This is a genomic window from Collinsella sp. AM40-7AC, assembly GCF_003468125.1.
Taxonomy (GTDB): Bacteria; Actinomycetota; Coriobacteriia; order Coriobacteriales; family Coriobacteriaceae; genus Collinsella; species Collinsella aerofaciens_O.
Map to the genome: position 1 here is coordinate 1 of NZ_QSGK01000002.1, position 113749 is coordinate 113749.

The 113749-nt window shown below is 61.8% G+C and carries 119 protein-coding genes, 1 tRNA gene, 1 other RNA gene and 2 pseudogenes (1 of these 123 cut by a window edge); 78 read left to right on the forward strand and 45 right to left on the reverse strand.

The genetic code is table 11. The features are described from left to right. Positions 1–68: 68 nt before the first annotated feature. On the reverse strand, positions 69–833 hold the full coding sequence (locus DW892_RS01675) for a carboxymuconolactone decarboxylase family protein (RefSeq protein WP_117635862.1): 765 nt from the start codon (positions 831–833) through the stop codon (positions 69–71). A 152-nt stretch (positions 834–985) separates the two neighbouring features. On the opposite strand from DW892_RS01675, the gene DW892_RS01680 reads away from it, so the two are divergent. After that, on the forward strand, positions 986–1426 hold the full coding sequence (locus DW892_RS01680) for a MerR family transcriptional regulator (protein WP_117765231.1): 441 nt from the start codon (positions 986–988) through the stop codon (positions 1424–1426). A 137-nt stretch (positions 1427–1563) separates the two neighbouring features. Here DW892_RS01680 and DW892_RS01685 read toward each other — a convergent pair whose 3' ends face one another. Further along, positions 1564–2202 carry an NAD(P)-dependent oxidoreductase gene (locus DW892_RS01685; protein ID WP_117635864.1) on the reverse strand — a complete coding sequence of 213 codons (639 nt, stop codon included), beginning with the start codon at positions 2200–2202 and terminating at the stop codon, positions 1564–1566. A 134-nt stretch (positions 2203–2336) separates the two neighbouring features. Between DW892_RS01685 and DW892_RS01690 the strand changes: the two genes are divergently transcribed. Beyond that, positions 2337–2714: a winged helix-turn-helix transcriptional regulator gene (locus tag DW892_RS01690; protein ID WP_369831937.1), complete on the forward strand. Its 378-nt coding sequence runs from the start codon at positions 2337–2339 to the stop codon at positions 2712–2714. A 271-nt stretch (positions 2715–2985) separates the two neighbouring features. On the opposite strand, the gene DW892_RS01695 is transcribed toward DW892_RS01690, so the two are convergent. After that, positions 2986–3609 carry a TetR/AcrR family transcriptional regulator gene (locus tag DW892_RS01695; RefSeq protein ID WP_117765233.1) on the reverse strand — a complete coding sequence of 208 codons (624 nt, stop codon included), beginning with the start codon at positions 3607–3609 and terminating at the stop codon, positions 2986–2988. 29 nt (positions 3610–3638) lie between these two features. Beyond that, positions 3639–3992: a dihydropteridine reductase gene (locus DW892_RS01700; RefSeq protein ID WP_117765235.1), complete on the reverse strand. Its 354-nt coding sequence runs from the start codon at positions 3990–3992 to the stop codon at positions 3639–3641. A gap of 62 nt (positions 3993–4054) precedes the next feature. Here DW892_RS01700 and DW892_RS10270 point away from each other — a divergent pair, with 62 nt between their 5' ends. The 4 genes from DW892_RS10270 (at position 4055) to DW892_RS01720 (ending at position 6861) form a co-directional block, all read left to right on the forward strand. Continuing rightward, positions 4055–4276, forward strand: a complete 222-nt coding sequence (locus tag DW892_RS10270; protein WP_147346295.1) for a DUF6019 family protein — start codon at positions 4055–4057, stop codon at positions 4274–4276. Between the two features lie 639 nt (positions 4277–4915). Beyond that, a complete protein-coding gene (locus tag DW892_RS01710) occupies positions 4916–5389 on the forward strand; it encodes a LytTR family DNA-binding domain-containing protein (protein WP_117765239.1) in 474 nt (157 codons plus the stop codon). Continuing rightward, positions 5382–5861, forward strand: a complete 480-nt coding sequence (locus DW892_RS01715) for a DUF3021 family protein (RefSeq protein ID WP_117765241.1) — start codon at positions 5382–5384, stop codon at positions 5859–5861. Before DW892_RS01710 ends, DW892_RS01715 begins: the two co-directional genes overlap by 8 nt. A gap of 580 nt (positions 5862–6441) precedes the next feature. Further along, positions 6442–6861, forward strand: a complete 420-nt coding sequence (locus DW892_RS01720) for a YjdF family protein (RefSeq protein WP_117765243.1) — start codon at positions 6442–6444, stop codon at positions 6859–6861. A gap of 358 nt (positions 6862–7219) precedes the next feature. On the opposite strand, the pseudogene tnpA reads toward DW892_RS01720, so the two are convergent. The 3 genes and pseudogenes from tnpA to DW892_RS10360 all read right to left on the reverse strand — a co-directional run bounded on the left by tnpA (position 7220) and on the right by DW892_RS10360 (position 8337). After that, positions 7220–7691, reverse strand: a pseudogene (tnpA, locus tag DW892_RS01725) (IS200/IS605 family transposase). A 220-nt stretch (positions 7692–7911) separates the two neighbouring features. Then, complete coding sequence (locus DW892_RS01730; protein WP_117765245.1) at positions 7912–8142, reverse strand: hypothetical protein; 231 nt, start codon at positions 8140–8142, stop codon at positions 7912–7914. Between the two features lie 24 nt (positions 8143–8166). Next, entirely contained in the window at positions 8167–8337 is a 171-nt protein-coding gene (locus DW892_RS10360; RefSeq protein WP_158566994.1) for a hypothetical protein, read from the reverse strand. A 122-nt stretch (positions 8338–8459) separates the two neighbouring features. Here DW892_RS10360 and DW892_RS01735 point away from each other — a divergent pair, with 122 nt between their 5' ends. Further along, positions 8460–9659 (forward strand): WYL domain-containing protein, encoded by a 1200-nt coding sequence (locus DW892_RS01735; RefSeq protein WP_158566996.1) that lies wholly within the window; start codon positions 8460–8462, stop codon positions 9657–9659. On the opposite strand, the gene DW892_RS01740 is transcribed toward DW892_RS01735, so the two are convergent. The 4 genes from DW892_RS01740 to DW892_RS01755 all read right to left on the reverse strand — a co-directional run bounded on the left by DW892_RS01740 (position 9625) and on the right by DW892_RS01755 (position 13420). After that, positions 9625–11304, reverse strand: coding sequence for a hypothetical protein (locus DW892_RS01740; protein WP_117765249.1), 1680 nt, complete (start codon positions 11302–11304; stop codon positions 9625–9627). The two genes, DW892_RS01735 and DW892_RS01740, sit on opposite strands and share 35 nt — an antisense overlap. Positions 11305–11386: 82 nt before the next feature. Then, positions 11387–11587, reverse strand: coding sequence for a hypothetical protein (locus DW892_RS10275; RefSeq protein ID WP_147349829.1), 201 nt, complete (start codon positions 11585–11587; stop codon positions 11387–11389). A gap of 236 nt (positions 11588–11823) precedes the next feature. After that, positions 11824–12819, reverse strand: a complete 996-nt coding sequence (locus DW892_RS01750) for a nucleotidyl transferase AbiEii/AbiGii toxin family protein (RefSeq protein ID WP_117765253.1) — start codon at positions 12817–12819, stop codon at positions 11824–11826. Further along, entirely contained in the window at positions 12803–13420 is a 618-nt protein-coding gene (locus tag DW892_RS01755; RefSeq protein WP_117765255.1) for a DUF6088 family protein, read from the reverse strand. Before DW892_RS01755 ends, DW892_RS01750 begins: the two co-directional genes overlap by 17 nt. 596 nt (positions 13421–14016) lie before the next feature. On the opposite strand from DW892_RS01755, the gene DW892_RS01760 reads away from it, so the two are divergent. The 4 genes from DW892_RS01760 to DW892_RS01780 all read left to right on the forward strand — a co-directional run bounded on the left by DW892_RS01760 (position 14017) and on the right by DW892_RS01780 (position 18500). Then, entirely contained in the window at positions 14017–14322 is a 306-nt protein-coding gene (locus DW892_RS01760) for a DUF2992 family protein (protein WP_117765257.1), read from the forward strand. A gap of 269 nt (positions 14323–14591) precedes the next feature. Next, entirely contained in the window at positions 14592–14783 is a 192-nt protein-coding gene (locus DW892_RS01765; protein ID WP_117765259.1) for a DUF6019 family protein, read from the forward strand. A 372-nt stretch (positions 14784–15155) separates the two neighbouring features. Continuing rightward, the gene (locus DW892_RS01775) at positions 15156–15380 is read left to right on the forward strand and encodes a type II toxin-antitoxin system RelB/DinJ family antitoxin (RefSeq protein ID WP_117765263.1); all 225 of its coding nucleotides are present in this window, start codon (positions 15156–15158) and stop codon (positions 15378–15380) included. After that, complete coding sequence (locus DW892_RS01780; RefSeq protein WP_117765265.1) at positions 15381–18500, forward strand: N-6 DNA methylase; 3120 nt, start codon at positions 15381–15383, stop codon at positions 18498–18500. A 1123-nt stretch (positions 18501–19623) separates the two neighbouring features. Here the strand turns inward: DW892_RS01780 and guaA are convergent. Next, positions 19624–21222 (reverse strand): glutamine-hydrolyzing GMP synthase, encoded by a 1599-nt coding sequence (gene guaA, locus DW892_RS01790; protein WP_035136929.1) that lies wholly within the window; start codon positions 21220–21222, stop codon positions 19624–19626. Between the two features lie 268 nt (positions 21223–21490). On the opposite strand from guaA, the gene DW892_RS01795 reads away from it, so the two are divergent. After that, a complete protein-coding gene (locus DW892_RS01795) occupies positions 21491–22504 on the forward strand; it encodes an asparaginase (RefSeq protein ID WP_117765269.1) in 1014 nt (337 codons plus the stop codon). 318 nt (positions 22505–22822) lie between these two features. On the opposite strand, the gene DW892_RS01800 is transcribed toward DW892_RS01795, so the two are convergent. Further along, the gene (locus DW892_RS01800; protein WP_035136926.1) at positions 22823–23041 is read right to left on the reverse strand and encodes a helix-turn-helix domain-containing protein; all 219 of its coding nucleotides are present in this window, start codon (positions 23039–23041) and stop codon (positions 22823–22825) included. Between the two features lie 76 nt (positions 23042–23117). Between DW892_RS01800 and DW892_RS01805 the strand changes: the two genes are divergently transcribed. After that, a complete protein-coding gene (locus DW892_RS01805; protein ID WP_117765271.1) occupies positions 23118–23507 on the forward strand; it encodes a hypothetical protein in 390 nt (129 codons plus the stop codon). 9 nt (positions 23508–23516) lie between these two features. Here DW892_RS01805 and DW892_RS01810 read toward each other — a convergent pair whose 3' ends face one another. The 6 genes from DW892_RS01810 to DW892_RS01835 form a co-directional block, all read right to left on the reverse strand. Continuing rightward, a complete protein-coding gene (locus DW892_RS01810; RefSeq protein ID WP_117765273.1) occupies positions 23517–23900 on the reverse strand; it encodes a DUF1648 domain-containing protein in 384 nt (127 codons plus the stop codon). Positions 23901–23911: 11 nt separating this feature from the next. Further along, complete coding sequence (gene ychF / locus DW892_RS01815) at positions 23912–24988, reverse strand: redox-regulated ATPase YchF (protein ID WP_055309950.1); 1077 nt, start codon at positions 24986–24988, stop codon at positions 23912–23914. Positions 24989–25102: 114 nt separating this feature from the next. Continuing rightward, positions 25103–26356: a 4Fe-4S binding protein gene (locus tag DW892_RS01820; RefSeq protein ID WP_117765275.1), complete on the reverse strand. Its 1254-nt coding sequence runs from the start codon at positions 26354–26356 to the stop codon at positions 25103–25105. 151 nt (positions 26357–26507) lie between these two features. Next, the gene (locus tag DW892_RS01825) at positions 26508–27575 is read right to left on the reverse strand and encodes a glycerol dehydrogenase (RefSeq protein WP_117765277.1); all 1068 of its coding nucleotides are present in this window, start codon (positions 27573–27575) and stop codon (positions 26508–26510) included. A 114-nt stretch (positions 27576–27689) separates the two neighbouring features. Further along, positions 27690–28790, reverse strand: a complete 1101-nt coding sequence (locus DW892_RS01830) for a glycerol dehydrogenase (protein WP_117636942.1) — start codon at positions 28788–28790, stop codon at positions 27690–27692. 83 nt (positions 28791–28873) lie between these two features. Beyond that, the gene (locus tag DW892_RS01835) at positions 28874–30097 is read right to left on the reverse strand and encodes an iron-containing alcohol dehydrogenase (protein ID WP_089572776.1); all 1224 of its coding nucleotides are present in this window, start codon (positions 30095–30097) and stop codon (positions 28874–28876) included. Between the two features lie 500 nt (positions 30098–30597). On the opposite strand from DW892_RS01835, the gene DW892_RS01840 reads away from it, so the two are divergent. From DW892_RS01840 to DW892_RS01860, 4 genes are all read left to right on the forward strand, one after another. Next, a complete protein-coding gene (locus DW892_RS01840; protein ID WP_117765279.1) occupies positions 30598–31674 on the forward strand; it encodes a hypothetical protein in 1077 nt (358 codons plus the stop codon). Beyond that, complete coding sequence (locus DW892_RS01845) at positions 31674–32717, forward strand: hypothetical protein (RefSeq protein ID WP_117765281.1); 1044 nt, start codon at positions 31674–31676, stop codon at positions 32715–32717. The genes DW892_RS01840 and DW892_RS01845 overlap by 1 nt, the downstream gene beginning before the upstream one ends. 45 nt (positions 32718–32762) lie before the next feature. Further along, positions 32763–34940: a MurT ligase domain-containing protein gene (locus tag DW892_RS10450; RefSeq protein ID WP_199577654.1), complete on the forward strand. Its 2178-nt coding sequence runs from the start codon at positions 32763–32765 to the stop codon at positions 34938–34940. Positions 34941–35040: 100 nt separating this feature from the next. Beyond that, a tRNA-Glu gene (locus DW892_RS01860) sits at positions 35041–35117 on the forward strand. Between the two features lie 195 nt (positions 35118–35312). Here DW892_RS01860 and DW892_RS01865 read toward each other — a convergent pair. Beyond that, on the reverse strand, positions 35313–37400 hold the full coding sequence (locus DW892_RS01865; protein WP_117563614.1) for a glutamine synthetase III: 2088 nt from the start codon (positions 37398–37400) through the stop codon (positions 35313–35315). Positions 37401–37826: 426 nt separating this feature from the next. Here DW892_RS01865 and DW892_RS01870 point away from each other — a divergent pair, with 426 nt between their 5' ends. The 6 genes from DW892_RS01870 to DW892_RS01895 all read left to right on the forward strand — a co-directional run bounded on the left by DW892_RS01870 (position 37827) and on the right by DW892_RS01895 (position 45190). Beyond that, positions 37827–38699, forward strand: coding sequence for a methylenetetrahydrofolate reductase (locus DW892_RS01870; protein ID WP_117765283.1), 873 nt, complete (start codon positions 37827–37829; stop codon positions 38697–38699). Then, the gene (locus tag DW892_RS01875) at positions 38699–39487 is read left to right on the forward strand and encodes a vitamin B12 dependent-methionine synthase activation domain-containing protein (RefSeq protein WP_117765285.1); all 789 of its coding nucleotides are present in this window, start codon (positions 38699–38701) and stop codon (positions 39485–39487) included. The genes DW892_RS01870 and DW892_RS01875 overlap by 1 nt, the downstream gene beginning before the upstream one ends. Positions 39488–39496: 9 nt before the next feature. Further along, positions 39497–42055, forward strand: coding sequence for a homocysteine S-methyltransferase family protein (locus tag DW892_RS01880; RefSeq protein WP_199577656.1), 2559 nt, complete (start codon positions 39497–39499; stop codon positions 42053–42055). A 108-nt stretch (positions 42056–42163) separates the two neighbouring features. Next, the gene (locus DW892_RS01885; RefSeq protein WP_117765287.1) at positions 42164–43528 is read left to right on the forward strand and encodes a PFL family protein; all 1365 of its coding nucleotides are present in this window, start codon (positions 42164–42166) and stop codon (positions 43526–43528) included. Between the two features lie 373 nt (positions 43529–43901). Beyond that, the gene (locus DW892_RS01890) at positions 43902–44732 is read left to right on the forward strand and encodes a methyltransferase domain-containing protein (protein WP_369831973.1); all 831 of its coding nucleotides are present in this window, start codon (positions 43902–43904) and stop codon (positions 44730–44732) included. Between the two features lie 158 nt (positions 44733–44890). Further along, a complete protein-coding gene (locus DW892_RS01895) occupies positions 44891–45190 on the forward strand; it encodes a YhbY family RNA-binding protein (protein ID WP_006234690.1) in 300 nt (99 codons plus the stop codon). A gap of 70 nt (positions 45191–45260) precedes the next feature. On the opposite strand, the gene DW892_RS01900 is transcribed toward DW892_RS01895, so the two are convergent. The 9 genes from DW892_RS01900 to DW892_RS01940 all read right to left on the reverse strand — a co-directional run bounded on the left by DW892_RS01900 (position 45261) and on the right by DW892_RS01940 (position 56381). Further along, positions 45261–48260 (reverse strand): BTAD domain-containing putative transcriptional regulator, encoded by a 3000-nt coding sequence (locus DW892_RS01900; protein ID WP_117765291.1) that lies wholly within the window; start codon positions 48258–48260, stop codon positions 45261–45263. Between the two features lie 448 nt (positions 48261–48708). Beyond that, the gene (nagB, locus tag DW892_RS01905) at positions 48709–49437 is read right to left on the reverse strand and encodes a glucosamine-6-phosphate deaminase (protein WP_055251013.1); all 729 of its coding nucleotides are present in this window, start codon (positions 49435–49437) and stop codon (positions 48709–48711) included. A gap of 272 nt (positions 49438–49709) precedes the next feature. Then, entirely contained in the window at positions 49710–50207 is a 498-nt protein-coding gene (locus DW892_RS01910) for a PTS glucose transporter subunit IIA (RefSeq protein ID WP_022094632.1), read from the reverse strand. A 71-nt stretch (positions 50208–50278) separates the two neighbouring features. After that, positions 50279–51616: a phosphoglucosamine mutase gene (glmM, locus tag DW892_RS01915; RefSeq protein ID WP_006234694.1), complete on the reverse strand. Its 1338-nt coding sequence runs from the start codon at positions 51614–51616 to the stop codon at positions 50279–50281. Between the two features lie 123 nt (positions 51617–51739). Beyond that, a complete protein-coding gene (rpsI, locus tag DW892_RS01920) occupies positions 51740–52135 on the reverse strand; it encodes a 30S ribosomal protein S9 (RefSeq protein ID WP_022094634.1) in 396 nt (131 codons plus the stop codon). Between the two features lie 2 nt (positions 52136–52137). Beyond that, positions 52138–52581: a 50S ribosomal protein L13 gene (gene rplM / locus DW892_RS01925; RefSeq protein WP_022094635.1), complete on the reverse strand. Its 444-nt coding sequence runs from the start codon at positions 52579–52581 to the stop codon at positions 52138–52140. A 194-nt stretch (positions 52582–52775) separates the two neighbouring features. Beyond that, positions 52776–53654 carry a patatin family protein gene (locus DW892_RS01930; RefSeq protein ID WP_117765293.1) on the reverse strand — a complete coding sequence of 293 codons (879 nt, stop codon included), beginning with the start codon at positions 53652–53654 and terminating at the stop codon, positions 52776–52778. A 568-nt stretch (positions 53655–54222) separates the two neighbouring features. Next, a complete protein-coding gene (locus DW892_RS01935; RefSeq protein WP_117765295.1) occupies positions 54223–55734 on the reverse strand; it encodes a recombinase family protein in 1512 nt (503 codons plus the stop codon). Between the two features lie 2 nt (positions 55735–55736). Continuing rightward, positions 55737–56381, reverse strand: a complete 645-nt coding sequence (locus tag DW892_RS01940) for a LexA family transcriptional regulator (RefSeq protein WP_117765297.1) — start codon at positions 56379–56381, stop codon at positions 55737–55739. A 115-nt stretch (positions 56382–56496) separates the two neighbouring features. On the opposite strand from DW892_RS01940, the gene DW892_RS01945 reads away from it, so the two are divergent. From DW892_RS01945 to DW892_RS02180, 53 genes and pseudogenes are all read left to right on the forward strand, one after another. Then, positions 56497–56691, forward strand: coding sequence for a helix-turn-helix transcriptional regulator (locus DW892_RS01945; protein ID WP_114513521.1), 195 nt, complete (start codon positions 56497–56499; stop codon positions 56689–56691). 22 nt (positions 56692–56713) lie between these two features. Continuing rightward, the gene (locus tag DW892_RS01950; protein WP_117765299.1) at positions 56714–57052 is read left to right on the forward strand and encodes a hypothetical protein; all 339 of its coding nucleotides are present in this window, start codon (positions 56714–56716) and stop codon (positions 57050–57052) included. A gap of 3 nt (positions 57053–57055) precedes the next feature. Beyond that, positions 57056–57301 (forward strand): hypothetical protein, encoded by a 246-nt coding sequence (locus DW892_RS01955; protein ID WP_117765301.1) that lies wholly within the window; start codon positions 57056–57058, stop codon positions 57299–57301. An 88-nt stretch (positions 57302–57389) separates the two neighbouring features. Further along, the gene (locus tag DW892_RS01960) at positions 57390–57590 is read left to right on the forward strand and encodes a hypothetical protein (RefSeq protein ID WP_117637854.1); all 201 of its coding nucleotides are present in this window, start codon (positions 57390–57392) and stop codon (positions 57588–57590) included. Continuing rightward, complete coding sequence (locus DW892_RS10365) at positions 57578–57976, forward strand: hypothetical protein (RefSeq protein WP_158551308.1); 399 nt, start codon at positions 57578–57580, stop codon at positions 57974–57976. The genes DW892_RS01960 and DW892_RS10365 overlap by 13 nt, the downstream gene beginning before the upstream one ends. 26 nt (positions 57977–58002) lie before the next feature. Then, entirely contained in the window at positions 58003–58338 is a 336-nt protein-coding gene (locus tag DW892_RS10370; protein WP_187364964.1) for a RusA family crossover junction endodeoxyribonuclease, read from the forward strand. After that, positions 58335–58892, forward strand: coding sequence for a hypothetical protein (locus tag DW892_RS01970; protein WP_117765305.1), 558 nt, complete (start codon positions 58335–58337; stop codon positions 58890–58892). The genes DW892_RS10370 and DW892_RS01970 overlap by 4 nt, the downstream gene beginning before the upstream one ends. 42 nt (positions 58893–58934) lie before the next feature. After that, positions 58935–59231, forward strand: coding sequence for a hypothetical protein (locus tag DW892_RS01975; protein ID WP_117765307.1), 297 nt, complete (start codon positions 58935–58937; stop codon positions 59229–59231). Next, complete coding sequence (locus tag DW892_RS01980) at positions 59219–60502, forward strand: ParB/Srx family N-terminal domain-containing protein (protein WP_117765309.1); 1284 nt, start codon at positions 59219–59221, stop codon at positions 60500–60502. Before DW892_RS01975 ends, DW892_RS01980 begins: the two co-directional genes overlap by 13 nt. Then, positions 60503–61513, forward strand: a complete 1011-nt coding sequence (locus DW892_RS01985) for a DUF1351 domain-containing protein (RefSeq protein ID WP_117637859.1) — start codon at positions 60503–60505, stop codon at positions 61511–61513. A gap of 1 nt (position 61514) precedes the next feature. Continuing rightward, a complete protein-coding gene (locus tag DW892_RS01990) occupies positions 61515–62087 on the forward strand; it encodes an ERF family protein (protein WP_199410671.1) in 573 nt (190 codons plus the stop codon). Next, entirely contained in the window at positions 62088–62441 is a 354-nt protein-coding gene (locus DW892_RS01995) for a hypothetical protein (protein ID WP_117637860.1), read from the forward strand. After that, positions 62438–63010, forward strand: a complete 573-nt coding sequence (locus DW892_RS02000) for a single-stranded DNA-binding protein (RefSeq protein WP_117765311.1) — start codon at positions 62438–62440, stop codon at positions 63008–63010. Before DW892_RS01995 ends, DW892_RS02000 begins: the two co-directional genes overlap by 4 nt. A 19-nt stretch (positions 63011–63029) precedes the next feature. Continuing rightward, positions 63030–63731, forward strand: coding sequence for a conserved phage C-terminal domain-containing protein (locus tag DW892_RS02005; RefSeq protein WP_117765313.1), 702 nt, complete (start codon positions 63030–63032; stop codon positions 63729–63731). Next, on the forward strand, positions 63715–64443 hold the full coding sequence (locus DW892_RS02010) for an ATP-binding protein (protein ID WP_117765315.1): 729 nt from the start codon (positions 63715–63717) through the stop codon (positions 64441–64443). The genes DW892_RS02005 and DW892_RS02010 overlap by 17 nt, the downstream gene beginning before the upstream one ends. After that, on the forward strand, positions 64430–64825 hold the full coding sequence (locus tag DW892_RS02015; RefSeq protein ID WP_117765317.1) for a hypothetical protein: 396 nt from the start codon (positions 64430–64432) through the stop codon (positions 64823–64825). The genes DW892_RS02010 and DW892_RS02015 overlap by 14 nt, the downstream gene beginning before the upstream one ends. Further along, positions 64822–65070 carry a hypothetical protein gene (locus DW892_RS10280; protein ID WP_147336072.1) on the forward strand — a complete coding sequence of 83 codons (249 nt, stop codon included), beginning with the start codon at positions 64822–64824 and terminating at the stop codon, positions 65068–65070. Before DW892_RS02015 ends, DW892_RS10280 begins: the two co-directional genes overlap by 4 nt. Positions 65071–65081: 11 nt before the next feature. Then, the gene (locus DW892_RS02020; RefSeq protein WP_117637865.1) at positions 65082–65291 is read left to right on the forward strand and encodes a hypothetical protein; all 210 of its coding nucleotides are present in this window, start codon (positions 65082–65084) and stop codon (positions 65289–65291) included. Next, entirely contained in the window at positions 65288–65479 is a 192-nt protein-coding gene (locus DW892_RS02025) for a hypothetical protein (protein WP_117637866.1), read from the forward strand. Before DW892_RS02020 ends, DW892_RS02025 begins: the two co-directional genes overlap by 4 nt. Before the next feature lie 2 nt (positions 65480–65481). After that, the gene (locus DW892_RS02030) at positions 65482–66006 is read left to right on the forward strand and encodes a hypothetical protein (protein WP_117765319.1); all 525 of its coding nucleotides are present in this window, start codon (positions 65482–65484) and stop codon (positions 66004–66006) included. Between the two features lie 2 nt (positions 66007–66008). Continuing rightward, on the forward strand, positions 66009–66194 hold the full coding sequence (locus DW892_RS02035) for a hypothetical protein (protein ID WP_117765321.1): 186 nt from the start codon (positions 66009–66011) through the stop codon (positions 66192–66194). Further along, positions 66191–66412: a hypothetical protein gene (locus tag DW892_RS02040; protein ID WP_117637869.1), complete on the forward strand. Its 222-nt coding sequence runs from the start codon at positions 66191–66193 to the stop codon at positions 66410–66412. Before DW892_RS02035 ends, DW892_RS02040 begins: the two co-directional genes overlap by 4 nt. Continuing rightward, the gene (locus DW892_RS10620) at positions 66409–66540 is read left to right on the forward strand and encodes a hypothetical protein (RefSeq protein WP_255413242.1); all 132 of its coding nucleotides are present in this window, start codon (positions 66409–66411) and stop codon (positions 66538–66540) included. The genes DW892_RS02040 and DW892_RS10620 overlap by 4 nt, the downstream gene beginning before the upstream one ends. A gap of 102 nt (positions 66541–66642) precedes the next feature. After that, a complete protein-coding gene (locus DW892_RS02045) occupies positions 66643–67380 on the forward strand; it encodes a hypothetical protein (protein WP_117765323.1) in 738 nt (245 codons plus the stop codon). A gap of 29 nt (positions 67381–67409) precedes the next feature. Beyond that, positions 67410–67841, forward strand: a complete 432-nt coding sequence (locus tag DW892_RS02050; RefSeq protein ID WP_117765325.1) for a hypothetical protein — start codon at positions 67410–67412, stop codon at positions 67839–67841. Further along, positions 67825–69108, forward strand: a complete 1284-nt coding sequence (locus tag DW892_RS02055) for a PBSX family phage terminase large subunit (protein WP_117765327.1) — start codon at positions 67825–67827, stop codon at positions 69106–69108. Before DW892_RS02050 ends, DW892_RS02055 begins: the two co-directional genes overlap by 17 nt. Beyond that, positions 69108–70622: a phage portal protein gene (locus DW892_RS02060; RefSeq protein ID WP_117765329.1), complete on the forward strand. Its 1515-nt coding sequence runs from the start codon at positions 69108–69110 to the stop codon at positions 70620–70622. The genes DW892_RS02055 and DW892_RS02060 overlap by 1 nt, the downstream gene beginning before the upstream one ends. A 50-nt stretch (positions 70623–70672) precedes the next feature. Beyond that, positions 70673–72298: a phage minor capsid protein gene (locus DW892_RS02065; protein ID WP_158566998.1), complete on the forward strand. Its 1626-nt coding sequence runs from the start codon at positions 70673–70675 to the stop codon at positions 72296–72298. Beyond that, positions 72295–72495, forward strand: coding sequence for a hypothetical protein (locus DW892_RS02070; protein ID WP_117765333.1), 201 nt, complete (start codon positions 72295–72297; stop codon positions 72493–72495). Before DW892_RS02065 ends, DW892_RS02070 begins: the two co-directional genes overlap by 4 nt. Before the next feature lie 198 nt (positions 72496–72693). Further along, complete coding sequence (locus tag DW892_RS02075; protein WP_117637876.1) at positions 72694–73251, forward strand: phage scaffolding protein; 558 nt, start codon at positions 72694–72696, stop codon at positions 73249–73251. Positions 73252–73254: 3 nt separating this feature from the next. Further along, complete coding sequence (locus DW892_RS02080) at positions 73255–74136, forward strand: hypothetical protein (protein WP_117765337.1); 882 nt, start codon at positions 73255–73257, stop codon at positions 74134–74136. A gap of 14 nt (positions 74137–74150) precedes the next feature. Beyond that, positions 74151–74306, forward strand: coding sequence for a hypothetical protein (locus tag DW892_RS10375; protein ID WP_158559642.1), 156 nt, complete (start codon positions 74151–74153; stop codon positions 74304–74306). After that, the gene (locus DW892_RS02085; protein ID WP_117637878.1) at positions 74296–74655 is read left to right on the forward strand and encodes a hypothetical protein; all 360 of its coding nucleotides are present in this window, start codon (positions 74296–74298) and stop codon (positions 74653–74655) included. The genes DW892_RS10375 and DW892_RS02085 overlap by 11 nt, the downstream gene beginning before the upstream one ends. Positions 74656–74687: 32 nt before the next feature. Then, positions 74688–74981 (forward strand): putative minor capsid protein, encoded by a 294-nt coding sequence (locus tag DW892_RS02090; RefSeq protein WP_147336073.1) that lies wholly within the window; start codon positions 74688–74690, stop codon positions 74979–74981. Positions 74982–74983: 2 nt separating this feature from the next. Further along, positions 74984–75334 carry a minor capsid protein gene (locus DW892_RS02095; RefSeq protein WP_117765341.1) on the forward strand — a complete coding sequence of 117 codons (351 nt, stop codon included), beginning with the start codon at positions 74984–74986 and terminating at the stop codon, positions 75332–75334. A gap of 1 nt (position 75335) precedes the next feature. Next, positions 75336–75734 carry a minor capsid protein gene (locus tag DW892_RS02100; RefSeq protein WP_117637881.1) on the forward strand — a complete coding sequence of 133 codons (399 nt, stop codon included), beginning with the start codon at positions 75336–75338 and terminating at the stop codon, positions 75732–75734. A gap of 2 nt (positions 75735–75736) precedes the next feature. Then, positions 75737–76453: a phage tail tube protein gene (locus DW892_RS02105; RefSeq protein ID WP_117765343.1), complete on the forward strand. Its 717-nt coding sequence runs from the start codon at positions 75737–75739 to the stop codon at positions 76451–76453. Between the two features lie 109 nt (positions 76454–76562). Next, positions 76563–77066, forward strand: coding sequence for a hypothetical protein (locus DW892_RS02110; RefSeq protein ID WP_117765345.1), 504 nt, complete (start codon positions 76563–76565; stop codon positions 77064–77066). Continuing rightward, positions 77066–77722 (forward strand): Gp15 family bacteriophage protein, encoded by a 657-nt coding sequence (locus DW892_RS02115; protein ID WP_117765347.1) that lies wholly within the window; start codon positions 77066–77068, stop codon positions 77720–77722. Before DW892_RS02110 ends, DW892_RS02115 begins: the two co-directional genes overlap by 1 nt. 2 nt (positions 77723–77724) lie before the next feature. Next, on the forward strand, positions 77725–80196 hold the full coding sequence (locus DW892_RS02120; RefSeq protein ID WP_117765349.1) for a phage tail tape measure protein: 2472 nt from the start codon (positions 77725–77727) through the stop codon (positions 80194–80196). Next, positions 80193–80906, forward strand: coding sequence for a distal tail protein Dit (locus tag DW892_RS02125; protein WP_117637885.1), 714 nt, complete (start codon positions 80193–80195; stop codon positions 80904–80906). Before DW892_RS02120 ends, DW892_RS02125 begins: the two co-directional genes overlap by 4 nt. Continuing rightward, positions 80906–83458 (forward strand): phage tail spike protein, encoded by a 2553-nt coding sequence (locus DW892_RS02130; RefSeq protein WP_117765351.1) that lies wholly within the window; start codon positions 80906–80908, stop codon positions 83456–83458. The genes DW892_RS02125 and DW892_RS02130 overlap by 1 nt, the downstream gene beginning before the upstream one ends. Positions 83459–83479: 21 nt before the next feature. Beyond that, on the forward strand, positions 83480–83800 hold the full coding sequence (locus DW892_RS02135) for a hypothetical protein (protein WP_117765353.1): 321 nt from the start codon (positions 83480–83482) through the stop codon (positions 83798–83800). A 3-nt stretch (positions 83801–83803) separates the two neighbouring features. Beyond that, a complete protein-coding gene (locus DW892_RS02140; protein ID WP_117765355.1) occupies positions 83804–84706 on the forward strand; it encodes a BppU family phage baseplate upper protein in 903 nt (300 codons plus the stop codon). A 12-nt stretch (positions 84707–84718) separates the two neighbouring features. Next, complete coding sequence (locus DW892_RS02145; RefSeq protein ID WP_117765357.1) at positions 84719–85627, forward strand: DUF6273 domain-containing protein; 909 nt, start codon at positions 84719–84721, stop codon at positions 85625–85627. A 105-nt stretch (positions 85628–85732) separates the two neighbouring features. After that, positions 85733–86203 carry a hypothetical protein gene (locus DW892_RS02150; RefSeq protein WP_229065309.1) on the forward strand — a complete coding sequence of 157 codons (471 nt, stop codon included), beginning with the start codon at positions 85733–85735 and terminating at the stop codon, positions 86201–86203. Positions 86204–86237: 34 nt separating this feature from the next. Next, positions 86238–86375 (forward strand): annotated as a pseudogene (locus DW892_RS10550) (DUF6273 domain-containing protein); the annotation flags it as partial. Positions 86376–86567: 192 nt separating this feature from the next. Continuing rightward, the gene (locus DW892_RS02155) at positions 86568–87770 is read left to right on the forward strand and encodes an RNA-directed DNA polymerase (RefSeq protein ID WP_233546764.1); all 1203 of its coding nucleotides are present in this window, start codon (positions 86568–86570) and stop codon (positions 87768–87770) included. Next, on the forward strand, positions 87767–88012 hold the full coding sequence (locus DW892_RS02160) for a hypothetical protein (protein ID WP_117765359.1): 246 nt from the start codon (positions 87767–87769) through the stop codon (positions 88010–88012). The genes DW892_RS02155 and DW892_RS02160 overlap by 4 nt, the downstream gene beginning before the upstream one ends. An 86-nt stretch (positions 88013–88098) precedes the next feature. Further along, positions 88099–88512, forward strand: coding sequence for a hypothetical protein (locus DW892_RS02165; RefSeq protein ID WP_117765361.1), 414 nt, complete (start codon positions 88099–88101; stop codon positions 88510–88512). Between the two features lie 13 nt (positions 88513–88525). Beyond that, positions 88526–88831 carry a hypothetical protein gene (locus tag DW892_RS02170; protein ID WP_117637892.1) on the forward strand — a complete coding sequence of 102 codons (306 nt, stop codon included), beginning with the start codon at positions 88526–88528 and terminating at the stop codon, positions 88829–88831. Between the two features lie 3 nt (positions 88832–88834). Continuing rightward, positions 88835–89647 carry an N-acetylmuramoyl-L-alanine amidase gene (locus DW892_RS02175; RefSeq protein ID WP_117765363.1) on the forward strand — a complete coding sequence of 271 codons (813 nt, stop codon included), beginning with the start codon at positions 88835–88837 and terminating at the stop codon, positions 89645–89647. A 3-nt stretch (positions 89648–89650) separates the two neighbouring features. Then, a complete protein-coding gene (locus DW892_RS02180; RefSeq protein WP_117637894.1) occupies positions 89651–89962 on the forward strand; it encodes a hypothetical protein in 312 nt (103 codons plus the stop codon). 105 nt (positions 89963–90067) lie between these two features. Here the strand turns inward: DW892_RS02180 and ssrA are convergent. Then, positions 90068–90431, reverse strand: a transfer-messenger RNA (tmRNA) gene (ssrA, locus tag DW892_RS02185). Between the two features lie 239 nt (positions 90432–90670). Between ssrA and DW892_RS02190 the strand changes: the two genes are divergently transcribed. Further along, on the forward strand, positions 90671–91105 hold the full coding sequence (locus DW892_RS02190; protein ID WP_117765365.1) for a hypothetical protein: 435 nt from the start codon (positions 90671–90673) through the stop codon (positions 91103–91105). Between the two features lie 58 nt (positions 91106–91163). Here DW892_RS02190 and DW892_RS02195 read toward each other — a convergent pair whose 3' ends face one another. From DW892_RS02195 to DW892_RS02220, 6 genes are all read right to left on the reverse strand, one after another. Beyond that, complete coding sequence (locus tag DW892_RS02195) at positions 91164–91679, reverse strand: PIN domain-containing protein (RefSeq protein ID WP_147349830.1); 516 nt, start codon at positions 91677–91679, stop codon at positions 91164–91166. Then, a complete protein-coding gene (locus tag DW892_RS02200) occupies positions 91676–92029 on the reverse strand; it encodes a hypothetical protein (protein WP_147349831.1) in 354 nt (117 codons plus the stop codon). The genes DW892_RS02195 and DW892_RS02200 overlap by 4 nt, the downstream gene beginning before the upstream one ends. A gap of 143 nt (positions 92030–92172) precedes the next feature. Beyond that, a complete protein-coding gene (locus DW892_RS02205) occupies positions 92173–94188 on the reverse strand; it encodes a heavy metal translocating P-type ATPase (protein ID WP_233546767.1) in 2016 nt (671 codons plus the stop codon). A 78-nt stretch (positions 94189–94266) separates the two neighbouring features. Beyond that, complete coding sequence (locus tag DW892_RS02210) at positions 94267–94512, reverse strand: DUF6110 family protein (RefSeq protein WP_055250999.1); 246 nt, start codon at positions 94510–94512, stop codon at positions 94267–94269. Between the two features lie 195 nt (positions 94513–94707). After that, positions 94708–96465, reverse strand: a complete 1758-nt coding sequence (locus DW892_RS02215) for an ABC transporter ATP-binding protein (RefSeq protein ID WP_117765372.1) — start codon at positions 96463–96465, stop codon at positions 94708–94710. After that, complete coding sequence (locus DW892_RS02220; protein WP_187364965.1) at positions 96466–98289, reverse strand: ABC transporter ATP-binding protein; 1824 nt, start codon at positions 98287–98289, stop codon at positions 96466–96468. 120 nt (positions 98290–98409) lie between these two features. Between DW892_RS02220 and DW892_RS02225 the strand changes: the two genes are divergently transcribed. Then, positions 98410–99408 carry an AraC family transcriptional regulator gene (locus tag DW892_RS02225; RefSeq protein WP_233546781.1) on the forward strand — a complete coding sequence of 333 codons (999 nt, stop codon included), beginning with the start codon at positions 98410–98412 and terminating at the stop codon, positions 99406–99408. 354 nt (positions 99409–99762) lie between these two features. Here the strand turns inward: DW892_RS02225 and gatB are convergent, their stop codons facing one another. From gatB to DW892_RS02270, 9 genes are all read right to left on the reverse strand, one after another. Beyond that, positions 99763–101439: an Asp-tRNA(Asn)/Glu-tRNA(Gln) amidotransferase subunit GatB gene (gene gatB, locus DW892_RS02230; RefSeq protein ID WP_117765376.1), complete on the reverse strand. Its 1677-nt coding sequence runs from the start codon at positions 101437–101439 to the stop codon at positions 99763–99765. After that, on the reverse strand, positions 101439–102953 hold the full coding sequence (gene gatA, locus DW892_RS02235) for an Asp-tRNA(Asn)/Glu-tRNA(Gln) amidotransferase subunit GatA (protein WP_117765378.1): 1515 nt from the start codon (positions 102951–102953) through the stop codon (positions 101439–101441). Before gatA ends, gatB begins: the two co-directional genes overlap by 1 nt. Then, positions 102953–103264 (reverse strand): Asp-tRNA(Asn)/Glu-tRNA(Gln) amidotransferase subunit GatC, encoded by a 312-nt coding sequence (gatC, locus tag DW892_RS02240; protein WP_055250987.1) that lies wholly within the window; start codon positions 103262–103264, stop codon positions 102953–102955. The genes gatA and gatC overlap by 1 nt, the downstream gene beginning before the upstream one ends. A gap of 324 nt (positions 103265–103588) precedes the next feature. Beyond that, on the reverse strand, positions 103589–104506 hold the full coding sequence (locus DW892_RS02245; protein WP_158567002.1) for a class C sortase: 918 nt from the start codon (positions 104504–104506) through the stop codon (positions 103589–103591). A 282-nt stretch (positions 104507–104788) separates the two neighbouring features. After that, the gene (locus tag DW892_RS10455; protein ID WP_187364966.1) at positions 104789–104941 is read right to left on the reverse strand and encodes a hypothetical protein; all 153 of its coding nucleotides are present in this window, start codon (positions 104939–104941) and stop codon (positions 104789–104791) included. 609 nt (positions 104942–105550) lie between these two features. After that, the gene (locus tag DW892_RS02255; RefSeq protein ID WP_158567004.1) at positions 105551–107326 is read right to left on the reverse strand and encodes a SpaA isopeptide-forming pilin-related protein; all 1776 of its coding nucleotides are present in this window, start codon (positions 107324–107326) and stop codon (positions 105551–105553) included. Between the two features lie 114 nt (positions 107327–107440). Continuing rightward, positions 107441–109111: a SpaA isopeptide-forming pilin-related protein gene (locus DW892_RS02260; RefSeq protein ID WP_158567006.1), complete on the reverse strand. Its 1671-nt coding sequence runs from the start codon at positions 109109–109111 to the stop codon at positions 107441–107443. Beyond that, positions 109104–112460 carry a Spy0128 family protein gene (locus tag DW892_RS02265; protein WP_117765388.1) on the reverse strand — a complete coding sequence of 1119 codons (3357 nt, stop codon included), beginning with the start codon at positions 112458–112460 and terminating at the stop codon, positions 109104–109106. The genes DW892_RS02260 and DW892_RS02265 overlap by 8 nt, the downstream gene beginning before the upstream one ends. 503 nt (positions 112461–112963) lie before the next feature. Further along, positions 112964–113749, reverse strand: the 3' portion of a protein-coding gene (locus DW892_RS02270) for an HAD family hydrolase (protein ID WP_117765390.1). The gene runs 36 nt beyond the window's last position; 786 of the gene's 822 nt are visible here — the last part of the coding sequence; the start codon falls outside the window, past its right edge; the stop codon is at positions 112964–112966.

Below are 113749 nucleotides of genomic sequence, written 5' to 3' on the forward strand. Positions count from 1 at the left end.
AAGCAAGGCAGGGGCGATCCAGGCCGATTTGGGCGCCCTGCTCTCGGCGGCGCGGACGGCGAAGGTATTTAAGCCTCCTTGTCAGTCGCTTTGAGATAATCCTCATCGTTCACAGGTTCCAACCACTCGTTGGAGGCTTCCTCGCCCGGAACCTCCAACGCGAGATGTGAGAACCAGCTGTCGGGTGCGGCTCCGTGCCAGTGCTTCACCCCTGGGGCAATGTTGACCACGTCGCCAGGGTGCAGTTTCTGCGCCGGCTTACCCCATTCCTGGTAAAACCCTCGACCAGCCACGCAGATGAGAATCTGTCCGCCGCCGTTTTTGGCGTGGTGCACGTGCCAGTTGTTGCGGCAGCCGGGCTCGAACGTCACGTTGTAGACGCCAACCTGCTCGGTTGATAGAGGCGCGAGGTAGCTTTGCCCGATAAAGTACTTCGCGAATGCGTCGTTGGGGGCACCGATGGGAAAGGCCATCTCGTTTTGGTGCTCGGCTTTTGCATCAGCGGCATCGTCATCCGCCCAGACCTCCTTTGCCATGCGGAAGGCCGCCCACGCCTTGGGCCATCCCGCATAAAACGCCGCGTGCGTAAGGATTTCCGCTATCTCCGCCCTGGTCACCCCGTTGTTCTTTGCGGACATCAGATGATATTTAAACGAAGAGTCCGTCAGTCCCTGCGCCATCAGGGCCACAACCGTCACCACGCTGCGGTCTCGAAGGGAAAGCCCGTCTTCTCGACTCCACACCTCGCCAAACAGCACATCGTCATTGAGCTGTGCGAACTTGGGGGCGAACTCCCCCAGGGCATCCCTGCCTGCCGTCTGTTTAATTGCCATGATCGATCTCCCCCTGTCGATGGTTTAGGTGCAAATCTGTTTCCTCATTACGGAACACCCTTTGCAATCCCTGTTCTAATGACGAGAATGAAGGTAATACCTAAACCTGACTTTAGGTCAAGGAATGAATTCGAGATTGATTCGGAGGAGCCATGTACACAATCGGACAGGTTTCGGAGATGTTCGGTTTGCCCGCCTCAACGCTGCGCTATTACGACAAGCAGGGATTGTTCCCGGCATTGGAGCGGACGTCCGGCATTCGGCAATTCGGCGATACGGAACTCGAGGCGCTTCGGGTCATCGAATGCTTCAAGAAAGCGGGGATGGAGATCAAGGACATCCGGCTGTTCATGGAATGGTGCGCGGAGGGTCCATCGACATACCCCAAACGCAAGGCCATGTTCGAGGAGCGGAAGGCCCACATGGAGCTAGAGATCGCGAACATGAACCGCGCGCTGGACATGCTGAAGTACAAATGCTGGTTCTACGGGCAGCTGAATCAGGGCGAGAATGAGACTGAGCTGAGGGCCATGATTCCCGACGGTTTGCCAGAAGATATCAAAGAGGCCTACGAGAACGCTCACGCTCGGTAGTACCAAAAACGCCCCTTCTGAAACTCAACCATTGTTTAAGATGTCACAACTTAGGCAACAAGACTGGTTGCCCCGGTACGCAACGGGAGGGTCGATGCGACTGGAATCGACCCTCCCGTTTCCCAAACGGCATGAAGCTACTTGCTCACAACCGAGATGCGCTGGGCGACGTGGTCACCGGACTCGATCTCATCGACCATGGCGATCGCATAGTCAGCGTACGAGAGCGTTGACTCGCCGCGGCTGTTGAGTGTGAACTCCTCGCCCGCCAAGATATACTCACCGGTGCGCTCGCCGTCGGCCTGGAAGTCAGCAGCAGGGGAAACGAAGGTCCATTTGAGGCCGTCCGTTTCGCGAAGGTGAGCAAGGACTTTGCCGGCCGCGGCGGACAGCGGCTTCCAGTCATCGGGGAAGTCCGGGCCCATATCGACGGTGACCGTATGCTCGGGGTTGACGAACAGCGAGCCCGCGCCACCCACTATGAGCAGGCGCACATCGGTGCCGACCAGCACATTAGCCAAGTGGATGCCCGCGTCGGTGATACCGGGGATGGTCTCGGGCGTCCAGCCGCCCACGGCGTCCACCACGGCGTCGAATCCTTCGAGGTCTTCCGTCGTGAGCTCGAGTGCGTCTTTGATGACGGAGTTCTGAGCGGCGGTCCTATTCTCGCCGCGTACGATGGCGGTCACGTCGAATCCGCGACGCACGGCCTCCTCAACGATGAGGCTGCCGGCCCTGCCGTTCGCTGCTACAACTGCGATTTTCTTGGTCATCATGCTTTCCTTTCGACCTGCGGCACTCGACGCCGCTTTCCTTGCAGCTCATACGATACGCGTCAAAGGTATATAATGGAAAGTAGGCACATAAAAGTGCTGTAAGCACCAAAAGGAAACTAATGTAAATGACGTGCATGATTGCAGACGGAGGTTTCGCGAACATGACAACACCGACTTTGGAGAACCTGCCTGCCTGCCCAGTGGAGACAACGCTTTTGCTCATCGGCAACAAGTGGCAGGTGCTCATCCTGCGCGAACTCTCGCTCAAAGGCACGATGCGCTTTAAGGAGCTGCAACGCTCGATCGGCAAGATTTCGCAGAAAGTTCTGACCAGCAACCTACGAACCATGGAGGAAACGGGGCTCGTTCATCGTGAAGCGTTCGCAGAGGTGCCCCCACGGGTGGAGTACTCGCTCACCGACCTGGGACAGACACTCAGACCCGTTCTTGACGCAATGAGAGCTTGGGGCGAGAACTACAAGGAGCAGCTCCGCGGCGGCGGGCTTCGATAAGTAGCTCCTACTGGTTACACGCCTACAGAAACCCCTCCGTCCTATCGCCATCACGGGAAACCCTCCTCCTTGGTTCTCGCCGCAAACGGCTTCGAGGCCGCGCTGGCGGTCCCGGCACGGCTGGAGTCGGCCCGCGCGAGCAGCGGAAAGGGATACACGCCCTTTACCAAGGTAGATTGCTGCTTTCATTTTCCGTTCCTTTCGCAGTATTCTCAATGCAGGTGCGCGGCCTGCGCGCATGGCGCCTAGGGGGCGTCGCCGTCACATCGTTTCATTCGCGCCTCTCTTTAGCGTTGGCAAGACATCGGTTCGTGCCGTTCGGATGCACGCAGGTTTTGATAATGCGCACCATCTCATCGATAGGCGTTTCGCAGCCGCTCCGAATCCAGTCCTGTACCACGGCGGAGAGCCCATGCACATAAAAACTGATGACGAAGGCCCGCTGCTCGCTGGGATAGCCAAAGCGCTCCAACACTGGGTCGATGATGTGCTTCGCTAGGGCCTCGAATCGCTCCTGAGCTTGCAGCGTATGCCCGTTTGCGAGCATCGCGCGATAGATGGAGCAGTTGTCTTGGACGAACTCGAGGTAGGGCCTCAGATACTCGTCGGTTACGAAAACGAGCTCATCGAGGGAAGCCGTACGGATAGCCCCGATCGTGTCTGCGGCGCTTTGTTCAAAGCGCTCGAAGAGCTTGGTGTTCACATGTTCCGAACACTCCTTCACGAGGTCAGGGACACCCTGGTAGTGAAGGTAGAACGTAGAGCGCCCCACCCCGGCCTTCTTGCAAATCTCCTTAACGGTTATGAACTCCGCGCCCTTGTTCTGCAGCAAGTCGAGCAAAGCCTCGTCCATAAGCTGCGCCGTCGTAAAGTATCTGCTCTGCTGCCTGTTCACCCAAGCCTGCCTCTCCCTGATGCCAAAAGCTATTCGCCGGCAATTCCCTTGGCAAGCTCCATTATCTCAAAGGCGTATTTCTTCTTAGAGGTTTCCAGAATCCAGCGATACAGAACAAGGTTCACGCTTGCGCCTGCGATACCCAAGATACCAAGGACGATTCCGAGCACAAACAACGTGCCCTCGCCAGGTCCCAGCACACCCATGGTCAGGCACATGCCCACACCCAACAACAGCGAGGAAGCGATGCCAAAGCTGTAGGCGAAGACGTTCGCGGGGCGCTTTGCTTTGGCATCGAGCTTCTTGAGCGCGGTGAGCTTGGAGGCGCTTTTGGGCGCGTATTGCTTGGCGATCGATTCCGCGCAGGTCTTGTCGGTGTCCATGTTTTCTTCCTTTTCTCTATGGCTTGTTCGACAACCCAAGAATAGGAAGAACGTGCAGGCGATTGAAGAACACAAACGGGACGTTGTGTCCATGTTATATCGGCGAATGTCGACACTCACCGCAACTGCTCGGAATGATGATTGCGCTGTATTTCGTTATCAAATGGGCAGTGAAAAACGGCATAAAAGAGGCCTACGGTGCTGTCACTGGCAAGAATACCGCCGAAGATATCCAAAACGAAAAAGAGTTGAAAGAACTTGGATTGGATCAAGAGGATCGATAAATCCAGTTTCACTGCCCCTAAAACGGCCTCGCTTTGTCCTCGGGGACAATGATGCTCACTCATTCATTTGAATTCGTCTTGAGGAGCGCCTTAACGTGCAGGTCGTAACGTGTGGCATAGAGAGGTCGTCCCCTGCGCTTTGTCCTTCGCGCGCCCGTGCTTACCCTGATAAGGTCGGCATCACGAAAGAGCATCGCTTCCTCGAGGTATCTATTACGGCGTTTCAGTCTATCGCCTTTCAAGAGCTGCTCCTAAAACTCGAATCTGATTACACTTTTGGGAGTTTCATAACTCTGCGCCACAAGATGAGCAAAGAACGCACCTCGAGATGAATCGACTAAAGGAATTACGCACCTGCCGGGAGGCAGGCAGCCTGCTCGATCATCGCGGACTGCCAATTGATAAACCCCAAAAGCCGGACCGCACGGCGGCGCTCGTTTCGCTAAATCGGCTTGATGGAATGGCGGATCACGGTCTTGAGCTTCAATAGCTGGATGCGTTCAGAAATAGACACGAAGGCCCTCGGGTGTCATTCAAATCCAGTCTGCATCTTGGTTCCTCGACTGCGCAGCTTGGTTAAACGCCGAAGGTTCAGCTATCTTCGTCAGCTAGCATGAGAGCAACCCGAAGGGAGGACGCATGAAGATCACAATCGAAGAGCGAGAAGCAGCTCAAGATATAGAAGTCACGATCGTCTGCGTAAGGGTCGATCGCCGCGTGCTTGATATAGCGGCTCGGCTGCGCATGCTTGACAGGAAGGTGACGGGCACGGCCGACGGCTGCACGCGTGTGCTGAGCGCAGAAGACGTCCTGTTCATCGAGTCGGTCGACAAGCACACGTTCATTTATACGGCCGACACGGTTCTCGAGACGGGCCTGCGCCTTTACGAGATGGAGGAGCGCCTGGCGGACTGCGACTTCCTGCGCATCGCGAAAGGTTGCATCGTCAACTTCCGCGCGATCACCGCCCTCAAGCCCGACGTCAACGGCAGGATCATCGCCACCTTGGAAAACGGTGAGCAGGTCGTTATCTCGCGCCAGTATGCGCCCGACGTCAAATCGAAGCTCGGTCTGAAGCAGTCGAAACGAAGGAAGGGAGACCGAAATGATTAACAGGGACATTATCGACACCGATAAAAAGACGCCCGTGGAAAACCTCAGGCAACTCGTGAAAAGCACCTGTATCGGCTTCACTGTTGCCATGATAGCCTTCTTGGCATTAGGGACTTGTTTCGCTGATGACACCGCCAAGCAGGGCATTAACTATTGCTGGTCGATTCTCGCCGCGTGCGTCACCGTCCCCGCGCTGCAGTTCGTGTTCTTCACGCCCGCGGTGATCAGACAGATGGCGTATCCCGCGCGCCTGGCGCTGTTCGACGTTTGCCTCTACGCAGCCCTCTGTGCATTGGCGTTTGTCTTTGCTTGGGTTCCCGTGAACAACCCCGGGGCGTGGGTTACCTTCACGGTTGTCTTTCTCGCCATCCTGGCGGTCCTCACTCTTGCTTTCAACGCCAAGCTGAGCCGCGAGACCCGCGAATTGAACGACAGGCTCGCGGAATACCGCAAGAGCAGGGAGACGGAATAAGGGTATAGCTGAGCATTATCGATGCTGGGCAAATCCTTACTCCCGATCCTCGGATTACCGCCCAGCGCGAGGACCTGATACCAAGGCCGGCGCAGGGCGATGCTCGGCCCCGTTCGCTACCTCAAGCGCTTCCTGCGCGGTCATGCCCTTGTAGCCCCCCGTTCGCGCGCATAAGCGGGTTCATGTGCAGGGGAATGTCGATCCAGGTGCTGATTGCTCGGTCAGCCTGATCGGATTGGAGGAAGACGACCTCATGTTCAGCATAGGCGATGGCGAAACTTCCTACGTATTGCGGTCTACCCAAGCCATCATTCGGTCCTCCTCGGTTTCGAAACTCGAATTTTTTTAAAGTTTCGAAACCGGGGGGGCAATATGCACAGGGATGCATCGAGGAGCAATTCCCAGTCGCGCCATGTCAGCAGCGATGCCGGGCGCATTCACGCGTGCTACAATGCGGACATCAGAGATGAAAACACAGTCCCCGTCGGGTAGTCGTGGGCGTGCGCTAGTCCGCATCAGTAACCTACCTCCTTGGTTGTCCCTTCTCTGCATGGTCATCTACATAAAGGAGGAACCAGCCATGCAGATCAGTGTGTCGTCCACCCTGACCGTATATCACGACGGGCAATTCTGGGTCGGGCTGGCGGAGCACGTCGAGGACGGAAGGTACGGCGTCGCCCGCATCGTCTTCGGCGCAGAACCGTCCGATGAGGAAATCCTGCGATTCGCTACAAGCAAATGGGCGGAGCTCGCGTTCTTCGGTGACGAGGCCACGGAAACAAGCAAGCCCGCGAAGAACCCCAAGCGGCGCGCTCGCGAGGCGGCGAAAGCCCTCAAGCAGCCAGCGATGAGCACCAAGGCACAACAGGCGCTCACAGCACAGCGGGAAGCGATGAAGCGGGAGTCGGCTCAAGTAAGAAGCCAGCGTCGCGCGGATGAGGCGGAGGCGCGCTTCGAGCAGCGAAAGCTGAAGCGCAAGCAGAAGCATCGTGGGCATTGATCGCCATTTGCAGCGAGCCTTAAACCCGTATACAGAAGCGGTGTCAGTTTCACTTGAAACCGACACCGCCGTCTATTGCGCCGCTCGTCAACAGCCAATCTCCGCCTTATTCGTATTCGATATATGCATCTCGAATTCGGTGCAGCGCTCGGTTAGCTTCGTAGTCAGTTCGCCCGAAGGTAGAAGCCGCGGATCTTCTTCAGATAGTTTTCACGAGGTAATCAAAACCACCCCTAAAAGGGGTGGTTTGCTCTTAGGGTATAACCCTTGGATTTCCGGCACGCGTCTAAAGGCGCCGGCCCTCACGGGGTTCGGGCCGCACTGCAGATTGACCCGTGGCGGGCCGGTCAAACCGGCGCTATTTACGCCCCGGCCCCCTATCGAAGGGGTCCTCGTACTCCTTGACGCTCAGCCGGTCGAGCGCGATGTCGGCCCTCTCCTGCTCCCGGATGTACTTCGCGATCGGCGCCTCGTTCAGGCCGACGGTGGACACGTAGTAGCCCTCGGCCCAGAACTTCCTGTTGCCGAACTTGTACTTCATGTTCGCGTGCCTGTCGAATACCATCAGCGAGCTCTTCCCCCTTCAGGTAGCCCATCACGCTCGACACGCTGTACTTCGGCGGTATCGCCAGCAGCATGTGGACGTGGTCGGGCATCAGGTGCCCCTCGATGATCTCTATCCCCTTGTACCGGCAGAGCTTCCTGAAGATCTCCCCAAGGTCGGACCTTATTTGGTTGTAGATGACTTTGCGCCTATACTTCGGCGTGAACACGACGTGGTACTTGCACATCCACTTCGTGTGCGACAGGCTGTAGGCCTTCTGGGCCATACGCCACCACCGCCCTCTCGACTCGGATTCCTTGCGGCCTGAACAATCGCAAGTGTCCGGCGAGGGGGCGGCTTTGTAAAGCCGTTTGGCCCCACCCGCATAGCGGGTGGTTTCTGATGCGGCGCGCTACGCGCCCCGCACAGGGTAAAGCCTGTAAACCACGAGAGAGGGCCGGGGCCTATGGCTCCGTCCCTCCTTCTGGGCGTTTCCCTCGCTCGCACTACCCGGCCGACGGCGCGGTGAACGACAGCTTGTCGTATGCGAAACTGTAGTTCTTCTTGATCGCATAGAAGGCGACCGACGCCATCAGCGCGGCGACCGCAATGGCGGCCTGCTCCTTCGTTGGGTTGACCTCGAGCGCGTACCCGATGGCTTCCCTGACGGTCTTCAGCGCACCCTCGGGCGAGTCGACGAGCTCGGTGGCGGCCTTTGCGATGTTCTTGCTGTCCATGGTCGTTCCTTTCGTGGGGTTAGTCTAGACGAGCAGCTTGAACGTGAGGGCGATGTGGCATGCCATTCCAGCGAGGAGCGCCACGGTCATGCACGTCACGGCGGCAGCCATCAACCTGAAGAACCACGTGTCCATGTCGCGGCCACTTCCCGCCTTTTCGAAGTGTTTATCTTCCAAACGGCTCTTGTCGGTCATCAGTTCCTCCTCCTCTACGGGTTTTACTGAGGACAGTTTCTCGAATAAGAGCCCTGCCGTTCGAATGCAGACGCTCTAATGACCTACAATATTTAATGTCATTCAATAGAAACGAGGAAACCATGTCGAGGAAGCTGACGGACATTGAGATAGCGGCTTTTCTCGAGAGATGCGGCGCGATTGAGAGCGGAACGCGACAGCGCTTGCTGGCAGTCGCGCGCCTGCTATGCGATTTCACCGACGAGAACGAGGGACTCACCTCGCAGGAAATAGCTCGGGTTCTCTCGCGACTGTCGGGGAGCAATGTGGCCGAAAACTCCGTCCGCGCCGATCTCGACGCTTTGGCATCATGCAGCCCCTTCGGAGCCGAAGTCATAAAGCCTGGGCGGGGCGAGAAAACCGGGTACCGCTGCGCGGCAAAGCCCTTTTCATCGCATGACTCTTCGCTCCTGATGGGCATGGTGAGAACGAGCAAGTTCGTCAATGAGGAGCAGCGCGCTCGCCTTTGCGCGAAGCTCGAGGAAATCATGTCCGACCGCGAGCTGGAAGAGATGGTCGAATCGATCTTTGTCGATGAGCGCGAAACCCATGAGGGCATGAACGCACTTGCGGCGATGGCCGCCGCCTCCTCCGCGATTCGCAACAACGAACAGCTCTGCTTCCGTTATCGCCGCCACTTGATGAACGGGGATGAGCTGATTGACCGCCAGATCTCGTCCGAAGACCCCGTTTGCCTCGTCTACAGCTTCGGACACTACTATCTTGAGACCTGCGTGACAACTGACGAGGTTCCCGAGGGCGAATCCTTTTTCCGCAGGCTGGACCATATGACGAACGCGATGGTATCGGGGAAGAAGCTCCGCAACCCCGGCAGGGTTGACGAGCTTAGGAGAAGGGTGGCCGCCGACGTCCGAGAGCGGATTGACATGTACGGCGACGGGACCAGCAGGACGCTTTTCCTCAAAGTCGAGGGGCGTTGCGCCCAATATGCCTACGACAGGTTCGGTCACGACTTGGTTTTTTCGCACGTCTCCGAGGACGATGCCGGCAATCCCCATGGCTACGCCTGCGTGAGGACGCAGCTGTCTCCAACCCTCTACCGTTGGCTTTTCGGTATGGGAGGAGGCGTTTTCCTTGCAAAGCCGAAAGGCCTCACCTGGGCCAGGACCTTTCGGGGCCTTTCGTCATGCAGCGCCGATACGCTTCGGCAGTTCGTCGAAGATTACGAGGCGGCGCACGAGGGCTATATCTCCATGCTTGAAAGCGCTCTGGGAGCCGAGCGAGATGCTATTGCAAGGGGACATGAAACGGCTCGGATTTAACGCTAAAGACGACGTACTCGGTCAGAACCTCTGCAAGGGCATCAGAGGCGCACCTTTCCGAGCGGTACCTTCTGAATAGGCGATCAATGTTTTCCAGCTCTTCATCCTGCGACAGCCCGCGCAGCGGAGAGTAGTAGTAGGAGTTATGGCTGTCGATCCCGTCACCCATTATCGACAGAGCGATGGACCAGAGGTGGGTGTCGTCATGATGCTCTATAGCGATGAGATGCGCGCTCTCGATTGAGCTGACGGTTAAACCATCGAGTCCCTCATTGAGGGCCTTTGCCATCTCCGCGAGGTCGTCGGGACTCGATTCGCCCTGGGCTCTCATGCCGTCAAGATACTTGAGCTGTTCTTCGTCAAGCCGTAGGCCGCCGAGCAGCATGAACATGATGTCAAGAACCTCGTCCCTGATTTCCCTAACCTTGCCTAGGTCGTAGAAGTTGGACTTATGGAGCTTCCCGTTGCGGGTGTTGTCCATGAACGACCGCAGCCGCCCGAACAGGAGCTCGCGAAAGGACTTGTAATCAATCTCAGGATCGTAGATGCGCGCGTTGAAATATTCGTGCTGGTAGCTTGCAAATAGATAGGCAAGCGGGCCCAACGTTGCCTCTTTGTCCTTCTCCGCCAGGAGGGCTGGGGTGAGCGGGACGGCAGGGTTCCGGGCCTTTACGGCGCCAAACGCCACCTTGTAGTCCCTGTTCGCCCAAAGCGGAAGAAGGTCGAACATCATCTGCTCTATCGCCTTGATGTAGCCAGCGACCGTTCCGGTCTGCTCGACATTCTCGGAGAGGGTGTTGAGCCTGTAGCGCCACTCTGACGACAGAAAGCTGACGGCGAAGCTGGCTTGCCCGAAGAGTATTTCGAACAGATCTTTGCGCTGAATGTTGCGCGACAAGATATCGATGTCGCGCTCCGACATCCCTCTTCCCATCAGACGGTACCTGATAAGAGGAAGCTCGATCGCCTCGTAGTCGCGAAGGCGCTCTTGTCTGAAGGAGCCGAGCTCATGCTCGGTGGGCAGGGCAACAACCGTGAACCCCTGGACAAGTCGGCCCTCCGTTCTCACCCTGCCAGCCACGTCGGTCAAACGGTCGGCCTCTTCCTTTCCGAAAGTCCTCTCGAACCAATCTGTTGCAGAGACGTGCTTGACGCCGCGCGGAGAGGAAGACTCGTACCAGCAGCCAAGCCTCTCGCGAAGCTTGACGTTGGCCTTATCCGCAAGCCATACAAGGTAGACGTCGTCAACCTCCCCGTTCTCCACCAACTCGAACGCCCAGAACATGGAGTTGCTCTTAGTGTGGTTAAGCGGGCTATGGTCGATGCTTGGCCATAGCATGACGCATGCATGCTTCCCCCCGTCCGCAATGTAACCGAAGCCGGCGTTCTTCCATCTTGACGTGGATGGCAGGTCGAAGGTTTCGATGGAATGCCCAGATGCCAGCTTCCTTGCAAAGTCAGCGAATAGGCCAGGCGCCGCGTCAGCCCAGTTTCGCTGCATCTGCTTCATGCTTGCGCAATTGCAATCATCGGTTCCAAAAAGGAATCCGCTGTTGAACTCATTGGCGCCTGCGAACTTCTTCGATAGCTTGATGTCCGCCAACGCCTTGTCCGCGAACTCGTCGTACAGAGACTGGTAATCCATTTCCCACCCACTTTCTCGATAGTGCCATTATCCCAGAAAGACTATGGAGTCCCGGCACATCCAAAAAGTCGAAAAACTCGCGTTACTCCCAGTGGCCGCCGGTGACGACGGTCTCCCAGTGGCCAACCTCGTCGTGGGTCACGGTCCTTGTGCCCACCTGCACCTGCTGCACCTCGCTGTGGTAACCAGATCCCTCGCCAGCGAGTATGTGCTGCTTGCTGTGTGGGAAGGTAGCGCCCGTGATGTCGGCACCGCAGATGCTGCAGATGGACCGCTCGCGCATCTCGTAGACGGGCAGCTGTTCGCTCCACGCCTCCTGGTCGACTATCCAGACGCGCCGCGTCTCCTCGACCCAGCGCCTCGCGGGTTCCGCCTCCGCCTCGTTAGTCGTGCCGGCCGTCTCGGTCGTTACGGGCGTAGCGTTCGAGCCGGCTTCCGCTGCTCTCGGCGGGAAAGCCATCGCGTTGCCCGCTCCGCCTCTTCGATTCTGGCAGGCGCCCGGAATTGGGACAGCCTTGATCAGCTTAGCCCGTTGATGGTCTCCTCGAGCTCCACCATGTAGGCGACTATCTCATCGATGCTCGGGTAGCCGCCGAACAGCATCGGCCTCATCGAGGCGTAATCGGCCGCCAACTCGTCGAGCCTGTCCTTTGGAGGGGCGAGCCTGAGTGTGCCGGGCCTCGCATCGGCCAGCTTGGCCCACGGCGTGCGGTAGAACTTCTCCTTGAACCTGACGACCTGTTCGAGGAGGCCGGGCTGCGCTACGGCGCGGCCGAGCACGAACGAGTGGCCAAGGCGGTACATGTCGTAGTAATGGCGGGAGTAGCGCCTGGGCATAGCCTTGCCCTCGGGCCTGTTGGCCTCCTGGTGCAGGATGGTGGCCTTCTCCCAAAACGTGCGCTCGGGACTCGCGGTGCGCACCGTGGTCGACAGCTCGGGCCCGAACGGAACCACGTCCGCCGCGTACGGGGTTATCGCCGCCTCCTCGGAAGGCGACCATGCCGCCATGGGTCCTATCTCCAGCTTGATGGTGTCGAGCGTGCCCGCCGACTCGTAGGAGCGCGGGTAGTCGAAGTACACGGTCTCCTCCTCGGCCCCGCACCTAACGGACGCTTCGGTGCCGAGGGACTCGGAGAGCGTAGCCCAGAGCTTCGGGGCAAAGGCGTCGGCCAGGAAGGCGTTCGTGCGCTCGATGCTGTCGGCCTTGAACCGCTCCTGCGCCGAGTTGCTGCGCGGCTCCCACGGTTCGTCCTCGCCGTAGCCCAGGAGTCGCCAATCGAGTATGAGGTCGATGTCCTCCGAGAAGCGCTCGATGAGCCCGAAAGCCTTCGACAGGCTCGTGCCGCCCTTGAACACCATGGACTCGGCGAAGCCGCTTCTGTGGAAAAGGTGGTCCAAGGTGTAGCACACCCAGAAGTCCTTCTCGACGATGGCCGGCGCAAGCGCCATCCTCTGCGCGGCGGCCTCGAAGACCAGTCTGCGCTCGCCGGTCGAGGCCCTAGCGATCCTGTCCATGCTTCGCCTCCCATATCTTCTTCGCGGCGTCGGCAACCCAGGATGTGAGCCCCGCCGACTCTTCCAGGAACGCGCTGGCCTGCTCCTCCGTGAGGTTGCGCGCGAGCGTTCTGATTTCCTCGTCGCCCATGTTCTCGCGTCCGAGCGCCTTGAGGGCCTGCACGATGGTGCAGGTGATTTGCGAGCAGTCGAGCAGGTCGCGGTTGGCGCGGTGCCGGAGCTCGATATCGTACGGCCCGTACTCGTAGCGCTTGTACGGGCCGCTGCTGACGTAGACGAGCTTCGCGGGCACCTGCGTGTCGAGGCCCAGCGCGTTGAGCGCCGCGTCGCCGGACGGCGCAACGATCCACTTGTTGGCACGGGCGACGGCGCGCACGACCTCGTCGGCGCTGGCCGGCACCTCGGTGCCCATGAGCGCGCTGCGCTCCGGCACATAGTAGACGCCGCGGACGGCGCGGGCGATCTCCCCCTTTGCATGCAAGCGCCCGAGCGCGTTGGCAGCGTTGCGTCGGCCTGCGACGTCGGAGAAGTCGGCGGCCGTGAAGGCCCTACCGGAGCCGAAGCTCTCTATGCGCTTAGCGATGGCCTCTGCTTCTGTCATGGCGTTCCTCCTTTTTGATGAAAATAGTATATACTTTTTTCATCAAATTGCCTCTGATTGCCTTGGCCGCCCACGCATCGCGCCTGCGGTCCCTCGCCGCGCCGGCACGCGCGCGTGCGCCCGGGAGCGGTTGCGTCTCCCAATCGCGGCCTGGGGTTAGCATCGAGACATCCCGAAGAGATCGTCGCTGGGCCCTTTCTCGCGCTTTGCGCGCCTTCCGACCGACGGGGCCTCGCCGAGCCCGTTGAAGAACTCCATGACCAGGGCGAGCTGCTTCTGGAGGTCCGCATCGAGCTCGTCGGCTTCTCACACGGCGAGGAGCCGCTCCGCCAGACTCCTCACGGAGTCGCGCGGCGCTCGCTGGACCCGCGACGACGGCCTCACCGCTATCTCGGTGCCGACAAGCTGCGCCATGATGTAGTCCTGCCTGCTCATGATGCGCTCGCGGCGCTGTTCTCGCGCGGTCAGCTCGCAACAGGCTAAAGAACCCCTTTTTTTTGGTTTATGGCGTCAGGCGTTGTGATGAAGATCATTGTCGTGGAAATCGCGAGGGTTTTGCGCTGTAAGCCCGAGCTTTTCAATCATGCTCGACCCGCATCGTCTTCGGTGCGGAACTGTCCGATGAGGAGATTCTGCAATTCGCTACAAGCAAATGGGCGCAGCTCGCGTTCTTCGGCGACGAACCCGCAGAGACGAGAAATCTTGCGAAATCCCCCAAGTGCCCCGCCCGCGAGGCATCGAAGGCCCTTAAGCACCCGGCGATGGGCGCCAAGGCGCAGCAGGCGCTCGCGCGTCAGCGGGAGACAATGAAACGGGAGTCGGCCCACACAAGAAGCCAACGCCGCGCTGACGAGGCGGAGGTACGCTTCGAGCAGCGGAAGCTGAAGCATCGCGGGCATTAATCGCCATTTGCGGCAAGCCTTATGCAGAAGCGGCACCGGTTCCACTCGAAACCGACGCGGCTATCCATTCATAACTCGTCGACAGTCGTTCTCCATCCAACTCGCATTCGATATATGCATCTTGAATACGAGGCTGCCAAATCATAACGGCGAATGCCGGTTTTCAGTGCAGCTGCTCAGGGCCAATGACTGCGATTGTCCCAGGCAGGGTTCAAGTTATAATCGAAGACTACAAATAAGCAGCAAATTGAAATTAGGAGAATTGAATCATGTGGAATGAACTGGGCATAAGCGGAGGAACGGCTATCATTATTTTGATTGCGCTGTATTTCGTTATCAAATGGGCAGTGAAAAACGGCATAAAAGAAGCCTACGGTGCTATCACTGGCAAGAAAACCACTGAAGATATCCAAAACGAAAAAGACTTGAAAGAACTTGGATTGGATCAAGAGGATCAATAAATCCAGTTTCACTGCCCATGAAACGGTCTCACATCGTCCTCAGGGATAATGACGCTCACTCATTGATTTGGATTCGTCTTGAGGAGCGCCTTGCCGTGCAGGTCGTAATGTGTGGCATAGAGAGAGATCGGCCACTGCGCTTCGACCTTCGCGCGCCCGCGATTAAATTGGAGAAGCCGGCGTTACGAAAGAGCGTCGCCTCCTCGAGACATCTATTGTGGCGCTTCGACCTATCGCCTTTCAAGAAATACTCCTAAAACTCGAATCTAATTACACTTTTGGGAGTGTCAAAACTCCACGCCGCAGAGACCCAAGAGCTAATCTCATTAACTCGGCCAGGCTACTCAACATATCTACCGCTCTGGCAGCATCATGTACAATGTAATTCACATATCAATCGAAAGACGATCCATAGCTAAATGTTCGACTGCAGCGATTAGGATTGGCCCAGAAGTAAAAGATTGGTCCAGTGAAATCTTCGACGAACTCGGGTTGTCTCTATCCACAGCGGCTAACATCTTCCTTCGAGCCGTGGCAAGGCGCGACGGTTTGCCGCTTGACGTAGCAATCATGGATAACGAGGAAGACGGGATGTAGATGACCCACGCCACAGAAATAACCTCCATACCGCCCATTGCCGAACTTGCACCATATGCTTCGAAAATTCTCCGTACAGCTCAGGCAGCGCAGAACGAGGAACAACTTAAGATTGAAGTCGAAGACATCCTAAGGACGATTTGCAGCTCCTGCGGTATCTTCTGGAATCCATATACGTATGAACATTCATTTCGCTCTGGAAGCTTCCGCCTAGATGCGGTACATGGATCAACGATCATAGAGTATGAGCCCCCTAGGTCTTTCAATCATATGGCAGGCGCTCAGCTTCGGCATGCGCGGCAGCAGTCAGAAGATTATTGCAATCTCCTGGCAGAGGAAGAAGGCAGGCGCAACGGCGCTTATTCCCTTGTTGTCTGGGATGGAGAGACCATATCATTTGGCGACGTGCGTGATGGCGACTTCTTTTGGAACGACCCCGAGTCATTCGATGCGGTTTGCCTCCACAGGCTGCTCACCCTCATCGACCGCGGAGGCAAACCACTCGTTAGCCCTATGGCACTCAAACAGTTTATTGGACCGGAAACAGAGGTCGGCAAGAACGTCATTCCTTCGCTATACCAAGCAATTGTCGGTGCGATAAACAATTCGAGAACGACGCGAACAAAATTGATATTCACGGAGTGGGCTCGCCTCTTTGGCCAGGTGGATGGTACTGGCTCGGAGCGATTGCAGACCTATCTCTCGAGTGCCTCAGCGATGCACGGGGTCAACTACCAAGAGTACCCCCAGGCATATGTCTTTGCTCTCAACACCTACATCGCAATCGTCGCTAAAGTGTGTGCAGTTCACGCCTTAATTGACATGGACGATAAATCCGCCCAGCCAAATACCACGTCACTCGAATTCCTCAAGAATGTCGAGAACGGCATGTACTTCAAGCTAAAGGGTATCCAGAATATGCTAACCACGGATTTCTTCTCGTGGTACTTAGGAGCAGACGTCTTCAAGCCGTTGGCAGGCGGACTACAAATCCTACTGGATAGCCTAAGCTCAATGGACTTTGACGTAGCTAGGAAAAGCTCCGAGTCCGTCATAGACTTGTTCAAGGGGCTCTATATGGAGTTCACGCCCACTCCCATGCGCCATGCCTTGGGAGAGTACTACACACCAGACTGGCTAGCGGCACATGTGATCGACCTCGCGGGGTGGAATTTATACGACTCTCTTCTCGATCCGACATGCGGTAGTGGAACGTTCCTACTTGAAGCGGTAAAGAGACGACTTGAAGATGCACACCCGCGGAATACGGCCAGTGAAATCCTCGAGGGTTTATACGGTTTTGACCTCAATCCGCTTGCCGTTCTAACAGCACGAGCATCTCTCGTCGTGTTCCTAGCAGGCCATTTCTCTGAATCCAGAAAAACTCTCTTGCCCGTATTTCTGGCAGACGCCATAAATACGGCTGACCCTGAAGACGGCGTCTTCACACATAGCATCTTGACAGAGAAGGGCGAGAAGACTTTTGCTATTCCCTACGAAATGGCAGTCTCTCCAGACTTCTACGATGTCATGGACCATCTCCGCATTTGCGTGGACTCGGACCTTGATGCCGGCGACATAGCCGTAACACTCGAACAGATATCGCCAACCGTAAAGTACCTGGACATCAACATGAAAGATGTCCTTGCAAAGACAATAACGGACCTCGTTGAGCTTCATAGAAACCACTGGAACGGCATATTGTGCTTCATTCTTTTCGACAGAATTAAAGCAGGCTGCGTGCATGACGTTGACTACGTCGTGGGCAACCCTCCTTGGGTCAAATGGAGCGACCTTCCTCGTCCGTATGCTGAATTCATCAAACCTCTCTGCGAACGAATGGATATTTTTAGCGAGGATAACTGGGTTGGCGGCATTCAGTCAGACATCTCCACCGTTGTCACATACCACGCCTTGGATAGGTTTGTCCGTCCAGGGGGATTGCTTGCATTCCTCATTACAGGAACGGTTTTCAAAAATGAATCGAGCCAGGGTTTCAGACGCTGGACTCTTCACCATGAAAATGGAACTTCAGAGAATATGAGCGTCGAACTCGTTGAAGACTACAAAGCGATTCGCCCGTTCGAAGGCGTAGCAAATTGGCCCTCACTTCTCATAATTAAACGTAATGGCGAAAATACAGCTTATCCAGTCACATATCGCGAATATCGCAAGCCTCAAGGGAAGCCAGTGGATGGCGAGCTTCTATCTATGCCCATACAGAAACAAGCCATTCCCATCCCCGGAACCATCGATGGCCCGTGGCTCGTCGGGTCGAACGGCCAACTCTCTGCTTGGTCGCAGATAATGGACGCCACCTCATCCGACAAGAGCTATTCCGCACGAAAAGGTGTCACAACAGATGCAAATGGCATCTACTTCGTAAGCACACATGCGACCAATGTGCCTGATGTTGTGAGGATATCGAACGATCCGAGAAACGGGAGGCGCAGCCTGCCCCGCATAACCGCCGATGTTGAGAGTTCCTATATCTATCCACTCCTTCGGGGTCGTGAAATATCGCGTTTTAACGCAACACCATCCCCTGGAAGCTGCGTCATCGTACCTCAGACGGGCATGTTTGGTGACGATAAGCTTCCCGCAACGTCACCTCAGCTTTTTCAATATCTCGCCCGCTTCAAAAATGTTCTTGAAACCAGATCCAGCTACCGCCGCTTCCAAAAAGGCAAGCCGTTCTGGTCCATATGGACCGTTGGTAAGTACACATTTGCTCCGTACAAGGTGGTTTGGAAGGAGATGTCAGGCTCCAGCTTCGTTGCGGCTTATATTGGCTCCGAGACGATGCCCGGTGGAACGATGAAGACGGTTGTTCCGGATCACAAGGTTTATTTCATCCCTGTGCAAACCGAACCAGAGGCTGCTTATCTCACAGCATTCCTTAACTCCTCTTTGGTATCGGGAGCAATCGGGGCGTATGCATCGGCGTTAAGTCTCGGAACGAGCGTAGTCGATTATCTCACTGTTCCAAAATTCGACGCCAACGATAAACAAATGGCTGAACTCAGCGAGATGGGAAAACGCTTTAACAGCGGCATCGAGCCAACAGCTGCCGATGAACAACGACTCGATGAACTGGTCACCCTCATCGTGTGCGGATAGAGACGACGAAAGCAAAAGCAGTGTAGGGACTTGAGTGAAGATATGCCGAAAGGAGCGGTCAATAAGGCACTATGGGATTTGCGCGGGTGCGCGCCCGTCGAAAGCACCCGCCTAGCAGCAGCGGCACGCCTCCGCATCACCATCTTCCGACTAAGAAAATGAGCGCGCGAAGGACGCGCTTCCATAAGAAACAGTCTATTCAAAAAGGTGCCCAAACTCGAGCGCACCGTCATCGAGAACAGTGTGATCGAGGGCGATTTCATAATTGTCCCAATGAGGCGCAGGAGGGCTATCCCGCGGTGCACGACGTGCAGGCGACGCCGCCTGAAACTACCGACAGGCTCACGCCCAGACGCTGGAGGGCACCCGCCCTCGACAACGCCCGCCAGCTACTAGTCAGGTGCTCGTATGGGCGTCTTTCTCCACTTCCCTCTTGTATTCAGCGCCAGCGCAGGCTATAAGGTTATTGGTGGCACATTAAGCTACCTCCAAGTGCCGGGGGAGTCCCCCGGCTTTTTTATTCCTTTAGGCGTCTCCATTGGCCAAGGAGCTCAGCATCTTTGTCGATGAGAGCAGTGACCGCGGCGGCAAGGCTCGTTACTATCTGCTCGCACTCGTCTACCGCCGTAGCCAGCTCAACGACCTGGTAAGGCTAATAGAACGCATGGGCGCGATATCTCCCCCGCCATCGAACTCGCCCTGGTCAAGTTCGATGGCGGGGAGGGCGGCGAGACGTACGGCAAGTTCTTCGGCGGTGTCGGCCCTTTCAAAAGGAACTGGCTCAAGCAAGCCCGCAGTAAGCAACTTTAGCTGGTTTCGAGACTCCAAAAGAACGGCCACCCCTCCTCCAGCGAGAAGACAGATTGCCGGCGAGGAACCCCTTGCGATGCATTTCGAGCGGCGAGGGCCGAAGCGCAGGCAAGAATATTGCAGGCACCGATCACAAGCACCACCACATATACAGCAGCGGCACAGATTCTATTGAAACCGTGCCCGCTATCTTGCATTATCAAATCTATATCGAACGTCTGCCCTACTATTTGAGGCAGCAGATCAATTCATTTATTAATGGGAGCATATCCTATAGGAAATCAAAATTCTACCCCCATAACTTAGGAATTTACTATTCCCACTCAATCGTCGCGGGCGGCTTGGACGTAATGTCGTAGCAGACGCGGTTGGCGCCAGGGACCTCGGCAACGATGCGGCCGGAGATGCGGGCCAGGACGTCGTAGGGCAGCTTGGCCCAGTCGGCGGTCATGGCGTCGCTGGACTCCACGGCGCGCAAGATGATCGGGCGCTGATAGGTGCGCTCGTCGCCCATAACGCCAACGGACTTGATGTCGGGCAGGACCGCAAAATACTGCCAGCAGCTGTGCTCGGAGTTGCGCTCGCCGGTCTGCTCAAACAGGCGCTGGTTGTAGGCGTCGAGCTCCTCGCGCACGATAGCGTCGGCGTTCTTGAGGATCTCGAGCTTCTCCTTGTCGACCGCACCGATGATGCGGATGGCAAGACCCGGGCCCGGGAAAGGCTGACGGAACACGATGTGACCCGGCAGACCCAGCGCCAGACCAAGCGCGCGGACCTCGTCCTTAAAGAAGTGGTCGAGCGGCTCAATGAGGTCGAAGTGCACGCCCTCGGGGAACGGGATCAGGTTGTGATGGCTCTTGATGGTGGCCGTCTTGCCGCCCGTCTTGCGAGCGCCGGACTCGATGATGTCGGGGTAGATGGTGCCCTGAGCCAGGTACTTCACGGGTTTACCATCGGTCTCAAGCTGCTGAGCAACCGCGAAGAACTCTTTCCAGAACTGCGTACCGATGATGCGGCGCTTCTCCTCGGGCTCGGTCACGCCGGCCAGAAGCTCGGCATAACGGTCCTCGGCGTGGACGTGGATAAAGTCGACGTCAAACTGCTTGGTGAAGACCTCCTCCACCTGCTCGGGCTCGCCCTTACGCAGCAGACCGTGGTTGATGAACACGCAGGTCATCTGCTTGCCCACGGCGCGAGCGCCCAGCGCAGCCACGACGGAGGAGTCGACGCCACCGGACAGGGCCAGAATCACGCGGTCGTCGCCGACCTTCTCGCGGAACTCGGCCGTCATGGTCTCGACCAGGTTGTCCATGCTCCAGTTGGGCTCCAGGCCGCAGATCTCAAACAGGAAGTTGCTCAGCAGCTGCTGACCGTACTCGGAGTGCTTGACCTCGGGGTGGAACTGCGTGGTGAAAATCTTGCGCTCGACGCACTCCATGGCGGCAACCGGGCACACGTCGGTGCTGGCGGTAACGGTAAAGCCCTCGGGCACCTCGGAAACAGCGTCGCGATGGCTCATCCACACGGTCTGCTCCATGGGCGTGGAGTTAAAGAGCTTGGCGCCGGCAGTGCGCGTGATAGTGGCGCGGCCGTACTCGCCCACCTCAGAGTGACCGACCTTGCCGCCGAGCGTCACGGCCGTAATCTGATGGCCGTAGCAAAAGCCCAAGACGGGAAGGCCCAGGTCAAAGATGGCGGGGTCGATGGACGGAGCGTCCTCGGCGTACACGGAGGCCGGGCCGCCAGAAAGGATGAGCGCAGAGGCGTTCATCTCGCGAATCTCATCGGCCGAGATGTCGCAGGGAACGATCTCGGAATACACGTTGAGGTCGCGGACGCGACGGGCAATGAGCTGACCGTACTGCGCACCAAAGTCGAGTACGAGGACCTTTGCGGAAGCCTTTTGATCCATGGTTTCCCCCTCTTGTTGGCGGGGAGCCGGTGCCCACCCGCGTGAATGAACGAAAATAACTTCCATAGTGTACACGTTATATGGGGTTTCTCGTCCCTCGCAGCCATCAGCGCACGGCAAACGCACGACCAGGGCCCCTATTTGACGGCAATTGAAGTGTTACCAAACGTTACAGATGATGTAATACGTTTGAACATTGGACGCCCTGTGCCACAATACTGCCGAACGACTCCGCCTCTGCGGCGGCAAATACGATAGGAATACCAGCATGAAGCGCATCCTTCTCATCGCCACGGGCGGCACCATCGCATCGACCGAGGACGGCAACGGCCTCTCCCCCGCCCTGACCGGTGAGGAGCTCGCCCAGAGCGTCCCCGAGATCTCGGGCCTCTGCGAGCTCGACGTCGTGCAGCCCATGAACATCGACAGCACCAATATGCGCCCGAGCGACTGGATGCGTATCCGCGACGTCATCGTCGAGGGTTATGCCGACCACGACGGCTTCGTGATTCTGCACGGCACCGACACCATGAGCTACACCGCGGCAGCGCTTTCCTACCTGATTCAGGACAGCCCCAAGCCCATCGTGCTCACCGGCTCGCAAAAGCCCATGGGCAATCCATTTACCGACGCCAAGCTCAACCTGTACCAGAGCCTGCTCTATGCGCTCGACGAGCACTCGCACGACGTCTCAATCGTGTTTGGCGGCGTAGCCATTGCCGGCACGCGTGCCCGCAAGCAGCGCACCATGAGCTTTAACGCGTTCATTAGTGTCAACTATCCGCCCATTGCCTACATCCGCAACGACCGCATTGTGCGCAACGGGCTTCACGGCACTCACCAGAATGAGAATCCGGTTCGTTTCTACGACAGTATCGACCCGCGCGTGTTTGTCCTTAAGCTGACACCCGGCGTGAACCCGGGTATCCTGGACGCCCTTGCCGATAGCTACGACGCCATGATTCTGGAGACCTTTGGCATTGGCGGTATCCCCGAGTTTGGTGAGTCGGGCGAGTCATTCCAGGAGGCGATTTTCCGCTGGGTCGATTCGGGCCGTACTGTCGTTATGACCACGCAGGTCCCCGAAGAGGGCCTCGATTTGGGCGTTTATGAGGTCGGCCGTGCTTACGCGGATCATCCGGGCATTCTGCGCGGCGACGACATGACCACCGAGACGCTCGTGGCCAAGACCATGTGGGCACTCGGCCAGTCACGTGATGCGGCCGAGATTCAGCGCCTGTTCTACAGCCAAGTCAACCACGACCGCATCCCGATGGCGTAGCTAAAACAAAATCCGCCTCTTTGGGCCTTGTAGGGCACGTGATACCCCTCGGAACGTGCAAAAAGCGGAGTTTTCAGCATCCGCCCCTTCCGGGAACGTTAAAACCGCTGGCTGTAAATTGCCTTTCGACTCGAAAGACTCGTTCCGCGCGCTTGTTATTCCTCATATTATTGAATTTTGTGGATAATCCAAAACATTACGCGTCGTATTTGTGGCCCCGGCTGCCGTCAAATTATTGAGGGATGCTGAATACTCGCGTTTTTGCACGCCGCCGTCGGGGGGACCCGTTCAGCAAACGGCAAATCTAGCAAAAAAAGGCTACTCGATACCCTCGAGAAGCTCTGACACCGTCATGCCGAGTGCGGGCGCGATCTTAAATAGAACCTTGAGCGTGAAATTTGCCGTCCCATCTTCGATTCGGTCGAGGTAGGGTCGGCTGATTCCTGTCGCCACACAAAAATCAACCTTGGAGATACCAAGGTCTCTGCGTGTCTCTTCGACCCGCCTGCCAAGAATCTGTTTCGCACGTTCGTCCATGCAGCCGAGTTTGAAATGGAGCCGAACATAAACGTAAACTATAGTTTACGTTTTGCCGAATACACAGGAGTTTTCTATGTCGGGTTCTTCGGTCCGCACGTACCGAGCCACGCTTCGCACAAACAGCGCACCGCCCAAGCTCGTCGTCGTTGAAGCAGAATATCTTTCGCCCGATGAGCGCACAGCATTTGCATTGCTATCAAGTCGCGTCGCCGCCGTTCTGGTCCCTTGTCCGGCGCAAGGTGCGCTTGCCATCCAATGCCAAGCGCACAGCCGCTCGCTCAATCAGGCTGCCGTAATCGTAACCAGCCAGCGTGGCCTGCCCCTTCTCCTGGAAGCCGGCGTCGCGCTCGCCCTTCGCGGTGCCGGATACGAAAACGAGGCCGCCGCCGACATGGTCTTTCAACCACGATCGAGCGGCGGCCTCGCAGCAGCCATCGAATATGCTTGCAGGCTCGTTGCCTAAAGGCGCAAGCTAAAAGCCCAGGCCAAAGCCCATACCGGTAATCGCCGAATACATAAAGTAGACGTTGATTACGTTGAGAAATACACCCGTGATGCAACCGTTGCGCAGGTAGCGCTCGCACACGATGCGTGCCATGGCGGCGGAGTCATCGTTGTTTTTTGCCTGGCGTCCCGCCGTAAAGTACGTCGCCACGCTCAGCAGCAGATTGAGCACCGGCAACGCCAGCAGCTCGTAGCTCTTGCCCCAGCGCGTCGCCTCGCCGGCAGCATTAAACTTTGTTGCCACCTCGGGACCAATGTTGGGGATAACACACGCTGCGACCACCAGCGGAATCACCGCAAGTACGAGCAGCGCAATACCCATGTAGCCAGCTTTTTTGCCATATTTAAACATATGCGTCGTCCTTACACGTTAAAGCGGAAGTGCACGACGTCGCCATCGGCCATAACATAGTCCTTGCCCTCAATACGCAGCTTGCCGGCAGCCTTGGCGCCCTGCTCGCCACCGAGCTCGATGTAATCGTCGTAGCCAATGACCTCGGCCTTAATAAAGCCGCGCTCAAAGTCGGTGTGGATGACGCCGGCGGCCTGCGGGGCGGTCGCGCCCTGACGCACCGTCCAGGCCTTGACCTCCATCTCGCCGGCCGTAAAGAACGACTGCAGGCCGAGCAGCTTGTAGGCTGCCTGCGCGAGCACGTCCAGGCCGGGCTGCTCCAGGCCCAGGCTCTCCAGGTAGTCGGCAGCGTCCTCGGGATCGAGCTCGGAAAGCTCGGCCTCGATCTTGGCGCAGATCGGCAGCGGCTTGACACCGTCGATGGGTGCCAGGTCCTCGTTGAGCATGTCCTCGTCTACGTTGGCCACATACAGGATGGGCTTCATGGTGAGCAGGAACAGGCCCTTGGCAGCGGCGCGCTCCTCGTCGGTCATCTCCATGGATGCGGCGCGCTTGCCCTCGTTGAGCCAGGCAAGCAGACGCTTGGCAACCTCGAACTTGGGCATGAGCTCCTTGTCGCGCTTGGCCTCTTTCTCGAGCTTGGGCAGCTGCTTCTCGAGCGTGCCCATGTCGGCCAAGATGAGCTCGGTCATGATGGTGTCGGCATCGCCGGCGGGATCGACGAACTCGCCGGTGCGGCCCACCTCACGCATGACGTTGGGGTCCTTAAAGTAGCGCACGACCTCGCAGATGGCGTCGGTCTCGCGGATGTTTGCCAAGAACTGGTTGCCCAGACCCTCGCCCTCGTTAGCGCCCTTCACCAGACCTGCGATGTCGACGAACTCGACCGTAGCCGGCACAATGCGACCCGGGTTGACGATGTCGGCGAGCTTTTGCAGGCGGCTATCGGGCACATCGACGATACCCACGTTGGGGTCGATCGTGGCGAACGGGTAGTTGGCGGCAAGGCCGGTCTTTTTGGTAAGCGCGGTGAACAGCGTCGACTTGCCCACGTTGGGCAGGCCCACGATACCGATGGAAAGGGACACGACAGCTCCTTTTGATACAGGTACTTCAAACTGCATAAGTATAGCGCCGCCGCAGCATCTGGGCGAACCCGGACGCCACGGCGGCACGAATGAAGCAGAGATAGAGGTCGCTGACTAGTCCGCGAGCTTTTCCACCTGGTCGAGCATCTTGTCAAGCTTGGCCTTTGCCTCGGCCTTGACCTTCTCAGCTTCTTCGTGAGCCTTCGCCTTCTGGGCGGCCTTTTCCTCGGCTTCGGGATCGACGACGACCAGATTGGACGCGTCATGCTTAACTAACTTGAGCGCATGCTCGGGGCACACCTTGACGCAGGCTCCGCAACCCAGGCAATACGTGGATTCCAGTGCAAAGCGGCCGCTTCCCACCAGATCGCAGGCAAACGTGGGGCATACGTTGACGCACTCGCCACACGACGTGCACTTGTCAAAATCGCACTCCGGCGTGCTCACCTGCATGTTCTGGGCAAGCTCGGGGTGGTTTTGCAGCGTCGAGAGCACCAGCTGCCGCCCGTGCGTGAGCGAACGGCGACGCTTGGTCGTCGTGGTGCCGCACATGGTGTTGAGCGTACGCTCCAACTGGGTAATCTGATGGCGATGGGCTTTGAGCTTCTGCGTCACCGAGGCCAGTGCCGCCGTTGCCGGATTGAGCTTTGTCACGGTAAGGCCCGTGGTGCGGGCGATCTTTTCCATGTACTCCTTGCGCTCGTACTCGCGGCGCTTATGACATTTGAGGCTCTTGGGATCGACCTCCAGACCCATGCCCGTGCCGGCCCACTCCTCGGCCTTCGCAATCGCCTCGCCCAGGATGTCCTCACCGCCGGTGTTGCGGCACTTATCGCACACGCCCAGTGGCAGGTACACGCTCACGTTGGGATAGTCCGCCAGTACCGAGAACCAGGTCTCGGCCGTAATATCGCCCACGCAGGCGACAACAACCTCGTTCTCGCGCGGCATGCGCTTAAGGGCACGCGTGCAGGTAACGTAGGCGGTCTCGTGGCTCGTAGCCGCCGAGACAATGTCGTCGTAAAGGTTTTTGGGCGCCAGACGCGGCGAAATAATCGCCTCAGTCGGACAGGCGGCAGCGCACAGGCCGCACTTACGACAGGAGTCGAGGATCTCAATGGCGTCTTCCTCGACCTCGATAGCGTTGACCGGGCACACGTCCATGCACGCGGTGCAGCCGCTCTTTTCGTTTTTGCAGGTCAGGCACGGAATGGTGTTGCCGCGCGGACGCTCCTTGTAGTCGGCAGGATTCCACTGCGGCGCCGACGGATCGAGTGCGTCGGTCACACCGCCAAGCGGGTTTTTGAGAAAGTCGAAACCCTTGCTGATTTCGATAATGTCATCAAACAGATCGTGTTCCTGCGCCATGCGCGGCCCCTCCCTGAGCAGTGCAAACAAGCAAAAGATAATGATACGCTATCGGCCCACGCCTCGGGCAAATTACACGCGGAGCACCTTTGAGGCAAATAGCCCATGGCCTATCGCCGTCTCGATTGCACAAGGTCAATCAAGCGCCAAACTATGCCTCGCACATGAGCTGCAGGAGCTGTTGTTTGGTCGCCTTGGCCTGCTCGTTAGCCATATTGCGCTCGTTTCTAAAGACCGCATTTGCAACACCCTGCAGATCGGCATCGGAAATCTCGCCAAGGCCCAGCTCCTCGAGCGTCGTCGGCAGACCGACGCGCTGGCAAAACTCGAGCACCTGATCAAGCTCGGGTGCACGCTCCAGGCGCAGCTGCACCACCAGACCAAATGCCACGGCCTCACCATGCATGGCCTTGCACTCGGGCAGAATCGTCAGCCCGTTGGCGATGGCATGCGCCAACGCCAAGCCGCCACCCTCAAAGCCGACACCCGAGAGCAAAATATTGCACTCGATCAGGCGTTCAACCGCTGGCGACGTACGCCCCTTTTTGAGATCGCGCTTGGCAGCGACACCGCACTCCATAAGTGTGTCGTAGCAGGCACGAGCCGCAACCAGAGCCAAGTGCCCCGGCGCGCCACCGTGCTCGTTGGCGCCGTGCGCCGCGGCGCACGAACGCGCCTCGAAGTACGTTGCCAGCGCATCGCCCATACCAGCGACCGTCATACGCAGTGGGGCCGCTGCGACCACGTTGGTATCGACCACGACCAGATCTGGATTCTTCTCGAGCATCAGGTAGCGGTCGAACGACCCATCCTCGTGATACAGCACCGAAATCGCGCTGCACGGACCATCCATTGAGGCCGCCGTGGGACATACGCACAACGGCAACTCGGCATAAAACGCTACTGCCTTGGCGATATCGAGCATCTTGCCACCGCCAATACCCACCACCATGTCGCAATACTCAGCCTGGGCTTCCTTAGCCATTTCGGCAACAGCCTCTTCCGTACACGGACCGTTGTAAATTTTAAAGAACGGCTCGCTTAGATCGTCGTCCAGAAATCCATCGACAATCTGCCTGCACAGCCGATCCTCGGTGCCCTGGTCAAACAAGACATAGGCAGCGCAGCCCAACCATGACAAATACCTGCCCTGGCGCGAAAGCTCCCCCGGCCCCTGAACATACCGGCCGGGACCGCCGTAAACCATAGGAAGCGCCATACGAGAATCCACCCTTCATCAAACAACGATTGGTGCAAAGTAACCTGACCCCTTTGCACCTTAGCAAAAAAGGGGCAAAGCCATCTGCTGGCTTTGCCCCTTCCTTAGCTTGATTTACTCATCCATGAGATAGTAGTGGCCCAGTGCGTCTGCACCCAGAATGGCGTTTGCGACCATCTCGGGCGTCACCTCAAACGGCATGTTGCACATGGTGTCATCGGGCGCGCAGGCGGCCTCGGCAACAATCATGGCCTGCTCGCGCGTAAGCTCGGCAACGCCAAGTTCCTTCATCGTGACCGGCAGGCCCAGCTCAATGCAGAAGCCCAAGACTTCCTCGAGTTTCTCAGTCGGGGCATCCTCGAGTACCAGCTGGACGATAGTGCCAAAGGCGACCTTCTCGCCGTGATACATGCCGTGGCACTCGGGCAGCATCGTCAGGCCATTGTGGATGGCATGAGCAGCAGCAAGGCCCGAGCTCTCAAAGCCAATGCCCGAAAGCAGCGTATTGGCCTCGATGATATGCTCGACGGCAGGCGTCAACGCTCCCTTCTCCAGCGCAACCTTGGCCTTGACGCCATCGGCCATAAGCGTCTCGTAGCAGAGCTTGGCGAGCGCCAGGCCGGCCATGCCGCCCTTGCCGCCAGCGCAAGTGCCACCGTCGGCATCGTGCGTCGCCTGGGCCTCAAAGTAGGTTGCGAGCGCATCGCCCATACCTGCCACCGTCAGGCGTACCGGGCTCGCCGCGATAACCGTCGTATCCATAAGAACGATATTGGGGTTCGCCTTAAGGAACAGGTACTTATCGAACTGGCCGTCATCGGTATAGAGCACGGAGAGCGCCGAGCACGGGGCATCGGTCGAAGCGATGGTGGGGCAAATGATGACCGGGGACTCCAGGTAGTAGGCGACGGCCTTGGCGGTGTCGAGGATCTTGCCGCCACCGACGCCGACGATGATGTCGCAGCCGTTGTCGCGCGCGAGCGCAACCAGGCGATCGACCTCGCCCTTGGAGCACTCGCCGTTAAAGTCCTCAAACAGCAGCTCGGCCTTAGCCTCGGCAAAACCACCCTCGATCTTGGCACCGACGCGCTTCTTGCCCGAAGGCGTCACGATGACGAGGGCCTTAGCGCCGAGCGGCTCGACATAGGAGCCGAGCTTGGCGAGCTCGTCCGGACCCTGGATGTACTTGCTGGGGCTATTGAAAATTGCAGCCATAACTATCCCATTCTCTAAAAGAAAAAAGAAAGGGGCTCCGTACGGATACGTGCGGAGCCCCTCGTTACGATAACAAGAGTCGATTAGAAATCGATGTCGGTGTCGTAGTAGCAGGCCTTGAGGATCTTCTCGAAGTCGGCAGCCTTGGTCTCACGCGGGTTCTCGGGCGTGCAGGCGTCGGTCTCGGCGTTCGCAGCGATCTCGGGCAGCTTGGCGAGGAACTCCTCCTCGGAAACCATCTGCGGGTTCTCGGCGTCGACCTTCACGCCACCATTCGCGTAATCCTTGATGGACTGCGGAATGTTGAGCTGGTCATTGAGGTCGCGAATCTTCTGGACGAGCGCAGCGATGAGCTCCTCGTTGGTCTCGCCGGGAAGGTGCAGGATCTCCTTGGCCACGTAAGCGTAACGCTCAGCAGCACGCGGGTCCTTGGAGTTCCACTGGATAACCTTGCCCAGGTACATGGCGTTAGCGGCACCGTGGATGATGTGGCCGTTCTCGAAGGCAGCACCGGTCTTGTGAGCCATGGAGTGAACGATGCCGAGCAGGCCCGAGGAGAAGGCGATACCGGCGATGCACTGAGCCTCGTGCATGTGCTGACGGGCCTCATGGTCGCCAGCATAGGACTTGGGCAGCCACTCGACGATCTCGCGGATGCCGTGCAGGGCGTTGGCGTCGGTGAACATAGAGGCGCAGGTGGAAACGTAGGCCTCCATGCAGTGGGTCAGAGCATCCATGCCGGTGTGAGCGCACAGCTTGGCGGGCATGGTGTAGGTGAGCTCGGGGTCGACGATGGCGACATCAGGGGTGATGTTGAAGTCGGCCAGCGGGTACTTGATGCCCTTGGCGTAGTCGGTAATGACGGAGAACGCGGTGACCTCGGTAGCGGTGCCGGAGGTAGAGGAGATGGCGCAGAAATGAGCCTTCTGACGCAGCTCCGGGAAGCTGAACGGCTGGATGATGTTATCGAAGGACTCCTCGGGATACTCGTAGAAGACCCACATGGCCTTAGCGGCATCGATGGGCGAGCCGCCACCGATGGCGATAATCCAGTCGGGCTCGAACTCGCGCATGGCCTCGGCGCCCTTCATGACCGTCTCGATGGACGGGTCGGACTCGACGCCCTCGAACAGCTTGACCTCGAAACCGCCTTCCTTAAGGTCGTTCTCGACGTCCTGCAGGAACCCGCCGCGGCGCATAGAGCTGCCGCCAGAAACGATGATGGCCTTCTTGCCCTTGAGGTTCTTCACCTCGTGGCGAGCGCCCTCACCAAAGTACAGATCGCGAGGATTGGTAAAACGTCCCATACTGTGCCTCCTAAACAAGCCCCTCTTAGACTTGCGTATATAACGGAGCACCCAATTGGCTCCGTTAGGACCGGTTTGCGCGTTGCCGGCGATGACAATGCGCGATGTCTAAACGTCTCAACGCTCAGACAAACACTATTTTACCGTTCTGGTTGGTCAGTTATTCACCTAAAGCCGCCAATGATGAAACGTTTTTTCTATCCCCGAAGACCCTTGTGCGGCATTCATACTCCCAAGCTGGGCAAACGTTTTATCAAGGTTGACTACATATCCTGGGCAGGACTGTGCCCCTCCAAAATATGCACCGTTCGCCGCCAAAAATCGACCGTTTGCGGCACCGTGATACCACTCGGTCGTCCAAGGTGCCGACATTTGTGCGACATCCGACTTCGTGGTGCAAAGGTGCATGTCCAAGTGCGGCACCCCCGGTGTGCCACATGCGGGTAAACTAGAACCTTATATAGAGATATTTGAACCCTAACCGCAGCAAAGGAGGCCCCATGGCATTCGATCCCATTCAAGAGGATTGCCATCGCCTCGTTCTTGAGGCCTTGCGCCGCGACAATATCCCGCTCACCGACACTGCCGCCGCAGAGCGCCTGATGGAACAATTCACCCGCAACCCCGCACCGCTCATCGTGCACGACCGCGACCGCGCCGGGCATCTGATTGCCAAGGTGGTCGAGGCTGTCGACTACCGCATCCCCTTTATCCCTGACGATACCCAGGCAGAGCAGGAAGAGGCAGCTGCCGAGAACATGCTCCGCGAGGCAGCCGCGCTCGATCCGGCCAACTGGGACGCTCAGCGCATGCTGACCGCCCTCACCGCCAGCTCCAACGAGGAATACGTGCAGTATCTGGTGTCCAAGTGCGACGAGGTGGAGCACGACCTGGCACTCAAGATCGCCTCGGCGCAGGACCCCTACGAGCGCGAGGCCGCAGGCGACCTTACGTGCCGCCCCTATCTGCGCTGGCTTGCCGCCTTGGCATCGCGCGCCCTCATTAGCGGCCGCTATCGCATGTCGCTCCAAGCCGCAAATCGCAGCTTGGACTTTGCGCCCAACGACCCCGCCGGTGTCCGCCACACCGCGATGCTCGCCATGGCAAAGCTCGAATACCCCGCCGAGGAACTCAAGCGCTTTCGCTCTGCCCACTCCGTCCCCTATCTCACCAACACGCCGCTGCGCCGTCGTCCCAAGGACGCGGAGCGTGACTTGGACCCGTGGACGCTCATCGCGCTGATGAGCGCAGCCTGGCGCGAGCTGGACTACGAGGGTGCCGAGCACCACCTGCGTATCCTTGCGCGCTCGTGCCCGCACGCAGCCGAGGCGCTCTACTTCCAAACCGAGTTTCCCGATGGCGTCTATGCCCGCGTCAACGTGGGTGCAGGCTCCACCGACGAGCTCGTCCTTGCACTCTCCGAGGCGACGCCGGTACTGCAGGAGGGCCTGGGCGCGCCCGACAACGCCAGCTTTGCCGCCTGGGTCGCCACCAACGACATCGTGCGCTCCCAGATCGACGAGCGCATACTGCGGGCGGCCGAGCAGGGCTTGCCGTTTAAGGGAGGAGACCTCTAATGGATCCGAGCGTCTACATCCCCGCCTACCTGGAGCGCACCTATCTGGCGTCGCACCCCGAGCTCACCGATGCAGCACGCGAGCTTGTCCATAACGACATTAGCGCGAATCCCCAAAAGTATGCGCAGTCCGAGCATGCTCAGGCGCTGCTGTCCTATGCCGGTGTTCATCGCCACCTGCTCGACGAGCTCCATCGCATCGAGGACATGGGCAGCGACGAGGAGTTTGAGCAGACGCGCAACCGCCTGTTCGACGATATGCGTGATGAGCTGCTCAAGATCGTCCGCATCGATGCGCTGGCCGTCGATGCCCAGCTGCTCGCCATCATTTTGGCGGACACGCCCGTCGACGCCTGCCTGGGCGACCTGATGAAGCTCGAGACGAGCACGGCCGACTACTTGCAACAGGGCGTGCCCGGGTTTGATATGGAGGTCCCGCACTACTGGGCCAATAATGTTTTGGCCGACGGTGTCACCGCAGCGGACCTTACCGTGAGCGAGCCGGCCCTTATCGGGTGGCTTCACACACTCGAGGCCATCTCGCAGCTGTGCATGGCGAGCGCTCGTTACCGCGCCGCTGCCAACTATGCTCGCCGCGTTCTTAAGGCGGAAGGCTATCCTACCCGGGCCGCCGGCACCGTGCTGCTCGCCCTCGCCCGCCTAGAAGACCAGGACGGCTTTTTTGCCCTGGCCCACCAGCTCGAGGAGCAGATGGGGGCAGACGCACTCGAAAACTCTCCTTGGTACCTGCTCGCCCGCACGATCTTGCTGTTCAAAACGAACAAGATGCGCCCGGCGACGCGCGCGCTGCGTGAGTTCGCTAACCGTTGCGAGGGCGGCGCGTTCTTCTTGCTGAACCCCATGTACCAGACGCCGTATCTTCCCTGCCGACCCGAGCCGCGCGACCCCTGGGACCTCTCGCACCAGGCGGTTTGGGAAGCCGACGGTATTATCTCGGACACCCCCGACTTTGCCCCCTGGGCCAACGCCTGCGAAGATGTATCGCAGCTTGCCCAGGAATTTGCGCGCCGCTACGGCTTTTAGCGACGCGATCGCCCCGACCATGTCATCTATGTTAGGAACGGCTTCATGAACCTCCGCTCATCTCTCGCCTGCACCTCGAGCGATATCGCCCGCTGGGGACTGCGCTCTGTCCTCAAACGCCAGGGTGGCGTGCTTCCCGGCCGCATCGCCATGAAGATCGACCCCGAGCTGCTAAGCGACCTCGCGAGCCTGGTCGACCGCAGCGTGGTGATCACCGGTACTAATGGCAAGACCACCACCTCCAACCTCATCGCCGACGCCGTTGCCGCCAGCGGCGCCACCGTGGTATGCAACCGCGCCGGCAACAACATGGAGCCGGGCGTGGTGGGCGCACTGCTCGAGGCGCGCAGCGGCCTCAAGCGAGCCGGCGGCGGCAAGCGCGTGGGCGTTTTTGAATGCGATGAGCTCTACACCGTGCGCGTCCTACCCAAGCTCAAGCCGACGTACTTCGTGCTGCTCAACCTGTTCCGCGACCAGCTAGACCGCTACGGCGAGATCGACCATACCCAAGACGTCATTGCCCATGCGTTGGAGCTCTCTCCGGCAACAACGCTCATCTACAACGCAGACGACCCGCTGTGTGCCGCGATCGCCGCACGCGTTCCCAACACGAGCATCGCCTTTGGCATCGACGGCGCCACGGGCACCGAGTCCGATCGCATTAGCGACTCGCGTTTTTGCTCGCAGTGCAACGCGCCGCTGGAGTATGACTACGTGCAATACGGCCAGCTCGGCGCCTACCATTGCCCCTCGTGCGGCTGGGCCCGCCCTGCGCTTGTCCGTCGCGTGACGGACGTTGAGCTTACCTACGACGGCTACGAATTTGACTTGGTCTTTGGACCCAATACCGACGCACCCGCAACGCACATCGCCACGCGCTACAACGGCCTGTACATGGTCTATAACGTCGCCGCCGCCTTCTTTGCGGCGCACGAGCTGGGCGTGGACGCGGCGCACCTGCAGCCCACGCTCGATGCCTACGTGCCTGCCGGCGGACGCATGGGCCGCTGGGATATTGCCGGTCGCACCGTCGAGGCAAACCTGGCCAAGAATCCCGTGGGCTTCGATCGCCAGATCCAGTCCATTAAAACGGCAGGCGGCAGGCTCTGCGCCTTCTTCCTAAACGATAACGATGCCGACGGCCACGATGTCTCGTGGATCTACGATGTCGACTTCGAGCGCATCGCCGACACGCCGGGTCTTGTCGCCTTTGCCGGAGGCACGCGTGCGCACGACATGCAGGTACGCCTCAAGTACGCCGGCATCGATGCCGCGATTATCTCGGACGTCGCGCAGGCGATCGGCGCCGTGGCAGACGAGGCCGCCGATGACACCTTCTACGCCGTCGCCAACTACACGGCCTTCCCGCCGTTAGTCAAGGAGCTCGACGGGCTTAAAGACGACGATGCAAGCTCGATTGTCTCCCACGCCGTAACGCGCGCCGATGGTAGCGCTGTCCCCACCGATATTGCGCCGGTCGAGCTTTCGCGCCCCCTGCGCATCGTCTACCTGTATCCCGATGCGCTCAACCTCTACGCCGACGGCGGCAACGTTATCGCGCTCGAACGCCGCTGCGCCTGGCGCGGCATTCCCGTGCGTGTGGACGAAGTCCACATGGGCGAGACGCTCGACCTGACCGACGCCGACATCGTTATGATGGGCGGCGGCTCCGATCGCGACCAGCTGGCCGTGGCACACGAACTGCTCGCTCAAAAAGACAAGGTCGCGGCCTATGTTGAGGACGGCGGCACACTGCTTGCTATCTGTGGCGGCTATCAGCTGCTCGGCCGTTCGTACTATATGGGCGAAGATCGCATCGAGGGCCTGGGCGTCATTGCCGCCGAAACCGTACGCGGCTCCGACCGCCTGATCGGCAACGTCGCCGTCAAGACCGACCTGTCACCCGAGCCCTTTGTGGGATTCGAGAACCACGGCGGCCGCACCTTGCTCGATGCAGAGGCCACGCCGCTCGGAACGTCTGTCGTCACAGGCACCGGCAACAACGGCGACGATGGCTTTGAGGGCATCATCTACAAGGGTGTCATCGGCACGTACCTGCACGGGCCGGCGCTCCCCAAGAACCCCGAGCTCGCCGACTGGCTCATCACCCACGCCCTCGAGCGCCGCGGCGATGCGCAGGCCACAGCCCTGCTGCCGCTCAAGCCCCTCGACGACACCTACGAGCGCACCGCTCACGACGCCGCCATGAAGCTCCTCCCCTAACGCCCCACCACCACAAAGGAGACAGGCACCTTTGTGGTGGTTTTCCAGTTTGCCAACGATATACGCGCCGGCAAAAAAGTCTGCTATACTCTTTCCCGCTGTCCCCATCGTCTAGCGGCCAAGGACGCCACCCTTTCAAGGTGGATATCGCGGGTTCGAATCCCGCTGGGGGCACCACAAAATCTGAGAAGCCCGTTACCAATTCGGTAGCGGGCTTTTTGCTACCGATATGCCGGGATTCGAACCCGACAGGGTGCGGATCCCGGCAAATCGGCGGCAAAACGGACTCCAAAGCGTCCTTCGCAAACAAATAGCCGGGGCCCGCGCGATGCGGACCCCGGCTCAATACCGTGACGATATGTCAGTTACGCCCTACACGTAGAACAGGATGTCGTCGTAGGTCGGAACCGGCCAGTAGTCGGCTGCCACGATCTCCTCCATGGCATCCACGGCGGCGCGCAGCGTATCCATAGCAGGAACGACCTCGTGCGCGTACACGTTGGCCTGCTCCTGGCCATCGAGAGCCTCGGCCTTCTGATGTACGGCGTCGAGCGCCTTGATGGAGTCGTTGATGGCGGTGATGCCGTTGCAGAGCTTGTTGAGCGTGTTCTGCTCGCACTGCATGGCGGCCTCAGCACCGGCGGCACGAATAGTCTCAAGGCCCTTAGCGACCTTGGTGGCATAGGCGGTAATGACCGGACGATAGGTACGACGCGCCTCGCGAACCATCGTGGTGGCCTCGATGTTCATGAGCTTGTTGTACTTCTCGAGCTTGCAGTCATAGCGGCACTGGGCCTCGGCGCGGGTCAGAACGCCCGTCTCCTCAAAGAGCGCGATAGCCTTATCGGAAACAAAGGCGGGAAGAGCGTCGGCCGTGGTCTTGTTGTTGGCAAGGCCGCGCTTCTCGGCCTCGATGGGCCACTCGTCGGAGTAACCGTCGCCGGAGAACAGGATGCGCTGGTGATCGGTCAGCACCTTCTTGCAGTACTCGAGCGCGGCGTCCTGGAACTTATCCTCGGGCGTACCCTCGAGTGCGTCGGCGAAAGACTTGAGCGACTTGGCCACGGCGGCATCGAGCACCAGATTGGAGTCGGAGACGTTCTGCTCGGAGCCGCAGGCACGGAACTCGAACTTGTTGCCGGTGAAGGCAAACGGGGAGGTGCGGTTGCGGTCGGTGTTGTCCTGCATCAGCTTGGGCAGGGTATCGGCGCCCAGGTCAAGCACGCCGCGCGTGGCATGGACGGAAGCCTTGCCATCGATGATCTTCTCGACGACCTCGGTGAGCTGGTCGCCCAGGAAGATGGACATAATCGCCGGAGGAGCCTCGTTGGCGCCCAGACGATGATCGTTGCCGGCCGAGGCAACGGAGGCACGCAGGAGTTCCTGATAGTTATCGACGGCCTCGATCACCGCGGTGAGGAAGACGATGAACTGCAGGTTGTCGAGCGGGGTGTCGCCCGGGTCGAGCAGGTTCTCGGACTCGGTGCCAAGCGACCAGTTGTTGTGCTTGCCCGAACCGTTGATGCCCTCGAAGGGCTTCTCGTGCAGCAGGCAGACCAAGTCGTGGCGGGAGGCGATGAGCTTCATCTTCTCCATCATGACCAGATTCTGGTCGATGGCCTCGTTGACCTCGCCGTAGACAGGGGCGAGCTCATGCTGGCAGGGAGCGACCTCGTTGTGCTTGGTCTTGGCAGGAATGCCAAGCGCCCACAGCTCATCGTCCAGGTCCTTCATATAGGACGAGACGGTGGGGCGGATAGCGCCAAAGTAGTGCTCCTCGAGCTCCTGGCCCTTGCAGGGAGCAGCACCAAAGAGGGTGCGCCCGGTGATGACCAGGTCCCTGCGCTTGCGGTAAGCGTCCTTCTTGATCAGGAAGTACTCCTGCTCATCGCCCACGGAAGGAACGACCTTCTTGGGGGTCTTGCCAAACAGCGCCAAAACGCGCTTGGACTCACGCGAGAGCGCGGTCATGGAGCGCAGCAGCGGGGTCTTCTTGTCCAGGGCCTCGCCCGTGTAGGAGCAGAAAGCTGTGGGGATGCACAGGACATCGTCCTTAATGAATGCGGGGCTGGTGGGATCCCAAGCGGTGTAGCCACGGGCCTCGAAGGTGGCGCGCAGGCCGCCGTTGGGGAAGCTGGAAGCATCGGGCTCGCCCTGGATGAGGTTCTTGCCCGTAAACTTGGTAATGGCGGTGCCGTCGTGGTTGGGCTCGAGGAAGCTGTCGTGCTTCTCGGAAGTAATGCCCGAAAGCGGCTGGAACCAGTGCGCGTAGTGTGTCGCGCCCTTGGAGATGGCCCAGACCTTCATGGCATGGGCAACGGCGTTGGCCACATCCAGGTCGAGCGGCTCACCGTCCTCGAGGGTTGCAGCAAGGCGCTTCCAAATGTCCTTGGGGAGGTAGTCCTTCATGACTTCCTCAGAGAACACCATGGTCCCGAAGCGGTCAGTAAGTTCGGCCATACGGAACTCCCTTCGTATCGGCACCGCGTGAGAAGCGGTGTTGATTACTAACGAACGAGTCATAGATTAGGCTCGTCGTGTTTCCGCAACATTACCGTTATGTTGCTGTCACGAAACCAATCAATGAGGTTACCGCATCGCGGCGGCGTTGCCGCCCTCAACAGCCAATCAACTGTATAAATTGTAGACCTCTCCCCATGGTTTAAGGGTAGTCAATTTGGGATGGGGCTCTATTAACTGGTATTTCGCATCAGATACCAGTCTTTATAGCCCCATCCTAGATTGACCGCTCTGCTATAGGGAATGTCGATAGCAAGGCATCTTTGATTGGTATCCCCGAATAGCGAGTGAAACTCCACCGTGACACAGTGGTGCTGTAGAATCCTTACAACACATCACACTATTACGTATCTAAAGGAGCACGATATGCGCGTCGACGAGGTTTTTAAGCAGGCAGCATCCCAGGGCACCGCACCCGTTTCGTTTGAGATGTTCCCGCCCAAGGGCGAGCTTACCCTCAACACGGCTCGCGAGGTGGCAGGCAATCTGTGCAAGCTTTCGCCGAGCTTTGTCTCGGTCACCTGCTCTGCCGGCGGCTCGGGCAACGGCGCCACCACCGCCCCCATCGCGCAAATGATTACGAGCGAATTCAATACGCCCTCGGTGGCGCACCTCACCTGCGTGGGCCGCTCGCACGCCGATATCGCCGCCAAGATCGACGAATACCGCTCCGCCGGCGTAGAAAACATCCTGGCCCTGCGCGGTGATCTGCCCGCTGGCGCGACCGAGGATGACAAGCCCGCCTCGGACTACGCCTACGCCCGCGAGCTCATCCCCGAGCTTGTTGACGCCGGCTTTTGTGTGGGCGCCGCGGCCTACCCCGAGGGCCACATTGCCTGTGAGGACCTCAACGCTTCGGTCGAATACCTCAAGCAAAAACAGGACGCCGGCGCGAGCTTCTTTGTGACGCAGCTCTTCTTTGACAACGAGTGCTTCTACCGTTTCCGCGAGCTTGCCAACAAGGCAGGTATCACCGTGCCCATTACCGCGGGCATCATGCCGTTTATGGGCAAGTCGCAAATCAGCCGCATGGTCTTTATGTGCGGCGCGTCGCTGCCCTCCCCCGTCATCAAGATTCTCGCCAAGTACGAGAACGACCCCGAGAGCCTGCAGGCAGCCGGTGTAGATTATGCCGCCCGTCAGCTTTGCGACCTCAAGGAGCACGGTGCCGCCGGTCTGCACCTGTACACTATGAACCGTCCTGCGATCGCCGCGACCATTATGGAGCGCCTGGGGTAATGGAAAAACCGCACATCGATACAACTGCTGTCGAAGTGCCGGCCGACCTTGCGTCGCCGGCGCTTTACCGTGTCGATGCTGCGCACCATCCCCGTGTCGACCGTGCCGAGATGCTGCGGTATCTGGGTTACGGCGGCCAACAGATTGAGCCCGAGCTGTCTCGACGAATTGAGCTTGTGGTCGAGCGCCTAGAACTGGACATTGAGCCCCGTGGCGTGCGACGCGTGTTTGCCGTCGATGCCACGGGCGTCGACGAGCAGGGCGAGCCCTGCATCCGCTTGGTTGGCACGAACGTTGAGCTGCGGGGTCGCGATATCTATCGACATCTCAAAGACGCCCGCTTTGCCGCGCTCATGGCATGCACCCTCGGCATGGGCGCCGAGCGTCGCCTGCGCATCACAGGAGCCCAGCAGCCCCTCGAGGGAGCCGTGCTCGACGCCGCGTGCTCTGCCTATGTGGAGGCAGCTGTTGAGCAAATGGACCGACAGGTCAAGACTGCGGCCGCCGCACACGGACTCGCCGGCAACTGGCGCTTTAGCCCCGGCTACGGCGACTGCCCGCTCTCGGCCCAGCGCTCGATCGTGGATGCGCTCAACGCCACACGGCTCATCGGGCTTACCGTTACCCCCACCAGCCTGCTCATGCCCACCAAGAGCGTGACCGCGGTGATCGGTCTGTTTGACGGCGAGGTCCACGACGCCCAGAGCCGCCCCACCTGCAATATCTGCCGCATGCGTGAGCACTGCCGCTTCCACGCCGCCCACACCACCTGCTATTCCAGCCATTAGGAGCCATCGATGTCTACTCCGCTTATCACTCATGATTCTGACGGTACTGCGCTGGCGGCACCTGTCAATACTGCGCGCTGCAACGGCGCTGTGTACAAGACGCGCACGATCGATGACCTGCGCATTAAGGACGATCGCCTGCGCGCCGCCATCGAGGGCACAGGGCATCTTCTGTTCGACGGCGGTATGGGCACCATGCTGCAGGCAGCCGGCATGAAGGCCGGCGCCCTGCCCGAGCTGCTCAACTTTGAGGAGCCCCGAGTCATCACCGACATCCAGCGCCAATACGTCGAGGCCGGATGCGACGTGATCACCGCCAACACCTTTGGCGCGAACGCCCACAAACTCGACGGCGCCGCCACCGTGGCCGATGTCTTTGCCGCCGCCGTCGCCCGCGCCCGCGCGGCCGGCGCGGGCTATGTCGCCGGTGACATCGGCCCCATCGGCGCGCTGCTTCGTCCCCTGGGCACCCTGAGCTTTGACGAGGCCTACGACCTCTTTGCCGAGGAGGTGCGCGCCGGCGTCGCCGCGGGCGTGGACCTCTTTATTATCGAAACCATGACCGACCTAGCCGAGATCAAGGCTGCCGTCCTCGCCTGCCGCGAGAACTCCGACCTGCCCGTTTTTGCCACCATGACCTTTGAGGAAGACGGCCGCACCTTCCTGGGCACGAGTCCCGAGGTCGCTGCCATCACGCTCGACGCGATCGGCGCCGACGTCCTGGGCATCAACTGCAGCCAGGGACCGGCCGAGCTCCGAGGACTTGCCGCACGTATGCTCACCGTTACCGACAAGCCCGTTATGGTGCAGGCCAATGCAGGACTCCCCCGCGTGGACGACGACGGTAACACCGTCTTTGACATCCAGGCCCCCGAGTACGCCCAGGCCGTCGCCGGCATGATCGCCGACGGCGTAAGCGTCGTGGGCGGCTGCTGCGGAACCACGCCGACGCACATGGCGGCACTTCGCACCCTCATCGACAATCACACGCCCAGCCCGCGCCACCGCAAGCCCAGCATGTCGGTCACGAGCGCTCAGACGGTCGTGGACCTTCCCTGTGACGGCCACAAGATCGCCGTCATCGGCGAGCGCATCAATCCCACCGGCAAAAAGCGCCTGCAGCAGGCCCTGCGCGACGGCGACCTGGACTACGTCGTAAGCCAGGGCATCAGCCAGCAAGAGCAGGGCGCCGACATCCTGGACGTCAACGTGGGCCTGCCCGAGATCGACGAGGTCAAGATCATCCAACAGGCGACCGAGCAGCTCCAGGGCTCCACGCTGCTGCCGCTGCAGATCGACTCCACCGACCCCGCAGCCGTCGAGGCCGCCGTGCGCCGCTACGCCGGCAAGCCCATCATCAACTCGGTCAATGGCAAGCAGCAGATCATGGATGAGATCTTTCCGCTGGTCGCCCACTACGGCACCAATGTCGTCGGCCTCACGCTCGACGAGGGCGGCATCCCCGATACCGCCGAGGCTCGCTTCGCCATCGCCGAGCGCATCGTGGCCGAGGCCGCCCGCTACGGCATCGGCCCGGACCGCATCCTCATCGACTGCCTGGTCATGACCGCCTCGACCAATCAACGCCAGGCCGAACAGATCCTGCGCGCCATGTCCCTGTGCAAGGAGCGCCTGGGCGTCAAATGCGCGCTCGGCGTGTCGAACATCAGCTTTGGCCTGCCCGCTCGCCCGCTGCTGGGTTCGGTCTTTTTGGCCGCCGCCTTTGGCGCGGGCCTGGACGCCCCCATCATGAACCCGGGCTCCAAGCGCTTTATGGACACCGTCTACAGCTATCGCGTGTTGAGCGTTGAGGATGAGGGCTCGACCGGATACATCGAGCGCTACGCCGGCTGGACCGATCCGTACAAGATCGCCGCGAACCCGGCGGCGGCCCAGGCGGTATCGACCGACGCCGCGCCCGCCGCTGGCACCGCCGGCACCGACGGCAACGACGACCCGATTCGTCGCATGGTCGTCTCGGGCCGCAAAGGCGAGATCGCGGCCGAGACCGAGCGTCTGCTGGCAGATCACGACGCCATGGACCTCATCAACAACCACTTTATCCCCGCCCTCGACGAGGTCGGCGTCCTCTTTGACCAGGGCAAGTTCTTCTTGCCGCAGCTTATGGCCTCGGCCGAGGCCGCGCGCGTGGGTTTTGACACCATCAAGCGCCTGATGCCCGCCGGCGAGATTGCCGACAAGGGCAAAATCTGCGTGGCCACCGTCAAGGGCGACATCCACGACATCGGTAAGAACATCGTCAAGATGCTGCTCGATAACTACGGCTATACCGTCTTTGACCTAGGCCGCGACGTCGACCCGCAAGAGGTGCTCAAGACCGTGCGGGAGCGCGACATCAAGCTCGTCGGCCTCTCGGCGCTTATGACTACCACGGTCGTCGCCATGGAAGAGACCATCAAGCTGCTTCATGCCGAGGTTCCGGGCGTCAAGATCATCGTGGGCGGCGCCGTGCTCACCCCCGAATACGCCAAGCAGATCGGTGCGGACTACTACGCCAAGGACGCCGCCGAAAGCGCTCGTATCGCCGAAGAGGTCTTTGGCCGGTAACACAACGGAAACAACCCCGCACCAAAACGTGCCGCACGCGTCACGAGACGTGTGCGGCACGTTAGAATAGAGGGGACTATGCTCGTTTTGGCAGATAGGAGCGCAAGGATGGCGATCACGCCCGCAGAAATCGCGGAAACCCGCGGCATGGTTGAGGAACAGAACCTCGACATCAGGACCATCACTATGGGTGTTTCGCTCATGGGTTGCGGTGACGAGAACCTCAGCCGCATGTGCACGAAGATCTACGACCACGTGACGCACACGGCTGAGCACCTGGTCGAGACCGCCGAGAACCTCGAGCGCGAGTACGGTATCCCCATTGTCAACAAGCGCGTTTCCGTCACCCCGGTGGCGCAGATCGCCGCATGCTGCAAGGATGAGGACCTCACCCCTATCGCGCACGCCCTCGACCGCGCGGCCGAGACGCTCGGCATCGACTACCTGGGCGGCTTCTCCGCACTCGTCCAGAAGGGCATCGGCGACGCCGATCGCCGCGTTATCCAGTCCATCCCCCAGGCGCTCGCTACCACCAGCCGCGTCTGCTCCAGCGTCAATGTTGCTAGCCTGCGCGCTGGCATCAACATGGACGCCGTGCTTATGGCCGCCCAGACCATCATCGATGCCGCTAAACTCACGGCCGACCAGGATTCCGTCGGCGCTTCCAAGTTTGTCTGCTTTGCTAACATGGTCGAGGACTCCCCGTTTATGGCGGGCGCCGTCCACGGCGGTGGCGAGGCCGACGCCGTCATCAACGTAGGCGTCTCGGGCCCCGGCGTTATGGCCGCAGCCCTGGAGACGCTGCCCGATTCCGCATCGATGATGGAAGTCGCCGAAAAGATTAAGCAGACCGCCTTTAAGATCACCCGTGCCGGCGAGCTCATGAGCCGCGAGGCCGCCCATCGCCTGGGTGTCGAGAAGGGCATCGTCGACCTGTCGCTGGCTCCCACGCCTGCCATCGGCGACTCCGTCGCGCGCATCCTCGAGATCATCGGCGTGGGCACCTGCGGTGGCCCGGGCACGACCTGCGCGCTCGCCATGCTCAACGATGCCGTCAAGAAGGGCGGCGTCATGGCCAGCTCCAGCGTGGGCGGTCTCTCCGGCGCTTTCATCCCCGTGTCCGAGGACGCCGGCATGATCGCCGCCGTCGAAGCCGGTGCGCTTTCGCTCGAGAAGCTCGAGGCCATGACCTGCGTGTGCTCCGTCGGCCTGGACATGATCGCCATCCCCGGCGACACCCCGGTCGAGACCATCGCCGGCATCATCGCCGACGAGATGGCCATCGGCGTCATCAACAACAAGACCACGGCCGTCCGCGTGATTCCCGCCATCGGCAAGGGCGTGGGCGACTGCGTCGAGTACGGCGGCCTGTTCGGCCGTGCACCCATCATGCCGGTGAACCCCAACGCCGGCACCGTGCTTGCCCATCGCGGTGGACGTTTCCCGGCGCCGCTGAACTCGCTGAAGAACTAGCTGAGGGGGACTGGCGAGGAGCCCCGGGGAGGGCAAATATATAAGGTCGCCTGCTCGGACAGTCCTGGCTCGCACGGAGAGCACATTAAGTGCTCTCCGGCTCGTGCGGAACTCGCGATCGACCTTATATATTTGCCCTCCCCGGGGCTCCCGCACAACGGGCCCTCGGTTGGGTTCTATCCCTTTGGCAGTCGCTTCGCTTCTGCCCTACTTTGCTGGTATGGCGGTTTGGCGTTGGATCGGTTCTTTCTGATATATGCTGGTTGCGGCTCTTCTTTTGGGAGGAGTCGCTTTTTTGTTGCTAGGAGGTTGGCCCGTGGCTGATGGGGAGAATCGTTCTGAGCTGCTTTCCACAGATTGGAATCTGGAGTGGATGCGTCTGCAAGCTGATCGGCGGCGGGCTGACGATTCTTTTGAGTGGGATAAAAGGGCTCGGCATTTTCGGCCGTTGGAGACTGCCCCTTATGCTCGGGATTTTATAAAGCTGCTGGCGCTTGAGCCCAGCGAGTCGGTACTCGATATGGGGTGCGGGGCTGGGTCGATTGCTATTCCGCTTGCTCAGGCTGGGCATCCTGTGATTGCTGCTGACTTTTCCCCTGCCATGTTGGGCACGCTTGATGCTGGCATTGAGTACTATGGGCTCGAAGATCGCATTACGCCGCTTGAGCTTGCTTGGGACGATGATTGGGATTTGGTTGGGCCGGTTGCCAAGACTGTGGATGTTGCCTTTGCCAGTCGTTCCGTCACCACAAATGACCTAAAAGGTGCGCTTGCCAAGCTCGACCGTACGGCTCGTCGCCGTTGTGCTGTCACGATGGTCGCTAACTCCAGCCCGCGCTATGATCTGCACTTGATGAACGCTATCGGCGCCTCGGTTACCTGCAGTAATGGCTTTGTGTACGCCTTCAACATCCTCATTCAGATGGGTGCCCTGCCGCAGGTCACGTACTTTGAATCGCCGCGTCGCGATACCTTCGACAGTCTTGAAGCGGGCGTGGCGGACTTTTCCCGCATGCTTGAGCATGGCAACGAGGATAAGGTCGACCGTCTGCGCGACTACATCGCCCAACACATGATCGAGAATCCCCATGCCGGTGAGCCGGGCTCCAAGGGTGTGCCGCAGGGACGCTACATGCTCGACCACGTCCGCAAGGTCCGTTGGGCATTTATTGCATGGGATCCAGTCTCTGCGCCCAGCTCATAGCCTGTTCGCAGCCCACGCCGCCCACTCACTCGGCATCCGCATTCTTTTTGAACTGGGCAAACGCGCTCCACACCGCGCCGTTCCTGCGCTATCGTGGGACAGCTCACGTAGATTAAGGCCCCGTCGCGGGGCGCCCCATACATAGAAAGCGAGAACCCATGGCACTGACAGGAGCCCAGGTCAAGCAGCTTCGCAGCATGGCCCATCACCTCAACCCCGCCATCATCATCGGCAAGTCCGATGTCAACGAGGGCACCGTCGAGCAGACGGTCGCCTACCTGGAGAAGCACGAGCTCGTTAAGTGCTCCGTGCTCGATGGCTCCAGTCTTTCCGCCCGCGAGGCCGCCGAAGAGCTCGCTGAGCGTTGCCACGCCGAGGTCGTCCAGGTCATCGGCCGCAAGTTCTCGCTGTATCGCGAGTCCTCGCGCAAGGACATCGAGAAGATCAAGCTCGTCTAAGAGCCAATGATCCGGCGAGCCAACACATAGCAAGCTTACGGGTGCCCAAGTACTTCGGGCGCCCGTTTTTTTATCGCTCGACCAGCACGCGATTGAGCCGCCCCTCCACCAAGCGCTCGTATAGATGCCGCGTCTCGGGCTCGGGTACGCCATTGACCTGTTCCCTTAGATGGTGCATATGCCCGCTGTATAGCTCGACGATATCGCGCCGCCGCCCCGCCGCACTGTAGACGCGCATGGCGCAGCGCACCATATCCTCACGCGCCGTTTCCTGTCGAAGCCCCGACTCCGCCAGCCAAATCGCCGACTGCAAATCGTTTTCTTCTAGAGCGGCATTTGCTCCCTTAATCATGCAATCGATGAACTTTGACTGCATAATGCGTCGCATACGCAAAAAGTAGGTGGGGTTACAGCCATTGGGAACATACAGCGGCCCGGCATAAAGCTGCTCAATCTTAAGGCACAGCTCAACTAAATGGGGCCCGCGCGCACCCGTGCGATTTCCCAAAACCTCGCGGCTTATCTGGTCAAACAGTCGTACATCGGTCTTGACGTAGTCGCCGTTGAGTCCGATGCATTCATTTTGGATGAGCACACACGACTTGCCATCCGGCGTCGGTCCCAAAGCCGACCGCAAGCGCGATATCGTCGAGTACAGGTTGTTGCGGGCGCTATTGAACTCGGCATGGGGCCACAACTCCATGGCCAGCGTCTCACGATCGACGAGCGCATCCATGCCCAGCGCAAGCCGCTCGGCAAGTGTCGCCGCCTTCTTGCGCCGCCACATTTTGTCCGTGATGGGAAACCCATCGCGCTCGGCGCGAAACGCACCAAACATGCGAATCTCGATATGGTCGATGGTATCAACGGCTTCAACCTCGCCGGCCTGGAACAGGCGCTCGCCCTCCCCTTCCAGATCGTCGCGCAGCGAATACCGCGATAACTCGCGCACGGGAAGCTTCTTGCGAATCCTGGTCGCCGGCTCGCCCAGACAATGCATGGCAAGGCGCGCAAAGAGCCGATACGATGGCTCTAGAATCCCCGCGCGATTCATGGACATCCAGGCCGCAAGATCGCTGTCTCGGCCCGCACAGGCCAAATGCAGCGCCACCATCCAGGCCTCCGCTCCACCAACCTGCGTCTGGCTTATATCGAGTAGCTCCGCTTCCTCGCGCACCGAAACCATCGAAGTGTTACGCAGATACGCCGCGCGCTCCAACAGCAATGCGTTATCGCGCATGTACGCAATCGACTCCTCGGCAAGTTTGAGCACTTGGACCGCACGGAACTTTGCATTAACCGGCCGTCCCTCTGCCAGCGACTGCCAGCCTTCTAGCAACAGGCCAAACAGCTGAATCTGGTTGTCGCGCATGCGCACGGCAAAACGATCGAGCTCGTTGAATGCCGCGTCGTCGGTTACCGGCAAGCCGGAAAGGAGCCGCCGTGCCGCCAACACCATGCGCACCCAGATAGCCATCGCCTTGAGCCCACGTACGTCGAGCGCCTCCCGCACCACCGTCATCTCGTCGTCGCGCTCGTCGGTTCCCGCAAACGACCCGTCAAAAAGCTCCACCAGCATGCTGTCGGCCCGTATAACAATCCCCGCGATGTCGAGCTCGCAGTCGTAGGCCTTGCTCGTTTTGAGCTGCTGTAGAACGCCGCCGTCATCTCCCCGCTCGGTCAGGCAGCGCTTGACCTCGATATGCGCGGACAACATATCGAGCGCGGTATGGGATGTCTCGATTTCTGGCACGGTCAGGTTCGTAGGAAGCCCAAGCCCGTTGTCCCCATAGCAAACAGCCGTCAGTGTCTGGGCCACCCTCCATGAAACAGGGTCTATTTCGCAGGCCGCCCGTTCGCCCCCGCGCTCGATGACCGATGCCATATAGCGAGCGAGCTTTGTATTGGACACGCTGACCGCTGCCAGATATACGCCAAGCGCCTCGGCAGGCGTTGGCTCTGGAGCCGGATCCTCGGCATCGATCGTGCCCAGCGCTGCTCGGCAGATATCGGCCCCGTGCCCCGTCAGAGCCAGATCGACCCCATACTGCCCAGCAAGTTCAAGGACCGCATCACGGTCCAAAAAGGCGTCCGCCAGGCCCATCGCCGCATCGCATCGGCCCGCCTTAAGCAAAATCCGGGCCGCCCTCGGAACAAGTTCGGGGCGAACCTCGGCCACCAACTTACGCAAGCGCAAGCGTCCGTTATCCTCCGTGCCCAGACACGTAAAACTCCGCTCGGCAGGGTCCAAGCCAAAGATCGGGTAGTCGCGTACGAAGTAGGACTGGTCGACCATCGATAGCCTCACCCCGCAAGCCTCGAGTTCTGCGATATTGCCCTCGCCCATCAAAATCATGAGACATGCCACGCAAAACAGTGCATTATTGTCGAGCGAAGCCAGGTCGACAAGTGCCGCGCCATATACGTTGACAATCTCGTTTTCGAGCAGACCGGCTACGTCGCCTTGGCCATACAGACCCGTCTGCAATGCCGAAACGAGCTCGGGCACGCCCTGCGTGAGCTGATAAAAGTCGAGCGATGTGCTGATCGAAAACGCCGATGCCCACGCCGAATACTCATAGGCATGCACCTTGAGCATCTGCGCATTGATCTTAACCGAATCGCCCAGCCCATGAATCAGTTGACGATTTGAAGGACGGCAGGAGATAAAGACCCCCACCCCCATAGCGCGCAGGCCGCGAATCCTGTCGATGAGGTCTTCGGTATCGTGCTGATCGAGGTTTGGCACATTATCAATCGCGATAAGGGAGTGCGGTTTGTCTTTGAGTTCTTCGGTAACCACCTCGAGCTGCATAAACACCTCGCGCCCAGTGGCGCGATCGGCCTCGATAATCCGCACGGGGCCTCGCGTCGGGTCGCATTTAACCTCATGGGTGTACTGCAGCAGCACCGAGGTCTTCCCAAACCCGTCGGGCGCATAAAGAACCACGATGCCGGCCTTTCGGCCCTTGGCGAGAAGCTCATTCATCAAGCGTTCGCGTCGCACCATATAGCCACCGCCCAGCGGCATCAGCTCGAGGTCGTCCATACTGCCCAAATCGTTTACCATGCCCGCTCCTCAACTCGACCGTATGGACACTGTAACCGCAAGACCATACAAGCCGCGCTATGAATAGAGCGACCTTGTGTTCTAGGTTGTCTTTTGGTACGCAAGCGGCAAGTTTTTGTACAGCGAGGGCCGATTGTTATTAATCCCCCGACTAATCGGTCTTTAAGCAGGTAAATGAGCTTGTCAGCTTGTCCCATCTAAGCGGCAGTGTAACGCAAATGAACAAGGTTCAGCTATGTCATTCAACTCGCCTAGCACCCGCTACCGTCTACGACCTTTTAGTGGCATTTTTGCATAGAATCTGGTATGGAATGAATCAAGCTGTTGGGCATCCGGCATTCGTCAAGCTTGCGGCAAGATTTTGGTCAAGCGGGCGGAGAGGGATAACAAAAAGGCCCCCGCAAAGCGGAGGCCTTAGGCAAGGCTATGTCGAGATGCAGGATTCGCGCTACTCGCAGAGCGAAAGGGCGGCCTCGTCGGCAACGACAACGCAGTTGGTGTGCAGCTGCAGGATCGAAGCCGGGCACGCGGGCGTAACCGGACCATAGCACATGTCATGCACGGCCTGAGCCTTGGCCTCGCCGTTGGCGACGACTAGGATCATGCGGGCATACATGATGGTCTGGGTACCCATGGTGTAGGCCTGACGGGGAACATCGTCGATGCTGTCGAACAGGCGGCTGTTGGCCTGAATGGTGCTCTCGGTGAGGTCGACGCAGTGCGTGCCCTTGGAGAAGTGGTCATCGGGCTCGTTGAAACCGATGTGGCCGTTGTTGCCAATGCCGAGCAGCTGCAGATCCGGGTAACCGGCGGCGGCGACGATCTTGTCGTACTCAGAGCAGGCAGCGGCGGCGTCGGGGTTGGAACCGTCGGGCACATGCGTGTTGTTCAGGTCGATGTTGATGTGATCGAAGAAGTTCTCACGCATAAAGTAGTGATAGCTCTGGGGATCGTCGTGCGAAAGGCCGCGATACTCGTCCAGGTTGTAGGTGCTGACCTCGGCAAAGTCGACGTCGCCCTTCTCGTACCAAGCAGCGAGCTGCTTGTAGGCACCGATCGGGGTGGAGCCGGTGGCAAGGCCCAGCACACAGTCGGGCTTGAGGATAACCTGCGCCGAGATGATATTGGCGGCCTTGCGGCTCATATCCTCGTAGTCTTTAGCTTTAATGATCTTCATTACGCGTCCTTTCTCGTACAAGAGAGGCAAGGCTCCCCTTACAAGCACTTGCCCGCGGCCCGCGTCGGCCGCAACCAACGTGTGCGGCCACCAGGGCGAGGTCGCGTAATGTATGTGTCTCGTGTCTAGCCGCGTCGAGGCCCCTGCCCGTCCACGGTGACCCGAAGCCTTTTAGCTTCGGACAAATCCCATCTTGCCACGGAGGGCGTCCTCTTTCAAGGGCGCCCTCCGTAAACGTGTTTGAATTGTAGGCTAATGGCCACGTGCACTTGCTAGCGCTCGCGAGCAACGATGAGCTGGTCCATCTCTTCGACATGCACGCCAACGGAGCCCTTGATACTCGAGAACTCAACGGAGTTGCACACCAAGATGGGAACCGTCACATCGTAGCCCTCGGCAGCAATTGCCTCGCGATCGAACTCAATGAGCACATCGCCCTTATGGACGATGTCACCCACTTGCGCATGTACGGTAAAGTGCTTGCCCTCAAGCTGAACAGTGTCTAAACCAACGTGGATGAGCACGTCCAAGCCATCGACCGTGTTAAGCGCAACAGCGTGTCCCGTAGGAAAAATGGCCTCGACCTTGGCATCAGCCGGTGCAATCACACGCGTGCCGGTAGGCTGAATCGCCACGCCCTGGCCCAAAAGGCCGGTGGCAAATGTCTGGTCGTTTACCTCGGACAACGGAATGACGTCGCCCGAGATGGGAGCATCCAGCGTAAGGACTCGACCACGCATACCAAAAGACCTTAGGACTTTAGTGAACATGCTCCCCCTCGGACATACCAATCGACCAAAATAGCCTTAACAGTTTACCACTTGGCACTCGTTTTTGACCATTAGGGAAGTTCGCGCTTGACAACCTCGACGATGTCGTCGACAACGCGCTGGGTCAGCTCGTGCGTCTCGGCCTCGGCCATAACGCGGACCAGCGGCTCGGTACCGCTCGGACGCACCAGAATGCGACCGCGGCCGTCAAGTTCCTTCTCGGCAGCAGCGACGGCATCCCAGATGGGCTGGCAATCGTCCAGACCAGCCTTGTTGTCGGAATGCACGTTGACGAGTACCTGCGGGTACTTCTTCATGATGCCGGCAAGATCAGTGAGGGTACGACCGGTGCGCTTGAGCACGGCCAGCAGCTGCAGAGCCGTCACCAGGCCGTCACCGGTGGTGTTGTGCTCCAGGAAGATGATGTGGCCGGACTGTTCGCCGCCGATGACGGCGCCATCCGCGAGCATGCGCTCCAGAACGTAGCGGTCCCCCACGGCGGTCTGAACCATCTCGAAGCCCTGCTCCTTCATAGCGATGGAGAAGCCAAGGTTGCACATGACGGTCGAGACGATCTCGGAGTTGGCGAGCTTGCCGCGGGCGGCAAGGTCAGAACCGCAGATGGCCAGGATGTAGTCGCCATCGATCTCGTTGCCCTCGCTGTCCACGAACAGCACGCGATCGGCGTCGCCGTCGTGGGCCAGGCCGATGTCAGCATGGGTGCGCAGCACGAGCTCGCGCAGGGGCTCAAGGTGAGTGGAGCCGCACTCAACGTTAATGTCAGTGCCGCAGTAATCGGTGTTGATGGCATGGACCGTGGCGCCCAGGCGCTGCAGCGCGGCAGGCGTGGTCTGGCAAGAAGCGCCATGACCGCAGTCGACGGCAACGACTAGGCCATCGAGCCTCAGGCCATCAAGTGTATCGATGGCGTGGTCGACGTATGCCTTGCGAGCGTCCTTCATCTTGATAATGTGGCCCACACCGGCGCCAGTCGGCAGCGTATCGGCAGCCATGGCTTCCTCGGACATGACCCAGGCGCTGATCTCTTCCTCGACAGCATCGGGAAGCTTCATACCCTTGCGGCTAAAGAACTTGATGCCGTTGAACTCCGGCGGATTATGCGAAGCAGAGATGACGATGCCGCCGTCGAGCTCGTTTTGGACGGTGAGCAGCGCCACGGCCGGCGTAGGGATAACGCCGCAGCAATGCGGACGGCCGCCCTCTGCCATAATGCCAGCGGTCAGAGCACTCTCGAGCATGGTACCCGAAAGACGCGTGTCGCGGCCGATGCAGATGTCCGGGCCAAGGAACTTGGTCGCCGCGCGGCCCAGGCGAAACGCGAGGTCGCACGAGAGGTCGGCATTGGCGACGCCACGGACGCCGTCGGTACCGAAGATGTTCTGGGGCATAGGATCGCTCCTTCCCTAGCAGGCGATATACAACCGCCCACCCTAGTCGAAAAAGAAAAGCGGGACCCGCCGAGGAATCGGCAGGCCCCGCTTGTACATTGTATCTCGAAAGGAGATAAAACCTTAGCGCTTGGAGAACTGGGGAGCGCGGCGGGCCTTCTTGAGGCCGTACTTCTTGCGCTCGACCACGCGAGCATCGCGCGTAAGGAAACCGGCCTTCTTGAGGTCAGCACGGTAGTCGCCAGCGTTCAGAAGAGCGCGAGCGATGCCCAGACGCAGAGCGCCGGACTGACCGGAGATGCCGCCGCCATCGCACAGAGCGATAACGTCGAACTGACCGGCGGTGTCGGTCACCTTGAAGGGAGCAAGGGCGTTCTCAACGAGCTGATGACGGCCGAAATACTGCTCGGCGTCACGCTTGTTGATGGTCACCTTGCCGGTGCCGGGGACGAGACGGACGCGGGCGACGGCGTTCTTACGACGGCCGGTACCCTGGTAGACAACGGTGTTCTCAGCCATCTTTAAGCCTCCAGCTCAATCTTCGTGGGGTTCTGGGCAGCATGCGGATGCTCGGCACCAGCGTAGACCTTAAGCTTGGTCATCTGGGCACGGCCGAGGGTGGTCTTGGGCAGCATACCGCGAACGGCGCGCTCGATGACCTTCTCCGGGTGCTTCTCCATAGCCTGGCGGAAGCTCTCAGCCTTGAGGCCGCCGTTGTAGCCGCTGTGGCGATAATAGGTCTTCGTGTCGGCCTTGTTACCGGTAAGCTGGACCTTATCGGCGTTGATGACGACAACGAAGTCGCCGCAGTCGCTGTTGGGCGTGAACTGGGGCTTGTTCTTACCGCGCAGGATCATTGCGATCTGGGTGGCAAGACGGCCCAGGACAGCACCATCGGCGTCGACGAGAACCCAGTTGCGCTGGACCTCGCCCTGCTTGGCGTAGTGAGTCGATTTCGAAATCACTTAGACTCCTCCATGTACAGTACGTGTTGTTACAGAGATTCACGGGGCTCTGCAAGTAACCCGTTCATATTACCCCGCTCGCCGTACGAGTCAACAGGTATTTTGGCTCCGACCAGAGTTTCTGCACATGTCATCCACGAGCCGTGATTTTCCAGCTCTTTAGCTGTTGTCATTTTTTTGAGGGTTCGCCGTCGCTAGCGCTCAACGAACTCTTGGATTTCCGCGAGCAGGCGCTTTGCCTCCTGACGACCCTGGATATACAGGTCCAAAAGCTTTGCCGAATCGTGCTCGACATGGCCGACCTCGACCGGCTTTTGCGGAGCGACGACCAACGCGCGGCCCTCGCGCTCATACTTCCACAGGTGCATACGCTGGATGTTGTAACGGTCGTGGCGCGTCTCGATAGCCTCGAGCAGATAGGGGTAGTCGGCATAACGCGCACGCGCGGCCGGCAAAAACTCGTAGGGCTTTTTCTCGTACGAGCGGTCCTGCGTGACAATGACGACCGCACGGTCGAAGCCCGCCTCCTCGAGCACATGCTCGATAGGAACCGAATCGGCCACGCCGCCGTCGACGTATTTGTGCCCGTCAATCTCGACCGGCGGCGTCACCAGCGGCAGCGAGGTGGAGGCGCGCACAGCATCGAGGTCGAGCACGGCGCTTTTGACCGGCAGGTAGGCAGCGGTTCCAAACAGCATGTCCGTCGCGACGGCGTACATCTCGATGGGGCTCGCGTTGAACGCCTCGTTGTCAAAGGGATCCAGGCGGTCCTGGATATCGTTGAAGATAAAGTCGTAACCCACGATGGAGCCCGTGGATGCGAAGGATGCGGCACCCATGTAGCGGTTGTCATTGCAGAAGGTCAGGTTGATGCGATTGACGCGACCGATCTGGTGTGACTTGTAGTTGACGCCGTTGAGCGCACCGGCCGATACGCCATATACCGCCGGAATTTCGACACCGGCCTCCATGAGAACGTCGAGCACGCCGGCGGTAAACTGCCCACGAAAACTGCCACCCTCCAAGACGAGCGCGACCTTGCCGGCGTTCTTTGCCTTATCTTCTGCAGTCATATTGACCTCCTGCGATTGCGTTTTGACTTTCTTCTACCCAGTTTTGGGATGGAGGGCGCATGGGTTTTGGAGTTGAGGGGGCGGCTGGCGGAAAGCACGTCCCGTTCTGAGGGGCGATTCCGGGATGCGCTTTCCGCCTGGGTTGCCATGGGGAAAGCATGTCCCACTCTACGGCTCGATTCCGGGTCGCAGCTTCCACTTGAGGCGTCATCCGGAAAATGTATCCCATTCCGAGCTTAGATTCCGGGATGCGGTTTCCGCCTGGGCAGTCATTGGGAAAACGCGTCCCACTCTGCGTCACTGAGGCGTTTTCTTTACGCCCGCGCCCTGCATAGAGTTCGATTCTCCGCGGTACGGGGGATCCGTTGATGCTGGGCGAGGCCAGCTGAAATTCGTTAAACATCGCATCTATATTGGGCTGAGGCTTTGCGCGAAGAATCCGCGTATTTGCTTCGCAAATACGCACCGGCTTCGGCCGGCTGCCGCCGCCCTCGCCCGCGGGCTACAAACGCTTCGCGTTTGCTTAACGCCCGCGCCCTGCACAGAGTTCGATTCTCCGCGGTACGGACTAGAAATAAAAAGACAGGTAGATACGAATATCTACCTGCCTGTTACTTATGGTGGAGCTGGCGTTCATTCGGTCGAACACCTCGCCACCTGGACCTATAGCGCCAGGCAGCGACGGATTATCGCCCAAGCCAGCAGAATCGTCAAACGTGAACGCCACGCGCAGGCCGTCGTCATCGTCGGGGCCGCCCAGCACCACGCGCGCCACGAACGTGCGCAGGAGCTGCGCGTCGTCCACCTCGGCGGCGGCCATGCCCTCAAGCCAGAACAGCGCGCGGTCGTAGTCAAGGCGGGCGGCCTCAAGGGCCTCGGCCGTGCGCAGCTCGTCCTTGAGGAGCGCCTGCCGCTGCTTCAGCGCGTCTATGCGCTCCTTGCCGCCCGGCGGCGCGATGCCCGACTCGATGGCCGTCCATATGTTGGAGAACGCCGTCTCGATCTTGGCCAGCTCGCCCTTTATGGTCTCGCTCAAGGGCTTCTCGTCGGCGCGCTCCTCCTCGGCGTCGGCCAGCATGCGAGCGATGCGCTCGCGGCTGTCGGCGCTGCCCAGGGCCTCGCGCACGGCGTCGGCCACGCGCTTCTCCACGACATCGCGGCGCACGGTGCGCCCGCAGCTGCGGCAGCGGTAGTAGTGATAGGGCCTGCCCGACTTGCCCGTTCCGCTGGTGCCGGTCATCAGCCCGCCGTCTCGCCCGTCGTAGAGCTTGCCCGTGAGCGGGAAGTCCCACGCTTCGGTCTTGGCGCGGGGCCTGTGCGAGTCCTCAAGCATCCGTATCACCCTCTCCTCGTCATCCATGGGAACGATGGCGGGCATGCCGCCGGGCACGACCACGCCCGCGTAGCGGTACTCCCCGCCGTTCTCCCGCCGCATCAGTATGCGGCGCACCGTCTGGAAGCGCCACTTGCCGCCGCGCTTGGTGCGGTACGGCTCCCAGGCGCGCACCACGTCGGCCACCGACTTGCCCGACAAGACCATGCGCACGCCCAGGCGGATGGCGGCGGCCTCCTCCTCGTTGACCACGTAGCGCCCGTCCACTATGTCCCAGCCGTAGCGCACGCAGCCGTTGGCCATGCACCGCTCGGCGTTCTTCTGTATGCCGTCGCGTATGCGCTCGCCGTCGAGCGCGCTCTCGTACTCCGCCAGCACCTCCAGCATGCCCAGCTGCAGCACGCCCGCCGAGCCGTCCGAAATATCCTCGCCCGCGTACAGTATCTCGACGCGGCAGCGGCGTAGCATGATGCGCGCCATGGCCATCTCGTCGCGGTTGCGCATGATTCGGGTAACTTTATATATGACCACGAAATCGAACAGCCCTCGCTTGGCGTCGGCCATCATGCGCTGGAACTCGGCGCGGTCGGTGTTGGTGCCCGTCTGCGCGAAGTCGCAGTACGTGGCCACCACGCGCAGGTCGTTCTCGGCGCAGTAGGCGCGGGACTTCTCCACCTGTATCTCTATGGACTCGCCGCGCTGGTTGTGGCTCGAGAAGCGGGCGTATATCGCCGCGCGCCCGCCCACGGCTACTCCATCTCGTCGGCGGCCTGGAACCACACCACCGTGCCCACCACGCGCACGGGGCCGTCGTCCATGCCGAAAATCATGTCCTCGTAGTCCTCGAAGCTATCCGCCGACAGCATCAGCTTGGTGCTGCCCTTGTACCAGCGGCGCATGACCGCGCGGTAGTCCTCGGTCTCCACCACGGCGATGGAGCCGTTGGCGGGCTGGCGGTCGGGGTCGACCAGCACGTGGCTGCCCTCGGGTATGACGCGGTTCATGCAGTCGCCCTCGACCTCCAGGGCGAACGCGCGCGGGTGCCCGGCGCACACGGAGGCGGGCACCTCAACGCGGTGCGCTATCTCCTCCTCGTCGGCGAGCGCGCCGGCGTGCACGCGCCCGAGCGTGAGCAGCGGCACGGTGGCGCTGCTGGCCACCACGGGCATGGCACCGGCGGGCAAAACAACGCCATCTGTTCCCTCGTCAATAACCTCGCCTTTACTGATATTGAAATAATCCGCAATACGCTGAACTGCGCCCATGCGAGGCACTGCTCGCCCGTTTTCCCACTGAGATACGGCCATAGCGGAGACGGCGGCAACTTTGCCGAACTCCTCCTGCGTCATGTCGTGCTGCGTCCTAATCCTTCGGATGTTCTCGGCTATGCTCACGTGTCCTCCTTCCGCTGCGACCGTTAAAATCTTTTTACAGAATATGACAAATCTTCTTTACAGTCACTATATGTTTGGTTATAGTCTTAGGCATACCAAGCAAGGAGGTGATTCGATGGAATTGGTTGATGCGCGCAAGAAGGCACGGTACTCACAGGAGGCCGTGGCTGGCCTTCTCGGCATCTCGCGGCCCACGTACGCAAAGATGGAAAGCAACCCCGATAGCGTGACTATCGAGGACGCCAAAAAACTGGCAAAACTTTTCGGCGTGCGTGTGGCTGATATTTTTTTCGGCAGCAACGATAGTTAAACCTATAGATAGGAGAGAAACCATGACCACCAAGAGCCACCAGCCCGAGTTCGTCGCCGAGATCATCGGCAAAACGCTCGACCACCTCATCGACGACCGCAAGCGCGTGGCCGTCAACTTCGGGCTGGCCGAGAACGGCTGCATGGAGGAGACGCACGTCAGCCTCAAGCGCCGCATCGCGGCCATGTGGGGCTTCCAGACGAGCGGCATCGAGCTTCTGGAGGCGAGCACGACCTGGTTCGAGCTCGGCGGCATGCAGTTCAACGTCTACGACTCCGTGCAGTTCAGCGTGAACGGCAAGGGCTGGAGCACCGACTTCAAGACCATCGCGCGCGACACCGCGTACGACGAGAAGGAGTAGGCCATGCTGAACGAGGTGACCGTACGGGGGGGGTTCACCGCCCTCAACGTGAAGAGCGGCAAGTGCGTGCTGCAGTTTGAGCTGGACCCGAAGTTCCGTGACTTCATCCCCAAGCTGGTGGAGTTCACGGGGCAGATGCTCAACATCCACGTGTACGACGACCAGGAGGTGATGTTCGTGGATAGGGACACCGGTGAGGTCGCCTACGAGGACGCCCCGCTGCTTCTGCCGGGCGTCGCGGGCGAATGACCCCGATACAGCGCGCCATGTGCGACGAGTGCGCCGCCATGATGCGCGAGTTCTACAAGGACCCAGAGAACGAGAGGAAGTTCCAGGAATGGAAAAGATCAAGGGAAAGAGGGTGCGCGTCGCAGCCGGCAAGCGAAAGACGCGCACCGCAACGGTTCACTTCCGAACCGAGACCAGTGTAACACCCGAGCAGCGCCGCGAGAGGCTGCAGGCCGTTTTCGCCGCCCTGTTCGTCTGCGCGTGCATCGCCGCCACATGGGCGCTGGAGGCAACAGTATGGCCGAGGTAGACGCCAAGGCCCAGGCCCTCGTGGCCAAGGCGTGCGGCTGGGTTGCCTCGAACCCCGATACATGGGCGAAGCTGCGCCGCATCTGCTACCGCCTGATGCTGGAGGGCCACGTCATCCAGCGCGACAACGTGTACACCCTGGCGTGCCAGAACGGCATGACCGTGAGCGAGGCCAGCGAGTTCAAGCGCGACCACAACCTGTGGAGCGTGCTGTCCCGCTACATGGTGCTGCAGCGCCCCTCCATGCTGGCCGCCGTGAGCTTCCGCCGCACGCCGGTGGACTCCGTGGACCTGGTGGGCACGTGGGAGGCCATCGTGGGCCCAGCCGTTTTCGCCGCCTCCACGCTAACCGAGGCGCAGGGCATCTACGACAGGGGCGCGCAATGAGGTGCACCGTCACGGTCGAGGGCCGAATGCCGAGCCTGAACGACTACATCAGCGCCGAGCGCGCCAACCGCTACAAGGCGGCGGCCATGAAGAAGCGCGAGACGGCGCGCGTGAGGGCGGCGGCCATGCAGCAGCGCGCGCCGCGCTTCGAGCGCCGGGTGACCGTGCGCACCACGTTCTACGAGCCCGACATGCGCCGCGACGCCGACAACGTGGGCTTCGCGCGCAAGTTCGTGCTCGACGGCCTGGTGGCGGCGGGCGTAATCAAGGACGACTCCCGCAAGTACGTGGAGCAGTGCCCCGACAGGGTGCTCACCGACAGGGCGCGCCCCCGCGTGGTCGTGGAGGTGAGCGACGAGTGACCCGCCGAGACAAGGGCAGGCCACACAGGGCGTGGCGCAAGGCCGACCTCGACCGCATAGCCGAGCTGGCGGGAAAGGTGCCCGCCCGCGAGATTCGCCGCGAGCTGCGGCTGTCCAAGAACCAGTTGGATAACGCGCGGCGCGTGATCAACGCCAGCGGCGGCCACGTGTCCCTGCGCTGCTACCGCCACCGCTTGGAGCTGTGCCCGTCGTGCGGGTGCCGCAGGGCGACCCTCGGCAAGGACGGCATCTGCGAACCGTGCAGACGCCAGCAGCAGCTTGAGGCCATAGAGGCCCGCATAGCCGAGCTGCTGCCGAGGCTGACCGCAGAGGAGCGCCGCACCTACGAGCGCACCGAGTGCGGCCGAGAGAGCCGCGCCGACCCCATGCCGCAGGCCCCGGACACCTCGGGCATGAGCCGCTACGCCGCCGACAAGGCAGCAGAGGCGCACGACGAGGCCATGGAGCGGTGGCTGTGCCGCTACCTGTACCGCAGGGTCAAGGCGGCGCAGAAGCGCAAGGAGCGCATAGAGAAAAAAGTTCCGAAATCCTGAAAAGTTTTTATCACTTTTAGTTTTCCCAGTTAGGAGACCCAAATGCTCACGGAAATCATCAGCAAGACCGTCGCGGACAAGACGGTGGACAGCATCCTGAAGCGCATCGAGCGCGCCGTCCCCGTGCCCGAGCCGGGCGACGGCGGCTTCGACGCCGCCATGCGCCAGGCGTTCAACATGGGGGCCGCCTGCATGGCCGCGCAAATCAAGAACGGCCCCGTGCCCACCAAGCGCATCGCGCTCATGGGCGAGGTGGCCCGCGTGGCGTGCCGCGCCCGCCTGGTGGGCATGGAGTGCCGCGTGGTCGTAGACGAGGAGGCCCGCGCATGCAATCGCTAGAGGAGGTCGCGATCTGCGACGTGTACCCCTACGAGCGCGCCGACGGCGAGCCGATGAACCCGCGCGACTTCACCACCAGGGAGAGCGCCGAGCACATCGCGGGCCTGGCCGCGCAGTTCAAGGCCAACCGCCTCAACCCCGGCCAGCCCGTCATGAAGCCCATCCTGTACAAGGAGGGCGGCATCTACTGGATCATCGACGGCGAGTGCCGCGTGCGCGCCATGAGGGCCATCGGCACCGAGCGTTTCCTCGCCGAGGTCTACGACGACCTGGACGACGCCGAGCTGGCGCGCGTGGAGGCCGCCAAGGCCATGGTGGAGACCGACGCCAAGCTGGGGCTGACCGCCGAGGAGAAGTCGCGCGGCGTGCAGACCATGCTGGCGCTCGACATTCCCGACGAGGAGGTGGCCGTGGCCGCCCGCACCGACGCGGGCACCGTGGCCAAGGCGCGCCGCGCCGCCCGCAGGGTGCAGGACGCCGCCTACGACATGACGCTCGACCGCCTGGCCGCCATCGCCGAGTTCGAGGGCGACGACGAGGCCGTGGCCGAGCTGCGCGACTGCAAGCAGTCCGAATGGCAGCGCGTGTACGCGGGCCTGAAGGCCGAGGCCGAGCAGAGGCGCAACCGCGCCGAGGTGGTGGCGGTGCTTGCCGACGCGGGCGTCGAGTTCGTCGACGAATGCCCCGAGGGCTTCGCCGCATGCCGCACGTTTTCCGACTACCGCCCCGACCTGGCGGCGCTGGACGCCTACGTGGCCGACAACGCGGGCGCGGGGCTTCTGGCCGAGGAGACGTCGTTCGGCGTGACCCTGCTGGCGCCGGTGGCCGAGGGGGCCGACGAGGCCGCACAGGCCGCAGCCCAGCGCAAGGCCGACTTCCAGGCCGCCTACGAGGACGGCGCGAAGGCCCGCCGCGAGTGGCTTGCCGCCCACGCGGGCGACCTCAAGTCGATGCGCCGCACGGCTCTGGCGCTGACCGCGTTCGTCATGGAGGCCGAGGCCGTGAAATCGTTCGAGGAGCTGCTGGGCCGACCCATCGACCGCACGCCCACCGAGCTGGCCGTGGCCATGGGCTGGCGGTCAGCGTGGAACATGAGCGGCTGGACGGCCTGGAGCCTCATGGAAGGCGGCAGCTCCGTGTACTTCAACCGAGCGACGGTCGAGAACGTGACCATCATCTACGAGGCCATGAAGGCCGACGGCTACGAGCCGAATGCGGCCGAGACGGAAACCTACGAGGCGTGCATGGCGCGCCTGGGAAGCGAGGAGTAAATGAGCGAAGCAGTTGAGGCCGAGATCATCGAGCCCGAGGAGGCGTCAGAGCTGACCGTGGCGTACTCCCCCGCCGTGATCGAGGCCAACTTCGACGCCCTGGAGGCGCACGTGCGCAGGCTGGTGGCCGACTACGAGGGCGCGACCTACGACATGGGCAAGGACGAGAACGTGAAGGCCGCCAAGCGCGACCGCGCCTACCTCAACGGCATCGCCAAGGAGATAGACGAGCGCCGCAAGGCCGTGAGCCGCGAGTACACGAAGCCCCTAGCCGCGTTCGAGGACAGGTGCAAGGCCGTGGCGGGCATCGCGAAGCAGGCAGCCGACGGCATCAAGGCGCAGCTGGACGAGGCCGAGGAGGAGCGCCAGCTGCGCGCGTACGCCAAGCTGCGGGAGCACTACGAGGAGTTCGCCGGGCTGCTGGCCCCCGTCGTGCCCTATGAGCGTTTCCACGAGAAGCAGTGGACCAACAAGACCTTCGGCGAGGTGAAGGCATTCAAGGCCCTGGAGGCCAAGGTGGAGCGCCTGGCCCAGGACTGGGAAACCCTCAAGGCGCAGTTCCAGGGCGAGCCGTTCTACGACGAGGCCGAGCGCGAGCTGTTCGCCACCCTGGACCTGGGCGCGGCCATAACGGCGGCGCACAAGGCCGAGGAGGAGCGCCGGCGCATCGCCGAGCTGAAGGCGGCCATGGAGCCGGAACCCGTGGAAGAGCCCGAACCCGAACCCGAAGCGGTGCCCGAGCCCGCGGAATGCCAGCCCGCAGAGTTCCCGCAGCCGCTTGAGCAGATGCCCGAGCCGCAGCCCGCGCCCATGCCCGCCCCGGTGCCGCCAGCGCCGCCCGCACCGGCACCCGTGGCCATGGCGGGCGACCCGTGGACGGTCGTGGTGCCGTGCGCCACGCGCGAGCAGATGCAGGGCGTCGCGGCGGCCCTCAAGGCGCAGGGCGTCGTGGGCACCATCATGCACGGCACGGTGGGCCAGGTTTACGAGCGGATGAACGGAGGCTACTAGCATGACCCAGGAACAGCAGTCCATCGACCTCATGGCGGCCGTTGCCCGCGTGCAGCGCGCCGTGGTGGTGCCCAAGGCCAAGTACAACGCTTTCGGCAAGTTCAGCTACCGCAGCTACGAGGACATAGTGGCCGCGCTGAAGGAGCCGTGCGCCAAGGAGGGCCTGGCGTTCTTCATGACCGACGAGCTGGTGCAGATAGGCGACCGCTACTACGTGAAGTCCACGGCGTGCGTGTTCCCCGCCGAGGGCGGCGAGGGCCTGCTGCAGGTGAGCGCCTACGCCCGCGAGGACGAGCACAAGAAGGGCTCGGACGACGCCCAGGTGACCGGCATGGCGTCGAGCTACGCCCGCAAGTACGCGCTGTGCGGCGCGTTCGCCATCGACGGGCAGAGCGATCCCGACGCCATGGAGGAGCAGCCCGCGCCCGAGGAGAAGCAGCCGCCCGCAGACGGCCCCTTCACGGCCCACTGCCGCAGCTGCGGGGCGCGCTACCAGTTCGCCAGCATGCCGCAGTACATGGAGTTCGTGGCCAACAGCCCGTGCTGCCCGCGCCCCGACTGGCAGGTGGAGTAGATGCAGGCGCTCACCGAGGAGCTGGACGAGCTGACCGACAGGCTGGAGGCCGAGCTGAAGACCTGCAAGGAGTCGGGCTGCCAGTACGCCGAGAACGAGGCCGAGTACCGCAAGGCCCTGCGCATCGCCATCCTGAACGAGCGCCAGAAGGGCACGCCCGTCACCATCATCGGCGACGTGTGCCGGGGCCAGGAGCAGATAGCGGAGGCCAAGCGCCGCCGCGACTGCTCCGAGGCCATCTACAAGGCCTCGCAGGAGGCCATCAACGTAATCAAGCTGCGTATCCGCATGGTAGACGCGCAGATCACCCGCATCTGGAACAGCGGGGACGTAACCCAAGGAGGGTATCTATGAGCATCAACCGCGTGTGCATATCCGGCAACCTGACCCGCGACCCCGTGCTGCGCTCCACGTCTGGCGGCATGTCCGTGCTGTCCATGGGCGTGGCCGTCAACGACCGCCGCAAGAACCAGCAGACCGGGCAGTGGGAGGACTACCCGAACTTCGTGGACTGCACGCTGTTCGGCACCCGCGGCGAGAAGCTGGCGCAGTACCTCGCCAAGGGCAGCAAGGTGGCCATCGAGGGCAAGCTGCGCTACCGCAGCTGGAACGACCAGCAGACCGGCCAGAAGCGCAGCGCGCTGGAGGTCGTGGTGGACGAGCTGGAGTTCATGAGCGGCCAGCAACAGCAGCAGGGCTACGCGCCGCAGCAGTACGCGCCCCAGGCGGCCCCGCAAGCGCCGCAGGCCCGCACGTACGGCCAGGGACGCCCCGCCCCGGCACCTGCGCCGCAGCAGCCCGCCTACGCGCCGCAGCCGGCCACTCAGCAGGCGTACGCGCCACAGCAGCCCGCGCCGCAGCAGCAGGCCATGCCGCAGCAGCAGGCCATGCCCGATCTGTACGACGAGGATATCCCGTTTTAGGGAAGGCGACGGCGACACTATGGGCATGGTTATACACGACGACTTCTGGGCGGCCGCGCAGGCCATGCCCGAGAAGCAGCGCGCGCCGTTCATCTACGCCATCGTCGAGTACCGGTTCACGGGCAAGGAGCCGCAGGGTAGCCCCGCGTGGCTGCCTACCTTCCTGGTGCTCAAGGGCAGGCTCGACATGGGCGACGAGAAGAGCGAGCGCGCAAGGAAGGCGGCCAACGCCCGCTGGGGCAACAGGCCGGGGAAGGAAGACGCGGTGGACGATGCGGCGGCACGGGCGCAAGCCGATGCGCAAGCACATGCGGGAGCATATGCGGATGCAGATGCAGTCGCACATGCGCAAGCAGATGCGGATGCACATGCAGGCGCATCGAGTTGCGGCAATGCAGAGGTTGAGGTTGAGGTTGAGTATATAGATAACCCCTTAATCCCCTTTGACGAAATCGTGCATGCGCTCAACGAGGCAGCCGGCACCCGCTACCGCTCAAGCAGCGCCAAGACCCGCAGGCTGATACACGCCCGCTGGGCCGAGGGCTACCGCCTCCCCGACTTCCTGGCCGTTATCGACACGATGGCAGCCGAGTGGGCGGGCGACCCGAAGATGGCCAAGTACCTGCGGCCCTCCACGCTGTTCTCGCCGAAGTTCGAGGACTACGTGAACCGCGGCCCGAGGACCCGGAAGGAGGCCGACGGCTATGCCGAGTACGACTGAGTGCCCCCACTGCGGGGCGCAGCTGGAGGTCCGCTACGTGGTGCTGGCTGGCCGCCGCACCTTCTGCGGCTGGAAGCCGTGCGGCTGCCCGGGTGCCGTGGCGGAGCGCGACGAGCGTTCGCGCCTTGAGGCCAGGGCCAAGGCCGAGGAGGCCGCAGCCAAACGCCGCCGGACCTACGAGCGGGCCGGAATCAAGCCACGCTTCATGACGGCCGCCTCCCCCATGGCCGAGGGCATTGCCGCGAAGGTTGAGCAAGGGCGCGGGGCGTACATCTGCGGCCCCGTGGGAACCGGCAAGACCCACCTGGCGAGCGCCGTGGCGCGGCTCCTGGTGGACGGCGGCACCAGCGTGAGGGTGACCGACATGCTGGGCGTGCTGGCCGCCATCAAGGGCACCTACGGCGGCGACGGCACCGAGGACGGCGTGCTGTCCAGGCTCTCCCGCGTGGGGTGCCTGGTGCTGGACGACCTGGGCAAGGAGTCCCCCACCGACTGGACGCTGGGGCAGGTGTTCCGCGTCGTGAACGACAGGTACGAGAACATGAGGCCGGTCATCGTAACCACGCAGTACGGCAAGGGCGACCTCATACGCCGCCTGGCCAAGAACGGCGACGAGGAGACGGCGGTGGCCATCGTGAGCCGCCTGTCGGAGATGTGCGACAAGTACGAGCTGCAAGGCAAGGACAGGAGGCTATCGAATGGCAAACGTTGACACGCTGCCCGAGATCCTGCGCCCCCTCATGGAGGGGCCGAGCATCGAGACGCCCAGGTGCGCCGTGTGCGGCGCGCCGTGGCCGCTCAACCGCCACCACATCGTGAGGCGCGGGGCGGGCAAGCTGTTCCGCGACGGGCGCGAGGTTCCCAAGCCCACGGTGATGCTGTGCGGCAGCGGCAACGGCAGCGGCTGCCACGGGCTGGCGCACGCCAACCGGCTGCACTTCCGCTGGGTCAGGGCCGAGCAGAGGTTCAACCGCCCCGCCCCGCCGGGCTCGGGGCACTGGGAGTACCTGCTGCTGCCGGAACCGACCAAGTACGCGGATGCCCTGGCCATGGACGGCTGGGGTTGGCTGCCGAGGGGCAGGCGGTGCATGTGAGCGGGTACGAGCCTTCAAGCGGGTGGAACCTCCCGCCCGGGTGCTTCGAGTCCGACCCCAGGGCACCGTGGAACCGGCCCGACCCGTGGGAGGGCCGCACGTGCCGGGAGTGCCGCTTCTGCGGCCGCGTGCAGGGCGCTGGCGGCGAGGCCGTGTGCGCCTGCGACGCCATGACGGGCGGCGGCCCCGACGTGGAGGCGGTAGACGAGACAAGCGAGGCATGCGAGTGCTTCGAGTTCGAATAGGAGACGAAACGATGAAGAAGATCTACGCGGTGGCCACGGAGAGCGACGTGGTGCTGGCGTTCGAGAGCAGATCGGACGCAGACGAGTACGCAGGCGAGCACGACGGCATGGCGGTGCTGCCGGTGCCGTGCGTGGGGGCCTACGAGTTCCCCAGCGAGCGGCCGGAGACCGACTGGGACCGAATCGCGGAAACGCTGCCGAAGGGAGGCGAGCAGGCATGAGGCTGTACATGTGCGCATGCGAACGCTGCGGCAAGGAGGTGCCGGCGACCCTGGCGGGTTACGCCAAGATGGTGCTGAGGAACAGCGCGCGAATCGACGGCAAGGCAAGGGCCTTGTGCCCGGAGTGCGCCGAGAGCCTGCGGGCGTGGTTCCTCGCAGGCGCGGTGAAGCCGGAAGGAAGGGAGTAGCCATGGGAATCATCTGCGATACCTGCGGGCGCGATATCGACGCCCTGTGGCAGGACAACATGGGCGTAGACGCGCCGCTGTGCGAGGACTGCTGGAACGAGCAGCAGAGCCACGCGGTAGCAGTCCTTCGCCGAGAGAACGATCGCCTGCGAGGCGACCTCGCCGAGATGGGGCGCAAGCTCGCCGAGGCCAGGCAGAGGCTGCGCAGCGACGGGCCGGCGGACTGCAAGCGGCTGCGCCGCGAGGTCGAGACGGCCTACGAGGTGAGCCGCGAGCGCGCCCTGGCGCTCACGAAGCTGGACGAGTGCGAGATGTGGCTGGGGCGCTGCGAGCCGAGGGAGACGGCGTCACCGACGCTCAAGGGCGCGGCCCAGGACGCCGCCATGCCTTGCCTCAAGGCCGAAGAGGCGCGCGGTTTCGCGATGCCCGACGTGAACGTGGAGGTGAAGGCCGAGGTAACGGCCGAGGAGCTGGCCAAGAGCCTGCGCGAGGCCATGAAGCCGGCCATGCGGATGGCGGTGGAGTAGCCATGGAGCAGCAGACCGAGAAGCCGAAGCGCCGACCCAGCATCGAGGTGCGCTGCCCGAAGTGCGGCATGCACGAGATCTGGCACCACCTGCCCAAGGGCGGCGACCGCTGCCGCTGGTGCGGTCACCTGTTCGAGGACTTCACCTACCGCAAGGTCGGGCCGAGCGCGAAGGAGGGGGCGCGATGACGAACTGGGAGCACCTTTTCGGCGCGCCCGAGCGGGCCATCCACACGGAGGTGGAGTTCCACTCGTGGCCCTTCTCCATCGACGTGTATGAGACGAGCCGCATGAGCAGCTGCACTACCAGCAAGCGGCTGCTGGCCAGCTTCTGCGAGGAGGCCGACTACCTGGAATGGCTCAAGGCCGAGTACGACGACGGCACCGTCGAGTGGGAGGAGCGATGAACCGCCCGGGATGCAACTGGGGGTGCCTGCTCCTCATAGCGGCAGCCCTCGCCATCGACGTCGCGGCGTTCGTCGCCATGCGCGCGCTGGTGACCGGCCTCATGGCCATGGCCGTGGCGGCGTGCTAGAGACAACCGAATACCGAAACGACTACGGGCCGTCCTGCGGGGCGGCCTTTTCTGCGCCCGGCGACACGCCTGCGACCATATGAGCCGAGAGTTAGGAGACGCATGGCCAGAGGCGAGACATACGAGGAGTTCACGGCGAAGTTCGAGCCGAAGAAGACGACCGACGACTGCTACACCCCGCCGGAGGTGTACGGCTGCGTGCTTGATTGGGCGCACCGCGAGTACGGGTTCGACTTGGCGAAGGTCGCGCGCCCGTTCTACCCGGGCGGCGACTACGAGCGCAAGGAGTACCCGGAGGGGTGCACGGTGGTGGACAACCCGCCGTTCTCGATCCTGAGCAGAATCGTCAAGCACTACCAGGAGCGCGGCGTGGGCTTCTTCCTGTTCGCCCCCACCCTGACGTGCATGGGCATCCGCAACTGCTGCAAGGTCGTGACGGGCGCCGGCGTGACATACGCCAACGGCGCGAGCGTCAACACCTCGTTCGTGACCAACCTCGACCCCGCCCAGGCGAGGAGCGCGCCCGACCTGCGCGCCGAGCTGGACGCCACGATAGAGCGCCTGCGCCGCGAGAAGGCCAAGGCGCTGCCGAAGTACGAGTACCCCGACGAGGTGCTGACCGCGCCCATGCTGGCGCGCTACTCCAAGTACGGCATCGACTTCCGCGTAGGCCCGCAGGAGTGCAGCTTCACGAGGGCGCTCGACGCGCAGCGCGGCCAGGGCAAGGCGATATACGGCAGCGGCTACCTCATATCAGAGCGTGCAGCCGCAGAGCGTGCAGCCGCAGAGCGTTTCGCGCTTTCGCCGCGCGAGCGCGATGTGGTCGCGTCGCTTGGCTAGCGCGAAACTAATCAGGAAGGAGGCCGCAGGTGCCCAAGAAGGACAAGCCGCTCACGGCGAAGCAGGAGGCGTTCGCCCGCGAGATGGCCAAGCCCCGCGCCAAGCAGCAGGACGCGTACCGCGCGGCCTACGACTGCAAGCGCATGAACTACAACTCGATAAGCTGCGCCGCCTCCAAGCTGATGCGCGACCCACGAATCGCGCACAGAATCCAGGAAATCCGCGACGCGGCCGCCAAGGACTGCCGCTGGGAGCTGCAGGACGCGGCCGCCCCGCTGTTCGAGGTGCTGGACGGCGCGCTGCCCATCTTCCGCCGCCAGGCGGCCGAGGGCAGCATCAACGGCGACGCGCGCCTGGCCATAACCGAGAGCGTGAAGCTGCTCAACGACATGTTCGGCGTGGACGGCGCGAAGGCCGCCATGGCGGAGGCGGGGGTGACTATCGTTGACGACCTCGGTTAGGCTCTCGGACGTCGTGGCCTCCGTGTTCGCCGGCGTGTGGCGCTCCATCAAGGCGCACGAGTTCACGCACTACTGGTTCAAGGGCGGGCGCAACTCCACCAAGTCGTCGTTCATATCCATCGCCATCGTGCTGCTGATCATGCTCAACCCGGAGGCCAACGCCGTCGTGCTGCGCAAGGTCGGCAACACGCTGCGCACGTCCGTGTACGAGCAGATAGGCTGGGCGTGCGACGTGCTGGGCGTGGCGCACCTGTTCGACTTCGGCCTGTCCCCCATGGAGGTGACGTACCGCCCCACCGGGCAGGTCATACGCTTTGTGGGATGCGACAAGCCGAAGAAGCTGAAGTCCGCGAAGTTCCGCACCGGCTACTGCGCCGTGGTGTGGTTCGAGGAGGTAGACGAGTTCGACGGCATGGACGAGGTGCGCAGCGTGCTGGCCACGTTCCTGCGCGGCGGCGACATGTTCTGGGTGTTCTACAGCTACAACCCTCCCCGCTCGGCTCGCAACTGGGTGAACAAGGAGGCGCGCGACCTGGAGGCCCACCCGGGCGAGGACGGGCGCTTCATATGCCACACCACGTACCTGGACGTCATAGACGAGCACCCCGAGTGGATAAGCGCCGCGGCGCTGGCGGAGGCCGAGCGCAGCCGCCGCAAGACGCCCGACTCCTACCGCTGGCAATGGCTCGGCGAGGTCATCGGCACGGGCTCCGAGGTGTTCCCCGACGAGCTGCTGGACATACGCCCCATCACCGCGGAGGAGCGCGCGTCCATCGCCCTGCGCTCGTTCGGCGTGGACGCGGGCAGCGTGCACCCCTGGGTGTTCATGGAGGCGGGCTACGACGAGAACGAGCGCGTGCTGTACCTGCTGGACGAGGAGAGCCGCCAGGGAACCGAGGCCATCGACGTCAAGACCGCCGAGCTGGTGGCGGCCAAGCTGCAGGCGGCCGAGGACCCCGCCGCCGACGTGTGGTGCGACAGCGCGGCGCGCGGCATGATCCTCTACTACCAGGAGCAGGGCATCGGCGCTCAGAAGTCGCTCAAGCAGGGCCTGAACGCGCCCAAGAGCCGCATCAGGTGGATGCAGAACCTTACGCGCATAGTCATCGACCCCGACCGCTGCCCGCTCGCCGCCAAGGAGTTCCCCGAGTTCGAGTACGTGTCGAACGGGCAGGGCGACATAACCGAGACACTGCCGAAGGTGAACGACGACGCGATAGACGCGGCGGGCTACGCCGCAGGACTGTGGATAAGGAGCAACCTCTGATGGAGAAGCGAGGCAACACGGGCTACGCCGAGGCGTGGCTGCGCCGCATGGGATACCAGCCGGACACCCGCATGCAGGGCATGGTGGGCGTCTGGTTCGGCTGGTTCGCGGCGAACAACGGCTGGTACCACTACAGCGAGCGGCGCGGCTTCCGCGTGTACAAGCGCGAGCGCGCCAGCCTGCACCCGGCGGCGCTCGTGGCCGACGAGTGGGCCAGTCTGCTCATGAACGAGAGCACGATCATCTCCAGCACGAGCGACGAGCGCCGCGCCTGGATGGCGCGCTACTTCGCCAACCCCACGGCGACGGGCGGCGTCGGCGACGAGGGGCACGAGGACGGCCAGGCCGCGCCGCAGCCGACAGAGGACGGCGACGCGCCCACATCGTTCGCCATGGACAACGCCGACTTCATAGCCCGCGCGTTCGCCATGGGCACGGGCGCGTGGGTCATCGAGCCGCGAGGCGTGACCGACAGCGCCTACACGCCCGACGCCGAGCTGCGCATCGTGCGCTACGACGCCACGCAGATAGTCCCGCTCACGTGGAGCGCCGACGACTGCACGCAGTGCGCGTTCGTGGGCCGCGTGGAGGTCGCCGGGCGCGACTACGACCAGTGCCAGGCCCACGTGCTCAAGGGCGGCACCTACCACATCCTCACGCAGCTGTTCGACACCCGCACGCACAAGCAGGTGACGGTCGAGGGCATCAGCGCCGACATGGACACGCGCTGCACCCGCCCGCTTTTCGCGCTGGTGCGCCCCGCCGTGTCGAACCGCTTCTACGACTACTGTGCGATGGGCGCGAGCGTGTACTGCAACGCCGTGGGGGCCATGAAGGTGGTCGACGAGGCCGCCACCTCCCTGCTCGACCACATTCGCGTGGGCCGCCCGCGCACGTTCGTGGACAAGACCCTCATAGAGTCCAAGACCGACAAGGGGCCGGACGGCAGCCTCACGAAGACCTACTACGCCTTCGGCGAGGCCGACGACACCATCTTCAGCATGAACCCCGGCGACGAGGGGTCGGCCAAGATTCAGACCGTTCAGAGCGACCTCAAGGCCGACGAGAACGCCAGCGCCATCAACACGGGCCTGCGCCTGCTGTCGGTGGCGTGCGGCTTCGGCAACGGCTACTTCTCCTGGGAGTCGCACACGGGCCTGAAGACCGCCAAGGAGGTGGCGGCCGACAACTCTCAGCTGATGCGATCCATCCACCGGCACGAGAACGCCCTGCGTAAGTCCATCGTGCGCCTCGTGAACGGCATGGCCGACGCGTGCCGCAGCATCAAGGGCGAGGCCGTGCCCTACGGCGACGTCACCGTGGACTTCGACGACTCCATCATCAGCGACACGCAGAGCGCGCGCGAGATGGCCATGAGCGAGGTCGGCGCGGGCATCATGGCCCCGTGGGAGTACCGCCGCCGCTTCTACGGCGAGACCAGCAACGAGGCCAAGGCCAACGTGCCCGAGCAGCAGGGCGGCGCGTTCGACATGCTGGGCGACGGGCTCGCCTGATGCTGGGGCCGGACTACATAGAGCACTTCACCGACGCAGCGCAGGGGGCCATGGACGAATACACCCTGCGCCTGGTGTGCATCTACGCCGCGCTCATAGGCTCCATCGACTTCGAGGGCGACAGCGCCTACTCGCAGGCCGCCCGCAAGGCGGCGCTTGCCGCCAAGGACGTGCAGAAGGCCATGAACGAGGAGGGCCGCAGAGCCGCGCGCGAGGCTGCCAAGGCTGCGGCCGAGGCCGTGGCCAAGAGCGCCGAGGCCGACCTGGCCACGCTGGGCACGGCCATGGGCGCGCTGTCCAAGACGATGCAGTGGAGGCTGCACAACTCAGCGCGGGCCACGGCGGCGGGGGTGCAGGACGTCGTGAGCCGCGACAACCTGAAGATGCCCGCCAACGTGCAGCGCGCCTACCTCGAAGTCGTGGCGCAGGCCGTGGCTCGGGTGAACTCAGGCATGGCGGGCTACGAGCAGGCCACCCGCGAGGCCGTGCTGAAGCTGGCGCGGCGCGGCGTGTCCGTCGTGGACTACAAGAGCGGGGCGTGGGCGCAGCCCGACGTGGCCATGCGCCGCCACATTCGCACGCAGGCGGTGCAGGCCGGCAGCCGCAACACGCTGGAGCTGCTTGAAGAGACCGGGCACGACCTCGTTCAGACCTCCTCGCACGGCGGGGCGCGCGAGAGCCACGCCAAGTGGCAGGGCCGCGTGTTCAGCCTGTCGGGCAAGTCCAAGAAGTACCCGCCGTTCTACCGCGAGACGGGCTACGGCTCGGTTGACGGGCTGTGCGGCGCGAACTGCAAGCACGACTTCGGCATCTACGTCGAGGGCCAGCCGCTTCGGTACGAGCGCGACCCCGACGGCGGCGACGAGAAGCGCGAGGAACGCTACCAGGCCAGCCAGCAGCAGCGCGCCATCGAGCGCGAGGTGCGCGCCACGAGGCGCGAGGCCGTGGCGCTCGAAGCCGCCGGCATAGACAACACCAAGGAGCGCATGAAGCTCGGCAGGCTCCAGCAGAAGCGGCGCGACCTCGTGGCGAAGCACCCGCACCTTGCCGCAGAGTACGGGCGCGAGGACCCCTACGAGACCGGCAGCAAGGCGTACGCCCTCACCCGCCAGAAGGTGAGCCGCACGGCCTATATGGCGCACCCGAACACCAAGGCGCTCATAGCCGAGGCGGGAGTCAGCCAGAAGCGCGTGGGCGAGCTGGTCAAGGCCAGCGGAGACGGATTCGAGCTGAAAACGGGCGCGGAACGCCGCGCGGCGCTTGAGAGCGCCATCAAGCAGGCGAAGGCCGAGCAGGAGCGCGACAAGCGCGTCTCGGACGCAGCAGCCATGACGGTGCACGCCGACAAGCAGGCGAAGCACATGGCCGGCAGCCGCCAACACGAGCAATACGTGGCGAACCTAAAGCGCAGGGGCGGCGCGTACAAAGAGCCGAGCGTCGTCACGGTGACGCTCGACGAGGTGCGCGACCTTGCGGCGAAGCACGCGGGAACCGGAACGGCCCAGACGACGAGGGGCGGCAAATGGAGCGGACGCGAAACATGCGACGCCGGGCGCGTGATTGGCTACGTGATAGGCGATAATGGGGAGCACATACAAACGACGCGCTTCACCATCCACTACGCTGGCGGAGACGTGCACATAGTCCCGGCAAACCCAAAGGAGGAGCAGAGATGAAGCTGGAAGAAACGCTGAAATACTGCGGCAAGCAGGTGTGCGTGACGTGCACCGACGGCGAGGAGTACCGGGGCGTGTACGACTGGTACCAAAGCGACGCCGAATCGCTGGACGAGCCCAACGCCATCGGCATAGAGCGCGGCGGCATAATCACCGAGATACCCGTCGCCGAGGTGGCGAGCATCGCCGCCAGTTAGAAGGTGACAACCGAATAGAGAACGGTACCCAGGCCGCCCGCGAAAGGGCGGCCTTTTCTTTTGCCTGGCGACACCTCGGGGAAGATGCAGGCACGCGATGGGGCGGCGACAACATGCCCCGCACGCGACCACGGCGACAACGGTGGGCCATCCAAGCGCGCAGGGAAGCGCGACAACCAAACACGGAAGGAGCAAGCGATGGCTGAAGACAACAAGCCCCAGGGAAACGAGGGCGGCGAAGGCCAGCAGACCGAGCCCCAGAAGGAGGTCGTGTCCTACGCGAAGTACAAGCGCGAGACCGACGAGTACCAGGAGCAGGTGAAGGCCCTCAAGGCCGAGCTGGAGCAGCGCGACAAGCAGATCGAGGAGTTCACCTCCAAGGCGGGCAACGCCGAGGAGCTGCAGGCCGCGCTCGACAAGGCCAAGGCCGACAACGAGGCGTACAAGGCCGACGCGGAGAAGCGCGAGGCCGAGATGCGCCGAGACTTCGCCATCGACACCAAGCTGGCGCAGATGGGCGTGCGCAACGCCAAGGCGGCGCGCGCGATCATCCCGAACATCGCCGACGCGAAGCTGGACGAGCAGGGCAACCTAACGGGCATCGACTTCGAGGCCCTGAAGAAGGACAACGCCTACATGTTCACCGACCAGCCCCGCGAGAGCGCGGGCGGCGACCCCAAGGGCGGCGCAGGCTCCGACGGCCTGGCCGACTTCCGCGCAGCTTTCGGACTCACCGACGAATCTTCAAAGGAGTAAATCATGCCAAACAGCATCGAACTGCCCAAGGGCTACGAGAACGTGCTCATGGAGGCGTACCGCAAGGAATCCCTGACCGCAGTGCTTGAGAGCGCCGCGCCGCAGGGCAACATCGCGCAGATGGAGCAGCTGGGCGAGTTCTACTACCCTGTCTACTCCATGGGCGGCCTGGGCGACGTGCAGGCCAACGGGCGACTGCCGCAGAACAGCGGCGCGTCCCTGACTTGGAAGCCCATCAGCGCCAACTACGACCGCGGCACCATCCTGGAAATCGACCAGAAAGTGGACGCCCAGTCCTTCAATCTGGCGTTCGGCAACGCCGCCGCGCACTTCAACCGCACCAAGGTGGTGCCCGAGGGAGACGCGTTCGTGTTCTCCACGCTGTGCGCAGGCACCGGCATCACCAAGGAGCAGAAGACCTACGCCGACGGCGCGGACATGCTCAAGGGCTTGAACGCCGCCATGTGCGACATGGACGAGAAGGAGGTGCCGGAAGAGGGCCGCGTGCTGTTCATCACCCCCACCCTGCTGGGTATGGTGAAGGACCTGGACACCACCAAGTCCCGCGAGGCGCTGGACGGCTTCTCCTCCATCGTGAAGGTGCCGCAGTCCCGCTTCTACAGCGCCATCGACCTCTTGGACGGCACCACCAAGGACGAGGAGATCGGCCACTACAAGAAGGGCACCGGCGCGGTGGACATGAACTTCCTCATTGTCCACAAGGACGCCGTGGTGATGCGCTGGAACTTCGCGCACGGCAAGGTCATCGACGCCGAGGACAACCAGCAGGGCTTCGGCCACCTGTTCAAGTACCGCAAGTACGGCGTGTGCGGCGTGCGCGAGAACCTGGCGCACTACATCACCGCAGGCATGAAGGCCGCGTAGGAAGGAGGCGCGACATGCGCACCGTTGGACTGGCCTTCGAGAAGGAGGCCCCGAAGAAGGCCAAGCCCGCCAAGGGCAAGGCGGAAAAGCCCGAGGCGAAGGCCGCAGACGAGCAGCCCGCCAAGGGCAAGGCGGAAAAGCCCGAGGCGGCCGAGGACGATGGAAACTAGAGCCCCGACCCACGAGGACTACCTGGCAGCCGGGCGCGGGGAGCTGTCCGCCGAGGAGTTCAAGGCGGCGCTCCCCCACGCCACGGCAGCCGTGCGCGACCTGATCTTCCCCAACGAGCCGGACGGCTCCGAGGAGTGGGCGCGCGCGGTCATGGCGGCCTGCGAGGTCGACGCCGCGTACGGATGCTCGGGCGGCATCATGGAGGGCGGCGGCTTCACCGTCGGCTCGTTCTCGTGGAACCCCGGTACCGAAGGGGCCAGCACCTACCGCAGCGACATGGAGGCCGCCGTCCGCCGCGAGCTGCTTGGAACGCCGCTGCTCTACGCGGGCATCGGGGGTACCAGATGATGCGGGTGCCGCGCTCGGCGCGGCCCTCCACCATGTCCGTCAAGGTGCCCAGGGAGGGCGGCTACGGCGGCGAGTTCGAGCAGCCCGTCGAGGTGCGCCGCGTGCGCTTCGAGCCCGTCTCGGCGTGGCTCGTGCGCGAGTACGCCCTGGGCGACGGCGCGCAGGGCCTCGTGATAGCGGACGGCGCGGACAGCCCCGGCATGTTCGACGTGCCAGTGGGCAGCCGCGTGAGCATCGACGGGGGCGAGTGGATGAACGTGGCGAGGTGCACGCCCCGCCGCGCGTTCGGCACCCGTCCCCACCACTGGGAACTGGAGGTGAGGTAGCCATGCCCGCAGCAGTTACGGTCGACCTGACCAAGCTCATGAAGCGTTTCGGCGCGAAGGAGCTGGAGGCCAAGCAGGTGAAGTTCGCCATGAGCGTGGCCGAGGACATGAACGCGTTCACGCCAGAGGACACCAAGCGCATGCACAACTCCATGCAGGCCGCCTCCGACTTCAGGCAGGGCCTCGTCATATGGGACGCCGACTACGCCGCCTACGTGCGCGACCTGCCCGACAGCTCCATCAAGCACGGCAAGAACCCGAGGGCCAAGGCCGACTGGCCGAAGGCCGCGAAGGAAGCGCACGGCGAGGACTGGGAGCGCCTGGCCGTCGACCTCCTGACCGAGGGGGCGTGACATGGCCCCGGACGTGATGGAGGCGGCGAAGGCCGCCATAGAGGCCCTGGGCTACGGCCCGGTGCTCCTCACCCGCCTGGCCGCCTCGCGCGGCCACGACGACGCGGTGGTGCTGCGGCCCATGCCCACCACCGACGTGGTGCGCCACATGGACGGCACCCGCCGCGTGGGATACGTGTTGCAGGTCATCGTGAAGGACACCTCCGAGGCCAAGGCCATGGGCGACGCCTACGACCTGGCCGACGCGCTGGACGGGGCCGACCTGTCCTCGCCCACAGGCTCCTACGGCTTCACGAGCGCGTCGCTGTACACCGAGCCGCAGGAGATAACGCCGCCCGAGGGCGGGCCGTACCTGTGGGAGTTCCGAATCAAAGCGACCATAACCATAGAGAAGGGATAACGATGGCAAAGAACCAAGACCTGGGCTTCGCGCCCAACTACATGAGCGCGCTGGAGATCGACACCACGCCAGACGCGGCCAGCCCCACGTGGGCCATCTTCTCGCGCGGCATCACCGAGGTGAAGCCGACCACCAACGAGACCACCGAGACCAAGGACTACTACGACGGCTACGGCACTCCCACCGACAAGGTGAAGAGCGTGCAGCCGCAGTACGAGGTCACAGGCGACCGCTGCTACGGCGACCCCGCGCAGGACTTCGTTGCCAGCCTGGCGCTTGAGACCGGCGAGGGCCGCACGGGCCACTTCCGCCACACCGACCCCAACGGCGACGTGGTGGAGGGCGACTGCACCTACCTGGGCCTGACCGTCGGCTCGCAGCAGGGCGCGGCGTCCGACCCCGGCGCGTTCTCCTGCACAATCTCGGGCGCTGGCGCTATGCGCTACATCCCCGCCAACAAGCTCAAGCAGCCCACGGGCGTCACCTGCACCACGCCGACCGGCCCGGCCGTGGGCAAGTCCATGAAGCTCGCGCCGACCGTCACGCACGCCGAGGCGAACGCCAAGTGCTTCTTCGCATCGGGCAACACCGACGTGGCCACCGTCGACAGCGACGGCAACGTGACGGGCGTGGCCGCAGGCGAGGCGGTCATCACCGTGCGCTGCGCGTCCAAGCCGAGCATCTGCACGCAGGTGAAGGTCACCGTGGCGGCGAAGTAGCCGCAGGCGACACCAGACATAACCTCCTGGACATGGGGGGCGCGGGCTAGTGAGCGGCCCGCGCCCCTTTTCTATGCCCGACGCTCACCGCTCACGAAAGGGGCAACAAATGGAACTTCTGAAAAACATCCGCGCGTACGAGGACGTGTTCTTCGAGGACCCCGAGGAGAACCCCGACACGCCGCGCTTCCGCGTGTGGTTCGACGACAAGCACATCGAGGAGTACCTGGCCAAGGTCGGCAACGCCATCGACCGCGCGCAGGCCAACGAGCAGATGGCCCGCGAGGCCGACACCCCTGAGAAGGCGGCCGAGGCCAACGCCGCGCAGGCCCGCCTCATGAAGCGCACCATCTCGGCGTTCATCGGCACCGAGGGCTGGGAGCAGCTGCTCGCGTGGATGGGCGGCGACGAGGGCCCCATCGCGCCCGAGGAAAACATCCGCATCCTGGGCGAGGTCTTCGCCACGTTCCTCAGCATGTTGGCGCGCCACGCGACCAGCGAGCAGCTGATGGCGTGCGGCCTTGCATACAGAGAGCGCGCCGATCAGGTCCAGGCGCTCAACCGCGCCCAGCGCCGCGCCAAGGCCAAGCGCAAGAAGAAGGGCGGCAAGTAATGCTGCCAGCCGCGCTCACGGCCGAGCGGGTGCGGCTGCCCGACGGCACGAGCGCCACGCGCTACCCGTGGAACGGCGAGGAGGTGCTGGTGCGCGACGACGCGCTCACGATCATCCGCGTCATCGAGGTGCTGACCGACGAGGGCAAGTCCGACGACCAGCGCCGGGACGAGTTCCTGGCGCTGTTCTTCGTGGACTGGACGGACGCGTGGTGCGCATGCGACTACGACGCCGCCGAGTTCGTGCGGATGCGCGACGCGGCGGTATGGGACATGTGCGGACTCGACCTGAGCGGCGACCGCCCGCACGAGACCCCGCTGTGGGACTTGGAGGAGGACGCGGCGCGCATACGCACCAGCTTCCGCCAGGCCTACGGCATCGAGTGGGACGAGGTGCGCGGTCGCATCAGCTTCGCCGAGTTCGTGGCACTCGTGGGCGGCTGCCCGCAGGACACGCCGCTCGGCGCGGCCATCCACTACCGCAACCCGGCGACCAAGCCGAAGCCAACCAAATACAACAGGCAGGAGGTCGAGGCCTGGAACGCCGCCCACAAGGCGTTCGAACTCGGCAAAGGCCGCAGCTCACACGGCTCTGAGGAAGGAAGCGACGCGGCGATGCGCGATGTGTTCGCCGCGCTCAAGAGAGCGACGAGGTGAGCATGGACGGCAACGTTATCATCAAAGCGGTGCTCGACACCGTTGACGTATCCAAGAACATCAAGGCCCTGGAGCGCGACCTCCAGGGCATCTCCTGGAAGAACATAACCGAGGGCGACGAGAAGGCCGCGAAGCTGTCGTCCTCGTTCAAGAAGGCCGGCATGGCCGCCACGGTGACGCTGACCGCGCCCGTGGTGGCCGCCGGCAAGGCCGTATTCGGCGTGGCCAGCGACTACGAGCAGGCCAACGCCCGCATAGCCGCCGCGTTCGGCGTGTCCGGCGAGGAGGCCGAGCGTTTCAGCGGCATAGGCAAGCGCATATACGAGGGTGGCTGGGGCCAGTCCCTGGACGAGGTCAACGATGCGCTGATCCAGTGCAAGTCCACCCTTCGCGACGTGTCCGACGAGGACCTGCAGACCGTCACCACCAACGCACTCATGCTGTCGGACACCTTCGGCGCAGACGTGAACGAGTCCATACGCGGCACCAACGCCCTCATGGAGGGCTTCGGGCTGTCCGCCACCGAGGCCAGCGACCTGCTGACGGCGGGCATGCAGCGCGGCCTGAACTACACCGACGAGCTGGGCGACAACCTGAGCGAATACTCCGTGCGATGGGGCGAGGCGGGAATGAGCGCCAGCGAGTACTTCTCGCTGCTAGAAGCGGGCACGTCCAACGGCGCGTACAACCTGGACAAGGTGGGCGACTACCTCAACGAGTTCCTGACGGCGCTGTCCGACGGCCGCATGGAGGAATCCATCGGCTCGTTCAGCGAGGGCACGCAGGAGGTCTTCGAGAACTTCAAGAACGGCAGCGCCACCGCCGTGGACATGCTGCAGGCGGTGCTGGGCGACCTCACGCAGATGCCAAACGAGTACGACAAGGCCGCGCTGGCCTCCACCCTGTGGTCCTCGCTGGGCGAGGACAATGCCATGGGCATGATCGAGTCCCTGGCGGGCGTGCAGGACAGCTTCGGCGACGTGGCGGGCGCTGCGCAGCAGGCCCAGGAGGCCGCCTCCGACAGCTTCGCCGTGAAATCGCAGGAGGCCATGCGCGAGCTGCAGGGCTCCATCGAGCCGCTTGGCGAGCCGCTGCTCAACATCGCCACCAACGTGGCGGGCGTCGTCAAGTCGTTCTCCGAGTGGTTCGCCGGCATCGGCGAGGGCGGCCAGACCGCCGTGCTGGCGATCGCCACGATAGCGGCCGCCATAGGCCCCGTGCTGTCGACGCTCGGCACCGTCGTGGACACCGTGCCGAAAATCGGAGCGGCCTTCCAGGTGGTCGGCAAGCTGGGCACCGGCGCGCTGGGGCTCATAGCCGCGCACCCCGTGATAGCGGCCATAGCGGCCATCATCGCCGCCGTGGTGCTGCTGTGGAACAACTGCGAGGAGTTCCGCGACGCGGTGACCGCCGTGTGGGATGCCGTGTGCGCCGCGTTCCAGGTGGCCGTCGGCGTTGCCGGCGGGATCGCCGAGTCGATAGGCGCGTTCTTCTCCGGGCTGGGCGAGACGCTCGCGGGCGTGTGGGACGGCATCTGCAACGTTGTGCAGGTGGCCGTGATGCTGCTCGCGGAAATACTCAACCTAGCCATCGAGACGCTGCTCATACCCTGGAACTTCGTCTGGGAGAACTTCGGCGGCGTGCTCACGGCGGCGTGGGACCTCATATGCGGCGCGGTCGGCACGTACATCCAATACGTGAGCGACGTGATAAGCGCGGCCCTTGAGGTGATTCAGGGCGTGTGGGACACGGTGTGGGGTGCCGTCAGCTTAACCGCTTCCGGCGTATGGGATGCCATCACCTCGGCGATAGGCGCGGCCATCGACGCCATCAGCTCCACCATATCGGCGGTGCTGTCGGCGATACAGGCCGTGTGGGACTCCGTTTGGGGTGCCGTGAGCACCACGGCGTCGAACGTGTGGAACGGCATCAGCTCGACCATATCCGGCATCGTCAACGGCATCCGCGACACCATCTCCAGCGTGTTCAACGCCGCCCGCGACACCGTGGCCGGCATATGGAACTCCATCAAGAGCGCCATCGAGACGCCGATAAACAGCGCCCGCGACACCGTGCGAAACGTAATCGACTCCATCAAGGGGTTCTTCAACTTCTCGTGGTCTCTGCCCCACCTGAAGCTGCCCCACCTGTCCATCTCGGGCGGGTTCAGCATCAACCCGCCGAGCGTGCCGCATTTCGGCATCGACTGGTACGCCAAGGGCGGCGTGTTCAACGGCCCCAGCGTCATCGGCGTCGGCGAGGCGGGCCCCGAGGGCGTGGTGCCGTTCAACGAGCGCGGCGCGCGCCCGCTGGCCGAGGGCATCGCCAAGCTGCTCGACGGCAAGGGCGGCGCGGCCCATGGCGACACGAACGTGACAATCAACCTGTACGCGACCGTGCGGGAGGAGGCCGACATCGAGAAAATCTCCCGCCAGATAGCCAAGGAAATCAAACGGCAGGAGTGCTTCGCATGATATACAACGGCTTCGACTTCGCGCCGTGGTTCGACACCCGGCTCGTGACCCGCTCGCTGCTGCCCGAGTACGAAATCGCCACGCGCGACGTGCCCGGGCAGCCCGGCTCGCGCTTCATGCGCGCAGAGCTGAAACCCCTGACGATAGACGTGGCGGCGGCCTGGAGGGCACGCCCCGCCGACGATATGGCGGCCCTTCGCCGCCTCATGGCCTCGCGCCTGCTATGCCTCAAGGAGGCCGAGCTGTGGCTGGACGACGAGAGGCACCTGGGCCTGCGCTACATGGCCGTGCTGACCTCGCCGGGCGCGCTCGACACGTTGTGGCACACCGGCGAGGCCACGCTGACGTTCACGGCATACGACCCCGTGGCCTACGGGGCCGAGGGGCGCGCAACCGTGTCGGGCACCTCGGGCGTGCAGGTGGGCGGGACGTTCCGCACCTACCCCACCGTGACCGTCAGGCCCGGCGGCAGCACGTCGGCGCTGCGGCTGACGAACATGGGCACGGGCGAGTTCGTGCAGATCGACAAGGCGGTGACGGCATCGAGCGCGGTGGTCATCGACATGGCCGCCCCGCAGGCCACGGTGGACGGCAGCCCCGCGCCCGTGACCTTCGAGAGTGACTTCTTCCCGCTGGAGCCGGGGGCCAACAGCCTCAAGCTGTCCAGCGGCACCGCGACGGTACAGTGGACGGAAAGGTACGTGGGCTGATGATTCTGTGGGCATGCGACCGCTGGGAGGCGTACAAGGGACCCATCAAGACGCTGTTCGAGTGCGAGGACACGCGCGAGGTCAACGGCGAGAACGCCCTGAGCATCACAACGCTGGCGCGCCTGGACAAGGGCGACCGCCTGGTGTGGCGCGACCTCAAGGGCCGCTGGCACGAGAACATCGTGGACGGCGTGGAGGAGGAGCGCGCAAGCGCGGGCATCCTCTACACGTACTACTGCCCGACCTCGGCGCAAATCGAGCTCCTGGGCGACTACCTGGAGGACAAGCGCCCCTACGACGTGAGCGCCTACGCCGCGCTGGCCTCGGCGCTGTCCTCCTCGCGCTGGCAGGTCGGAACCGTGGCCGACCTCGGGCAGGCCGGCACGAACTTCTACCACACCAACGCATGGGCGGCCATCCACGACGTGGCAGACACTTGGGGCGGCGAGCTGTCGTTCGAAATCCAGGTGAGCGGCACCAAGGTGACCGCACGCCGCGTGTGCATGGCCAAGCAGGTCGGCGAGGACAACGGCAAGCGTTTCACCTACGCCAAGGACCTCGTGAGCGTCAAGCGCAGCGTGGACGAGGGCAACGTGTGTACCGCCCTGTACGGCTACGGCAAGTCCCTGCAGACCGCCGACGAGGACGGCAACCTGACGGGCGGCTACGATCGCAAGCTGACCTTCGGCGGCGTGAACGGCGGGCAGAACTGGGTGGGGTCGGCCGACGCGCTGGCGCGCTGGGGACGGCCCGACGGCAAGGGCGGCAAGGCGCACGTGTTCGGCGACGTGGAGTTCTCCGACTGCGAGGACGCCGCCGAGCTGAAGAAGCTCACCGAGGCGCAGCTGGCGAAGTCGTGCGTGCCCACCGTGTCCTACACTGTGGACGCCGTGGCGCTTGCGCGCGCCGGCGAGGGCTTCGAGGGCGCGGACGAGGGCGACCTGGTGACCGTGGTGGACAAGGTGTACGACCCGCCGCTGCGCGTGCGCACGCGCATCACCAAGGTGGTGGAGGACCAGCTGCGCCCCGGCGAGGTCACCTACACGTTCGGCAACTACCAGACGGTCGCCGAGCTGATGGCCGCGCAGAAGTCGGCCGCCAAGTCCACCGCCTCGACCATCCGGGCGACCGTGACCGAGGCCGTGAACGCCTCGAACAAGGCATCGACCGGCAAATGGGGCGAGAGCCTGGCGGCCGCCGAGGAGCGCCAGAAGGCGTACGCCAAGGAGGTCGGCGGCGCCGCCCAGGACTACACCGACCAGATAAGGGACGAGCTGGACAAGGCCCTCAAGGAGTACGCCGACAACGGGGACACCACGCTGGAGGAGGCGCTGAAGAAGTACTCCGACGACGGCAACCTGGCCCTGGACGAGGTGCTGCGCCTGTACACCGACACGTCGATAGAGCAAAGCGAGAGCGTGCTCAAGCAGATAGACGAGGCCAACAAGGAGTACCTGGAAGGCGTCACGGGCAAGTTGGACGAACGGCTGACGAGCGCCGAGGGCGAGGTGGATGGGCTGCAGAAACAGCTCGACCAGCTGCCGACGGATATCCGCAAGAAGATCGTTGACATGCTCAACAGCGAGGTGAACACCACGGGTGGCTGGGTGTACGAGGAGCCCGGCCAAGGCATCCTGGTGTACGACAAAAAGCCCGAGAGCGCCACCAAGTGCGTCAAGATAGGCGGCGGAATCATCGGCGTGGCCAACTCCAAGTATTCCAGCGGCGCGTGGAAGTGGCGCACGGCCATAACCGGCGACGGCGTGACCGCCGACGAGCTGACCACGGGCCGCATCAAAGGCGGGAACTCGTACTGGGACCTCGACAGCGGGGCCTTCTACCTGCGCGACGGCTCCATCTTCATGACCGACAGCAACGGCAACAGGGTCTATATCAACGCCACCAACGGCTTCCAGATATACGACAAGAACGGCTCCATCATCGCGGGCACCGTGCTGGTGGGCAGCACCTCCATGTTCCGCTGCAACATGGTCGGCACGTCGTCAACCAACTACATCACCACCGGCACGACGACGAACAACCACCCGGGAGCGTCGTTCGTGAACGGCTCGACCGAGTACTGCACCATCGAGGCCGTCCACGCGAAGGACAGCCCCACGGCGAGCTCGACCGACGGCGTGGGCATGTCCACCTGCGGCTACGGCTTCCTGGCAGTCAACCGCTACTACCGCCAGACGTGGCTGACGACCCCCTACTACGCGGGCTACATGAGCCATCCCGACGAGCAGCTGTACATGAGGAGCGGCAACAGCAACGCGGGCGGCTCGGCGTACGTGAAGCTGCAGGAGAACTCCAACAACTACGTGTACCTGGATAGCAGCCGCGCAGACATTGGGTCGTCGGGCACCGCCAGGATACTCGCCCCGAAGTTCGCCATAGGAACCAATCCGAGCAGCGGCGGCACCTACGGGTACACGGGCTCCACGCAGTTCATCGGGTGCATCACCAACAACGGCAACAACTGGACGTGGGGCACTATCAACGTGGTGAACGGAATCATCACCGGCATGAGCAACATCACGGGAAACTAGACCAGCGAGAGAGGAAACGGAATGTTCTACCACCTTGTGCAGCAGCCCGAAGCGCCGCAGGCGCTCGACGGCGCGCCGAAGCCGCCCGAGGCGTTTCCGGTGTTCGAGTGCATCAGCGACCCGGCCACGGCGCGGGCCATCGTGGAATCGGAAGACGTGTTCGAGTTCGACGGCAAGGGCGGCTTCACGCTCGTGTCCAGCCCCGTGGCCGTCATGGACGCGGAAGGCGGCGAGGCTAACGCCGTGGACTTCTCGGCGCTCACCGACGAGGAGATATGCGGGGTCCACAGAGCGCAGCCCGGCGACATATCGCGGACACTTGCGGCCGAAGGAAAGGAATGAGGCATGGCAACGCACGAGCTTACGCTCAACCTCAAGAAGACCAACATAGCGCCGCCCGTCATCACCGTGCACCAGGGCGACAGCGCCGAGGTCCTGAAGGCCGCCATCTACGACGGCGACAAGAAGGCGGCCCTGACGGGCTGCAAGGTGCACCTCATGGCTGCGAAGCCCGACCACACCTACGTGGAGCAGCAGTTCACTGGCATCAGCGACAACGTGGCCACCGTGACGGTCGACCCCGCCGTCTTCGGCGTGGCCGGGCTGCTCAAGGTGTGCTACGTGCGCGTGCGGAACGCGGCAGGGCTGGACGCCACCACCGAGAACGTCCTGGTGAACGTGCTGCCCTCGGCGAGCGCGTCGGGCGAGATATCCGGCCCGTACGTCGATGCGGTGGAGGCGATCATCGCGAACCTCGAAGGGCAGCTAGCCGACGTGAGCGCGCTGAACGCGCAGATGCAGAAGGCCGAGGCTTCCCGCGCGAGCGCGGAAAACCAGCGCGCCACGAACGAGAAGGCGCGCCAGACCGCCGAAACCAAGCGCGCAGAGGCCGAGAAGAAGCGAGCCGCGGCGGAAAGCGACCGCGTGACCGAGGCGTCGCAGCTGAAGACGGCCTCGCAAGCCGCCACGGCTGCGGCAAACGGCGCGGCCTCGAACGCCGACGCGGCGGCAAACATCGCCCTGCAGATAGCCAACAGCGTGGCGCAGGGCAGCGCGGGCAGCTCGGACATGGCCAAGCAGAAGCAGCAGATAGCCGACCTGTACGGCAAGCTGGCCGACGCCACGGACGCGTTCATCTACGACGACGGCACCGTGTACTGCCCCGCCTCCAAGGCCAGTGCATCTGGCAGCACCATCACGTTCGGGAGCACCTGCACGGCGTCCGGCACAACCCTCAACCTCAAGTAGAAAGGCAACGAAATGGCACAAGCGAAAACCCTGTCGGTGGGCGGCATCGGCTACGAGGTCATCGACTATACCGCGCGCAGCAACGCGCAGACGGCGCTCAACAACGCCGAGTACAACCGCCAGGGCCAAATCGGCAAGTACGGCGGGCAGAACATCGCCACCATCCTGGCGGGAGAGATCGGCAGCGGCAGCGTGCACGACGCGCTGCACAAGCGAGCCGCCAACGGCAACTTCGCGGGCCTGCGCGTGGGAGACTACATCGACGTGCCGCTGGTAAGCGCGTCGGGCGTGGCGGCCCAGCAGTCCGTGCGCTTCCTCCTGGCGCACTTCGACCCGTACTACTGCTGCGGCGACAGCTCCAAAGGCCACCACATCGCCTTCGTGGCCTCCGCGCCCATCGCCGTGGCCAAGACCGTGACCGGCGTTGCCAACGACAGCTTCCTGATGTGGAACACGACCAACACGAACCAGGGCACCGCCGACCAGAAATGCCCCTACCCCAACAGCAACCTCAAGGCGTGGGAGACGGCCTTCGAGGCGTGCCTGCCCGAGAGCCTGACCAAGTACCTGCTGACCCAGCGCGTCCTGCTTGAGGAGCGTTACAGCGCCAGCGGCGCGCTCAACGACTCCAACTCGTGGAGCTGGCAGGATATCGGCAAGGTGTTCTCGCTGTCCGAGATGGAGGTGTACGGCTGCCCAGTGTGGGGCACCAAGGGCTACAGCGTCGGCTTTGACTGCCAGTGGGACCTGTTCAGGGACACCGCGCACCGAATCAACGGAACTCGGTACAATTGGTGGTTGCGTTCCGTCATGGGTGGCTCCTCGTCCGACGTGTGCTACGTCGCCCACTCCGGCTATGCCAGCTACACTTCGGCGACGTACGTCTGGGTTCGCCCCCGCCCCGGCTTCCTCGTCGGCTAGCCAGCCGAGTGCTCTATACTCTGCTTTTAGGCGACCGCCTTGCGCGGTCGCCTCTCGCCCGCGAAGCGGGCCGTTTTTTTCCGCCAGTTTCCCCAGGAGGTGCACGTGAGCGGCGTCTACCAGCGCAACCGCGAGGTGTCCGAGTACAAGTTCTTCACACAGGCCATCGCCATCCGCGTGGAGGTCAACAAGCTGATGGCGTCCTCCTCCGTGGTTCCGAAGGCCTACCGTCTGCTGAACGCGGTGCCGACCGTGGAGACGGCGCGCAGCATCGTGTACAACGTCAACCGCGCCGACTGCTTCTATCCCAACAGCTCGTTCAACGCGCTGGAGAGGAAACGCTACCTGACGCTGGCCATAGCGGACTGCGAGCAGCTGATGCTGGACATGCAGTGCCTCATGGATATCGGCCTGCCGGTGAACGCCAACCGCTTCGAGGAGCTGGCGGCCATGGTCGAGGAGGAGATCAGGCTGCTGAAGGGCGCACGCAAGAACGTGCGCGTGACGGGCAAGAAGTCCACCGAGGAGCGCATAGCCGAGGCCGAGGCCGAGCTAGAGCGCCTGCGTTCGCTATAATGGGCGGCGGTCGCGCCTTGTTTATCGGTACAATTGGTGGTTGCGTTCCGTCATGGGTGGCTCCTCGTCCAACGTGTGCTACGTCAACAACAACGGCAATGCCAACTACAATTCGGCGACGAACGTCTGGGTTCGCCCCCGCCCCGGATTCCCTTACTGCCAGACCGAGTAGGCCCCAGGGCCGAAAGCAGAGCGCGGAGAGGAAGGAAGGCGCGACCATCGGGCATGCGCCCGTAAATACGCACCCCGCGAGGGTGGCCGGACGCTGCTTGCATGGCGCGGCGCTCCGTGGCTTCGCCGCGTTTCATGGCCATACCTCAAGCGGCTGCCAGAGCCACATTGCAAGCCGTGCGGGGTGCTCTCTATGAACTCAGAGCAAAGAAGGGCCGCACGCCGCAAGCGCCGCGAGGAGAAGCGGGCCAAGGCAAAGGCCGAGCGCGTCAAGGCGTGCACGCTTGAGACCGTGGCCGACCTCAACAGCCTGTGCAAGGCTTCAAAGCAGGCCGCGCGGGGCGTCATGTGGAAGTCGTCCACGCAGAGGTACATGAGAAGCTACCTGCGCAACGCCGTCCTGTCCCGCCGCGACCTTTTGGAGGGCCGCGACATATGCCGGGGCTTCATACGGTTCGACCTATGGGAGCGCGGCAAGCTGAGGCATATCAGCGCCGTGCACTTCCCCGAGCGCGTGGTGCAGAAGTCGCTGTCGCAGAACGCGCTCGTGCCCGCGATCGTGCCCACCCTCATAGCCGCGAACTCCGCGAACATCAAGGGGCGCGGCACCGACTACGCCCTGAAGCTGCTCAAGCGCCACCTGGCCGACCACTGGAGGCGGCACGGCCGCGAGGGCTACATCCTCCTGGGCGACTTCTCCGACTACTTCGCGCGCATAGCGCACCGACCCGTCAAAGACCAGGTGGCCTCCGCGCTGCTAGATCCGCGCGTGGTCGCCTTGGAGCACCGCCTGATAGACGCGCAGGGCGATGTGGGCCTGGGGCTTGGCAGCGAGCCGAACCAGATATGCGCCGTGGCCCACCCCAATCGCATCGACCACTACGTGACCGAGATGCTGCGCCCCGAGTCTTACGGGCGCTACATGGACGACTTCTACCTGATACACGAGTCCAAGGACTACTTGCAGGTGTGCCTGCTGCTGATAGAGGGCAAATGCGCCGAGCTGGGCATCGAGCTGAACCCGCGCAAGACGCGCGTGGTGAAGCTCACGCGCGGGTTCACGTGGCTGAAGAAGCGCATCTTCTACACGGAGACGGGCCGCATAGTCGTGAAGCCGTGCCGAGACTCCATAACGCGGGAGCGCCGCAAGCTCAAGAAGATGGCCCGCATGGTCGCCGATGGCATCATGACCCCCGAGCAGGTGGAGCAGAGCTACCAGAGCTGGCGCGGAGGCATGAAGCGGCTGGACGCGCACCGCAGCGTGCGGGCCATGGACGCGCTGTACCGCAGCCTGTTCGGAAATCCCGCGGGGGGGGTTGCTCAATGCAATCCAAACCTGGAGGCGACACGGATGGGAACATGCCCCTACCCTAGCAACGGAAGGAGCGACCCATGACGGAACGGGAAATCGCCGGGGAGATCAACGGCTACAAACAGCAGCTTGAGCAGAGCGACTACAAGGTCATGAAGGCGGTGGAGCGCATCTTCTCCGCATCGTCCATCACCGACCTGCTCTCGGCCATCGCCGCAGCTGCCAAGGAGGTGGCCGAGATCATCTCGCAGCGCCAGACGTGGCGCGACCGCATCAACGAGCTGGAAGCCATGGAGCCCGACCAGCCGGAAGCGCCGCAGGAGTAGCGAGCGCCCCTTCGGGGGCGCTTTTCTTTTGCCCGGCGACACCTCGCGGACAATCGCGGCAGCGATTCGAGGAGGTGAGAAAACGAATGACCGACGTGCTGGAAATCTTCGCGCCGTACGGCCCCGGGTCGCTTTTCGGCGCACTGCTCGTCCTAGTGGTCCTGTACTTCGGCAAGCAGTTCCTCGAAGAGTTCAAGGCCCAGAACGAGCGCAAGGCGAACATCGACCTCAAGCGTGAAGAACGAAAGCAAGACGAGGTGAACGAACGGGCGCAGCGCGACCGCGAGCGCAGCCAGATGGAGGGCCGCATCGCCGCGCAGATGGAACGCAGCAACGCGCTGATGGAGGCTATGAAGGCGCTCATGGAGTCCGTCGTGACCTCCAATGAGGTGCTGCACGCCGACCTGGCGAACAGCCAGGCGCGCAGCCAGGGCATGGCGGCGAAGGTCGACCACATCGCCGACCGCGTTGACCTGCTCTACAAGGAATCGGCTCGATAGAAAGGAATCCGAAATGACAGAAATGCAAGCAATCGCAGCCATCGTGCTGTCTTTCGCCGTGCCGTTCGCGGTGCAGCTGATCAAGACCGAGGCCATGACCGGCAAGGCCGCGCGCATCCTGGCGCTGGGCTGCTCGCTCCTGGCGGGCGTCGTGACCGGCTTCGTGGGCGGCGTGCCCGCAGACCCGGGCGCATGGGTCACGTGCGCCTTCGCCGTGGTAGGCGGCGTGCAGGCGGCCTACACGCTGTTCAAGTCGGTAGGCATCACATCCAAGTGGCTCGACGCCCTGCTGGGCGTGACCGTAGGCGGGAAGGAGTAGGCAATGGCTAAACTGTTCATCATCTGCGGCCACGGCGCTGGCGACCCCGGCTGCTGCGCAGGCGGCTGCACCGAGGCCGAGCGCGTTCGCGCCCTGGGCCAGCGAATCAAGGAACTGGGCGGTTCCGAGGTCGAGCTGGGCGATACGTCCCGCAACTGGTACGCCGACGGCGGGCTTAACCGCCTGAGCACCGACGCGCCAGTGGTGGAGCTGCACATGGACGCCAGCGGCATCGCCACGGCCCACGGCGCGCACGTCATCATCAAGGAGGGCTTTGAGCCTGACGAGTACGACAATGCGCTGGCCGACAAGCTGGCGGCGTTCATGCCCGGGCGCTCCGAGAAGCTGGTGCGCCGTTCCGACCTCGCGAACCCGAACCGAGCCGCCGCGCGCGGCATCAACTACCGCCTGTGCGAGAACGGCTTCATCGACAACGACGGCGACCGCGAGAAGTTCAACGGCAACCTGGACGAGCTGGCGCGCATCTACCTGGAATGCTTCGGCATCACTGCTGGAAGCGCCCCCGCAGCCGTCCCGCAGCCGCAGCCTGCGCAGCAGGAAACGACCGAGAACTTCGGCGGCACCTACCGCTGCACTGTGGACTACCTGCGCGTGCGCGACGCCCCCGGCCTGGGCGGCACCGAGGTGGCGCACTATTCCAGCGGCGAGACCGTGACGCTGGATAACTGGTACAAAATCGCCGACGGCTACGTGTGGGGCCGATACACGGGCTACAGCGGCGCAACGCGCTACATCGCCGTGGGCAAGGCAACGGGCAAGCCAGAGGCCGACGACTATCTGGTGAAGGTGGGATAGGCCATGCCGTACCCGAGCCCCGCAGACGAGGAGCGCAACGGCGGGTGCGGCCCCATCCTCGCGGCGGTCGTCCTGCTGTTCATCGTCCTGGCCGCCGCCAGCTGCGCGTCGCAGGCCATGGGAGCGCAAGACGTGACCGTGAGGCAAGCCCGCACGGACGGCCCCATATACGACCTGCCCGAGGGCATCGGCCAGGAAATCGTGTGCGACGAGCACAACCGCGAGTACCTGCTGCTTACCACCGAGCAGGGCGGCGTGTTCCTCATGCCGTACATGGACGAGGACGGCGAGCAGGAGATCATGCCGCAGGCCTAGAACGCAAAGAAGCCGCCCCGTATGGAGCGGCTTCTTTCTATCTGACGAGCAATACGAACGCCCGCCTAACGACGAACACGCGTATGTGTTCGCCTACTGAACAGTTGGTGGAGGCGCGGAGAATCGAACTCCGGTCCACGAAAGCCCCTTGATTGGCATCTCCAAGCTCAGTCGCTGGTTTAGTCTCGGACGCCTTGCGCGCAGCGACACGCTCGCGACGTCCTAACCGGTTCGGTCTTAGCCCGCGCCATACCGATTACGTGCGCAGGAGCATTCCCCTAAGATGACGTCGCGCCGGTGTCGGGGAAATCACCGGGTTGACGCGCCGCTATAAATTAAGCAGCGAGAGCCATAGGCTCAAAAGAAGAGTTGTTGTCAATTCAATTTGACGGTACCCCTGTTTAACGAGGCGAGGAGACCTCGGCTTGCTTCCTCTCTCAGAGCTATCGTGTCGAAACCAGTCGCCCCCGAATGTCGGGAAAGTCTGGATGGTATCGGGCCTGCAAACACCCGATAACCGTCGACTTTTCAAGGAACATACGGGGCGAGCCCCGCTTGTGGAGTGTTATCTTACCACGTTCTGAAAGCGGACAGCTGTTCTATGCACGAGCTGTGAAGACCCCAATGTGCGCCGCACTTCGCACTTTTGTTACCGATCGCGTCACGTATATTTTCGCCAAGCAAAATTGACCCGTCGAAAGGACCGTTATGGATACCAAACAGCAACTCGTCGATGCCCTCGCAGGCCTGGGCTCAACCATTACCGAAGCTATGGATGTCATCGAGGGCTTTGTCCCCTGCGGACATCCCGCCCTCACGGTATCGAACGCACTCGTCGCGCTGGACGTTGACGATGATGCAGCTCTCGCCCAGCAGCTTGAGACCGTCGAGGGCTTTATCGACCACGTGAGTGAGAACCGCGGCGTGGCCGCCTACCACGGTATCGAGGTCGAGCTCGCGGGTCCCAAAGCCGATCTGCTCGCAGCAATCCGCGAGGTAGGCGCCCTCATGCAGACCGCAGGCGTCAAGAACACCCAGGTCAACGAGTGGGTCTACCGCAGTCTGGCAGCACTCGACAGCTCCGACGAAAAGGCAGCCGAGCAGCTCGCAGAAAGTCCCGCCATTAAGGCCGAGCTTTTGTAAATAGCAGACGCGGGCCCCTTGGCGCATCGTCGTCCAAGAGGCCCGCAAACAGTTCGCGTCAACCGATTGCCGCGCCGCCGCGTTCGGCCAAGGCAAGAATCGGCATCATTTGACAAGGTGTCTTTGCTGCAAGATCGGCATGTTCGAGCAGCTTTCGATCGTTTGTCACCAAGTAATCGACCTGCGCACGCTTGCACGCGGCGAGCACCAAGTTGTCCTCGTAATCGCGATGGAGCGCTAAGTATTTGTCGGCCAGCCAAAGGTCCGACGCATCTGCACCCACGGCCGTGGCGTTTTCGGTCATGTTCCGAACAAACGCCAACGCCGCATCGCCAATTGCGCGGGCAGACGCCTCGTCGAGCGCTGCCCCACTGGCAAGAACGCTACGCTTCAGCTCGTGTTGGACAACGTACAGCACGTCCTTGGCGATATGCACCGGAAAGAACAGCAATGCCCCCGTCTCCGCCGCCTGCCCAATAAACGCACGCGCGGCAAGCGACTCAGCATGGTCGACGCAAAACGAATCAACCCATACGTTGGCATCCACCATTATCTTGAGAGGCGCCCCGCTCACTGGATCATCCCCTTTTGGCGATAATGCTCATCCATGGCGTCGGAATAGATTGCGTCCCAATCGCGATCGTCAGATACGGGCGACGTAGCGATGCCCAGGTCCGCGTAAAGCTGATCCGCCGCCGCCCATGATGCGGCGAACGGCGTATCGGGCGCGACGGTCTGCTGCCGGTCGTCGACGGCCGCAAGCACTTCCTCGCACTGCCCGCCACCCTGCGCGACCTTGGCCACCACCTTTTTGATGAGCTCGGGCAGTGACCCGCCCGAAAGCCGCAGCGCCTCCTCGGCACGGTTCTTGACCTGGCGATCTACGCGAACGTTCACCTGCGCCATGCCGCTAACAGCACCCACGTCGATCCCGCCCCCTTCAATTGCTAGCCATGCTAGCACCACTATATAGAGAAGCTAGCACTTGGTCAAACGCAAAAGGCCTGCGCCCGGACGACACCGATGCCGTCTGGGCGCAGGCCAGATAACGTGGGCGAACACGTCTGCTAACGCAGGCAAGCCTTCGCGTTGCTCAGGCTGTAGGCAATCGTCGAGCCGTTGTGCAGCAGTGACGACGTCTGCGGGGTAATCGCGCCGGTAATACCCAATGCCAACAGCGCCGAGTTGGTGAGCATCACCTTAGAGTAGGAGCTCGTCAGACGATCAATGAGGCCCTGGCTCATGCGGCGCAAACGCACGATCGCGGCCAGATCCGTGTCGGTCAGGATGATATCGGCGACCTCCTTGGCGATGTCGCTTCCGCCACCCATTGCCAGCCCCACGTCGGCCAAACCGAGTGCCGGCGAATCGTTGACGCCGTCGCCCACCATGGCAACGTGGCGCCCCTCACTCTTAATGCGCTCCACATAGGCGTACTTGTCCTCGGGCAGCAGCTCGGCCTTAAACTCGTCGACACCCGCCTCGCGCGCAATGCGCTCGGCCGTGCGCTCCGAATCGCCCGTGAGCATAACGACATGCTTGACGCCCAGCGCATGTAGGTCGGCGATGGCCTCACGGACGCCGGGCTTGAGCGGATCCTCGATGCCGAGCACGCCGACGACCTTGCCGTCGACCGCCAGATACAGCGGCGACAGGCCTTGCATCTGGAGCTCGATTTGCTCCTTGATGTCGGACTCGAGCTGCGCACCCTCGTCCTCAAATATAAAGTGCGCCGAACCGATAATGGCGCGACGCCCCTCGATGGACGAAGCGATGCCGTGCGCCACGATGTACTCGACCGCGGCATGGCGCTCGCGGTGCTCGAGCCCGCGCTCGAGGGCGGCGTTGACCACGGCACGCGCCACCGGATGCGGGAAATGCTCCTCCAAGCAAGCGGAAAGGCGCAGGACCTCGTCCTCGCTCCAGCCGTCGGTCGTCAGCACGCAAGCCAGGCGCGGCTGCGCCTCGGTGAGCGTGCCAGTCTTATCAAACACAATGGTGTCGGCCTTGGCAAACGACTCAAAGTACTTTGCGCCCTTGACCATGACGCCCATCTTGGCAGCATCGCTCATAGCGGTCATGACGGCGACGGAACCCGTGAGCTTGAGTGCGCACGAGTAGTCGACCATCAGCGCCGCCGAGGTCTTGATAAGGCTGCGCGTGGTGAGCGCAACCAGGCCCGCGAGCAGGAAGTTCCACGGGACGATCTTGTTGGCGAGGTCCTCCATATGCGACTGGCCCTCGGATTTGAGCGAGTCGGCCGTCTGCACGAGCGAGACGATCGAGCGCAGTTTGGTCTGCGCCGTGTTGGCGCGCACGCGCACCAAGATGCTGCCGTCTTCCACGACGGTACCGGCGAACACGTCGTCGCCCACGCTGCGCTCAACGGCCAGCGGCTCGCCGGTCAGGGTCGCCTGGTTGACCATAGCGCTCCCCTGCTCGACGACACCGTCGATGCAAATGGACATGCCAGTGCGCACGGCCACCAAGTCGCCGGGCTCAAGCTCGGTGGCGGCAACGCTTACCTCGGTATCGCCGACGACCTTTTGCGCCTTGTCGGGTACATCGAGCAGCGAGTTGATGAGCTCGTTTTCGCTCATGGCGCGGGTGTAGTCCTCGAGCAGCTCGCCCACGTTGAGCAGGAACATTGTCTGGCCCGCGGTGTCGACATCACGCTTGACGAACGAAATGCCGATGGCCGAAGCGTCGAGCACGGGAACGGTCAGGCGCGGCTGCGCCAGCTCATGAAGGGCAGCGCGCAAAAATGCCATGTAACCGGCCACGACAAACACCGCACGCAGGGGCGTGGGCAAAAACCATCGGCGCGCATAGTGGGCGCCGACAAGCGTGGCAAGATCCATAACGAGCTTGTGCTTGCGCGGCTCAAGCTGCATCACGTAACCCGTCTTTGCGTCGGCAATGGCCTGAGCGTCGAGCGCACCGACGGCGGCCAGCACGGCATCGCGACACGGCTCGTCATATTCGAGCGCTAACTGGCCAATACGGCCATAGACGCGTACCTTGTGCACGCCGTCGATATCGCCGCTGAGCTTAAGAAGTGCATCGAGATCGCTCTCTGGCACAGGACCCGCCAATTGAAGACGGGTCCTGCCGGGGATCTCGCTAATAATCGAGAATCTCATAGTTTGTGCCTGGGAGCGTTACTCGGCTGCCTCGTCAGCAGCGGCCTCGCTCTGGGTGATGTAGGCCGCCTCGGCAACCATGTCGTCGACATTAGCCTTGGCCTGCTCGACCATGTCCTGGTAGCCGTTCTTGATGCGCATGCCGCACGCGATACCCTGCACGCAGGCGTTCTTTACCGGAGCGCTGGTGAGCAGCTTGATGCCAGCCGTACCAAGCAGAAAACCGCCACCAACAAGCAGGGTGTTGAACGTGGACTTCTTCATGATGTCTCTCCCTTTTGCCGCATTGGACGCGGCATGGTGCCTCAGCACCCGAGTAAACAAGTTTGCTCGAGCACGCTTTTGAAATATCTCAATTTTATCTAACTATCTAGGTCAGCCATGGCTAACCTTTTGAAAATTAACGATGCGGAGTAACCGATTGTCAATGTGACAAAGAGACTGTCCCTTTGCCCCTTCTTACAACTGCCAGGTAGCTGCTTCCTTTTGCAGCGCCACCATGCGGGCGAATTCTCCACCTGCCGCCTTGAGCTGCGCCGGAGTGCCCTGCTCGGCAACCACACCATCCTTGAGTACAACGATTTTGTCGGCATTTTCCACCGTACGCATACGGTGGGCAATAACGATAACCGTCTTACCTGCAAGCAGACGGGAGAGCGCCTGCTGAACCACGGTCTCGTTCTCCACATCCAAGCTCGCCGTCGCCTCGTCCAACAGCACGATAGGCGCGTCTTTGAGCAGCGCACGGGCGATGGAGATGCGCTGGCGCTCGCCGCCGGACAGCTTGGAGCCGTTCTCGCCGATCATGGTGTTGTAGCCCTGCGGCATGCGGCTCACAAACTCGTCGCAGTTGGCGGCGCGCGCAGCCGCAAGCACTTGCTCATCGGTGGCGCCACGACGCCCGAGGCGGATGTTTCCCATCACCGTGTCGTCAAAGAGCAGCACGTCTTGGAACACAATGGCGTAGTCGCGCAGCAGCACCTCGGGATCCACGCTCGCAACATCCACGCCGCCCACGGTGACCGTGCCCGCGGTGGCATCCCAAAAGCGCGCGGCCAGGCGGCTCACCGTAGACTTACCGGAGCCCGAAGGACCGACCAGTGCCGTGACCTCGCCTTCCTTGGCGGTAAAGCTCGCATCGGTAAGAACTTTCTCGCCGGCGCGGCCGTCCTCGCCCGCACCATAGCCAAATGCCACGTGATTGAACACCACATCGTGGCTTACGGGCTCAAACTGCTCGCTGCCCCGCGCCACGGGCTCTTCCATGATGGAACGCATGCGCTTGGCCGACGACTCGGCGGCAAACAGCTCGGACATCAGCATCAGCGCCTGATCAAAGGGCGCATAGATGCGGCTCACCATAAGCAGGAAGGCAAACATCACCAAAAAGTCGACCTGGCCGGAGGCGACCATCGCAGCGCCCGTGACCAACGTGGTGGCAATCCCCAGGCGCAGGATGGCAAAGGCGGAGTTGACCAAAAGCCCGTTGGCGAGCTCGCCTTTGGTGGTCTCGCGCTCCTCGGCATCGATCACGACGTTGAGCCCCTCAAGATAATGGGCCTCCTGGTTGGTGGCGCGGATCTCGCGCACGCAGTCGAGCGTCTCCTGGATCGCCTCGGTGACCTTGACCTTCTCGGCGCGCACGCGGTCGAACACCGGGGTCATGGGCCCGCGTGTCAGATACAGCACGGCAAAGGCCACGGGCACGCTCCAAAACGCCGCAATCGCCAGCTGCCAGCAAAAGAACAGCGACGCCACGAACACGATGGCACTTGCGATGATGGCACCCCAAAGCTCTCCCAGCACATGACTGTAGGCATGCTCCATAGTCTGAACGTCGCCCATGATGGTTTCGGTTAGATCGGCCAGATCACGACGGCCGAAAAACGACAACGGCAGTTTGCGCAAGCGCTCGGCAATCCCCATGCGCTGCTTGCCGCACTCCTCGTAAAAGATGCAGTAGGTGTAGTAATACTGCTGCCAGTTAGAGGCAAAGAGCAGCGCAAAAAAGATAATGAGACCGCCCACGATAGGCAGTGCACTCGGCAGATCGGCGCCGGTGGCGAGATGTTCGACAAAGCCGGACATGACCAGGAATAAAAAGCCCATGCCGGCCATGATGATGAGATTGGTGAGCGTGGTCCAGAAAATGCCGCGTTTTACGCCGGCGACGCCTTTATCGGATAGGAAATACTTCTTTTGGAATGAGGCGAACATTTAGGCCTCGCCTCCCTTCGTGACGGCGGCATCCGCGGCAGCAGTGATCTTCCAGCTCGCGGCCTGTTCGTATTCGGCCCACATCTTGGCATACAGACCCTCTTGGGACAGCAACTCGGCATGGGTGCCAGTCTCCTGCACGCTACCCTGGTTGAGCACCACGATTTGATCTGCGCCCACTACAGTCGAGAGTCGGTGCGCGATCATAATGACCGTACGACCCGCCGCCAGCTTGCTAAAGGCGCGCTGGATGAGTGCCTCGTTCTCGGGGTCGGCAAACGCCGTGGCCTCATCGAGCACCACGATGGGCGCGTCTTTAAGGATCGCGCGGGCAAGTGCCACGCGCTGGACCTCGCCGCCCGAAAGATATGCTCCGCCGGCACCGAGCATGGTATTGATGCCCTGTGGAAGCTTGGCCACAATGTCGTCGCACTGAGCTGCGGAGAGGGCCGCACGCACTTCGTCGTCAGTGGCCGTAGGCTTGGAAGCGCGCACGTTATCGGCAAGTGTTTGCCGGAACAGCTGGTTGGTCTGGAACACGAAGGCGACCTGGTCCATAAGCTCGTGCGGATCCATATCGCGAACGTCCACACCACCTACGAGCACTCGACCCGAGGAAACATCCCAAAAACGAGGAATCAGGCTTGCGCAGGTTGACTTGCCGCCGCCCGAAGGACCCACAAGCGCAAGGGCACTACCAGCGGGAACGCTGAAACTTACATGGCTAACGGCAGGTGCTTCGGCACCCTCGTACGTAAAGCTCACGTCCTCAAATCGCACGTCGCCGCCGGCAGGGTGCTTGGGTTGCGTGGGCACGGAGAGCTGCTTGGAATCCATGACGCTTCGAATGCGAGCCAGCGAATCGGCACTCATCTGAGAGGCCTCGCCCACAAACATGAGCTTGGTCATGGCCGTCGGTACCACGGCCGAAAATATCGCGTAAAACGTGAAGTTGACCATAAAGTGCGCGAAGTCCGTCTCGCCCGGCGCCAACAGCAACGCCACGGGCAAAAGAAATGCCACGAGGCCATTGAGCGCGGTAAGGTTGAGCACCTGCGGGCCTCGGCAGAACGTACCCGCATAGCTTTGCGCCATGTCGGCGTATTCGGCGATCGCATCGTGAAACGCCTTAAAGGAGTAGACCGTCTGCTGGAACACCTTGACCACGGGGATGCCGCGCACGTATTCGGTGCCGGTCTTGTTCATCTTGACCAGCGCGCCCATGTAGGCCTTCATAAACTCGGCGCCCTTGCCGCTCATCATGGTGGCCATGGCGCAAAACGAAACGACGACCGAGATTAAGCATGCCGCGCCCAAACGCCAATCGAGGGCAAATAGCAGCACAAGCAGGCCCGCGACCATGGCAGTGGCGCCGGCGATATCGGGCAGCATGTGCGCGAGCAGCGTTTCGGTGGAGGCGGCGCATCCGTCTACGATACGGCGCAGCTCACCGGTGGCGTGCGTGTCAAAGTAGCCGAGCGGCAGCTTAAGCAGATGCTCGCTCGTAGCCTTGCGGATATTGGATGCGCAGCGAAACGCGGACAGGTGCGTGCACATGAGTCCCACGAAATAGACCACGATGCTTGCCAGGGCAAAACCCACAGCCCACCAACCATACATCGCGATGTCGGCGGCCTCGCTCCAGTTAGGCGCCACAGCGATCAGGTCTCGCGCAACAAGCCAGATGCACACGTACGGGCCAAAGCTCAACAGCTGCGAGAACGCCGAGAGGGCCATGCCCAAATACGTTAGGAATTTACGGTCACCAGCATATGCAAGCAGCTCGCCGATGCCGCCACCTTCCTTTTTCGATCCCTTTGCCATGAGATTCCTTTCTAACGGCTTGAGAGTTAACCGTAAGAAACTTATCATGGGCGTGTTAGCCAAGGCACACAATTGGGCCAGGCGTGGACGTTTTCGCAAATGAAGGGGACGCTTTTGAAAATGCGGCGGGCGGCGACCGACATAACCGAGCTCTACGCACCGCAGTTTGAGCAGTTTGGCCTGGAGCTTACCGGCAAGGGCGCCGTCTTTACCGGCGAGGTGGCAAACGATCGGGCGCACGGACGCGCATGGATCATGCCCCTCTCCCCCGCCTGCATCGTTATGGAGCATTTCATTACCCCGATGCACGATATGTACCTGGCAGAATACACACCCGAACCGTACGCGTGCGTGAGCGAGGTCAGCGCGCCCACGCTCATGTGCATGCCCGAAGCCGGCATAACGCCTGCGAACCTTAAACCCCTGCATGGACCGTGGCCAAACAATGCTGTGTGCAGCTTTATCCAAGATAACTGTGGCGAGGAGTTAAGCCCACTGTTTGCAGGGCGGCTCTATCACTCGCGCTCGGTGCTCTTTTTGCCTGGATATTTTGACGAACTGGAGCACCGCTATCCCACCGAGTTCGCAGGGGTCTTTGAGGCGTTTGCCGAGCCATGGCACGAGGAGGCGACGTCTGCCATCTGCCACACGTTGCGCAGGATTAACGAGGACCGCGCCCGCACCGTAGGCGGACACGTCTATATGCAAGGCATCGTGGAGACCATGGTCGCGGAGCTCGCCTGTTCGCGCGCGGCCCACAAGCAGGCGCGGCAGGCGGCAGACACACGCGCCAGCGTGACCATTGCCGAGGAAGCGGCGGCAATGATTGAGCGCGCGCTCGACAAAGGCAGGCGTGTGGGTATCAACGAGGTGGCCGAGAGGCTCTACACAAGCCGCTCCAAGCTATGCGCCACCTTTAAGGCCCAAACTGACGAGTCCCTGGGCGCCTACATTCGCAGACGCCGTATGGAGCGAGCACAGGACCTTTTGGCCGATAGCGCGCTCACGATAGCGCAGGTGGCAGAGCGTCTAGGCTACCCTCAGCAGGCCGCCTTCGCCCAAGCCTTCAAGCAACACACCGGCACCACCCCCACCACCTGGCGTTCCCAACATATATAAAGAATGAAGGCGCCAACGGCGCCCTCATTCACCAAATTCCATTCAGCCCCGCCTGACCCGAACGGCCGAGTCGTCACGGAACCGAGGGGCCGGGCGCAGGGCCTTGCCTCTCAATGAGTTCCCTTCAAAACAATGGGCGTGCCGACGGCACGCCCATTCACTCTATTCCATTCAGCCCCGCCTGACCCGAACGGCCGAGTCGTCTGGCCGGGGAAGCCCCGAGTCGCCGGGGTGTTTGCTCCAAATGAGTTCCGCATGCAAAGAAGGCCACTAAACGTGGCCTTCGTCTTGCATAGGACTGTTTGAAATTTGGAGCAAACACCCCGGCGACTCGGGGCTTCCCCGGCCTCGCAGCTACGAGAGCGACGTTCTCAGCAACTCGTTGAAGAGCTTCGGGTTGCCCTTGCCGCGGCTCGCCTTCATGCACTGGCCCACCAAAAAGCCGATGACCTTCTGGTTGCCGTCACGATACTGCTGTGCCTGCTCGGCACAGTTTGCCAGCACCTCGTCCACGATGGGCTGCAGCGCGCCGGCATCGCTCACCTGACGCATACCGCGCTCGTCGACGATCTTGTTGGGGTCGTCGCCGGTCTGGGCCATGGCCTCAAAGACCTCGTGCGCCTGGTTGGAGCTGATGGCATCGGTCACCAGCAGCTTGGCCAGCGCTGCTACCTGAGCCGGCGCGATGCCGGACTCGGCGAGCGACACGCCTGCGCTCTTAAGGTAGGCGATCATCTCGTTGACCAGCAAGTTTGCAACCGTCTGGGCCTCCTTGCCAGCCATACCGGCAGCGGCCGCCTCAAAGAACTCGGCAAACTCCGGGTCGCCGGCGATCTGCTCGGCGTCGGCCGCCTTAATGCCAAAGTCGGCCTCAAAGCGGGCGCGCTTGGCATCGGGCAGCTCGGGGATCTCGCCACGGCAGCGGTCGATGAACTCGTCGTCCAGATCGAACGGTGCCAAGTCGGGATCGGGGAACAGACGATAGTCGTCGGCCGTTTCCTTCACACGCATGACCACGGTGCGCTTGCGGCTGGGCTCCCAGTGGCGGGTCTCCTGATAGATGATGCCGCCCTCCTCGAGCACCTCGGCCTGACGGCAGATCTCGTAGGCAAGGCCGTCATGCAGGCTCTTAAACGAGTTGAGGTTCTTGAGCTCGGTCTTGGTACCCAGCTTGGTCTCGCCGCGGCGGCGCAGCGACACGTTGCCATCGCAGCGCATGGAACCCTTCTCCATGGAGCAGTCCGAAATGCCCAGCGTCACAAAGATGCGGCGGAGCTTCTCCATAAACAGGCGAGCCTCCTCGGGCGTGCGCAGGTCGGGCTCGGTGACGAGCTCGATCAGCGGCGTGCCGCAGCGGTTGTAGTCGACGAGCGACTCGGCCGCGGCGGTAATGCGGCCCTCGGCGCCGCCCACGTGAACCATCTTGGCGGCGTCCTCCTCCATGTGGATGCGCAGGATGCGGATGGGCACCGTGTAGGAACCGTCCTCGCGACGCTCGGGCATCTGCAAGTTGGACGCGTCATAGCTGGCCAGGTGGCCGGCGCGCTGGTTGCCCTCGCGCATGGTCGACGTCATGGACGTGGACAAGCCCTCGGCGTTGGCCGAGGCGCTCGCCAGGCTCTGGGCCTCGGCCTCGCCAAACGCGCATTCGGGGCGCTCGGCGGCACCGCGACCGGTCACATCCAGATCAAGGTGACCGTACATGGCAAAGGCGACCGGACCCTGCGTGGTCTGGAAGTTCTTGGCCATATCGGGATAGAAGTAGTGCTTGCGGTAGAACATCGAGTGGCGCTGGATCTCGCAGTTGGTGGCCAGACCCGCCTTGACGATACTCTCGATGGCGCGCTTGTTGGGCACCGGCAGGGCGCCGGGCAGGCCCAGGCACACCGGGCACACGTTGGCGTTGGGCTCGTCATCGTGGCTGAGTTTGCAGTTGCAGAACATCTTGGTATCGAGTGCGGTGAGCTCGGTATGGATCTCCAGGCCAATCACGGCCTCCCAATCCTGCAGGACCTCGGAAAGCTCCTTCATTACAGCTCGCCTCCCTTCCCGGCAAAATCGGGCGCGACGGAAAGCACGGGCGCACCCGTGGCGGCATCGGCAAAGCCGCGCTCCAGGGCGCGGGCAAACGTGAGCAGCTGACGGTCCTTAAAGGCAGGTCCCACCAGCTGGGCAGAAACGGGCAGCTGAGTGTCCTCGCCCAGTCCCAGCGGCACCGAGATACCGCCGTTGCCGCAAATGTTGAGCGAAATGGTGTACAGGTCGGAGAGGTACATCTGCGTGGGGTCGCTGATCTCGCCAAACTTAAAGGCCGTGCGCGGCGAGGCGGGCATGAGGATGGTGTCCACCTTGGCATACGCGGCATCGTAGTCCCGCGTGATGAGCGTGCGGGCCTTTTGCGCAGCGTAGTAGTACTTGTCGTACACGCCCGAGCTCAGCAGGTAGGCGCCGAGCATCTGACGGCGCTTGGCCTCGGCGCCAAAGCCGTGGGCGCGGCTGAGCGAGCTCTGGTCGGACAGGTTGGCGCAGCCCTCCTCCTGATAGCCGTAGCGAATGCCGTCAAAGCGAGCCAGGTTGGAGAACGCCTCGGCCGGACCGATGACGTAGTAGGCAGCGATGGCGGCATCCAGGTGCGGCAGGTCGACCTCGACCAGCTCGGCGCCCTGGTTCTGCAGCTCCTGGGCGGCGCGCTGAACAGCGGCCTTGACCTCGGGCGTCAGACCCTCGGCCTCCATAAACGCGGGGATGATGCCCACGCGCTTGCCCTCGATGCTGTCGTTGAGATGCTCGGTAAAGTCGACGGCGCAATCCTGGCTCGTGCAGTCGTACGGATCGTGGCCCGCGCCGGTAAGCGCGTTCATGGCCAGCGCGACATCCTCGACCGTGCGGCCAAAGGGCCCCACCTGGTCGAGCGACGAGCCAAAGGCAACCACGCCGTAACGGCTCACGGCGCCATACGTGGGCTTAAAGCCCACCACGCCGCACAGCGACGCCGGCTGGCGAATGGAGCCGCCGGTGTCCGAGCCCAGCGAGAGCGCGACCTCGCCCGCGGCGACGGCGGCAGCGGAGCCGCCCGAGGAGCCGCCGGGCACGCGTTCGGTATCCCAGGGGTTGTTGGTGCGGTGGAACGCCGAGCTCTCGGTGGAGCTGCCAAAGGCAAACTCATCCATGTTGGCCTTGCCCATGGGCAGACAGCCGGCGTCGAGCATGCGCTGGACACAGGTGGCGGTGTAGACGCTCTGGTAGTCCCCAAGCATGCGGGAAGCGCAGGTGGTGCGCGTGCCCACGAGGTTCATGTTGTCCTTGATGGCTAGCGGCACGCCCGCAAGCGGGGGCAGCGGCTTGCCTGCGGCACGGTCGGCATCCACGCGCGCAGCGGCCTCGAGCGCAAGCTCGGGCGCCACCTGCAGGAATGCCTGGACCCCGCCCTCGCGCGCCTCGATGGCGGCAAGGGAGGCCTGGGCCACCTCGGTAGCGGTAAAGTCGCCGGCAGAAACGCCCGCGGCGATCTGGGCGGCGGTAAGGGAATCGAAGCTCTGCGCCATTACTCGCTCTCCCCCTCTCCCAAAATGGACGGCACGCGGAAGTAGCGGTCGCGCGCGCTGCCGGCGTTTTCGAGCGCGACGTCGAGCGGCAAATCGCGCTCGGGCTCGCGCAGGTCGTCGCCCATCACGTTGGACAGGCTTCCGATGGGATGGAACGTGGGCTCCACGTCGGGCAAGTCATATTGCAAGACGGGCTCGAGCATCTGGACGGCGTCGTTCATGTAGGACGTCATCTGGGTGAGCTCGTCATCGGTCAGTGCGATCTTTGCGTACTCGGCGATGCCGCGCACGTCTTTCTCGCTGAGTGCCATAGGCGCTCCCTTCCGCATAACAGATAAACCGCTCTAGTATACAAGGCAACGCCGCTTGGAGCAGGCGCTTTACCCAAATGCAGCGAAAACGTAACGAGAGCGGCGATTGACAGGCGGCGGGCTGGCGGTTCTGCAGCGAAACCGCACCGTCCATAGCGAAAACCGTACTGCTCACAACGAAAACCGTCCCGCCCGCAACGAAAAGCATCACAACATTCGACGTTTTTCGCCAAAATCGCGATTTTCATCGAATGTTGTGATGGTTTGGAAGTCCCGACCACCACAAAGGTGCCTGTCCCCATTGTGGTGGTTCTGAACGATGCCTTATGCCGAGGCTTTGGCCTTGCGGCGCTTACGGATCGTGTGGATCACGATGTCCAGCAGCAACAGTACAATGGCCACGACCACGATGAGCACGGCGAACTCGCGCTTGCCCCAGTGGCGGCCGGCCAGCGACTTTTGCTTGTCAACGTCCTTCTTGTTGTACTTGGTGCGCACGCAATGCACCAGCAGGCGATGGTCGTTCACGCCGTAGGGCGTGCAGGTGACGAGCGTCACCTTGTCGGCGCCGGGCTCGATGGTCAGCGACTCCATCTCCTCGGGCAGCACCACCTCGGAGTCCACCATCTTATAGGCGAGCGTCTTGTTCATGGTGTGCAGCAGCACCAGGTCGCCGGGTTCCAGCGAATGGATGTCGTCGAACATGCTCAGGTTGCGCATGCCCGAGTGCGCGGTGAGCACGCAATGCGTCGAGGTGCCGCCCACCGGCAGGCTCGTGCCCTCCAGGTGGCCGACGCCCGCCATAAGGACTTCTTCGCTCGTGCCGTGGTAGATGGGCATGCTCACGTCGATGGAGGGGATCTCGACCCAGCTCATCATGGGATCGCGGTCAAAGATGAGCTGCTGAGCGTAGGGCTCGATCCGGTCGGCGGGGAGCTCGGTGGCCTCGCCCGCCAGCTGCTCGTTAAAGGAGCGCGCCTGGAGCAGGATGCGCTCGCGCTCCTCGGCAGACAGCGCGTCCACGGTGCTGGACACGGTGCTGATCTGGTTGAACACGCCCGAGGCCTCGAGCCGGTCCAAGATCCACGGCCAGGTCATAAGGCCCACGCCAATAAGGATGATGACGATGGTGATGAGTCGATCGGCCCAACGCGGCAGTCGCTTGCGGCGGCGCTTGGGCTTTTGTTGAGGTTTGGGCTGAGGGCTTGAGCCACCGTTGGCCGCGGCGTTATTGCTCTTCATATGTTTGGCGCCCTGCACCATCGCCAGTCACTCCTCTACAACTCAAGTTGTCTAAACAAATAATAGCCGATTAGCGAGCTTCCGCGCCGGACAACGCAGCTAGACTGCACCGTCCAGTCGAGGATAAGCCAGCATTTGAGTTTTCAAAATGCCCCGGATCGGCGGGGCGATTCGGGATACAATATCAATAGAAAACGACGCACCCCGCGTAAATGTTTGGGAGCGCGGGCGGCCTAGTTTTCTGGTTTTGTTAAATGCCCGGGATCCTACCCCCGGGCATTCTTATTTGCGCTTGTTGCGGCGCAAATGCCTTCCACCGTCCGCATCGCGCGTGCGCCTACGGACCTTAAACCGAACCTCATACGAGTCAAGAAACGCGATGACGAACGTGCCAACCGCCGCGAGGGCGGCGAGCGCGTTAAGGAATTTCAGCATTTGGGGACCTCCGATCGAGTCGTCGGCCGCCCGCGCACGGGATGCGTCGCAAAGCCATTTTACTGCGAGTGTATGCACCCACAGCTGGTAAACGCGATTTTGACAAACATTTGTTCGATAGTTACAAACACGATTCCTCATCCAGCGGAGCCTGGCCGCATTGTCCGGGTTTGCCCAACGTGTTTGCGTTTTCAAATGTCCCGAATCGGCGGAGCGATTCGGGATACAATAGCTGCAGGAAACGACGCACCCCGCGTAAGTACTTAGGAGCGCGGGCGACCAGTTTCCGACGTTGTTAAATGCCCGGGCCTCTAACCCCGGGCATTCTTATTTGCGCTTGTTGCGGCGCAAATGCCTTCTACCGTCCGCACCGCGCGTGCGCCTACGGACCTTAAACCGAACCTCATACGAGTCAAGAAACGCGATGACGAACGTCCCACATCGGACGATGGAGGCTGGCTGCGTTGTCCCAAAAAAACGGGGCAGACTCCAGTGCGGAGTCTGCCCCGAAAAGAGAATGGCAAAGCAAGAACGTGGATGGACGAGAAAAGTGTCCGCAAGTCTCATGGCCATCACATCCCACCTGCCAAAGGGATGGGTGAGCGAGCGTTACTCCTGCTCGGACTCCTCAGCCTGCTTACGGCTGCGGATGAGGTGCGCCACGCCGATGCACAGCACCGCGCCACCAGCGATCCAAGTGAAGGTCACGCCGTTAAGACCGGTCAGCGGGAGGCCGGTGCCCTTCTGGTCGACAATAGTGAAGCTGAGCTTACCGGTAGACGCGGTAGCCGAATTGTTCTTCACGACACCACTCGCTGCATTGATTGCAGAATCCGCACTAGGGATAACGTCACCGCCATTCTGGTTAAGATCGCGCTTGATGGTAAAGGTCACACCGTTTGCTGCGGAGTTGTTGTAACCAGGGGCGGGCGTAACCTCCGTGAGGACGTAGGTGCCCTCGTCGAGACCGACAACATTAATCTTGCCGGAGTCATCAGTTGTCAGCTTAGCCTTTGCTCCATCGGTCGTCTTGACACCATTTGCCATGATAAACTTGTTAGTATCACCCTGCTCTTGCAGCGTAAACTCAACACCTTTGAGTCCCTTTGTTTCATCATTAGAACCGACCTTGGTGACATCGATACCGTAGGTGTAATCGTAGGCGGGGTGCTCGACCGTGGTGCCAGTACCGTCGGTGTGCGGGTTGTTGGAATAGGTCAACATGACATTGTTCACCTGGGCCTTGCCGAGCATATCCGCGTTAATCTTGCCAGCATCCAGTTTTGCCTCATAGTTCACATAGACTGTCGAACTACCGTCAACGTTGATGGAAGTGCCATGCGTATCCTTTGCTTCTTTGAGGTTTTCGAAGGAAACAGTGAGCGTATTCGTGCTTTTCCCCGGGGCATAGGTCGCACTGTAGCAGGCGGGATCTACGACTGAATTGTCAATCTTGACCTCAACGACCGGGTTATTTCCATTAAGATTCGGCACCATCGTGCAGGGAAGCTCGTCGGTGAAAGTGTAGCTGTACTTCTTGTACGTATTAATGTTGCTTGCAACAGTACCGGCAAGCTGATATTTAATCAGCTGCTCGGAGGCAGAGTCGGCAGCTTTGTTGGCAGCAGTGAAAACGGTTTTATTAACGTCCGTAACAAATTTATCGCCCTTGTCATCCATGACGGCCTTGGTCACTTTAGGGACGCTCTTCTTGGGCTCCGCATTTACATCGGCGCCGCCGACGATGGTGAAAATCGGTGAGGTGAACGCGTCGTCATTACCATTGGTCTTATTGGTACTCTTAGTCGAACCGGGCTGATCGGTCACAAAGAGCCAGTAACCAGCGGGCAGATCGTTGAATTTACCATCGGTAGAGGTTTTCCAGCCAGTGGTCGCGTTAGTTGCAGTCACTTTCTCAAGGGCTTTGGCGATCCTGTCGAGCGTCGTTCCCACGTTCAGATTGGTAGTCTGGTTGGTGCCAGCCTCATACTCAGCCTCGGTCTTAGTCTTAATCCACTTCGCCCAGGCGGCAGCATCATTGATGTTGTTCGGTTTAGAAGGGTCCGTCGTGTCCGAGTTAAATTCCCCGGTCACGGCATCCCTCACTTCATCCGATGCCCACTTAATATCGGACAGCGTCTTCTCATCGGTAGAATCCCAAACATTGGGGCTTGTCTGATCCTGCGTAACCGTAGCGGAGAAAATCTTGATGCCCTTAAAGGTCGTACCCGCGTAGTCGTCATCTTTGATCGTCACATTGCCAATCGTCGTAGCCACAGGCGTACCATCAGCAAACGCCATCGTGACCGGGGCCATGACGCCGCCGAAGCTCAACGCCGCTGTGAGGCCTGCGGTTACTGCCAGGCGTGCGATGTTCTTGCTCATGCTCATCTTCTTTTCCTCTGCTTTCTGCTTGAAGTCCATTTGATCTAAATCTGTCTGTCTGTGTCTTAGCATCTGCTTCGCTACGTCTCGCCCCGCTCTCTGTGGGGCTGCCAGCTACTCTTTATGGCTGCCACCTCCCCGCTTGACCAGGAGCGCGACCACGATGAGCGCGGCTCCGGCGACCGCTGCGGCGGCCGCGGCGTACATTGCCATATCGCCAGTCGAGGGCATAAAGCCTCCGGTGGTAATGCTAGGGGGTGTGCCGGTGGGCACGTTGATGAGCGACGCCTCCAGGCTGCCCGTCGACCCGTCCGCGCTGTCGGCGCGCAGGGGCGACTCGGCCGTGATGGTGAGCTTAGGCTTGGCAGCGGCCACCTGGTCGACGTCCAGGCCCTCGGCCTTGACCGTCACGGAGCGCGTGCCCTCGAAGGCGGTGTAGCCCTTGGGCGCCTTGAGCTCGCGGATCTCCAGCTTGCCAGAGTCCACGCCCGAGACGGTCACGTGGCCGTCCTCGCCCGTGGTGACGGTGGCCTTGCCCTCCGCATCCCACGTGCCGTCGGCCGCCAGTGTGCGGCCGCGGTCGTCGGCGATGCTCAGGACCGCCCCGGCAAGCGGCTTGTCGCCGTCGCTGCCGCGCTTGGTGAGTGCGAGATCCCAGGTGTAGGCGCACGCGTCGTCGCTCGGCGTGCGGGTGAAGCCGGCGTCGCCGGACTGGTCGGCAAAGGGAGAGCGCGGGTAGCGCAGGTAGACCTCGTTGGGGTTGCCCTTCGCGATGCCGTGGTTGCACGCGCTACTGAGCGGCGCATTGTACACGGCGACCACGCGAGCGCCCGCGGTGAAGGCGTCGGCCCCGCCGAGCGCGGCGATGAGGTCGCCGGTGCGCACGGTGAAGGTCTTGCCGTCAGCCGCTACCTTGGTGGCGCACTGGGCCGTGATGTCGGTCCAGCCCTTCGCGGGCTCGGTGCCGGCGCGTCCGTCCTTGCCGGCCGAGACGGCGTCGAAGCCGCCGTCCGCGCCCGCCGCCACGTACACACGCATGCTCGCGGCCACCTTGGAGGGGTCGAGCCCCGCGCTCATGGTGTCGACGAACCGCACCGTATAGGTGTCGTAGGCGGTGAGCCCGGCCGGGACCGTGGCCGAGAGGCGCCAGTACAGGTCGTCGGCGACCGTGGCGTCGGCGGCCTTCTGCCATGCGGCGGTGCTGTCCTCCAGCACGTGCTTTTGGACCTTGGGCGTCGCGGCCTTGGGCTTGACGGTGACGGCGCTGCCGCCGACCAGGGCCATGATCGGCGCGGTGCCGGCCTCGTTTTGGGAGATGGCGTCGTCTTTGGCGACGATGAGCCAGTAGCCACAGGGCAGCTCGGCCGTCGTGCCCGCGTTAAGGGCCACGGACACGGCGCCAGAGCTCTGGAGGGAACGAGCGAGCTGTGCGCTCAGCGCGCTCGTAAGGCGGGAATCGGTGTTGAGCCACTCGGCAGCTTCCTGTGCGGTGGTCTGGGAATTGGGCATGCCGGCGCTGTGCAACACAGGCAGCGCGGCGTCGCGCACGGCATCGCTTGCCCGGACAAGGTCGGTGGCGATCTTGGCGTCGTTGTCGTCATCGACGACGTTGGCGTCAAAGATCTGGTAGGCGTCGTAGCTGCGCGCCACGGTGCCTGTCACCGTGATGGATCCGGTCGCGCTCGGCGCGGCCTGCGCGGATGCGGGGAACACAACCGCGCAGGTGCCGATCAAGAGGGCGAGCAGCGCAAACAAGATCGGGAAGGAGCAAACTTTCTTATTCACGACGCTCGCCTCCCTTCGCATTCGCCTTGCGACGAATGTGCATCCAGGCCGCAGCAGCGCAAAGCGCCGCCGCGCCGGCAAGGTACGTCAGAGTGACGCCCGACATACCAGAAAGGGGCAATGAAGTGGAGTAGGTGTTGGTGAAGGTGGGGGTGGAGTCGGGTTTGGTGCCATCGATGGGATTACCGTCGGCGTCAACGATCTTGGTGCAGGCCACATTCGTGGGCTCGATTTTGCCGTTTGTATTGTCCGTCATCGTGACGTCAAATCGATAGACAGACTTGTCATATTTATAGTGCGAGAACAGCGAACCGTCAGTTTTCTCGCGCACATAGTACGTGAAGGTCTTGGAAGCGCCACGGCCCGTGGAGTCGGACGCGAGCTTGTCGAGTTGTTTGAGTTCGTACTCGATCGGCTTGAAGCTCCGGGTCTGGGACTTGCCACCGTCGGCAGTGGGGGTAATCTCGCCCTTGGGGTCAGTCGTAACCGTCTCGGCATTATCGAACTTATCGTTATCCGCAAGCTCGAGCGTGAACTCCTTCATCTCGCCACCCTTAACAACCTTAGTCACCTTGGGAGTCCAAGAGCCCTTGGAGGTGTACGGAGTGTATTTGTTAGTGAAAGTTGCACCACTGGTAAGCGCAACGATAACAGCGTTTTCGCCTTCAGCTGCTACGGTGGCTGCTGATTCTGCTTCTGGCGTTCTTGCGCCAGCGCCGTCATTTTTTACCTTTGTTACCGAAACGCTCCCGACTTTGTAATACGTGTATTTAATGTCAAGCACGTTGTGCGACTTTTTCTCATCCCTCACAACCTCAGGATCAATTTTGTAGATCGTTTTGTCGTAAGTCACGTTCTTGTCCGTGCCCGGAACCTCTACCAAGTAGTAAACAAGATCGTCGTCGGCATAAACTTCACCCAGATCAAAGGTGAGATTTCCATCCCCATCGTTTTTCACCGTATCAACCACCGAGCAGCCATTGAGCTGAAGTTTGCCATTGGAGTCAAAGCTCGGAACTGTATATGAGATCCCGCCTTGTTCGTTAATAATCTTGTTCTGTCTGAGTAGCTGGAAATCGAAGTCATTTCCTTTAAGCGTGCCGTCCTTAAGCACCTTGGAGCCATTGAGCTTCATCTTGGGGTAAACCTTGACTTCTTGAGTGGAGCCAGCGATTACGTCGCCGTTGGTCATGATGCCACCACCGTGGATGTTGGAACTGTTGCCCGTGATATATAACGTAGCCAGCCTTATAGCTTCATTTTGATCTTCAACGAACGGTTCGGACTTTAGGCCAATCATGTACTTGGCCTGGACTCCGTCATACTTACCGATGGTCGTAGGCTGACCGTCAATCGTGCCCGACCAATTTGCAGCACCACCGCCGAGCATCTGGCCCGTTACGGCTGCGATATAGTCAGCGTTATCCGACTTGCGGATAAGGAAGAGGTCCTCATGGCCACGCCTCTTGAAGTCATCGGTAATCTCACCGCCATCAACACTTGGAGGCTGGTCTTCATTCTTACCATTGGTGCCGCCTGATAGATTCTCACCGTTTGCATCGGTGTTTCCGAAAATCGCAATACCATTGGCATCGGTAATCGCCGTCTTGCCGCTCGGGCAGGCTGCGAAGCCACCACCATAGCCCTTAGCCGAGTTTTTGGTAATCAGGGCGTTATATATCTTGAGACGCGCCGAATTAACGCCCTCGTCACTGTTGCCTCCCTGGACAAAAACGCCACCGCCACCCCAGTCATTGGTGGTATTAGTCGTATTGTTAGTTATGTAGGCTTTCTTGCCACTCACACTCACATTAAATACGCCAATGGTAGGCGCAGCGATACGGACGCCGCCGCCCTCAGAGTTTTGCGCCACATTGCTGGCGATGCTTCCACCAGAGAACGAAAACAAGGAGAGAGCCCGATTCCAAGCGCCAGCATAAATACCGCCACCGGCCTCGGCAGAATAGTTACCGGTGATGAAGCCACCGTTAATTGTGAGACTGCCGCTATTGAAGGCAGCAATACCACCGCCGCCGTGACATCCGTTACCAATATGCTTCGTGGAGCCTTCATTTTCGCTGTAGAACTGATAGTTGTTGTTGGTGATGTAACCATCTGAAATGACTACAGTTGAACTAACAGCACAAACACCGGCGCCGTAGCCCGATCGGTCTTTGAGCGTACCGTTACCGGAAATCGTGCCGCCGGTCATATTAACTGTGGATCCGTTAGCGTACACGCCGCCACCATTGGGGGCATAGTTGCCAGCGATTACACCACCAGTCAGCTTAAGAGTCGAGGCGCCACCGTTCGCGTTGGATACCATAATGCCCGCGCCGGCACCCGAAGTTCCCGTAGAGGCACCACAAACGTATCCACCGCTCATGTTGACGGTAGAGCCGTTCTCGGCATAGATGAGGTTGCCGATACGGTCATCCTTCTTTTGTGTGAGTACGCCACTTTCAAAATTGAAGTTGCCGCCATTATAAAGGTTGACGAGCTTTAAACCAGTAGCGTCGGCGTTACCGCACGCCACGATGGCGCCCTTGATATCAGCCTTATACCCTTTAAGGGTCTCGGTTGTACCGGTTCCCTTTGCGACCGATTCGGTTACGTAGTAGGTAAGCTTGGTCGGGATGCTGGAACCGTCGTAATCCATTGAAGCGAGATTGCCGTTATTTACTCCATTAACCATGGTCTCTGTCGGGGCAGCTTGCTGGCCGTCCTTGACGGTCAACGTTGCTCCAGCGGTGATATTGAAGAGAGGCTGATTGGAACTCTCATGCTTAATCTTGCAGCCATTTAGATCCAACGTGATAATACTGCCGCTTTTATTGAGCTGAATTGTCTCGCTGGTAACAATATCTTTCGTAAGCTTAAAGTTGGCAGCGTCGCTCGCCTTCTCCAGCTCAGTTTTCAGCTTTTCCGCGCTATCTATCTCACCGGATGCCGCTTCGGCCTGCTCGCCTTCCGCGACCGCCATTGCAGCATTGTCATCCGACGACTTGCCGTCTTCACCCAGTAGCTCGTCCTCAGGCTGATCCTCAACCTGATTCTGCTCAAGGCCATTTGAAGGATCGGTCTCGCCATTCTCGGCATCATCACTATTCTGGTTCTCGGCATCCCCGTTAGTGGTGTTGTCTACAACAGTAGATTCGCTTGAGGAACCCCCCCCCATCACAGTTTCCTCGGTAGAAGCTGGCTGGGCATCGTTGGCAATGGCCTGCGAGATCGGGGGCATGACGAGCGACAGTACCAAGCTCAACACGGAGGCTCCGCACAAAACGCCTGCCAGTACACGGCGCGTCGCCCTATTACTCTGCTTAGATTTGTCCGAATTCGCTTTCATCGATGTCTCCTCCCCAAGAGACCGCGATCTTGCTCTTTCACTATCAAACGTATCTGCGCAATCTGTAATTGCGCTCGTAAGTGATGCAATTATAACGATTGTTTAAACATCTGAACAGCAAAACCGACATTTTTGTGCAAGTTCTTAATTCTCTTGACAATTGCACGGATTTGCCTTCGTTTATTCGCTATCTATTTTTTGTTTCTGCTGGTAATTTAGTTGCGTATTATTTTTTAATGGCATTAGATTTATTTGCACAACAATTTGCTCAAGAGCAAACATCCTGTGAGCGGTCGAAAATCGACCGTGAGCGGTAGGTCATCAACCGGGATGAATATCCTACCAAATTGATGAGAATATCTTAAACCTATCGGTGGTTAGAAGCGAGATGTTCATACAACCAAATTTGAATTTGCGCGCAGTTTTTAGGTATCAATTCGCCCAAAACGCCTGAGGCCACCGCAAAAGAGCCTGCCCCCTTCTGCGGTGGTTCTTCCCCAGCGCTACAGCAGATGTTCCTCGATAAAGATCGCGATGCCGTCCTCGTCGTTGCTCGCGGTTACAAAGTCCGCGGCGGTACGGGTGGCGTCGCTGCCGTTTGCCATAGCCACGCCCACGCCGGCGTCGGCCACCATGCAGGTGTCGTTGTCCGCATCGCCAAACACGCAGATGTCCTGGAGCTCCATATCGTTGAGCTCCGCCACGCGCACAAGGCCGCGCGTCTTGGACACGCGCGGATCCATGAACTCGTAGAGCCGCTGCGTGGTTTGCAGAGCCGCCGCCTTAACAGTGTCATCGACAAACGTCGACGCCCGCTCAATCACCCGCGGCATTACCTCGGGCGCCATGGTAAACATCACCTTGGGCTGCGGCTCGCGCAAAAACTCGGCAAAATCGACCACCTGGTAGGGCACGCCATCGACGCGCGACAGGTGCTCGACGCACGCGTTGCTCTCGGGCACGCAGAACACGCCGTCTCGGGGGCAGACGGGCGTTGCCGGAAGGTCCGCCATGCGCTTGCAGATGCGCGCGATGGTCTCGCCCGGCAGCGGATAGCTCAGCTCGTTGATGTCGTGTGCGCGGTCGATGACCTCGGCGCCGCCGCAGCCCACGAGCACGTCCACCAGGCCTTCGATGCCCCAGAGCTCGTACATGGCCTCGGTCGCGTGGGCGTCGCGCCCGGTGCACAGGCCAAAGAGCACGCCGCGCTCGCGCAGGGCGCGGATCGCCGCCACGGTGCGCGGGGACACCGTGTGCTGGCTCGTGAGCAGCGTGCCGTCGATATCGCA

Coding starts and splice junctions, on each gene's coding strand:
- DW892_RS02120 (WP_117765349.1), top strand. CDS start 77,725: ATGGACGGCAACGTTATCATCAAAGCGGTGCTCGACACCGTTGACGTA.
- DW892_RS01950 (WP_117765299.1), top strand. CDS start 56,714: ATGACCACCAAGAGCCACCAGCCCGAGTTCGTCGCCGAGATCATCGGC.
- DW892_RS02105 (WP_117765343.1), top strand. CDS start 75,737: ATGGCAAAGAACCAAGACCTGGGCTTCGCGCCCAACTACATGAGCGCG.
- DW892_RS01985 (WP_117637859.1), top strand. CDS start 60,503: ATGAGCGAAGCAGTTGAGGCCGAGATCATCGAGCCCGAGGAGGCGTCA.
- DW892_RS10620 (WP_255413242.1), top strand. CDS start 66,409: ATGAACCGCCCGGGATGCAACTGGGGGTGCCTGCTCCTCATAGCGGCA.
- DW892_RS02140 (WP_117765355.1), top strand. CDS start 83,804: ATGGCAACGCACGAGCTTACGCTCAACCTCAAGAAGACCAACATAGCG.
- DW892_RS02075 (WP_117637876.1), top strand. CDS start 72,694: ATGGCTGAAGACAACAAGCCCCAGGGAAACGAGGGCGGCGAAGGCCAG.
- DW892_RS02265 (WP_117765388.1), bottom strand. CDS start 112,460: ATGAAAGCGAATTCGGACAAATCTAAGCAGAGTAATAGGGCGACGCGC.
- DW892_RS01930 (WP_117765293.1), bottom strand. CDS start 53,654: ATGACTGCAGAAGATAAGGCAAAGAACGCCGGCAAGGTCGCGCTCGTC.
- DW892_RS01780 (WP_117765265.1), top strand. CDS start 15,381: ATGACCCACGCCACAGAAATAACCTCCATACCGCCCATTGCCGAACTT.
- DW892_RS01865 (WP_117563614.1), bottom strand. CDS start 37,400: ATGGCCGAACTTACTGACCGCTTCGGGACCATGGTGTTCTCTGAGGAA.
- DW892_RS01870 (WP_117765283.1), top strand. CDS start 37,827: ATGCGCGTCGACGAGGTTTTTAAGCAGGCAGCATCCCAGGGCACCGCA.
- DW892_RS01750 (WP_117765253.1), bottom strand. CDS start 12,819: ATGGACAGGATCGCTAGGGCCTCGACCGGCGAGCGCAGACTGGTCTTC.
- DW892_RS02110 (WP_117765345.1), top strand. CDS start 76,563: ATGGAACTTCTGAAAAACATCCGCGCGTACGAGGACGTGTTCTTCGAG.
- DW892_RS01700 (WP_117765235.1), bottom strand. CDS start 3,992: ATGGACACCGACAAGACCTGCGCGGAATCGATCGCCAAGCAATACGCG.
- DW892_RS02255 (WP_158567004.1), bottom strand. CDS start 107,326: ATGAGCAAGAACATCGCACGCCTGGCAGTAACCGCAGGCCTCACAGCG.
- DW892_RS02010 (WP_117765315.1), top strand. CDS start 63,715: ATGCCGAGTACGACTGAGTGCCCCCACTGCGGGGCGCAGCTGGAGGTC.
- DW892_RS01890 (WP_369831973.1), top strand. CDS start 43,902: ATGCGTCTGCAAGCTGATCGGCGGCGGGCTGACGATTCTTTTGAGTGG.
- DW892_RS02015 (WP_117765317.1), top strand. CDS start 64,430: ATGGCAAACGTTGACACGCTGCCCGAGATCCTGCGCCCCCTCATGGAG.
- DW892_RS02225 (WP_233546781.1), top strand. CDS start 98,410: ATGCGGCGGGCGGCGACCGACATAACCGAGCTCTACGCACCGCAGTTT.
- DW892_RS10455 (WP_187364966.1), bottom strand. CDS start 104,941: ATGCTGAAATTCCTTAACGCGCTCGCCGCCCTCGCGGCGGTTGGCACG.
- DW892_RS01735 (WP_158566996.1), top strand. CDS start 8,460: ATGTCGAGGAAGCTGACGGACATTGAGATAGCGGCTTTTCTCGAGAGA.
- DW892_RS01830 (WP_117636942.1), bottom strand. CDS start 28,790: ATGGCTGCAATTTTCAATAGCCCCAGCAAGTACATCCAGGGTCCGGAC.
- DW892_RS02170 (WP_117637892.1), top strand. CDS start 88,526: ATGACAGAAATGCAAGCAATCGCAGCCATCGTGCTGTCTTTCGCCGTG.
- DW892_RS02165 (WP_117765361.1), top strand. CDS start 88,099: ATGACCGACGTGCTGGAAATCTTCGCGCCGTACGGCCCCGGGTCGCTT.
- DW892_RS01805 (WP_117765271.1), top strand. CDS start 23,118: ATGTCGGGTTCTTCGGTCCGCACGTACCGAGCCACGCTTCGCACAAAC.
- guaA (WP_035136929.1), bottom strand. CDS start 21,222: ATGGATCAAAAGGCTTCCGCAAAGGTCCTCGTACTCGACTTTGGTGCG.
- DW892_RS02070 (WP_117765333.1), top strand. CDS start 72,295: ATGAAGCTGGAAGAAACGCTGAAATACTGCGGCAAGCAGGTGTGCGTG.
- DW892_RS01910 (WP_022094632.1), bottom strand. CDS start 50,207: ATGTTCACTAAAGTCCTAAGGTCTTTTGGTATGCGTGGTCGAGTCCTT.
- DW892_RS10450 (WP_199577654.1), top strand. CDS start 32,763: ATGAACCTCCGCTCATCTCTCGCCTGCACCTCGAGCGATATCGCCCGC.
- DW892_RS01720 (WP_117765243.1), top strand. CDS start 6,442: ATGCAGATCAGTGTGTCGTCCACCCTGACCGTATATCACGACGGGCAA.
- DW892_RS01685 (WP_117635864.1), bottom strand. CDS start 2,202: ATGATGACCAAGAAAATCGCAGTTGTAGCAGCGAACGGCAGGGCCGGC.
- DW892_RS01960 (WP_117637854.1), top strand. CDS start 57,390: ATGGAAAAGATCAAGGGAAAGAGGGTGCGCGTCGCAGCCGGCAAGCGA.
- DW892_RS02135 (WP_117765353.1), top strand. CDS start 83,480: ATGTTCTACCACCTTGTGCAGCAGCCCGAAGCGCCGCAGGCGCTCGAC.
- DW892_RS02000 (WP_117765311.1), top strand. CDS start 62,438: ATGAGCATCAACCGCGTGTGCATATCCGGCAACCTGACCCGCGACCCC.
- DW892_RS02145 (WP_117765357.1), top strand. CDS start 84,719: ATGGCACAAGCGAAAACCCTGTCGGTGGGCGGCATCGGCTACGAGGTC.
- DW892_RS02125 (WP_117637885.1), top strand. CDS start 80,193: ATGATATACAACGGCTTCGACTTCGCGCCGTGGTTCGACACCCGGCTC.
- DW892_RS01680 (WP_117765231.1), top strand. CDS start 986: ATGTACACAATCGGACAGGTTTCGGAGATGTTCGGTTTGCCCGCCTCA.
- DW892_RS01795 (WP_117765269.1), top strand. CDS start 21,491: ATGAAGCGCATCCTTCTCATCGCCACGGGCGGCACCATCGCATCGACC.
- DW892_RS01995 (WP_117637860.1), top strand. CDS start 62,088: ATGCAGGCGCTCACCGAGGAGCTGGACGAGCTGACCGACAGGCTGGAG.
- DW892_RS02130 (WP_117765351.1), top strand. CDS start 80,906: ATGATTCTGTGGGCATGCGACCGCTGGGAGGCGTACAAGGGACCCATC.
- DW892_RS02160 (WP_117765359.1), top strand. CDS start 87,767: ATGACGGAACGGGAAATCGCCGGGGAGATCAACGGCTACAAACAGCAG.
- DW892_RS01955 (WP_117765301.1), top strand. CDS start 57,056: ATGCTGAACGAGGTGACCGTACGGGGGGGGTTCACCGCCCTCAACGTG.
- DW892_RS01765 (WP_117765259.1), top strand. CDS start 14,592: ATGTGGAATGAACTGGGCATAAGCGGAGGAACGGCTATCATTATTTTG.
- glmM (WP_006234694.1), bottom strand. CDS start 51,616: ATGCCCCAGAACATCTTCGGTACCGACGGCGTCCGTGGCGTCGCCAAT.
- nagB (WP_055251013.1), bottom strand. CDS start 49,437: ATGAAGATCATTAAAGCTAAAGACTACGAGGATATGAGCCGCAAGGCC.
- DW892_RS02115 (WP_117765347.1), top strand. CDS start 77,066: ATGCTGCCAGCCGCGCTCACGGCCGAGCGGGTGCGGCTGCCCGACGGC.
- gatB (WP_117765376.1), bottom strand. CDS start 101,439: ATGAAGGAGCTTTCCGAGGTCCTGCAGGATTGGGAGGCCGTGATTGGC.
- DW892_RS01990 (WP_199410671.1), top strand. CDS start 61,515: ATGACCCAGGAACAGCAGTCCATCGACCTCATGGCGGCCGTTGCCCGC.
- DW892_RS02220 (WP_187364965.1), bottom strand. CDS start 98,289: ATGGCAAAGGGATCGAAAAAGGAAGGTGGCGGCATCGGCGAGCTGCTT.
- DW892_RS02180 (WP_117637894.1), top strand. CDS start 89,651: ATGCCGTACCCGAGCCCCGCAGACGAGGAGCGCAACGGCGGGTGCGGC.
- DW892_RS01690 (WP_369831937.1), top strand. CDS start 2,337: ATGATTGCAGACGGAGGTTTCGCGAACATGACAACACCGACTTTGGAG.
- DW892_RS02065 (WP_158566998.1), top strand. CDS start 70,673: ATGGACGAATACACCCTGCGCCTGGTGTGCATCTACGCCGCGCTCATA.
- DW892_RS01845 (WP_117765281.1), top strand. CDS start 31,674: ATGGATCCGAGCGTCTACATCCCCGCCTACCTGGAGCGCACCTATCTG.
- DW892_RS01980 (WP_117765309.1), top strand. CDS start 59,219: ATGCAATCGCTAGAGGAGGTCGCGATCTGCGACGTGTACCCCTACGAG.
- DW892_RS01835 (WP_089572776.1), bottom strand. CDS start 30,097: ATGGGACGTTTTACCAATCCTCGCGATCTGTACTTTGGTGAGGGCGCT.
- DW892_RS02175 (WP_117765363.1), top strand. CDS start 88,835: ATGGCTAAACTGTTCATCATCTGCGGCCACGGCGCTGGCGACCCCGGC.
- DW892_RS01880 (WP_199577656.1), top strand. CDS start 39,497: ATGTCTACTCCGCTTATCACTCATGATTCTGACGGTACTGCGCTGGCG.
- DW892_RS01755 (WP_117765255.1), bottom strand. CDS start 13,420: ATGACAGAAGCAGAGGCCATCGCTAAGCGCATAGAGAGCTTCGGCTCC.
- gatC (WP_055250987.1), bottom strand. CDS start 103,264: ATGGCACTCAGCGAGAAAGACGTGCGCGGCATCGCCGAGTACGCAAAG.
- DW892_RS10370 (WP_187364964.1), top strand. CDS start 58,003: ATGCCGAGCCTGAACGACTACATCAGCGCCGAGCGCGCCAACCGCTAC.
- rpsI (WP_022094634.1), bottom strand. CDS start 52,135: ATGGCTGAGAACACCGTTGTCTACCAGGGTACCGGCCGTCGTAAGAAC.
- DW892_RS02040 (WP_117637869.1), top strand. CDS start 66,191: ATGACGAACTGGGAGCACCTTTTCGGCGCGCCCGAGCGGGCCATCCAC.
- DW892_RS01810 (WP_117765273.1), bottom strand. CDS start 23,900: ATGTTTAAATATGGCAAAAAAGCTGGCTACATGGGTATTGCGCTGCTC.
- DW892_RS02100 (WP_117637881.1), top strand. CDS start 75,336: ATGGCCCCGGACGTGATGGAGGCGGCGAAGGCCGCCATAGAGGCCCTG.
- DW892_RS02245 (WP_158567002.1), bottom strand. CDS start 104,506: ATGAAGAGCAATAACGCCGCGGCCAACGGTGGCTCAAGCCCTCAGCCC.
- DW892_RS02090 (WP_147336073.1), top strand. CDS start 74,688: ATGTCCGTCAAGGTGCCCAGGGAGGGCGGCTACGGCGGCGAGTTCGAG.
- DW892_RS01975 (WP_117765307.1), top strand. CDS start 58,935: ATGCTCACGGAAATCATCAGCAAGACCGTCGCGGACAAGACGGTGGAC.
- DW892_RS01715 (WP_117765241.1), top strand. CDS start 5,382: ATGATTAACAGGGACATTATCGACACCGATAAAAAGACGCCCGTGGAA.
- DW892_RS10360 (WP_158566994.1), bottom strand. CDS start 8,337: ATGACCGACAAGAGCCGTTTGGAAGATAAACACTTCGAAAAGGCGGGA.
- gatA (WP_117765378.1), bottom strand. CDS start 102,953: ATGGCGCAGAGCTTCGATTCCCTTACCGCCGCCCAGATCGCCGCGGGC.
- DW892_RS01775 (WP_117765263.1), top strand. CDS start 15,156: ATGTACAATGTAATTCACATATCAATCGAAAGACGATCCATAGCTAAA.
- DW892_RS01825 (WP_117765277.1), bottom strand. CDS start 27,575: ATGGCGCTTCCTATGGTTTACGGCGGTCCCGGCCGGTATGTTCAGGGG.
- DW892_RS01710 (WP_117765239.1), top strand. CDS start 4,916: ATGAAGATCACAATCGAAGAGCGAGAAGCAGCTCAAGATATAGAAGTC.
- DW892_RS01885 (WP_117765287.1), top strand. CDS start 42,164: ATGGCGATCACGCCCGCAGAAATCGCGGAAACCCGCGGCATGGTTGAG.
- DW892_RS01740 (WP_117765249.1), bottom strand. CDS start 11,304: ATGGATTACCAGTCTCTGTACGACGAGTTCGCGGACAAGGCGTTGGCG.
- DW892_RS02080 (WP_117765337.1), top strand. CDS start 73,255: ATGCCAAACAGCATCGAACTGCCCAAGGGCTACGAGAACGTGCTCATG.
- DW892_RS02085 (WP_117637878.1), top strand. CDS start 74,296: ATGGAAACTAGAGCCCCGACCCACGAGGACTACCTGGCAGCCGGGCGC.
- DW892_RS10275 (WP_147349829.1), bottom strand. CDS start 11,587: ATGCGCGAGCGGTCCATCTGCAGCATCTGCGGTGCCGACATCACGGGC.
- DW892_RS02210 (WP_055250999.1), bottom strand. CDS start 94,512: ATGAAGAAGTCCACGTTCAACACCCTGCTTGTTGGTGGCGGTTTTCTG.
- DW892_RS01875 (WP_117765285.1), top strand. CDS start 38,699: ATGGAAAAACCGCACATCGATACAACTGCTGTCGAAGTGCCGGCCGAC.
- DW892_RS01800 (WP_035136926.1), bottom strand. CDS start 23,041: ATGGACGAACGTGCGAAACAGATTCTTGGCAGGCGGGTCGAAGAGACA.
- DW892_RS10365 (WP_158551308.1), top strand. CDS start 57,578: ATGGCCGAGGTAGACGCCAAGGCCCAGGCCCTCGTGGCCAAGGCGTGC.
- DW892_RS01730 (WP_117765245.1), bottom strand. CDS start 8,142: ATGGACAGCAAGAACATCGCAAAGGCCGCCACCGAGCTCGTCGACTCG.
- DW892_RS10375 (WP_158559642.1), top strand. CDS start 74,151: ATGCGCACCGTTGGACTGGCCTTCGAGAAGGAGGCCCCGAAGAAGGCC.
- DW892_RS01675 (WP_117635862.1), bottom strand. CDS start 833: ATGGCAATTAAACAGACGGCAGGCAGGGATGCCCTGGGGGAGTTCGCC.
- DW892_RS01900 (WP_117765291.1), bottom strand. CDS start 48,260: ATGGTAAACGATTTGGGCAGTATGGACGACCTCGAGCTGATGCCGCTG.
- DW892_RS02060 (WP_117765329.1), top strand. CDS start 69,108: ATGGAGAAGCGAGGCAACACGGGCTACGCCGAGGCGTGGCTGCGCCGC.
- DW892_RS02045 (WP_117765323.1), top strand. CDS start 66,643: ATGGCCAGAGGCGAGACATACGAGGAGTTCACGGCGAAGTTCGAGCCG.
- DW892_RS02005 (WP_117765313.1), top strand. CDS start 63,030: ATGGGCATGGTTATACACGACGACTTCTGGGCGGCCGCGCAGGCCATG.
- DW892_RS02025 (WP_117637866.1), top strand. CDS start 65,288: ATGAGGCTGTACATGTGCGCATGCGAACGCTGCGGCAAGGAGGTGCCG.
- DW892_RS01840 (WP_117765279.1), top strand. CDS start 30,598: ATGGCATTCGATCCCATTCAAGAGGATTGCCATCGCCTCGTTCTTGAG.
- DW892_RS02095 (WP_117765341.1), top strand. CDS start 74,984: ATGCCCGCAGCAGTTACGGTCGACCTGACCAAGCTCATGAAGCGTTTC.
- DW892_RS02190 (WP_117765365.1), top strand. CDS start 90,671: ATGGATACCAAACAGCAACTCGTCGATGCCCTCGCAGGCCTGGGCTCA.
- DW892_RS02030 (WP_117765319.1), top strand. CDS start 65,482: ATGGGAATCATCTGCGATACCTGCGGGCGCGATATCGACGCCCTGTGG.
- DW892_RS02020 (WP_117637865.1), top strand. CDS start 65,082: ATGAAGAAGATCTACGCGGTGGCCACGGAGAGCGACGTGGTGCTGGCG.
- DW892_RS01820 (WP_117765275.1), bottom strand. CDS start 26,356: ATGGCGCAGGAACACGATCTGTTTGATGACATTATCGAAATCAGCAAG.
- DW892_RS02035 (WP_117765321.1), top strand. CDS start 66,009: ATGGAGCAGCAGACCGAGAAGCCGAAGCGCCGACCCAGCATCGAGGTG.
- DW892_RS02215 (WP_117765372.1), bottom strand. CDS start 96,465: ATGTTCGCCTCATTCCAAAAGAAGTATTTCCTATCCGATAAAGGCGTC.
- DW892_RS01895 (WP_006234690.1), top strand. CDS start 44,891: ATGGCACTGACAGGAGCCCAGGTCAAGCAGCTTCGCAGCATGGCCCAT.
- DW892_RS02155 (WP_233546764.1), top strand. CDS start 86,568: ATGAACTCAGAGCAAAGAAGGGCCGCACGCCGCAAGCGCCGCGAGGAG.
- DW892_RS01945 (WP_114513521.1), top strand. CDS start 56,497: ATGGAATTGGTTGATGCGCGCAAGAAGGCACGGTACTCACAGGAGGCC.